105 protein-coding genes, 5 tRNA genes, 1 pseudogene and 1 riboswitch (2 of these 112 cut by a window edge) are annotated in these 111752 nt (G+C 67.8%); of the genes and pseudogenes, 69 read left to right on the plus strand and 42 right to left on the minus strand.

Annotated features, from left to right (window positions below):
- Positions 1–286, minus strand: partial view of a tetratricopeptide repeat protein gene (locus ACSFBM_RS06035; protein WP_435483557.1) — the start only. It extends 305 nt beyond the left edge of the window; 286 of the gene's 591 nt are visible here — the first part of the coding sequence; the start codon lies at positions 284–286; its stop codon lies off the left edge, out of view.
- A gap of 201 nt (positions 287–487) precedes the next feature.
- Between ACSFBM_RS06035 and cysS the strand changes: the two genes are divergently transcribed.
- The 6 genes from cysS (at position 488) to ACSFBM_RS06065 (ending at position 5964) form a co-directional block, all read left to right on the plus strand.
- The gene (gene cysS / locus ACSFBM_RS06040; RefSeq protein ID WP_435483558.1) at positions 488–1864 is read left to right on the plus strand and encodes a cysteine--tRNA ligase; all 1377 of its coding nucleotides are present in this window, start codon (positions 488–490) and stop codon (positions 1862–1864) included.
- A 17-nt stretch (positions 1865–1881) separates the two neighbouring features.
- Positions 1882–2532: a DNA-3-methyladenine glycosylase family protein gene (locus ACSFBM_RS06045; RefSeq protein WP_435435824.1), complete on the plus strand. Its 651-nt coding sequence runs from the start codon at positions 1882–1884 to the stop codon at positions 2530–2532.
- Between the two features lie 16 nt (positions 2533–2548).
- The gene (locus ACSFBM_RS06050) at positions 2549–3529 is read left to right on the plus strand and encodes an acetyl-CoA carboxylase carboxyltransferase subunit alpha (RefSeq protein ID WP_435483559.1); all 981 of its coding nucleotides are present in this window, start codon (positions 2549–2551) and stop codon (positions 3527–3529) included.
- A gap of 13 nt (positions 3530–3542) precedes the next feature.
- Complete coding sequence (gene tilS / locus ACSFBM_RS06055) at positions 3543–4520, plus strand: tRNA lysidine(34) synthetase TilS (protein WP_435483560.1); 978 nt, start codon at positions 3543–3545, stop codon at positions 4518–4520.
- A gap of 55 nt (positions 4521–4575) precedes the next feature.
- Entirely contained in the window at positions 4576–5844 is a 1269-nt protein-coding gene (locus tag ACSFBM_RS06060; protein ID WP_435435827.1) for an aspartate kinase, read from the plus strand.
- A 27-nt stretch (positions 5845–5871) separates the two neighbouring features.
- Positions 5872–5964 (plus strand) — tRNA-Ser (locus tag ACSFBM_RS06065).
- A gap of 73 nt (positions 5965–6037) precedes the next feature.
- On the opposite strand, the gene ACSFBM_RS06070 is transcribed toward ACSFBM_RS06065, so the two are convergent.
- From ACSFBM_RS06070 to ACSFBM_RS06080, 3 genes are all read right to left on the minus strand, one after another.
- Entirely contained in the window at positions 6038–6280 is a 243-nt protein-coding gene (locus ACSFBM_RS06070; protein ID WP_435483561.1) for an ATP-binding protein, read from the minus strand.
- Positions 6281–6320: 40 nt separating this feature from the next.
- Positions 6321–8216, minus strand: coding sequence for a sensor histidine kinase (locus ACSFBM_RS06075; protein WP_435483731.1), 1896 nt, complete (start codon positions 8214–8216; stop codon positions 6321–6323).
- 187 nt (positions 8217–8403) lie between these two features.
- Complete coding sequence (locus ACSFBM_RS06080) at positions 8404–8766, minus strand: c-type cytochrome (RefSeq protein WP_435483562.1); 363 nt, start codon at positions 8764–8766, stop codon at positions 8404–8406.
- A gap of 145 nt (positions 8767–8911) precedes the next feature.
- On the opposite strand from ACSFBM_RS06080, the gene ACSFBM_RS06085 reads away from it, so the two are divergent.
- The gene (locus tag ACSFBM_RS06085) at positions 8912–9583 is read left to right on the plus strand and encodes a hypothetical protein (RefSeq protein ID WP_435483563.1); all 672 of its coding nucleotides are present in this window, start codon (positions 8912–8914) and stop codon (positions 9581–9583) included.
- Positions 9584–9591: 8 nt separating this feature from the next.
- On the opposite strand, the gene ACSFBM_RS06090 is transcribed toward ACSFBM_RS06085, so the two are convergent.
- From ACSFBM_RS06090 to ACSFBM_RS06115, 6 genes are all read right to left on the minus strand, one after another.
- Positions 9592–10263, minus strand: coding sequence for a DUF7716 domain-containing protein (locus ACSFBM_RS06090; protein WP_435483564.1), 672 nt, complete (start codon positions 10261–10263; stop codon positions 9592–9594).
- 48 nt (positions 10264–10311) lie between these two features.
- Positions 10312–10503, minus strand: coding sequence for a hypothetical protein (locus tag ACSFBM_RS06095; protein WP_435483565.1), 192 nt, complete (start codon positions 10501–10503; stop codon positions 10312–10314).
- A 141-nt stretch (positions 10504–10644) separates the two neighbouring features.
- Entirely contained in the window at positions 10645–11451 is an 807-nt protein-coding gene (locus tag ACSFBM_RS06100) for a PPK2 family polyphosphate kinase (RefSeq protein ID WP_435483566.1), read from the minus strand.
- A gap of 47 nt (positions 11452–11498) precedes the next feature.
- Positions 11499–11933, minus strand: coding sequence for an RNA-binding S4 domain-containing protein (locus ACSFBM_RS06105; protein ID WP_435483567.1), 435 nt, complete (start codon positions 11931–11933; stop codon positions 11499–11501).
- Positions 11934–11952: 19 nt separating this feature from the next.
- Entirely contained in the window at positions 11953–13389 is a 1437-nt protein-coding gene (locus tag ACSFBM_RS06110; protein WP_435483568.1) for a sensor histidine kinase N-terminal domain-containing protein, read from the minus strand.
- Positions 13386–14069 carry a response regulator gene (locus ACSFBM_RS06115; protein ID WP_435483569.1) on the minus strand — a complete coding sequence of 228 codons (684 nt, stop codon included), beginning with the start codon at positions 14067–14069 and terminating at the stop codon, positions 13386–13388. Before ACSFBM_RS06115 ends, ACSFBM_RS06110 begins: the two co-directional genes overlap by 4 nt.
- Positions 14070–14206: 137 nt before the next feature.
- On the opposite strand from ACSFBM_RS06115, the gene ACSFBM_RS06120 reads away from it, so the two are divergent.
- The 3 genes from ACSFBM_RS06120 to ACSFBM_RS06130 all read left to right on the plus strand — a co-directional run bounded on the left by ACSFBM_RS06120 (position 14207) and on the right by ACSFBM_RS06130 (position 17395).
- Positions 14207–15166: a tripartite tricarboxylate transporter substrate binding protein gene (locus tag ACSFBM_RS06120; RefSeq protein WP_435483570.1), complete on the plus strand. Its 960-nt coding sequence runs from the start codon at positions 14207–14209 to the stop codon at positions 15164–15166.
- Between the two features lie 140 nt (positions 15167–15306).
- Positions 15307–15870 carry a tripartite tricarboxylate transporter TctB family protein gene (locus ACSFBM_RS06125; protein WP_435435848.1) on the plus strand — a complete coding sequence of 188 codons (564 nt, stop codon included), beginning with the start codon at positions 15307–15309 and terminating at the stop codon, positions 15868–15870.
- 1 nt (position 15871) lies between these two features.
- On the plus strand, positions 15872–17395 hold the full coding sequence (locus ACSFBM_RS06130) for a tripartite tricarboxylate transporter permease (protein ID WP_435483571.1): 1524 nt from the start codon (positions 15872–15874) through the stop codon (positions 17393–17395).
- 101 nt (positions 17396–17496) lie between these two features.
- Here the strand turns inward: ACSFBM_RS06130 and ACSFBM_RS06135 are convergent, their stop codons facing one another.
- From ACSFBM_RS06135 to ACSFBM_RS06155, 5 genes are all read right to left on the minus strand, one after another.
- Positions 17497–20631: an efflux RND transporter permease subunit gene (locus ACSFBM_RS06135; protein WP_435483572.1), complete on the minus strand. Its 3135-nt coding sequence runs from the start codon at positions 20629–20631 to the stop codon at positions 17497–17499.
- An 18-nt stretch (positions 20632–20649) separates the two neighbouring features.
- Positions 20650–21852, minus strand: a complete 1203-nt coding sequence (locus tag ACSFBM_RS06140) for an efflux RND transporter periplasmic adaptor subunit (RefSeq protein ID WP_435483573.1) — start codon at positions 21850–21852, stop codon at positions 20650–20652.
- The gene (locus tag ACSFBM_RS06145) at positions 21849–23381 is read right to left on the minus strand and encodes an efflux transporter outer membrane subunit (protein ID WP_435483574.1); all 1533 of its coding nucleotides are present in this window, start codon (positions 23379–23381) and stop codon (positions 21849–21851) included. The genes ACSFBM_RS06140 and ACSFBM_RS06145 overlap by 4 nt, the downstream gene beginning before the upstream one ends.
- Positions 23378–24091: a TetR/AcrR family transcriptional regulator gene (locus ACSFBM_RS06150; protein WP_435483575.1), complete on the minus strand. Its 714-nt coding sequence runs from the start codon at positions 24089–24091 to the stop codon at positions 23378–23380. The genes ACSFBM_RS06145 and ACSFBM_RS06150 overlap by 4 nt, the downstream gene beginning before the upstream one ends.
- Before the next feature lie 76 nt (positions 24092–24167).
- Positions 24168–25367 (minus strand): cation:proton antiporter, encoded by a 1200-nt coding sequence (locus ACSFBM_RS06155; RefSeq protein ID WP_435483576.1) that lies wholly within the window; start codon positions 25365–25367, stop codon positions 24168–24170.
- Between the two features lie 117 nt (positions 25368–25484).
- Between ACSFBM_RS06155 and ACSFBM_RS06160 the strand changes: the two genes are divergently transcribed.
- From ACSFBM_RS06160 to ACSFBM_RS06225, 14 genes and pseudogenes are all read left to right on the plus strand, one after another.
- Positions 25485–27011, plus strand: coding sequence for a sigma-54 interaction domain-containing protein (locus ACSFBM_RS06160; RefSeq protein WP_435483577.1), 1527 nt, complete (start codon positions 25485–25487; stop codon positions 27009–27011).
- A gap of 573 nt (positions 27012–27584) precedes the next feature.
- Positions 27585–27671, plus strand: a pseudogene (locus ACSFBM_RS06165) (hypothetical protein); the annotation flags it as partial.
- Between the two features lie 56 nt (positions 27672–27727).
- Positions 27728–28183, plus strand: a complete 456-nt coding sequence (locus ACSFBM_RS06170; RefSeq protein ID WP_435483578.1) for a DUF4272 domain-containing protein — start codon at positions 27728–27730, stop codon at positions 28181–28183.
- Between the two features lie 46 nt (positions 28184–28229).
- On the plus strand, positions 28230–28568 hold the full coding sequence (locus ACSFBM_RS06175; protein WP_435483579.1) for a hypothetical protein: 339 nt from the start codon (positions 28230–28232) through the stop codon (positions 28566–28568).
- Positions 28565–28852 (plus strand): hypothetical protein, encoded by a 288-nt coding sequence (locus ACSFBM_RS06180; protein ID WP_435483580.1) that lies wholly within the window; start codon positions 28565–28567, stop codon positions 28850–28852. Before ACSFBM_RS06175 ends, ACSFBM_RS06180 begins: the two co-directional genes overlap by 4 nt.
- 132 nt (positions 28853–28984) lie before the next feature.
- Positions 28985–30172 carry a substrate-binding domain-containing protein gene (locus tag ACSFBM_RS06185; protein ID WP_435483581.1) on the plus strand — a complete coding sequence of 396 codons (1188 nt, stop codon included), beginning with the start codon at positions 28985–28987 and terminating at the stop codon, positions 30170–30172.
- Between the two features lie 204 nt (positions 30173–30376).
- Positions 30377–31831, plus strand: coding sequence for an extracellular catalytic domain type 2 short-chain-length polyhydroxyalkanoate depolymerase (locus tag ACSFBM_RS06190; RefSeq protein ID WP_435483582.1), 1455 nt, complete (start codon positions 30377–30379; stop codon positions 31829–31831).
- A 48-nt stretch (positions 31832–31879) separates the two neighbouring features.
- A complete protein-coding gene (locus tag ACSFBM_RS06195; RefSeq protein ID WP_435483583.1) occupies positions 31880–32647 on the plus strand; it encodes an ABC transporter ATP-binding protein in 768 nt (255 codons plus the stop codon).
- Between the two features lie 145 nt (positions 32648–32792).
- A complete protein-coding gene (locus ACSFBM_RS06200; protein WP_435483584.1) occupies positions 32793–33521 on the plus strand; it encodes an ABC transporter ATP-binding protein in 729 nt (242 codons plus the stop codon).
- Between the two features lie 151 nt (positions 33522–33672).
- Positions 33673–34656 (plus strand): branched-chain amino acid ABC transporter permease, encoded by a 984-nt coding sequence (locus ACSFBM_RS06205; RefSeq protein WP_435483585.1) that lies wholly within the window; start codon positions 33673–33675, stop codon positions 34654–34656.
- 13 nt (positions 34657–34669) lie between these two features.
- Positions 34670–35737, plus strand: coding sequence for a branched-chain amino acid ABC transporter permease (locus ACSFBM_RS06210; protein WP_435483586.1), 1068 nt, complete (start codon positions 34670–34672; stop codon positions 35735–35737).
- Positions 35734–36627 (plus strand): alpha/beta fold hydrolase, encoded by an 894-nt coding sequence (locus tag ACSFBM_RS06215; RefSeq protein ID WP_435483587.1) that lies wholly within the window; start codon positions 35734–35736, stop codon positions 36625–36627. Before ACSFBM_RS06210 ends, ACSFBM_RS06215 begins: the two co-directional genes overlap by 4 nt.
- Positions 36628–36680: 53 nt before the next feature.
- A complete protein-coding gene (locus ACSFBM_RS06220) occupies positions 36681–37187 on the plus strand; it encodes a DUF1993 domain-containing protein (protein WP_435483588.1) in 507 nt (168 codons plus the stop codon).
- Positions 37188–37317: 130 nt separating this feature from the next.
- Positions 37318–37881: a thioredoxin family protein gene (locus ACSFBM_RS06225; protein ID WP_435483732.1), complete on the plus strand. Its 564-nt coding sequence runs from the start codon at positions 37318–37320 to the stop codon at positions 37879–37881.
- Between the two features lie 13 nt (positions 37882–37894).
- On the opposite strand, the gene hemH is transcribed toward ACSFBM_RS06225, so the two are convergent.
- A complete protein-coding gene (hemH, locus tag ACSFBM_RS06230; RefSeq protein ID WP_435483589.1) occupies positions 37895–38926 on the minus strand; it encodes a ferrochelatase in 1032 nt (343 codons plus the stop codon).
- A gap of 15 nt (positions 38927–38941) precedes the next feature.
- On the opposite strand from hemH, the gene ACSFBM_RS06235 reads away from it, so the two are divergent.
- The gene (locus ACSFBM_RS06235) at positions 38942–39673 is read left to right on the plus strand and encodes an HAD family hydrolase (RefSeq protein WP_435483590.1); all 732 of its coding nucleotides are present in this window, start codon (positions 38942–38944) and stop codon (positions 39671–39673) included.
- A gap of 3 nt (positions 39674–39676) precedes the next feature.
- Here the strand turns inward: ACSFBM_RS06235 and ACSFBM_RS06240 are convergent, their stop codons facing one another.
- A complete protein-coding gene (locus tag ACSFBM_RS06240) occupies positions 39677–39982 on the minus strand; it encodes an NIPSNAP family protein (RefSeq protein ID WP_435483591.1) in 306 nt (101 codons plus the stop codon).
- 120 nt (positions 39983–40102) lie between these two features.
- Here ACSFBM_RS06240 and ACSFBM_RS06245 point away from each other — a divergent pair, with 120 nt between their 5' ends.
- The gene (locus ACSFBM_RS06245; RefSeq protein WP_435483592.1) at positions 40103–40744 is read left to right on the plus strand and encodes a LysE family translocator; all 642 of its coding nucleotides are present in this window, start codon (positions 40103–40105) and stop codon (positions 40742–40744) included.
- A gap of 9 nt (positions 40745–40753) precedes the next feature.
- Here ACSFBM_RS06245 and ACSFBM_RS06250 read toward each other — a convergent pair whose 3' ends face one another.
- The 4 genes from ACSFBM_RS06250 to hpnC are packed head-to-tail and all read right to left on the minus strand — an operon-like array spanning position 40754 to position 44074.
- Complete coding sequence (locus ACSFBM_RS06250; RefSeq protein WP_435483593.1) at positions 40754–41062, minus strand: hypothetical protein; 309 nt, start codon at positions 41060–41062, stop codon at positions 40754–40756.
- Positions 41059–42321 (minus strand): hydroxysqualene dehydroxylase HpnE, encoded by a 1263-nt coding sequence (gene hpnE / locus ACSFBM_RS06255; protein ID WP_435483594.1) that lies wholly within the window; start codon positions 42319–42321, stop codon positions 41059–41061. Before hpnE ends, ACSFBM_RS06250 begins: the two co-directional genes overlap by 4 nt.
- A gap of 2 nt (positions 42322–42323) precedes the next feature.
- Positions 42324–43163 carry a presqualene diphosphate synthase HpnD gene (gene hpnD, locus ACSFBM_RS06260; RefSeq protein ID WP_435483595.1) on the minus strand — a complete coding sequence of 280 codons (840 nt, stop codon included), beginning with the start codon at positions 43161–43163 and terminating at the stop codon, positions 42324–42326.
- Positions 43160–44074 carry a squalene synthase HpnC gene (gene hpnC, locus ACSFBM_RS06265; protein WP_435483596.1) on the minus strand — a complete coding sequence of 305 codons (915 nt, stop codon included), beginning with the start codon at positions 44072–44074 and terminating at the stop codon, positions 43160–43162. Before hpnC ends, hpnD begins: the two co-directional genes overlap by 4 nt.
- A 72-nt stretch (positions 44075–44146) precedes the next feature.
- Here hpnC and ACSFBM_RS06270 point away from each other — a divergent pair, with 72 nt between their 5' ends.
- The 4 genes from ACSFBM_RS06270 (at position 44147) to ACSFBM_RS06285 (ending at position 50797) form a co-directional block, all read left to right on the plus strand.
- A complete protein-coding gene (locus ACSFBM_RS06270) occupies positions 44147–46066 on the plus strand; it encodes a potassium transporter Kup (RefSeq protein WP_435483597.1) in 1920 nt (639 codons plus the stop codon).
- 139 nt (positions 46067–46205) lie between these two features.
- Complete coding sequence (locus tag ACSFBM_RS06275) at positions 46206–47426, plus strand: efflux RND transporter periplasmic adaptor subunit (protein ID WP_435483598.1); 1221 nt, start codon at positions 46206–46208, stop codon at positions 47424–47426.
- Positions 47423–50608 (plus strand): efflux RND transporter permease subunit, encoded by a 3186-nt coding sequence (locus ACSFBM_RS06280; RefSeq protein WP_435483599.1) that lies wholly within the window; start codon positions 47423–47425, stop codon positions 50606–50608. The genes ACSFBM_RS06275 and ACSFBM_RS06280 overlap by 4 nt, the downstream gene beginning before the upstream one ends.
- Before the next feature lie 102 nt (positions 50609–50710).
- Positions 50711–50797 (plus strand) — tRNA-Leu (locus tag ACSFBM_RS06285).
- Positions 50798–50872: 75 nt separating this feature from the next.
- On the opposite strand, the gene ACSFBM_RS06290 is transcribed toward ACSFBM_RS06285, so the two are convergent.
- Positions 50873–51805, minus strand: a complete 933-nt coding sequence (locus ACSFBM_RS06290) for a hypothetical protein (RefSeq protein ID WP_435483600.1) — start codon at positions 51803–51805, stop codon at positions 50873–50875.
- A gap of 266 nt (positions 51806–52071) precedes the next feature.
- Between ACSFBM_RS06290 and tig the strand changes: the two genes are divergently transcribed.
- The 8 genes from tig to ACSFBM_RS06330 all read left to right on the plus strand — a co-directional run bounded on the left by tig (position 52072) and on the right by ACSFBM_RS06330 (position 59076).
- Positions 52072–53388, plus strand: coding sequence for a trigger factor (gene tig / locus ACSFBM_RS06295; protein WP_435435881.1), 1317 nt, complete (start codon positions 52072–52074; stop codon positions 53386–53388).
- Positions 53389–53504: 116 nt separating this feature from the next.
- Entirely contained in the window at positions 53505–54113 is a 609-nt protein-coding gene (clpP, locus tag ACSFBM_RS06300) for an ATP-dependent Clp endopeptidase proteolytic subunit ClpP (protein WP_435435882.1), read from the plus strand.
- A gap of 110 nt (positions 54114–54223) precedes the next feature.
- Positions 54224–55489, plus strand: a complete 1266-nt coding sequence (clpX, locus tag ACSFBM_RS06305) for an ATP-dependent Clp protease ATP-binding subunit ClpX (RefSeq protein ID WP_435435883.1) — start codon at positions 54224–54226, stop codon at positions 55487–55489.
- A 23-nt stretch (positions 55490–55512) separates the two neighbouring features.
- A complete protein-coding gene (lon, locus tag ACSFBM_RS06310) occupies positions 55513–57954 on the plus strand; it encodes an endopeptidase La (RefSeq protein ID WP_435435884.1) in 2442 nt (813 codons plus the stop codon).
- A gap of 57 nt (positions 57955–58011) precedes the next feature.
- Positions 58012–58087 (plus strand) — tRNA-Gly (locus ACSFBM_RS06315).
- 63 nt (positions 58088–58150) lie between these two features.
- Positions 58151–58224 (plus strand) — tRNA-Cys (locus tag ACSFBM_RS06320).
- 98 nt (positions 58225–58322) lie between these two features.
- Positions 58323–58414: transfer RNA gene (locus ACSFBM_RS06325), tRNA-Leu, on the plus strand.
- 20 nt (positions 58415–58434) lie between these two features.
- A complete protein-coding gene (locus ACSFBM_RS06330; RefSeq protein WP_435483601.1) occupies positions 58435–59076 on the plus strand; it encodes a DUF6806 family protein in 642 nt (213 codons plus the stop codon).
- Positions 59077–59124: 48 nt separating this feature from the next.
- On the opposite strand, the gene ACSFBM_RS06335 is transcribed toward ACSFBM_RS06330, so the two are convergent.
- The 6 genes from ACSFBM_RS06335 to proV all read right to left on the minus strand — a co-directional run bounded on the left by ACSFBM_RS06335 (position 59125) and on the right by proV (position 65830).
- Positions 59125–59904, minus strand: coding sequence for a PA3715 family protein (locus tag ACSFBM_RS06335; protein ID WP_435483602.1), 780 nt, complete (start codon positions 59902–59904; stop codon positions 59125–59127).
- A gap of 13 nt (positions 59905–59917) precedes the next feature.
- Positions 59918–60712: a glutamate racemase gene (murI, locus tag ACSFBM_RS06340; RefSeq protein WP_435483603.1), complete on the minus strand. Its 795-nt coding sequence runs from the start codon at positions 60710–60712 to the stop codon at positions 59918–59920.
- The gene (locus tag ACSFBM_RS06345; RefSeq protein ID WP_435483604.1) at positions 60709–62262 is read right to left on the minus strand and encodes a fumarate hydratase; all 1554 of its coding nucleotides are present in this window, start codon (positions 62260–62262) and stop codon (positions 60709–60711) included. The genes murI and ACSFBM_RS06345 overlap by 4 nt, the downstream gene beginning before the upstream one ends.
- Before the next feature lie 77 nt (positions 62263–62339).
- Positions 62340–63365, minus strand: a complete 1026-nt coding sequence (proX, locus tag ACSFBM_RS06350) for a glycine betaine/L-proline ABC transporter substrate-binding protein ProX (RefSeq protein ID WP_435483605.1) — start codon at positions 63363–63365, stop codon at positions 62340–62342.
- A gap of 23 nt (positions 63366–63388) precedes the next feature.
- A complete protein-coding gene (proW, locus tag ACSFBM_RS06355) occupies positions 63389–64555 on the minus strand; it encodes a glycine betaine/L-proline ABC transporter permease ProW (protein WP_435483606.1) in 1167 nt (388 codons plus the stop codon).
- 21 nt (positions 64556–64576) lie between these two features.
- Positions 64577–65830: a glycine betaine/L-proline ABC transporter ATP-binding protein ProV gene (proV, locus tag ACSFBM_RS06360; RefSeq protein WP_435483607.1), complete on the minus strand. Its 1254-nt coding sequence runs from the start codon at positions 65828–65830 to the stop codon at positions 64577–64579.
- A gap of 554 nt (positions 65831–66384) precedes the next feature.
- On the opposite strand from proV, the gene fumC reads away from it, so the two are divergent.
- On the plus strand, positions 66385–67782 hold the full coding sequence (gene fumC, locus ACSFBM_RS06365; protein WP_435483608.1) for a class II fumarate hydratase: 1398 nt from the start codon (positions 66385–66387) through the stop codon (positions 67780–67782).
- 64 nt (positions 67783–67846) lie between these two features.
- Here the strand turns inward: fumC and ACSFBM_RS06370 are convergent, their stop codons facing one another.
- Positions 67847–68464, minus strand: coding sequence for an NAD(P)-dependent oxidoreductase (locus ACSFBM_RS06370; protein ID WP_435435892.1), 618 nt, complete (start codon positions 68462–68464; stop codon positions 67847–67849).
- Between the two features lie 120 nt (positions 68465–68584).
- Between ACSFBM_RS06370 and ACSFBM_RS06375 the strand changes: the two genes are divergently transcribed.
- Positions 68585–69508, plus strand: a complete 924-nt coding sequence (locus ACSFBM_RS06375; protein ID WP_435483609.1) for a LysR family transcriptional regulator — start codon at positions 68585–68587, stop codon at positions 69506–69508.
- Between the two features lie 19 nt (positions 69509–69527).
- On the opposite strand, the gene ACSFBM_RS06380 is transcribed toward ACSFBM_RS06375, so the two are convergent.
- Positions 69528–70163 carry a YqhA family protein gene (locus tag ACSFBM_RS06380; protein ID WP_435483610.1) on the minus strand — a complete coding sequence of 212 codons (636 nt, stop codon included), beginning with the start codon at positions 70161–70163 and terminating at the stop codon, positions 69528–69530.
- A gap of 157 nt (positions 70164–70320) precedes the next feature.
- Between ACSFBM_RS06380 and acs the strand changes: the two genes are divergently transcribed.
- A complete protein-coding gene (gene acs / locus ACSFBM_RS06385) occupies positions 70321–72318 on the plus strand; it encodes an acetate--CoA ligase (RefSeq protein ID WP_435483611.1) in 1998 nt (665 codons plus the stop codon).
- 130 nt (positions 72319–72448) lie between these two features.
- A complete protein-coding gene (locus tag ACSFBM_RS06390) occupies positions 72449–72949 on the plus strand; it encodes a LapA family protein (protein WP_435435896.1) in 501 nt (166 codons plus the stop codon).
- A 24-nt stretch (positions 72950–72973) separates the two neighbouring features.
- Here ACSFBM_RS06390 and ACSFBM_RS06395 read toward each other — a convergent pair whose 3' ends face one another.
- Positions 72974–73288, minus strand: a complete 315-nt coding sequence (locus tag ACSFBM_RS06395; protein WP_435435897.1) for a c-type cytochrome — start codon at positions 73286–73288, stop codon at positions 72974–72976.
- A gap of 107 nt (positions 73289–73395) precedes the next feature.
- Between ACSFBM_RS06395 and ACSFBM_RS06400 the strand changes: the two genes are divergently transcribed.
- Positions 73396–73647 carry a TIGR04438 family Trp-rich protein gene (locus ACSFBM_RS06400; protein ID WP_435483612.1) on the plus strand — a complete coding sequence of 84 codons (252 nt, stop codon included), beginning with the start codon at positions 73396–73398 and terminating at the stop codon, positions 73645–73647.
- A gap of 118 nt (positions 73648–73765) precedes the next feature.
- Here the strand turns inward: ACSFBM_RS06400 and ilvD are convergent, their stop codons facing one another.
- Positions 73766–75460: a dihydroxy-acid dehydratase gene (gene ilvD, locus ACSFBM_RS06405; RefSeq protein WP_435483613.1), complete on the minus strand. Its 1695-nt coding sequence runs from the start codon at positions 75458–75460 to the stop codon at positions 73766–73768.
- A gap of 100 nt (positions 75461–75560) precedes the next feature.
- Here ilvD and ACSFBM_RS06410 point away from each other — a divergent pair, with 100 nt between their 5' ends.
- The 7 genes from ACSFBM_RS06410 to ACSFBM_RS06440 all read left to right on the plus strand — a co-directional run bounded on the left by ACSFBM_RS06410 (position 75561) and on the right by ACSFBM_RS06440 (position 83206).
- On the plus strand, positions 75561–76517 hold the full coding sequence (locus tag ACSFBM_RS06410) for a LysR family transcriptional regulator (RefSeq protein WP_435483614.1): 957 nt from the start codon (positions 75561–75563) through the stop codon (positions 76515–76517).
- Positions 76518–76650: 133 nt separating this feature from the next.
- Positions 76651–77481, plus strand: coding sequence for a prolipoprotein diacylglyceryl transferase (lgt, locus tag ACSFBM_RS06415; protein WP_435483615.1), 831 nt, complete (start codon positions 76651–76653; stop codon positions 77479–77481).
- A gap of 138 nt (positions 77482–77619) precedes the next feature.
- On the plus strand, positions 77620–78288 hold the full coding sequence (locus ACSFBM_RS06420) for a GntR family transcriptional regulator (protein WP_435435905.1): 669 nt from the start codon (positions 77620–77622) through the stop codon (positions 78286–78288).
- A 28-nt stretch (positions 78289–78316) separates the two neighbouring features.
- Positions 78317–79783: a malonyl-CoA decarboxylase gene (locus tag ACSFBM_RS06425; protein WP_435483616.1), complete on the plus strand. Its 1467-nt coding sequence runs from the start codon at positions 78317–78319 to the stop codon at positions 79781–79783.
- Positions 79784–79881: 98 nt separating this feature from the next.
- A complete protein-coding gene (locus ACSFBM_RS06430; protein ID WP_435483617.1) occupies positions 79882–80868 on the plus strand; it encodes a Bug family tripartite tricarboxylate transporter substrate binding protein in 987 nt (328 codons plus the stop codon).
- On the plus strand, positions 80865–81644 hold the full coding sequence (locus ACSFBM_RS06435) for an enoyl-CoA hydratase/isomerase family protein (RefSeq protein ID WP_435483618.1): 780 nt from the start codon (positions 80865–80867) through the stop codon (positions 81642–81644). The genes ACSFBM_RS06430 and ACSFBM_RS06435 overlap by 4 nt, the downstream gene beginning before the upstream one ends.
- A gap of 23 nt (positions 81645–81667) precedes the next feature.
- Positions 81668–83206, plus strand: a complete 1539-nt coding sequence (locus tag ACSFBM_RS06440) for a malonate--CoA ligase (RefSeq protein ID WP_435483619.1) — start codon at positions 81668–81670, stop codon at positions 83204–83206.
- On the opposite strand, the gene ACSFBM_RS06445 is transcribed toward ACSFBM_RS06440, so the two are convergent.
- The 3 genes from ACSFBM_RS06445 to ACSFBM_RS06455 all read right to left on the minus strand — a co-directional run bounded on the left by ACSFBM_RS06445 (position 83203) and on the right by ACSFBM_RS06455 (position 86800).
- The gene (locus ACSFBM_RS06445) at positions 83203–84645 is read right to left on the minus strand and encodes a serine hydrolase (RefSeq protein WP_435483620.1); all 1443 of its coding nucleotides are present in this window, start codon (positions 84643–84645) and stop codon (positions 83203–83205) included. The two genes, ACSFBM_RS06440 and ACSFBM_RS06445, sit on opposite strands and share 4 nt — an antisense overlap.
- 69 nt (positions 84646–84714) lie before the next feature.
- On the minus strand, positions 84715–85770 hold the full coding sequence (locus tag ACSFBM_RS06450; protein ID WP_435483621.1) for a phenylacetaldoxime dehydratase family protein: 1056 nt from the start codon (positions 85768–85770) through the stop codon (positions 84715–84717).
- 25 nt (positions 85771–85795) lie between these two features.
- Positions 85796–86800 carry a carbon-nitrogen hydrolase family protein gene (locus ACSFBM_RS06455; RefSeq protein ID WP_435483622.1) on the minus strand — a complete coding sequence of 335 codons (1005 nt, stop codon included), beginning with the start codon at positions 86798–86800 and terminating at the stop codon, positions 85796–85798.
- 199 nt (positions 86801–86999) lie between these two features.
- Between ACSFBM_RS06455 and ACSFBM_RS06460 the strand changes: the two genes are divergently transcribed.
- Positions 87000–87962, plus strand: a complete 963-nt coding sequence (locus ACSFBM_RS06460; protein WP_435483623.1) for an AraC-like ligand-binding domain-containing protein — start codon at positions 87000–87002, stop codon at positions 87960–87962.
- A 37-nt stretch (positions 87963–87999) separates the two neighbouring features.
- Here the strand turns inward: ACSFBM_RS06460 and ACSFBM_RS06465 are convergent, their stop codons facing one another.
- From ACSFBM_RS06465 to ACSFBM_RS06485, 5 genes are all read right to left on the minus strand, one after another.
- Complete coding sequence (locus ACSFBM_RS06465; RefSeq protein ID WP_435435915.1) at positions 88000–88425, minus strand: universal stress protein; 426 nt, start codon at positions 88423–88425, stop codon at positions 88000–88002.
- Between the two features lie 99 nt (positions 88426–88524).
- Positions 88525–89352 (minus strand): sulfite exporter TauE/SafE family protein, encoded by an 828-nt coding sequence (locus ACSFBM_RS06470; RefSeq protein WP_435483624.1) that lies wholly within the window; start codon positions 89350–89352, stop codon positions 88525–88527.
- 293 nt (positions 89353–89645) lie between these two features.
- Entirely contained in the window at positions 89646–89978 is a 333-nt protein-coding gene (locus tag ACSFBM_RS06475) for a cell division protein ZapA (RefSeq protein WP_435435917.1), read from the minus strand.
- Positions 89975–90199, minus strand: coding sequence for a DUF904 domain-containing protein (locus tag ACSFBM_RS06480; RefSeq protein WP_093129838.1), 225 nt, complete (start codon positions 90197–90199; stop codon positions 89975–89977). The genes ACSFBM_RS06475 and ACSFBM_RS06480 overlap by 4 nt, the downstream gene beginning before the upstream one ends.
- A gap of 103 nt (positions 90200–90302) precedes the next feature.
- Positions 90303–92021 carry a ClcB-like voltage-gated chloride channel protein gene (locus tag ACSFBM_RS06485; RefSeq protein ID WP_435483733.1) on the minus strand — a complete coding sequence of 573 codons (1719 nt, stop codon included), beginning with the start codon at positions 92019–92021 and terminating at the stop codon, positions 90303–90305.
- Between the two features lie 59 nt (positions 92022–92080).
- A riboswitch (cobalamin riboswitch) is annotated at positions 92081–92341 on the plus strand.
- Between the two features lie 92 nt (positions 92342–92433).
- Here ACSFBM_RS06485 and ACSFBM_RS06490 point away from each other — a divergent pair.
- The 17 genes from ACSFBM_RS06490 to ACSFBM_RS06570 all read left to right on the plus strand — a co-directional run bounded on the left by ACSFBM_RS06490 (position 92434) and on the right by ACSFBM_RS06570 (position 109338).
- Positions 92434–94362, plus strand: coding sequence for a TonB-dependent receptor domain-containing protein (locus tag ACSFBM_RS06490; RefSeq protein WP_435483625.1), 1929 nt, complete (start codon positions 92434–92436; stop codon positions 94360–94362).
- A 65-nt stretch (positions 94363–94427) separates the two neighbouring features.
- A complete protein-coding gene (locus tag ACSFBM_RS06495; RefSeq protein ID WP_435483734.1) occupies positions 94428–95777 on the plus strand; it encodes a cobyrinic acid a,c-diamide synthase CobB in 1350 nt (449 codons plus the stop codon).
- Positions 95761–96357 (plus strand): bifunctional adenosylcobinamide kinase/adenosylcobinamide-phosphate guanylyltransferase, encoded by a 597-nt coding sequence (locus tag ACSFBM_RS06500; RefSeq protein WP_435483626.1) that lies wholly within the window; start codon positions 95761–95763, stop codon positions 96355–96357. The genes ACSFBM_RS06495 and ACSFBM_RS06500 overlap by 17 nt, the downstream gene beginning before the upstream one ends.
- Positions 96354–97229, plus strand: a complete 876-nt coding sequence (locus ACSFBM_RS06505) for an ABC transporter substrate-binding protein (RefSeq protein ID WP_435483627.1) — start codon at positions 96354–96356, stop codon at positions 97227–97229. The genes ACSFBM_RS06500 and ACSFBM_RS06505 overlap by 4 nt, the downstream gene beginning before the upstream one ends.
- Positions 97226–98251, plus strand: coding sequence for a FecCD family ABC transporter permease (locus ACSFBM_RS06510; RefSeq protein WP_435483628.1), 1026 nt, complete (start codon positions 97226–97228; stop codon positions 98249–98251). Before ACSFBM_RS06505 ends, ACSFBM_RS06510 begins: the two co-directional genes overlap by 4 nt.
- Positions 98248–99030 (plus strand): ABC transporter ATP-binding protein, encoded by a 783-nt coding sequence (locus tag ACSFBM_RS06515; protein ID WP_435483629.1) that lies wholly within the window; start codon positions 98248–98250, stop codon positions 99028–99030. Before ACSFBM_RS06510 ends, ACSFBM_RS06515 begins: the two co-directional genes overlap by 4 nt.
- A 22-nt stretch (positions 99031–99052) precedes the next feature.
- Positions 99053–99622 (plus strand): cob(I)yrinic acid a,c-diamide adenosyltransferase, encoded by a 570-nt coding sequence (cobO, locus tag ACSFBM_RS06520; protein ID WP_435483630.1) that lies wholly within the window; start codon positions 99053–99055, stop codon positions 99620–99622.
- Positions 99623–99627: 5 nt separating this feature from the next.
- Positions 99628–100308 (plus strand): 5,6-dimethylbenzimidazole synthase, encoded by a 681-nt coding sequence (bluB, locus tag ACSFBM_RS06525; RefSeq protein WP_435483631.1) that lies wholly within the window; start codon positions 99628–99630, stop codon positions 100306–100308.
- The gene (locus tag ACSFBM_RS06530; RefSeq protein WP_435483632.1) at positions 100308–100781 is read left to right on the plus strand and encodes a MotA/TolQ/ExbB proton channel family protein; all 474 of its coding nucleotides are present in this window, start codon (positions 100308–100310) and stop codon (positions 100779–100781) included. The genes bluB and ACSFBM_RS06530 overlap by 1 nt, the downstream gene beginning before the upstream one ends.
- Positions 100778–101146, plus strand: a complete 369-nt coding sequence (locus ACSFBM_RS06535) for a DUF2149 domain-containing protein (RefSeq protein WP_435483633.1) — start codon at positions 100778–100780, stop codon at positions 101144–101146. Before ACSFBM_RS06530 ends, ACSFBM_RS06535 begins: the two co-directional genes overlap by 4 nt.
- Entirely contained in the window at positions 101143–105147 is a 4005-nt protein-coding gene (cobN, locus tag ACSFBM_RS06540; protein ID WP_435483634.1) for a cobaltochelatase subunit CobN, read from the plus strand. Before ACSFBM_RS06535 ends, cobN begins: the two co-directional genes overlap by 4 nt.
- 21 nt (positions 105148–105168) lie before the next feature.
- On the plus strand, positions 105169–106143 hold the full coding sequence (gene cbiB, locus ACSFBM_RS06545) for an adenosylcobinamide-phosphate synthase CbiB (RefSeq protein WP_435483635.1): 975 nt from the start codon (positions 105169–105171) through the stop codon (positions 106141–106143).
- A complete protein-coding gene (locus ACSFBM_RS06550; RefSeq protein WP_435483636.1) occupies positions 106140–107144 on the plus strand; it encodes an aminotransferase class I/II-fold pyridoxal phosphate-dependent enzyme in 1005 nt (334 codons plus the stop codon). The genes cbiB and ACSFBM_RS06550 overlap by 4 nt, the downstream gene beginning before the upstream one ends.
- Before the next feature lie 19 nt (positions 107145–107163).
- The gene (locus tag ACSFBM_RS06555; protein WP_435483637.1) at positions 107164–107517 is read left to right on the plus strand and encodes a CidA/LrgA family protein; all 354 of its coding nucleotides are present in this window, start codon (positions 107164–107166) and stop codon (positions 107515–107517) included.
- Positions 107514–108242, plus strand: coding sequence for an LrgB family protein (locus ACSFBM_RS06560; RefSeq protein WP_435483638.1), 729 nt, complete (start codon positions 107514–107516; stop codon positions 108240–108242). The genes ACSFBM_RS06555 and ACSFBM_RS06560 overlap by 4 nt, the downstream gene beginning before the upstream one ends.
- Positions 108243–108298: 56 nt before the next feature.
- Positions 108299–108850, plus strand: coding sequence for a GNAT family N-acetyltransferase (locus ACSFBM_RS06565; protein WP_435483639.1), 552 nt, complete (start codon positions 108299–108301; stop codon positions 108848–108850).
- Between the two features lie 23 nt (positions 108851–108873).
- Positions 108874–109338, plus strand: coding sequence for an OsmC family protein (locus ACSFBM_RS06570; protein ID WP_435483640.1), 465 nt, complete (start codon positions 108874–108876; stop codon positions 109336–109338).
- A gap of 30 nt (positions 109339–109368) precedes the next feature.
- Here ACSFBM_RS06570 and ACSFBM_RS06575 read toward each other — a convergent pair whose 3' ends face one another.
- Positions 109369–110136, minus strand: coding sequence for a flagellar brake protein (locus ACSFBM_RS06575; protein ID WP_435483641.1), 768 nt, complete (start codon positions 110134–110136; stop codon positions 109369–109371).
- A gap of 181 nt (positions 110137–110317) precedes the next feature.
- A complete protein-coding gene (locus ACSFBM_RS06580) occupies positions 110318–111232 on the minus strand; it encodes a LysR family transcriptional regulator (protein ID WP_435483642.1) in 915 nt (304 codons plus the stop codon).
- Between the two features lie 182 nt (positions 111233–111414).
- Between ACSFBM_RS06580 and ACSFBM_RS06585 the strand changes: the two genes are divergently transcribed.
- Positions 111415–111752, plus strand: the 5' portion of a protein-coding gene (locus ACSFBM_RS06585) for an alpha/beta hydrolase (RefSeq protein WP_435483643.1). The gene runs 559 nt beyond the window's last position; the window shows 338 of its 897 coding nt (coding positions 1–338); its start codon is at positions 111415–111417; its stop codon lies beyond the right edge, outside the window.

Here is a 111752-nt window from a genome sequence, read left to right on the forward strand (position 1 = left end):
AAGGCTCGGACAGCTCGGGGAAGTCTTGGGTGAGCTGCGTGAACGCGATGATGGCTTCGGCCTGCTTGTTCTGCTCGGTGAGGATCACGCCGCGCAGGAAGCGCATCTGCGGGTCGCGCGGCTTGCCGGCGATGTAGGTGTCGGCCTTGGCCAGCGCCTCGGTGGGCTTGCCCTGGCGCAGCAGCATGTTCACCTCGTCGTAGTCGTTGGCATGCGCGGCCGAGGCCCACAGGCCGAACAGCAATGCGAAGGCGATGGAGAGTCTGGAGAATGCGGCGTGCTTCATGAAGCCTCGGCAGAGAACGGAAATGGGGAGATGCGGGCTTGGGGAACACCCGAACGCTGCGCGGCGGCAGCCGTTTATACTTGGCCGGATTGTAGCCGAGGGGCCATGTCCAACCCCTTGCCGCCACAGCCCCCGTCACCCCTGAAAAACACCGTCTGTCGCCCGTGCTTCACGTGCGCGAAATGACGTTTTCCGAATCTCATGAGTCTGCGCATCTACAACACGCTGTCGCGTGAACTGGAGGAATTCTCCCCATTGCATCCCGGACAGGTGCGCATGTACGTGTGCGGCATGACGGTCTACGACTACTGCCACCTCGGCCATGCCCGCTCGATGATCGCGTTCGACGTGGTGCAGCGCTGGCTCAAGGTGAGCGGCTTCGCCGTGACCTACGTGCGCAACATCACCGACATCGACGACAAGATCATCCGCCGCGCTGTGGAAAACCGCGAGAGCATCCGCGCGCTGACCGACCGCATGATCGACGCGCTGCATGAAGACGCCGACGCGCTGGGCATCGAGCGCCCCACGCACGAGCCGCGCGCCACCGACTACATCCCGCAGATGCTGTCGATGATCGGCACGCTCGAGCAGAAGGGCCTGGCCTACCGCGCCGGCAACGGCGACGTGAACTACGCCGTTCGCAAGTTCCCCGGCTACGGCAAGCTCAGCGGCAAGTCGCTCGACGAACTGCACGCGGGCGAACGCGTGGCCGTGCTCGACGGCAAGGACGACCCGCTCGACCCGGTGCTCTGGAAGAGCGCGAAAGCCAGCGAGCCCGAAGAAGTGAAGTGGGCCAGCGAGTTCGGCCCCGGCCGTCCGGGCTGGCACATCGAGTGCTCGGCCATGGCCTGCGAATTGCTCGGCGAAACGCTGGACATCCACGGCGGCGGCGAAGACCTGCAGTTCCCGCACCACGAGAACGAGATCGCGCAAAGCGAAGGCGCCACCGGCAAGCCGCTGGCCAACTTCTGGATGCACAACGGCTTCATCGTGACCGACAACGAGAAGATGTCCAAGAGCCTGGGCAACTTCTTCCTGATCCGCGACGTGCTCAAGAAGTACGACGCCGAAACCATCCGCTTCTTCGTGCTGCGCGCGCACTACCGGCGTCCGCTCAACTACAGCGACGTGCACCTCGACGATGCGCGCGCCTCGCTCAAGCGGCTGTACACGGCGCTCGACCTGGTGGCGCCCGCCGACGTGAAGATCGACTGGGCCGACCCCTACGCGGCGCGCTTCAAGGCCGCCATGGACGAAGACTTCGCAACGCCCGAGGCGGTGGCGGTGCTCTTCGACCTGGCCGGCGAAGTGAACCGCACCAAGTCGCCCGTGCAGGCCGGCCTGCTGAAGGCGCTGGGCGCATGCGTGCAGATCCTGCAGGACGATCCGAAGACGTTCCTGCGCGCAGGCACCACGCTCGACGAGACGACCATCCAGGCGCAGATCGACGCACGCGCCGCCGCCAAGGCCGCCAAGAATTTCGCCGAAGCCGATCGCATTCGAAAGGAACTCCTCGAGCAGGGCATCGTGCTCAAGGATTCACCCGCCGGTACGACCTGGGCGGCTGCGCAGTGAACGGTACGACCAACCCCATGCCCGCCACCCGGAAGTCCAGCATTCAGATCTACACGCCGGACTACTGGGAAGAGGCCTGCAAGCACCTGGCCAAGAAAGACCGCGTCATGAAGCGGTTGATTCCGAAGTTCGGCAACGCCTGCCTCGAGTCGCGCGGTGACGCGTTCACCACGCTGGCGCGCAGCGTGGTCGGCCAGCAGATCTCGGTGAAGGCGGCGCAGACGGTCTGGGACAAGTTCGTGGCGCTGCCGCGCAAGCTGACGCCGGCCAACGTGCTCAAGCTCAAGGTCGACGACATGCGCGCGGCCGGGCTGTCGGCACGCAAGATCGAGTACCTCGTCGACCTGGCCCTTCATTTCGATTCCGGCGTGGCGCACGTCGATTCGTGGAAGGACATGGCGGACGAGCTCATCATCGAGGAGCTCGTGGCCATCCGCGGCATTGGTCGCTGGACGGCCGAGATGTTCCTCATCTTCCACCTGATGCGCCCGAACGTGCTCCCCGTCGACGACGTGGGGCTGCTCAACGGCATCAGCGTCAACTACTTTTCGGGCGACCCGGTCAGCCGCAGCGATGCCCGCGACGTCGCCGTGGCCTGGGCCCCGTATTGCAGCGTGGCGACTTGGTATATTTGGCGATCACTGGACCCGGTTCCAGTCGCGTATTGAACAACAGGAGAAGACGTTGGCGAAACGAACCTTCCTCGACTTCGAGCAGCCCATTGCTGAACTCGAAACCAAAATCGAAGAACTGCGCTATGTACAGACCGAATCGGCGGTCGACATTTCTGAAGAAATCGATCAGCTCGGCAAGAAAAGCCAGCAACTCACCAAGGACATCTACAGCGACCTGACGCCCTGGCAGATCACCAAGATCGCCCGGCATCCGGAGCGCCCCTACACGCTCGACTACGTCAACGAAATCTTCACCGACTTCGTCGAGCTGCACGGCGACCGGCACTTTGCCGACGACCTGTCGATCGTGGGCGGCCTCGCGCGCTTCAACGGCGTGCCTTGCATGGTGCTCGGCCACCAGAAGGGCCGCGACACCAAGGAGCGCACCGCGCGCAACTTCGGCATGAGCAAGCCCGAGGGCTACCGCAAGGCCTTGCGGCTGATGAAGACGGCCGAGAAATTCAAGCTGCCGGTGTTCACCTTCGTGGACACGCCCGGCGCGTACCCCGGCATCGATGCCGAAGAGCGCGGCCAGTCGGAAGCCATCGGCCGTAACATCTTCGAGATGGCGCAGCTCGAGGTGCCGATCATCGTCACCATCATCGGCGAGGGCGGCTCCGGCGGCGCGCTGGCCATCTCTGTCGGCGACCAGCTCGTGATGCTCCAGTACTCCATCTACTCGGTGATCAGCCCCGAAGGCTGCGCTTCCATCCTGTGGAAGACCAGCGAGAAGGCGCAGGAAGCGGCCGATGCATTGGGCATCACCGCGCACCGCCTGAAGGCGCTGGGCCTGGTCGACAAGATCGTGAACGAGCCGGTCGGCGGCGCGCACCGCGACCATCGCCAGATGGCCGCCTTCCTGAAGCGCGCGCTGAACGACGCGTTCCGCCAGGTCAGCGACCTGAAGCCGAAGGAGCTGCTGGACCGTCGCTACGAGCGCCTGCAAAGCTACGGCCGTTTCAACGACACGAAGGCCGACAACGGCAGATAAAGCGCATTCGGCCATGAACTCCGCTTTCGAACGCGCCATGGCCGCGTTCGAGCCGGCGCATTGGCCGCTGGCGGTGGGGTTCAGCGGCGGCGCGGATTCGACCGCCTTGCTGGCCGCCTGCGCGGCGCGCTGGCCCGGACAGGTGGTCGCCTTTCATGTGCATCACGGGCTGCAGGCTGCGGCCGACGATTTCGAGCGGCATTGCCGGTCGGTTTGCGAGCTGCTGGCCGTGCCGCTGGTGGTTCACCATGTCGATGCGCGTCACGCGCCGGGCGACAGTCCCGAAGACACCGCCCGCCGTGCGCGCTACGAGGCTTTTGCCGAGATGACGCGCATGGATGGTGCGGGTGCTGCTATCAAGTCCGTAGCGCTCGGGCACCATGCAGACGACCAGGTCGAGACCTTGCTGCTGGCGCTGTCGCGCGGTGCCGGGCTCCCGGGGCTGGCCTCCATGCCGGCGCATGCGCAGCGCAACGGACTGGACATCTACCGCCCCTTGCTAGACGTGCCCGGCGCCGACATTCGCGACTGGCTGGCAGGGCGCGGCCTGCCTTGGACAGAGGACCCGACCAACGTCGATGCGCGCTACACGCGCAACCGCATCCGCGCCTTGCTGCTGCCAGCATTGGCCCATGCGTTCCCGCAATTCCGCGCCACCTTCGCTCGCAGCATCGGCCATGCCGCGCAGGGCCAGCAACTGCTGGGCGAGCTAGCCGCGCAAGACCTGCAGACGGTCGGCGACCCGCCCCGCATCGTCGCCTTGCAAGCGCTGTCGCGCGCCCGGCAGGCCAACGTGCTGCGCCATTGGCTGGTGCAGTCGCACGGCGGCGCGCCCAGCGCCGCGCAGCTCGACCAGCTGCTCGACCAGGTGCGTGCGTGCACCACGCGCGGCCACCGGATCCACCTCAAGGTGGCTGCCGGCTTTGCCGAGCGGCGGGGCGATTTCCTGCATTGGTACAATGCCCCGCCCTCGCCGAAGACTTTGCTCTGACAGCTTGCAGGGCGCCGCCCTTCAAGCGGCCCTTTTCTTTTCTCAGATTTCACCCATGGCATTGATCGTTCACAAATACGGCGGTACGTCGATGGGCTCGACCGAGCGCATCAAGAATGTCGCCAAGCGCGTTGCCAAGTGGGCACGCGCCGGCCACCAGATGATCGTGGTTCCGAGTGCCATGAGCGGCGAGACCAATCGCCTGCTCGGCCTGGCCAAGGAGCTGGCGCCCAGCAAACCCGGCGTGGCGCACAGCCGCGAACTCGACATGCTGGCCTCCACGGGCGAGCAGGCGTCTTCCGCACTGCTGGCCATCGCGCTGCAGGCCGAAGGCGTCGAGTCGGTCAGCTACGCGGGCTGGCAGGTGTCGGTTCGCACCGACAACTCGTACACCAAGGCCCGCATCGAGAGCATCGACGACGCGCGCGTGCTGGCCGACCTGAATGCCGGCAAGGTGGTGGTCATCACCGGCTTCCAGGGGGTGGACGACGCGGGCAACATCACCACGCTCGGGCGTGGTGGCAGTGACACCTCGGCCGTGGCCATTGCCGCGGCCATGAAGGCGAGCGAATGCCTGATCTACACCGACGTCGACGGGGTCTACACGACCGACCCGCGCGTCGAGCCCGATGCGCGCCGCCTGACGACCGTGAGCTTCGAAGAGATGCTCGAGATGGCGAGCCTGGGCTCCAAGGTGCTGCAGATTCGCTCGGTGGAATTCGCCGGCAAGTACAAGGTGCCGCTGCGTGTGCTCTCGAGCTTCACGCCGTGGGACATCGACATCAATGAAGAGGCCAAGTCCGGCACGCTGATCACTTTCGAGGAAGACGAAAACATGGAACAAGCCGTCGTATCCGGCATCGCATTCAACCGCGACGAAGCCAAGATCTCGGTGCTGGGCGTGCCCGACAAGCCGGGCATCGCGTATCACATCCTCGGTGCCGTGGCGGACGCCAACATCGAGGTCGATGTGATCATCCAGAACCTCAGCAAGGACGGCAAGACCGACTTCAGCTTCACCGTGCATCGCAACGAATATGCGAAGACGATCGACCTGCTGCAGTCGAAGGTGATGCCTTCGCTGGGCGCGACCGAGATCGTGGGCGACACCAAGATCTGCAAGGTCAGCATCGTGGGCATCGGCATGCGCAGCCACGTGGGTGTGGCGAGCAAGATGTTCCGCGTGTTGAGCGAAGAGGGCATCAACATCCAGATGATCTCGACCAGCGAAATCAAGACTTCGGTCGTGATCGACGAAAAATATATGGAACTGGCGGTGCGCGCACTGCATAAAGCGTTCGATCTCGATCAACCGACCGCTTAAGTGATGGCATAATTGCGGCTTCTTTCAGGAACTGTGACCGAGTGGCCGAAGGTGCTCCCCTGCTAAGGGAGTATGGGGTGTAGAGCCTCATCGAGGGTTCGAATCCCTCCGGTTCCGCCAGACAAAAGCCCCTGCAGCCCAGCTGCAGGGGCTTTTTTCTTTGTGCTGCACACGTCGTGGGGCGGGCTCGCGTTCAGGCGCCCACGACTTTTCGCATCGTTATCACGTGGAACGGGCAGGTCACGGCGCAATCGCTGCAGCCGGTGCACTTGCCTGCGTCGTGCAGCACCGAAGACTTGCGCCACTGCGTGACCTCCAGGCTCAGCAGATGGAGGTCGCACGCGGCAACACACCAGCCGCAGCCCGTGCAACGCGCGGTGTCCACATCGGGCAGCCAGCCGGGGCGGTGGGGCCGGGCAGGAGCGTGGTGCGTCATGGGGCCGATTCTGTGCGCTTGCCTGCGCGAAATCCACCCGCTAGACCGCCTTGGCTTCTCGCTGCAGCGGCAGCCATAGCACGAACCGCGTGCCCGTCGGCTTCGACTCCCAGCGCACCAGGCCTCGAATCGCCTGGGCCCGTCGCCGCTGGTTCTGCAGCCCGCGCCCTGACGCCGAGGGGTTGTCCGTCACGCGCTGCACGTCGAACCCCTGGCCGTTGTCCTCGATCGTCACCTGCACCCCCGCATCGGCCATCGAGGTGCCCACGCGGATTTCCGTCGCGCGGGTGTGCCGCAGGATGTTCGAGATGCTCTCCTGCACGATGCGCAGGATGTGCAGCGCGCTCGACGGGTCCAGCCATTCCAGCGCGGGCAACTCCTGCACCTCCCAGCGCAGCGACACGCCGGTTCCTTCAAGCCGCGGTTCGAGCCGGTAGCGCAGCGTGGCGAGCAGCAGCAGCAGGTCGGCCTCGACCGGCTCCAACGAGTCGAGCGTGAGCTTCAGGTCGTCCAGGCAGCTCTTGAGAATCTGCGAGACCTTGTCGTCGCTCATGCCGCCGCCCTCCACCGAGCGGATGGCGCTGATCAGCGAGGAGCCCAGTCCGTCGTGCATGTCCTGCATCAGGCGCTGGCGTTCGTCGCTGATGGTCTGCAGCCGTTCGATCTCACGCAGCTTCCGGTGGCTGAGTTCGAGCTCGGCTTCGCGTTTGAGCAGGCGCTGCGCGAGGCTCGCGTTGAGCTGCTCGACCTCGCCGATGGCATGCACATAGCGGCGGTACATGAGCGCGCCGAACACGCTGAAGGTCACGGCGTTGGTGTAGGCCCCGAGGTACCAACCTTCGGGGCTGATGAAGTTGTTCTGCAGCAGCCAGTCGGTGGCGCCCAGCAGCACGCAGATGCCGATTCCGACCGCCACCAGCCGCCCTTCGTTGGAGCGCCGCCATGCGCTCACGCCGCCCACCAGGCAGACCGACAGGCCCATGAGCGCGACCACCGCGTAGATCAGCGGCGTCACCTGCGGCGTGTTCTGCACGATGGCCAGCCCCGGCATGGTGGCGATGCCGACGGCGGTGGTGGCCGCCACCACGCCACGGGTCAGCCATTTGAGTTGCCGGCCGTGCAGCTGGCGCAGGAAGAAGTGCACGACCATCACCAGCCAGAAGAGCGAGTTGACGGTCAGCCAGGCAAACCAGTCGTTGGCGACCGGCTGGCCCACGTAGAAATGCAACCCCCGCATGAAGGAGGTGGCCGAGAGGTTGAAGAATAGCAGGTAGCCCGTTTCGTCGCGGCGCCTGAACCACACGAAGAGGGCGAAGACGCCCACCGCCATGAACGCTGCACTCAGCATTGCGGGCAGTTCCTGCTGCAGCCACTGGCGCATGCCGTAGCGGCCGCGCAGCGCATCGGCAGGCCCCACCCACAACGACGAAAGCGCCACCTGGGCGCTTCGCGTGTGTTCGAGGCGAAGGAGGATCTCGGTGGGTGGCGTGTGGTCGGCGCTGTGGTCCAGCGGAACCCACAGCGGGGTGCGGGTGCTGTTCCACAGCGGCCCCGACTGCTGTGCCCGGTGCACCAGTTGGCCGTTGGCATAGACGGCGATGGTGCCGTCGGTCTTGACCCGGACGCCGTACATCGCCAGCGGGCTGGAAGCAGGGGGCAGGTCGCGCGTGGACAGCCTGATCCAGGTCGTTCGGGTCGCTCCGGCGGACTTTGCGGTCTCGGCCTGCCGCAGCAGCGCGATGGGCAGCGCGAGGGGCAGTTCGACCGGCTGCCAGGTGGCCGGCAGGGCGCTGCTGTCCTGCTTGAGCGGCGGCACGCTGAAACCCGATGAGTCCTCGACCTGCCAGTCGGCATGCGTCAGGTGCAGCACGGCGTCGGAGTGCGTCAGCCCGGCCGTTCCGCCGAAGAACGCGCCGATGACGCCCAGCAGTGCCATCGACAGGACAAGCACCACGTTGGCGAAGAAGGGGGCGAGTCGGAAGTTCAAGAGGCGTCGAGGTGGGTGGGCGCGCGTTCAAAGCCATGCGAAGGCGATGCAACCGGTCTTCGCATTCTGTAACCAATCGCTGACCATTGCCGGTTCAAGGCCGCCCCGCTGTCGGCACGGACGCCAAGCGTGTGGTTCAGCGCGCGGAAGGCTGTGACAGCACCCACTGCGCCAAGGCCTGCGCCTCGCTCTGCGAGACCTGGGCCTGCTGCGGCATGATGACCCGGCCCCAGGTGCCCACGCTGCCGCTGCGAATCTTCGCGGCCAGGCGCACCGGTGCGCTGGCGTCGTTGCGGTAGCGGTCCGCGATCTGCGCGAAACCCGGCCCGACCTGCTTGTGCACCAGCCCGTGGCAGGCCATGCAGCCGTTCCTGCGCGCCAGGTCGGCCGCCGATGGCTGCACCGGGGCATCGAGCGCGTGCGCTGCCGACGCCGAAGTCAGGAGCAGGGCGATCGCAATGAGTGAAACGAGGCGTGGGGCGCGGGTGTTCTTTTGCATGGGCTGCGTTGCTGGCGCGCGATCGTAGCTTTTGGCGAAGGGTTGTGTATGCGGCTCGCCGTCGTGCGAGCGCGACAAGGTGGCTCAAGAGTAACCAGATGTATGGTTAAATCTGCTAACTATCGCAAAGAAGAAGAGGGATTGCATGAAGCTGTTGCTGAGCATTGCGTTTGCCGCTGCGGTGTTGGCCGGTTGCGTGACCCCGCCACCGCCGACACCGACCGAGCCCGGAACGGGTCACGGCACGGCCTATGTGCCCATGGTGGCCATGCAGGGCGTCGACCCGGTGCGCTACGACAACGACGTGGCCGACTGCCGAACCGCAGCGAACCGCATCACGGCACGCAGCGAAACCGGCGATGCGATGTGGGCGGCGCTGGGCCTCGGACTGATCACGGTGCACGGCCAGGGCATCGTTGCCGCGGCCTCCTACACCGGCATCACCGCCGCCATCATCGACTGGAACGGCCGTCCCGATGCCGAACTGATCGCCGAACACCAGCAGATCGCCATCGTGCATTGCATGGCCAAGCGTGGCTACCGCAACCTCGACCCCAACGTGCGCGACAGCTTCTACGGCAACACCTTCGACCCTGGCGTCATCGTGACGCCGCGCCGCACCGGCGTCGACACCTACAACGTGGAAACGCTGGCCAAGGCCGGCCGGTGCAACCTGCAGCCGCGCGCCGAACTCACGGCCAAGGGCCCGGGGTACGAAACCTACAACGTGCCGTGTGACAACGGCGGCACCTGGGCCGTGCGCTGCGAGTTCGGCAAGTGCCGTGTGCTCGCGCAGGCGCTCATCCGCCGCTCCTGAAGTTCGGTTCAGTCGCCGTCCGGCGGCAACCAGGCGAGCGACCTGTGGGTCGTTCGCTTCAGGGGCAGTGACAGCGCGGCGAAGCGCGCCTCGATCTGTTCCCTTTCCCGTCCACCGATGCGCATGCCCAGCGACACGGGCAGCTGACGGCAACGCGCCAGCGCGTCCCCCACATTGATCTTCAGCAGCGCCGCGGTGGTGCGGGCGGCATCGCCGACGCGATGCGCGGGGCACTCGACCAGCTGCAGGTCGTATTCGGCAAACAGCTCCCGGGAGATGCCTGCGATGACGGGTGCCTTGGCGGTCCAGTCTTCACTCGCGAAATGGCCGTGGTCGAGGAACGCATCCTCCTCGTGATAGTGCTTGAGCGCCTTGGCAAAGTCGTCGAGCGACGACAGCGGCTGCTGTTCCTTCTGCACGGTCAGCACCGATACAAAGGTCGCTGCCTCGAGGTAATGCACGAGCTTGTTTGCAACGGCGAAGGCCGGCATTTCGCGGCCCAGCGCGTCTTCAACGGGGTCTTCGCACTCGTCTTCATCGCTGGACAGGTAGAACCGCGCGTCGTGCAGCGGGACGTCCTCGCTGGCATAGACCCAGCTGAAACGACGGTACATGTCGTCGTCGTCGAGGCAGGCCGCCAGTGTTTCGACGGCCTCGCAAAAACTCAGCAAGTACGGCATTTCAGAGGCCTCCTTCAACCGACGAAGAAGGCCTCCGCATGCAGACGATCAACGCCAGACGTAACGGCCGCGCACCAGACGGCCATGCTCGCGATGCGCCGGCACCCAGACCTTTTGCGGGCGATGGTGCGGCCGTTCGTAGCGAGGGCCCGGGCCGGCGCCGGGACGCGGGCCGGGCTGGGCCAGGGCAGCGGTGGAAGCGAGCAGGCAAGCTGCAAGAACGAAGATGGTTTTTTTCATGTTGATGTAGTCCTTCTGTGTGGTAGCGCAAATGCACCTGAATCGGTACGAAGTGCAGCTTAGTGACGCGGCGCAGGGTACCCCGTAGGCGAAGCCGCACTTTACAAACAGGAAACCAAACCGCTTTCCTCGTCCACACCCTCACTTGACGATCAATCCCTTGAGCGCCGGGTCCGGCGGTGGGGGCTTCAGCTTCATCTGCCGCAGCGTCCTCACCAGCAACTGCGCAACCATCACGTTGCGGTGCCGCTTGCTGTTGGCCGGTATCACGTGCCAGGGCGCGTGGTCGCTGGAGGTGGCGCTCAGCGCGTTCTGGTAAGCCTGCTGGTACGCGCTCCACTTGGTGCGCACCTCGAGGTCGTCCATGCTGAACTTCCATTGCTTGCCGGGTGTGTCTATGCGCGCCTGCAGGCGCTCGCGCTGCTCGTCCTTGTCGATGTGCAGCATGCACTTCACGACCACCGTGCCGGTCTCGGTGAGCAACCGCTCGAAGTCGTTGATCTGCGCATAGCGGCGCTTGGCCTCGGCCTTGTCGATCCAGCCTTCGACCACCGGCACCAGCACGTCTTCATAGTGGCTGCGGTTCCACACCATGATCTCGCCGGTGCGCGGCACGGCGGCGTGGCAGCGCCACAGGTAGTCGTGCGCGCGCTCCTCGTCGTTGGGCGCCTTGAAGGCCGTCACGCGCACGCCCAGCGGCGAAGTCCGCGAGAACACCCAGCGCACGGTGCCGTCCTTGCCGCTGGTGTCCAGGCCCTGCAGCACCAGCAGCAGCTTGCGCTTGCCCTCGGCGTGCAGCAGGTCCTGCAGTTCGTCGAGCTCGACGGCCAGTGCATCGACCTCGCTGCGTTGCGAGGCTTCGTCGCCCTCGCAGAAGGGCGTGCCGTCGGGGTCGATGTGCGACAGCTTGAACTTGCTGCCGACGCGGTATTTCTTGAAGCTGGCCATGAAGCGGAACTCCCGTGAAGAACGAAGGAAGCCCACAGCCTAAGCGATCAGCGCTCGTCGTCGTCCGTGTCCAGCGAGGCGCTCCAGCGGTTGTCCCACTCGGCATGGCGCACCGCGCCGTCGAGATCGCGCCGGTCGCGCTTGGTCGGGCGGCCCTGTTCGATGGCCAGTGCCGGCTCGGTGCCGGCGCGGCGCAGTTCACGAAAGTTCGCCTGCGCCGCCAGGCTCTCCGGCGTTTCCTCGTAGAGCAGTTGTGCAACCGGCGCCGGCCCGCGCTGGCCGCTGACACCGCGCACGGTCACGGTCCGCGTCAGCGGGCCCATGCGCATGGAAACCGTGTCGCCGGACTTGACCTCGCGCGAGGCCTTGGCGACGTCGCCGTTCACCTGCACGCGGTTCTTGCCGATTTCCTCCGCGGCCAGCGAGCGCGTCTTGAAGAAGCGGGCGGACCAGAGCCATTTGTCGATGCGCAGGCGTTCCATGGATGTTCGGGAGTGAATATCAAGAATTGTGCCGCGACAAGGGCAGGTGCACGACGGCGTCCAGCCCGATGACCTGTGCGGCGCCGTCCTGCAGGCCCGGCAACTCGGCGCTGCGGTTGTCCAGCGCGATGCGCCCGCCCAGCGCCAGCACGATCTCGCGGCAGATCGCCAGGCCCAGCCCGGACCCGCTCGACGCGCTGCCCGCCGAGAAGGGCGCGAACAGGCGCTGGCGCAGTTCCGGCGAAATGCCCGGGCCGCTGTCGCGCACCGTGAGCACGGCTTCCGCGCCCTCGGGCCGCACCGACACCGACAGCGCCGCGCCCAACGGGCTCTGCTTGATCGCGTTGTGCAGCAGGTTGCGCGTGAGCTCCTGCAGCATCCACTGGTGGGCCTGTACGGGCACCGGCCCGTCGATGGCCAGCTCGAAGTCGAGCGCCCTGTCCGCCACCAGCGGGGACAGGTCGAGCGCAATGTGGCGCACCACTTCGCCGAAGTCCAGCATCGCCGACTCCGGCTGCTGGCGCAGTTGCTCGACCTTGGCGAGCGACAGCATCTGGTTGGCCAGCGCGGTCGCGCGTTCCACCGTCTGGCTGATTTCGCCGAGCGCCTGCTCGGGCGCCACGTCGCCGCGTTGCGCCGACTGCACCTGCACCTTCAGCACCGCCAGCGGCGTGCGCAGCTGGTGGGCGCTGTCACGCACGAAGCGCTTCTGGTGGTCGAGCAGGCGCTGCAGCCGGCCCATGACCTGCGTGGTGGCGTCGATCAGCGGACGCAGCTCGCGCGGCGCGTCAGGCGCGTCGATGGGCGTCAGGTCGTCCGCCTGGCGCCGTTCGATGGCCTCGCCCAGCTCGCGCACCGGCCGGGTGGCGCGCTGCACCACGAACACGGTCGCCAGCGCGATCACGCCCATCAGCAGCAGCTGGCGCCACAGCATGTCGACCAGCAGCTTGCGCGCCAGCGTCTCGCGCAGCTCCAGCGTTTCGGCCACCTGCACCACCGCCATGCCGCGCCCGCGTGCGCTCGCCACGGGCTGCAGCAACACCGCCACGCGCACCGGCTGGTTGCGAAACTGCGCGTCGTAGAAGTCGACCAGCGCCGCGTAGGCGCTGCGGTCGGGAATGCGGCCGCGCCAGAAGGGCAGCTCGGCAAAGCCCGAGATCATTTCGCCGTCGAGCGCCGACACCCGGTAGAACAGCCGGCTGCGGTTGTCGGCCTCGAAGGCCTCCAGCGCGGAGTAGGGCACGATGGCGCGCAGCTGCGCCAGATCGTCGTAGCCCTCCACGTCCAGCTGTTCGCCGATGGTCTTGGCCGAGGCCAGCAGCGTGCGGTCGTAGGCCGTGGTGGCCGCCGCCAGGCTCTGGCGGTACACGCTCACGCTGTTGATCACGATGAACACCGCAATCGGCGCGAGGATGCCGAGCAGCAGCCGCGCACGAAGCGAAGAGACCCGGGTCATGTTTCCGGACGCAGCAGGTAGCCCAGCCCGCGCATGGTCATGAGCACGGCGCCCGTGCCCGCGAGCTTCTTGCGCAGCCGGTACACCACCACCTCGATGGCCTCGTACTGCACGTCGGTTTCGCCCGGGAACACCAGCTCGAACAGGCGCTCCTTGGTCACGGCGTGGCCCGGCTTCATCATCAGCGCCTTCAGCAGCGCCAGCTCGCGCGGCGTGAGTTCCAGCAGCTCGGCCCGGTTGTAGATGGCGCCGTTGTCGGGCTCGAAGCGCAGCCCGCCGATCTCCTGCGGGTTCAGGCCTGCGTCCTGCCCGGTGACGCCGTGGCTGCGCCGGCGCAGCGCGCGGATGCGGGCCTCCAGCTCGTCCAGGTCGAAGGGCTTGGGCAGGTAGTCGTCGGCGCCCGCGTTCAGGCCCATGATGCGGTCGCCCACCGTGCCGCGCGCCGTCAGCAGCAGCACCGGCGTGCGCAGGCCTTCGGCGCGGGCCTGCGCCAGCACCTGCAGGCCGTCGAGGTTGGGCAGGCTCAGGTCGAGCGCCACCACGTCGGGCTCCAGGGCGTGCCACTGGGCCACGGCCTGCGCGCCGTCGCCGCAGACGCGCACGTCGATGCGGCGGCGCCCGAGGGTGCGCTGCAGGGTGATTTGCATCGAGGGGTCGTCTTCGACCAGCAGCAGCTTCATACGGGACAGCGGGGTGATTGCTTCGGTGTTTTCCCCAGTCTGGCGGACAGCCAACTGACAGCGGGGCGGCGCATGATAGCGCTCAGGTTCAAGTCAGGTTCCTTTCAAGTTCCTTCCCGTTTTCAGGAGACACCACAATGCGTCGCGATACCTTTCTGAAGTCCTTGGCCGCGCTGGCCGCCGCCGGCGCCCTGCCACTGTCGGCCCGGGCCGCTGCCAACGTCAAGATGATGATCCCCGCCAATCCGGGCGGCGGCTGGGACACCACCGGCCGCGCATTGGGCAAGGCCCTGAGCGACGCCAAGGTGGCCGACACCGTCACCTACGACAACAAGGGCGGCGCCGCCGGCGCGCTGGGCCTGGCCCAGTTCGTCAACGGCTCCAAGGCCGACGCCAACGCGCTGATGGTCATGGGCTCGGTCATGCTGGGCGGCATCATCACCGGCAAGCCGCCGGTCAAGCTCGAGCAGGCCACGCCCATCGCGCGCCTGACCACCGAATACAACGTGTTCGTGCTGCCGTCCAACTCGCCGTTCAAGACCATGAAGGACGTGGTCGACCAGCTCAAGAAGGACCCGGGCAGCGTCAAGTGGGGCGGCGGTTCGCGCGGCTCCACCGAGCACATCGCCGCGGCCATGATCGCGCAGAAGGTCGGCGCCGATCCCTCCAAGATCAACTACGTGGCCTTCCGCGGAGGCGGCGAGGCCACCGCCGCCATCCTGGGCGGCAACGTCACCATCGGCGGCAGCGGCTACAGCGAGTTCGCCGAATACATCGCCGCCGGCAAGATGAAGGCGATTGCCGTCACCTCCGCCCAGCGCCTGCCGGGCATCAACGTGCCCACGCTCAAGGAGCAGGGCATCGACGTGGAAATCGGCAACTGGCGCGGCGTGTACGGCGCCCCCGGCATCTCGGCCGAGCAGCGCAAGGCACTCACCGACATGGTGCTGGCCGCGCTCAAGAGCGCGTCGTGGGCAGAGTCGCTCAAGAAGAACGAATGGACGCCGGCCGTGCTGTCGGGCGATGCGTTCGCCAAGTTCGTGGACGACGACTTCGCCAGCCTCAGGGCCATCATGACCAAGTCCGGCATGGTCTGAACCGCAGGCTCGCCCCCAGGCTGCGCGCACTTCGTGTCGCTTCGCCAACCCCCTATCGGGGGCAACACCTGCGGCCCGGCAAAGCCGGTTCCGCGGTGTTTCTGGAAGGGGGCATCCGTACTCCCACTCCAGGATAAAAAATGACAACTCCAGACTCCTCGGTCTCGCCCTCTGACGAGGCCGCTCGCGCTGCGGCCTCGTCCGCGGCGGTATGGCCGCAAACCCTGGTCGGCGCCGGCGTGCTGCTGACCGGCCTGGCGCTGGCCTTCGGCGCCATCGGCATTTCTTCCGAAGCCGGCTACGGCGGCGTAGGCCCCAACTTCCTGCCCTGGATGGTGTCCGTGGTGCTCGTGCTCTGCGGCGCCTGGATCCTGTGGGAAGCGCGCACCGGCGGCTTTCGCGAGCTCGACGCGCCCACCGGTGCCGACCGCGCCTACTGGCCGGGCTTCGTGTGGGTCTCGGCCGGTTTGCTGCTCAATGCGGCGCTGATCACCACGCTGGGCTTCATCCTCAGCTGCACGCTGTGCTACGTGCTGGCCGTGCAGGGGCTGCGCCGCGCGAGCGGGCAGGCCGGCGTGAATTCGCCGCGCACCTTCGCCATCGACTTCGTCACCGGCGCGCTCATCGCCGCCCCGGTGTTCTGGATGTTCACGCAGTTCCTGGCCATCAGCCTGCCGGGCCTCACATCGACCGGGTGGCTCTGACATGGAAATCTTCAACGCACTCATGGCGGGTTTCGCCACGGCGATCACCCCGATCAATCTTCTCTGGTGCCTGGTCGGCTGTGCCCTGGGCACGGCCGTGGGCGTGCTGCCCGGCATCGGCCCGGCGGTGGCGGTGGCCATGCTGCTGCCCATCACCGGCAAGGTCGACATCACGGCCTCGATGATCTTCTTCTCGGGCATCTACTACGGCGCCATGTACGGCGGCTCGACCACGTCCATCCTGCTCAACACCCCCGGCGAAACCGCCAGCATGGTGACCGCGATGGAGGGCAACAAGATGGCCAAGAGCGGCAGGGCGGGCGCGGCGCTCGCCACCGCCGCCATCGGCTCCTTCGTGGCCGGCACCATCGCCACGGTCATCGTCACGCTGTTCGCGCCCTTCGTGGCGGAGTTCGCGGTCAAGCTCGGCCCGCCCGAGTACTTCCTGCTGATGCTGCTGGCCTTCACCACCGTGAGCGCGGTGCTCGGCAAGAGCACGCTGCGCGGCATGACGGCATTGTTCGTCGGCCTGGCCGCCGGCTGCGTCGGCCTGGACCAGATCTCGGGCCAGGGCCGCTACACCGGCGGCGTGCCCGAGCTGCTCGACGGCATCGAGATCGTGCTGGTGGCGGTCGGCCTGTTCGCGGTGGCCGAGGTGCTCTATGCCGTGCTCTACGAGGGCAAGGTGGTCGAGGGCCAGAACAAGCTCAGCCGCGTGCACATGACCAAGCGCGACTGGAAGCGCTCGATTCCGGCGTGGCTTCGCGGCACCGCCATCGGCACGCCCTTCGGCTGCATCCCCGCCGGCGGCACCGAGATCCCGACCTTCCTGAGCTATGCGATGGAAAAGAAGCTGGTCAAGGACCCCGCCGACAAGGCCGAGTTCGGCACCAAGGGCGCCATCGAAGGCGTGGCCGGCCCCGAGGCCGCCAACAACGCCACGGTGACGGCCGCGCTGATTCCGCTGCTCACGCTGGGCATTCCCACGTCGAACACCACCGCCATCCTGCTGGGCGCGTTCCAGAACTACGGCATCCAGCCGGGTCCGCAGCTGTTCACCACCTCGGCCGCGCTGGTGTGGGCGCTGATCGCGTCGCTGTACATCGGCAATGTGATGCTGCTGGTGCTGAACCTGCCAATGGTCGGCCTGTGGGTCAAGCTGCTGAAGATTCCGAAGCCCCAGCTCTACGCCGGCATCCTGATCTTCGCGACGGTGGGTGCCTACGGCATGCGCCAGAGCGCCTTCGACCTGTTCCTGCTGTACGCCATCGGCCTGCTGGGCGTGGTGATGCGCCGCTACGACTTCCCGACCGCCCCCGTGGTGGTGGGCATGATCCTTGGCCCGCTCGCCGAAGCACAGCTGCGCAATGCCATGTCGATCGGCGAGGGCAGTGCGGTGGTGTTCTTCCAGCGCCCGATGTCGATCACGCTGGTGGTGATCGTGGTGGCCGTGCTGGTGCTGCCGCGCCTGGCCAAGCGCATGAGCGAACGCAAGCTGAAGCGGCTGGCGCAACTGGACGCCTGACCTTCCTCTCGCTCTAAAAAAAACCGGATGCCGCCAGCATCCGGTTTTTTCGTTTGGGGGCGCCGCTTTGTTTGCGTGCCCGGCATGCCCTGCTGGCCGGCTTACTTTGCGTGGCCCGCCGCGTGCGCGGGCGGTGGCGTCTCGGCCAGGTCGTCGTCCAGATGCGGATCCGCCGGCTGTCCCCGCAGCTTGCGCACGGTGCGCCGAATCCAGTGCTCGATGTCGTCGATGTAGGTGAACACCGCCGGCACCACCAGCAGGCTCAGCACGGTAGAGGTGATCAGCCCGCCGATCACCGCCATCGCCATCGGCGAGCGGAAGCTCGAATCGGCCGCGCCGAAGCCGACCGCGATCGGCAGCATGCCCGCGCCCATGGCCAGCGTGGTCATGATGATGGGCCGCGCACGCTTGTGGCAGGCGTCGCGCAGCGCGTCCCAGCGGCTCATGCCATGGTCGCGTCGCGCCACGATGGCGTACTCCACCAGAAGAATGGAGTTCTTCGTGGCAATGCCCATCAGCATGATGAGCCCGATCAGCGAGGGCATCGACAACGCCTTCTGCCCGATCAACAGGCCCACGAACGCGCCGCCGAGCGCCAGCGGCAGCGCGCACAGGATCGTCACCGGGTGCAGGAAGTCCTTGAACAGCAGCACCAGCACGATGTAGATGCACAGCACGCCCGTCAGCATCGCCAGGCCGAAGCTCGCGAACAGCTCGGTCATCACCTCGGCGTCGCCCACTTCGGTGACGCGCACGCCGGCCGGCAGCTTCACGATCGAAGGCAGCTTGGTCACCGCCGCCTTGGCGTCGCCCAGGCCCACGCCCGACAGCTCGATCTCGAAGTTCACGTTGCGCGAGCGGTCGTAGCGGTCGATCACCGCCGGGCCGCCTTCCATGCTGAGCGAGGCCACCTGGTTCAGCATCACCGGCCCGCGCGCGCTGGGCACCGACAGGCGCCCGAGCAGGTCGATGTCCTGGCGCGCCGAGTCTTCCAGCTTCACCACGATCGGCACCTGCCGCTGCGCCAGGTTGAGCTTGGCGAGCGACTGGTCGTAGTCGCCGAGCGTGGCCACGCGCAATGTCTCGGCAATGGCCGAGCTGGTCACGCCCAGGTCGGCGGCGCGTGCGAAGTCGGGGCGCACGGCGATCTCGGGGCGGATCAGGCTCGCGGTGGACGTGATGTTGCCCAGGCCGGGAATGGTGCGCAGGTCCTTCTCGACCGCGCTGGCGGCCGAGGCCAGCGCCACCGGGTCTTCGCCGGTCAGCGCCAGGATGTACTTCTCGCCGGAGCCGCCCAGGCCCACCGTGCTGCGCACGCCGGGCAGCGTTTCCAGCGCGGTGCGAATCTGGTTCTCGATCACCTGCTTGCGCGGCCGGTCGCCGCGCGGGTCGAGCTTGATGGTGAGCGTGGCCTTGCGCGTCTCGGGCGTGCCGAAACTCGCGAACGGGTCGCCGCCCGCGCTGCCGCCCGCCACCGTGGTGTAGACGCTCTTCACATGCGCGATCTGCATCACGCGCCGCCGCGTTTCCTCGGCCGCGGCCGTGGTCTGCGCCAGCGTGGAGCCGGGCGCGAGCGACAGGTAGATCTGCGTCTGCGAGTTGTCGTCCGGCGGAATGAAGCCGGTCTTGAGCAGCGGAATCATCGCCAGCGAACCGATGAAGAAGACGGTGGCCATCACCATCGTCTTGAAGCGGTTGTGGGTGCTCCAGGTCACCGCGCGCATGTACCAGCGCATCCAGCCGGGCTCGGTTTCCTGCGTGACGATGGGCTTCAGGATGTAGGCCGCCATCATCGGCGTGAGCACCCGCGCCACCACCAGGGAGGCGAACACCGCGAGCGAGGCCGTCCAGCCGAACTGCTTGAAGAACTTGCCGGCCACGCCGCTCATGAAGGCGGTGGGCAGGAACACCGCAATCAGCGTGAAGGTGGTGGCGATCACCGCCAGGCCGATCTCGTCGGCCGCTTCCATGGCCGCCTGGTAGGGCGACTTGCCCATGCGCAGGTGGCGCACGATGTTCTCGACCTCCACGATCGCGTCGTCCACCAGGATGCCGACCACCAGCGACAGCGCCAGCAGCGAGATCACGTTGACCGAGAAGCCCAGCAGGTACATGCCGATGAAGGCCGGAATCACCGACATCGGCAGCGCGACGGCCGACACGAAGGTGGCGCGCCAGTCGCGCAGGAACAGCCACACCACGATCACCGCCAGGATGGCGCCTTCGTACAGCAGGTGCAGCGAGCCGTTGTATTCCTCTTCCACCGGGTCGACGAAGTTGAAGGCCTCGGTCAGCTCGATGTCGGGGCGCTGCACGCGCAGGTCGGCCAGCGCCTTCTGCACCGCGTGGCCCACTTCCACCTCGCTGGCGCCGCGGCTGCGTGCCACCTCGAAGCCGACCACCGGCTTGCCGTTGAGCAGCGCGCCCGCGCGCGGCTCGGCAATGGTGTCGCTGATGCGCGCCACCTGGTCGAGCCGGATGCGGCGCCCGTCGCTCAGCGCGATCTGCATGTCGGCCAGCTGGTCGGCCGACTGCACCGTGGCCAGCGTGCGCACCGGCTGCTCGCTGCCGCCCAGGTCGAAGCGGCCGCCCGCGCTTTCGGTCTGCACCTGGCGCAGCTGGCGCGAGATGTCGCCGGCCGAGGCGCCCAGCGCCTGCAGCTTGACCGGGTCGAGGTCCACGTGCACCTGCCGCGTCGCACCGCCCACGCGGTTGACCGCGCCCACGCCGGGCAGCGCGAGCAGCTTCTTGGTGATGTCGTTGTCCACGTACCAGCTGAGCGCCTCGTCGTCCATCTGCGACGACGCGATGGTGAAGGCCAGCACCGGCTGGCCCGCCAGGTCGAGCTTGGTGACGACCGGGTCGCGCACGTCGGCCGGCAGGTCGGCGCGCACGCGCTGCACCGCGGAGCGCACATCGTCCACGGCTTCCTGCACGGGCTTTTCGAGGCGGAACTCGACGATGAGGGTGGCCGCGCCGTCCTGCACCTTGGTGGTGATGTGCTTCAGGCCCTGCACGGTGGCGATGGAGTTCTCGAGCTTGCGCGCGACGTCGGTCTCCAGCTGCGAAGGCGCGGCGCCGGGCAGCGACGCCGAGACCGTGACGGTCGGCAGGTCGATGTCCGGAAAGTTCTGCACCTTCATCGCGTTGAACGACAGCAGCCCACCGAAGGTGAGCAGCACGAACAGCATCACCGCCGGAATCGGGTTGCGTATGGACCAGGCGGAAACGTTCATGGCGTGTTCCTTGATGGGTTACTTGGCCGCGGCGGCGGAAGCCGCGGCAGAGGCGGCCGGCCGGGCCGGCTGCGCGGACTGAGCGGACTGAGCGGGCGCCTCCACCACGCGCACCAGGTCGCCGTCGTTGAGGAAGCCCGCGCCTTGCACCACCACCTGCGCGCCTTCGGGCAGCGCACTGGTGATCTCGATGCGGTCGTTCAGCCGGCGGCCGACCTGCACCTTCAGCTGCATCACCTTGTTGTCGGGCTTGAGCAGGAAGACGTTGTTGAAGCCGTCGCGCGGCACGATGGCGCTCTGCGGCACGGTGGGCGCCGAGCTGCGGCCGAGCTCGAAGTCGCCGCGCGCGAACATGCCGGCCTTGATGCCGGTGTTCTGCTGCACCGCGGGCAGGTCGACATACACCAGCGCCGCGCGCGTCTGCGGGTCGACGGTGGGCGCGATGCTGCGCACCTTGCCGCGCACCTGCGCGCCGCTGGCGCTCACCACGAAGGCGGGCGTGCCGACGGCGATGCGGCTCAGTTCGGCCGAGGTCACTTCGGCGCGCCATTCGAGCCGGCCCTGGCGGATCAGCCGGAACAGCTCGGTGCCGGCGGCGACCACGCTGCCGACCGTGGCGGTGCGCGCGGAGATCACGCCGTCGTCGGGCGCCAGCACCTGCGTGTTGCGCCCGCGCACTTCCTGCGCGGCCAGCACGGCCTCGGCCGCCTCGACGCGCGCCTTGGCGGTCTGCTCGGTGGTCTGGTACTGGTTGATCTGCTGCTGGCTCAGCGCGCCGGTGGCCTGCAGCGTGCGGGCGCGCGCGGCGTTGCCGGCGGCGTCGGCCGCGGTGGCGCGGGCCTCGGCCAGCGAGGCGCGACTCTGCGCGATGTCGGCGCGCACCGTCTCCGGCGAGAACACGGCCAGCACCTGGCCCTTCTTGACCACGTCGCCCACGTTCACGCGCACTTCGGCGAGCTTCAGCCCGTTCGATTCGGAGCCGACCACGGCCTCCTGCCAGGCGGCCACGTTGCCGTTGGCCGCGAGCGTGAGCATGAGTTCGGTGGTTTCGGGTCTGGCGACGGTGACGGTCAGCGCGGGCTTGGGCGCATGGGCAGCGTCCTTGGCCGTGGGTTCGCCTGCCTTGTCCGACGGCTTGCGCGTCATGAAGAAGACCGCCGCGAGGGCGACGACCAGCGCCAGCAGCGCGATGACGAGGGTGGAACGCTTCATTGTTTTCATGGCGACGTCGCGACCTTGGCGGCCGCTGGGGTGGTCATTGAGGACGATTCGGAAGAGGGGGATGCGGAGGCGGTGCGGTTCCAGCCGCCGCCCATCGAGCGGTACAGCGCCACCCAGGCCTCGGTGCGCTCGCGCTGCAGCGAGACGCGCGCGGTCTGCGCGGTGAACAGCGTGCGGCGCGAGTCCTCCAGCTCGAACAGGCTCGCCAGGCCGCTGCTGTAGCGGGCCTGCGTGGCGTCGAAGGAGGCCTGGTAGTTCTTCACCGCGCTGTCGGCGTCGGTGGTGCGGGCGTCGGTGGCGTCGAGGTTCACGAGCGCTTCTTCCACCTCGCGCACCGCCTGGCGCACGTTCGCGCGGTAGAGCGACACGGCCTCGGTGTAGCGCGCCTTGGCCGCGTCGGTGTTGGCCTGGCGCGCGCCGCCGTCGAGCAGCGGCACGGTCAGCGACACGGGGCCCACGGTCCAGGTGTCCAGCGATTCGCGGAACCCGCTGGTGCGCAACTGCATGCGGCCGATGGAGCCCGACACCGTGAGCTTGGGATAGCGCTCGGCCTCGGCCGAGCCCACCTCGGCGCTGGCCGATGCCACGCCGAGTTCGGCCGCGTACACGTCGGGCCGCTGCGAGATCGCCTCGGTCGGCACACTGGCGATGCTGCCCACCGCGGGCAATGCGCGCTGCGTGGGCGAGCCGGCGAGCCGTTGCGCGAGCGTGGGTTCGTCGATGCCGCTGAGCGCCACCAGTGCCTTGCGCTGCACCGCGCACTGGGCGCGCTGCTGTGTCAGGCGGCCCGAAGCATCGGAGGCGCTGGCACGCGCCAGGGCGGCGTCGGCCGGTGCGGTGAAGCCGGCCTTGGCCGACAGGTCGGTGAGGCGTGCGGTCTCCGAGCGGGAGCGGGCGTCCGACTCGGACACGCGCAGCTGCTCCTGGCAAGCGCGCTCGGCAAAGTAGGCGTTGGCCGTTTCGGCCGCCACCGCCACCCGGGCGTCGTGCCACTTGGCGTCGGCGCTGTTCTGCTTGGCCTGCGCGGCGTCGCGGTCGGCGCGCAGGCGGCCGAACAGGTCGATCTCCCACTTGGACTGCAGGCCGGCCTGCAGCGTGGTCACCGGGGCGGCGGCGGCCGCGGCAGAACTGCTGCTGCTGCTGCCCGTGGACGCTCCCGTGCCGCCTGAACTGAACGACGACCCCGAGACCCCGCGGCTGCCCGAGGCCGTGCCGTCCAGGCTCGGCAGCAGCGCCGCGCCGGCCTGCACGCGCGCGGAGCGCGCCTCGGCCACGCGCGCCGCGGCGCTCGCCACGTTGGGGCTTGCGGCCTCGGCTGCGGCGATCAGCTCCACCAGCAAGGGGTCGTCGAGCTGGCGCCACCAGTCGGCCAGCGACGCGAGCGAACCGCCGTGCGGCAGCGGCGCGTTCCATTGCGCGGGGAAGGGCGCATCCACCTGCGCGGGCGGGCGCGTCAGGGCGCAGCCCGACAGGCCCAGGCTCAGCGGCAGGAAGAGGGTGGCGATCAGTTTCAGTCGGAGTCTTCTCATTTCTTGTGCTTTCTCTCGGCGCGGCGGCGGGCCGCTTCGGCCTCCACCAGCGCCAGCGCATAGCCCGTGAGGCGGTCGGCCCAGGTGTCGATGGCGCGCGGCGTGCGCAGCAGCGAAGGGCGAAGCGCCTCGATGAAGTCCTGGCTCACGTAGAGCTGCATCGACAGCCCGGTGATCGCGAAGGTCAGGCGGTGGATGTCGTCGTCCGCGCGGTCCACCTCCAGGTGGCGGCACAGCAGCTCGGCAATGGCGCGGTGCGGGCCCTTGATCTCGCGGTCGAGTTCTTCCGCCCAGCGGCTGGTCGGCTCCAGCATCTCGCGCATGTGCAGCTGGATGCATTGCCGCACGATCTCGCCCTGCTTGAGCGGGTCGATCATCGACACCATGCAGATGCGCAGCGTGTCTTCGAGCGACCGGCCCGGCACCTTGCAGGCGGCCACCAGGTCGTTGGCGTCGCCGCCCATCGGCTCGCTGAAGGTGGCGGCGTACAGCCCCTCCTTGTCGCCGAAGTAGTAGCTGATGGCCGAGATGTTGACCTCGGCCTCGCGCGCAATCTCGCGGGTCGACGTCTTGGCGAAGCCCTTCTGCGCGAACAGCCGCAGCGCCGTGTGCAGCAAGCGGTGGCGTGCCTCGGCCCCGTCGGCGCGCGGTGCGCGGCGCGGGGCCTGGGGGCCGGGTGGGAGGGGTTCGCTCGCGTTCATGCGTGGCATTAAACCACGCATGAAATCAAACGATTGATTTACTTAAGGCTTGCTGAAGGCCCGGGTCCGCGGCCGCCGCCTGTGGCTACCTGGTGCGAAAAACAATCTCTTTCATCCGCTGCAGCCGGGGCGCAACAACCGGCACCGTGAGCATGGTGCTCGCCACCGCCATCAGCAGCAGGGCCGTGAACGCCTCGTTGGTGATGAGCGCCTTGTCCAGCAGCACGTTGGCAAAGATGATCATGATCAGCGCCTTGGTCTGCAGCAGCCAGCCGATCAGCGCGCCTTCGCCCGGCTGCCAGCGCAGGATGCGTCCGGCCAGCAGCGTGCCGATGAGCTTGCCGCTCACCGACGCCACCAGCAGCACGCCCGCCGCCACGAACACCGCCGCGCCGCCCACTTGCCAGTTGGTGCGCAGCCCCGTGCTCAGGAAGAACACCGGCATCACCACCAGCAGCACGTTGTGGCGCAGGCCGTCGAGGTGTTTCTGGTCGAACCAGTCGGCGTCCATCACCGCGCCTGCGATGAAGGCGCCCACCATGTAGTGCAGCCCGCACCAGTCGGCGCCCAGCCCGCAGGCCGCCAGCCACACCAGGCCCAGGTACCAGCGGTCGCGCTCCGGCACACGCACCATCAGCCAGCGAAAGCCCGCGCTCGCGACAGCGAACAGCACCAGGAACGCGAGCTGCCTGCCCACGCGCTCCCAGTCCATCAGGATCAGCGCCAGCACGCCCCAGATCGCGATGTCGTCCAGGCTCGCGTAGCGCAATATCCGCTGGCCGATGGGCTGGCGCAGGATCTGCAGCTTCTCCATGAACAGGATGAGGATGGGCAGCGCCGTCACCGCGCACGACATGCCGATGCCCAGCACGAACTGCCAGGTCTGCGCCTTTGCGCCCATCCAGCCGGGAAACGCCAGCATGCCCAGCGCGGCCACGCTGCCGAAGAGCAGCGGCACGCCGAGTGCCAGGCCGGCGGTCACGCCGCTTTCGCGCCGGTGTTCCCAGGCCTTGCGCAGGTCGAGCTCGATGCCGGCGATCCACACGAACAGCATCACGGCCCACTGCGCGATGGCGTTGAGCGACTGGATCACCGGCGCGTTGAAGACGAACTTGTAGTACTCGGGGAACACCGCGCCCAGCACCCCCGGCCCCAGCACGATGCCCGTGACGATCTGCACCACCACGAGCGGCGCGAAGTACTCGGTGCGCCCGAGCCGCCACACGAGGTAGGGCGCGGTGAAGATGATCAGCATGGCGATCAGGAAAATCTCGGATGTGCTCATGAGGTCGTGGCCGCGAGGCCTGAAGGTCAAAGGGGGCGGCCGGAGTTTGTCATGAGCGCGGGGGCCGGCGCAGTAGGAGGGCAGGAGAAGCCGCGCCGGAGCGCTACGATGCCCGCCATGCCAGCCGCTCCCACCGCTCCGCCCGCCTTGCCCCTCGACGCAGAAGGCATCCTCGCGCTCGCAGCGCGCTCGATGTTCCATTTGTTCTCCAGCATCAGCCAGGGCATGTTCCTGGTCGACAGCAGCGGGCGCATCGTGTGGGTCAACGAGGGCTACCGGCGCTTCCTGCCGGCGCTGGGTTTTTCGTCCATCGACCAGTTCCAGGGCCACATGGTCGAGGACGTGATTCCCAACACGCAGATGCGGCGCGTGCTCGAAACCGGCGAGCCGATACTGGTCGACCTGCTCACCAACAAGGCCGGCACCTTCGTGGTCAGCCGCATACCGCTGCGCGCGGAAAGCGACGGTCCCCAGGGCGGAGCGGGCGACGTCATCGGCGCCATCGGCATCGTGCTGTTCGATCAGCCCGAGACCACGCTGCAGCCGCTCATCAGCAAGTTCGCGCTGCTGCAGCGCGACCTGGACGACGCGCGGCGCGAGCTGGCGAGCCAGCGCAACAACCCGCTCTACCAGCATGCCGCCGACGGCCAGCGCCGTTCCAAGTACACCTTTGCGAGCTTCATCGGCAGCAGTCCCGCGGCGGTCGAGGTGAAGCGCCATGCGCGCCGCGCCGCGCAATCGACCAGCCCGGTGCTGTTGCTGGGCGAGACCGGCACCGGCAAGGAGCTGCTTGCCCACGCCATTCATGCGTCTTCGGCGCGGGCCAAGGGCCTGTTCGTCAGCGTCAACATCGCGGCCGTGCCCGACACCCTGCTGGAGGCCGAGTTCTTCGGCTTCGCGCCCGGCGCCTTCACCGGCGCCGACCGCAGGGGGCGCGAGGGCAAGTTCAAGCTGGCCGACGGCGGCAGCCTGTTCCTCGACGAAATCGGCGACATGCCGCTGGGCCTGCAGGCCAAGCTGCTGCGCGCGCTGCAGGAGGGCGAGATCGAGCCGCTGGGCTCCAACAAGCTCGTGCCCTTCGACGCGCGCGTGATCGCCGCCACCTCGCGCGACCTGCCCGAGCTGGTGCGGCGCGGCCAGTTCCGCGAAGACCTGTACTACCGGCTCAACGTGCTGCCGCTGCGCGTGCCGCCGCTGCGCGACCGGCGTGCCGACATTCCCGCGCTGGTCGAGGCGCTGGGCGAAGACATGGCGCTGCGCAGCGGCGAGGCCCCGCCCGAACTCACGCCCGACGCGCTCGCCTTGCTCGCCGGCCAGCACTGGCGCGGCAACATCCGCGAGCTGCGCAACGTGCTGGAGCAGGTGACCATGCGCAGCGACTCGCAGCGCATCGACGCCGTGCAGCTGGAGCGCATCCTGCGCGAAGCCGGGCTGGAGCAGATCGAGCTGCCCGCCGTATTGCAGAACGCGCACGACGCCGACGAAGAAGCCGCGCTGCTGCGCCCGCTCGCGCAGCAGGTGGTCGAGCTGGAGCGCAAAGCGATCGCGGTGGCACTGGCATCGACCGGGGGCAACAAGCTGGCGACGGCGCGGCTGCTCGGGATTTCGCGGGCGACGCTGTACGAGCGCATGACGAACCAGTAATTGGCGGTGGCCGATGGCGGCCGGATCTTGATCGACAGGGAGAGGATTTCCATGAAGGGTTTGCTGACACGACTGAAGGCGCTGGCCGGCTCGGGCGCCGCACCGGCCGCATCCACGGCATTGCCTGACGCGGGGGAGGGCGAGGGCGTGCTGATCAATGCCTACTGCACGCGCGCCGCCGTGCCGGCGCTCGAGTTTCCGCACACGCTGCATGCGCGCCGCGATCTTTCCGATCCGGCGCTCGCGGCGCATCTTTCGGGCTTCGTGGGCTATGTGCTGAGCAGGGGCAACGGCGAGATGTCGCGCAACCGCTATCACGTCATGCGACACATCCAGCGGGTACGCCAGCACCTGAGTTTCTCCATCGGCGAGTCGCAGCTCGACGCGTTTTCTGCATGGGCGGAGCGCGCGAACGCCATCGTGTTCCTGCCCGACGGCGGCATCCGCGACCCCAACGGCCGGGTGTTGCTCTCAGCCGCGGGCGAGGAGCCCGACCAGGAGGCCGCGATTCCCTATCCCGCCGAGGCATGGCAGCGAAAGGCGCGATCCGAGGCGCTGCTCGCATCGCGCGGCATGCCGGTGCCGCAGCACCTGCCGCCTCTTGTTTCGGAGCCCGAGTTGCGCCTGCGCACGCCGCAGGAGCTGGCGGGCAGGGCGTTCGCGCTGCTGGCCGTATCGGCCCGCGCCGAGTCGGTCGCGAGCGGCGAGACGCTGCCATGGACGACCTGTTCAGGTGGCTGCCGTCCGCGCAGGCGCACCTGTCGCCCGACGAGCAGGCCTTTCTTTCCGACGACGCGCCCGGCGAGTCGACGGTGGCGCAGTTCGGCTGGCGCTTCGAGTGCCTCTTCGTGCTCGAGTGGGCCTTGGGCCTTGTCGATGCACTGCCGTTTCCCGGGGCAATCTGCGACGTGCCGCTGGCCACGCGCCTGATGCTGAATGCCGGTGACGTGGACGGCGTGATGCGGGCCGCGAAGGTGCGCCCGGACGGCGAGTTGCTCGATGCGCTGGACCTGCACTACAGGCTGCACTGGCTCGTGCGCCAGGCGCGTCTCAAGGAAGATGCGCCTCCTGCGGGCGTCGACGCTGGCGTCGTGCTGGAGCGGCATCGCGCGCTGAACTGGCTGGTTCGCTTCGAAGACCACGACTGGGACGACATCGACACGCCCACATGACGCCCGACAATCTGGCTTCCTCCGGCCATCCTTCTGTTCTGCATTCATGAAGACATCGATCCGTTCCCTTGTGCTCGCTGCGGCATGCGCAACAGCCAGCTTCGCCAGCGCGGCGCCCGCGCCCCAGTGCGCGAGTGAAGCCGTTTCTCGCGCCAAGAAGCTGCTGACCTTCCACTTCGGCGAGGACGACCGCATCCAGATCGACCCCGCCGTCAAGGAAATGCCGCCGATCCGCAACCCCGCCAACAAGCAGCAGCAGTTCAAGGTGCTGGAGGTGTGGGGTTCGATCTACAAGGGCAACTACCGCATGCGGCTCATCTATTACGTGTCGGGCAAGGACTGCAACCTGATGGGCCAGGAGATCCTGGAGTACGCAAGCCTGTGAGCGTGCAAGCCCTGCGTTCCACCTTCGGCCCCAATTGCCACTGGTGCGGCCTTCCGATGGACTTCAGCGAGCCGTTCGGCCGACCTGAATCCGCCACCATCGAGCACCTCGTCGACTCGACTTTCGGCGGCGTGCGGTCGCCAAAACACCGCCGCCTGGCCCACGCCGCCTGCAACCACGCGCGTAACGAATTCCGCATGCAGGCCGAGCGGCAGTTCAAGCAATGGATCGCCGAGCGCCAGGTCTCCGCGAAAACCCTGACTGATAAAAAGACAGTTGACTGAAATTCAGACACTCCAAGTGTTCTGATTCCAGTCGAACCCGCCGTTTCTCGAATGGAGAAACGTTTGTTATCAATGGCTTAGCGCGTGGCACGAAGTGTGCAATATTCAGTCACCTTAATCAGGAGACAAAGAATGAACCGTCGCCACCTCGTCGCCCTGGCCGCACTCGCCGCCTGCGCAGCCGCCGCGCCCGCCTGGGCCCAATCCAACGAAATTCGCATCGCCCACATCTACAGCAAGACCGGCGCGCTGGAGGCCTACGGCAAGCAGACCCAGACCGGTTTCATGATGGGACTGGACTACGCCACCGGCGGCACCATGGCCATCAACGGCAAGAAGATCGTCGTCATCGAGAAGGACGACCAGGGCAAGCCCGACCTCGGCAAGTCGCTGCTGGCCGCCGCCTACTCGGACGACAAGGCCGCGCTGGCCGTCGGCCCGACCGCCTCGGGCGTGGCGCTGGCCATGCTGCCGGTGGCCGAGGAGTACAAGAAGATCCTGCTGGTCGAGCCCGCCGTGGCCGACTCGATCACCGGCGACAAGTGGAACAAGTACATCTTCCGCACCGGCCGCAATTCGAGCCAGGACGCCATCTCCAACGCGGTGGCCGTCGACAAGGCCGGCGTCACCGTCGCCACGCTGGCACAGGACAACGCCTTCGGCCGCGACGGCGTGAAGGCCTTCGGCTCCGCGCTGAAGAAGGCCAAGCTGGTCCATGAGGAATACCTGCCGCCCGCCACCACCGACTTCACCGCCGGCGCGCAGCGCCTGATCGACAAGCTGAAGGACCAGCCGGGCCGCAAGATCATCTGGATCGTGTGGGCCGGCGCTGGCAACCCGTTCAAGATCGTCGACCTCGACCTGAAGCGCTACGGCATCGAGATCGCCACCGGCGGCAACATCCTGCCGGCCATGGCGGCCTACAAGAGCCTGCCGGGCATGGAAGGCGCGGCGTACTACTACTTCGGCCTGCCGAAGAACCCGGTGAACGACGCCATGGTGTCGGCGCATTACAAGGAATTCAAGTCGCCGCCGGACTTCTTCACGGCCGGCGGTTTCTCGGCCGCGATGGCGGTGGTGACGGCGCTGAAGAAGACCAACGGCGACACCAACACCAACAAGCTCATCAGCACCATGGAAGGCATGAGCTTCGACACGCCCAAGGGCAAGATGACCTTCCGCAAGGAAGACCACCAGGCGATGCAGTCGATGTACCACTTCAAGATCAAGGTCGACCCGGCGTTCGCGTGGGGCGTGCCGGAGCTGGTGCATGAGATCAAGCCCGAAGAGATGGACATCCCCATCAAGAACAAAAGGTAAGGCTCGCCCCCAGGCTGCGCGCACCTGCGGCCCGGCAAAGCCGGCTCCGCGGTGTTTTTGAAAGTTCAGCGATCCCCTAAGCGCCGCCCCCCATTTCGCCCCGGATGGCCGCCGGGCGAAGCGCCAGCGTTCGCGCAGGGCGCGTTTCCACGGCCGATTCGTCAGCAAGCAAGCGTTCGACACACCTAAAAACAGGAGACAGCGATGCCAGCGATGAGATTCAACTGGAAGGGGATGGCCGCAGCCGCGGCCATGGCAATGGCGGCGCATGCCGCGACGGCGGCGGTGCCGCTGCCGGCGCTGGGCGCCAACCCGGCGGAGGTGAGCGTGTCGGGCCTGTCGGCCGGCGGCTTCATGTCGGTGCAGCTGCACGTGGCCTATTCGGCCACCTTCAAGCGCGGCGCCGGCGTGGTGGCCGGCGGCCCGTACTACTGCGCCGAGGGCTCGGTGCTCAACGCCACGGGTCGCTGCATGACGCACGGCACCAGCATCCCGGTGTCCTCGCTCGTGAGCACCACCAACAGCTGGGCTGCCAGCGGCACCGTCGATCCGGTGTCGAACCTGAGCGGCTCCAAGGTGTACCTGTTCTCGGGCACGTCGGACAACACCGTGAAGCAGCCGGTGATGGACGACCTGAAGACCTACTACCAGAGCTTCGTGCCCGCGGCCAACGTCGTCTACAGGAACAACGTCGGCGCCGGCCACGCGATGGTCACCGACGACTACGGCGGCGCCTGCAGCACCACCGCCGCGCCCTACATCAACAACTGCGGCTTCGACCTCGCGGGCGAGATCCTCACGCAGCTGTACGGGCCGCTGAATCCGCGCAACAACGGCGCGCTGGGCGGCACCTTCACCGAGTTCAACCAGTCGGAATTCATCACCGGCCACGGCATGGCCGCCACCGGCTGGCTCTACGTGCCACAGGCTTGCACCACCACGTCGTGCCGCGTGCACCTGGTGCTGCACGGCTGCAAGCAGAACTACAGCGACGTGAGCGACCAGTACGTGAAGAAGACCGGCTACAACCGCTGGGCCGACACCAACAACATCGTGCTGCTGTACCCGCAGACCAGCACCGCGGCCACCAACAGCTGCTGGGACTGGTGGGGCTACGACAGCGCCAACTACGCGAAGAAGTCGGGCCCGCAGATGGCGGCGATGAAGGCCATGATCGACCGCGTCACCGGCTCGGCCGGCGGCAGCGGCCTGCCGGCGCCGGTGGGCGTGGGCACCTCGGGCGCGACCGCCAGCAGCATGGTGATCGGCTGGGCCGGCGTGGCCGGTGCCAGCGGCTACAACGTGTACCGCGGCGGCAGCAAGGTCAACGCCGCGCCGGTCGCCGCCACCAGCTACACCGACACCGGCCTGGCCGCGTCGACCAGCTACAGCTGGACCGTGGCGGCGCTTAACGCGAGCAACGTGGAAGGCGCGATGTCGAGCGCGGCCACGGGCGCGACCACCGCAGGCAGCGGTGGTGGTGGCGGCACCTGCTACACCGCGAGCAACTACACGCACACCATCGCCGGGCGTGCCTACGCGCTGTACGGGCTGACCTATGCCTACGGCTCGAACCAGTCGATGGGGCTGTGGAACATCTATGCCACCACCACGCTGAAGCAGACCGGCCCCGGCTACTACGTGATCGGCAGCTGTTGAGGCCGCTCATTCGCACTTTTCCGACTTTTTGATTTGCAATGACCAACGATGCTTGAGACCCGAGAACTGACCATCCGCTTCGGTGGGCACGTGGCCGTCAACAACGTGAGCTGCGCCTTCGCGCCGGGCACGCTGACGGCCATCGTCGGCCCCAACGGGGCGGGCAAGACCACCTACTTCAACCTGATCTCGGGCCAGCTCAAGGCGAGCGCCGGCACGGTGACGCTCGACGGGCAACTGCTGTCGGGCCTGTCGCCGTCCGCGCGCACGCACGCGGGCCTGGGGCGGGCCTTTCAGCTGACCAACCTGTTCCCCAACCTCACGGTGCTGGAGAACGTGCGCCTGGCGGTGCAAGCCACGCGCGAGGGTGCGCACCGGCGCGGCCTGAACCTGTGGAGCATCTGGAGCGACCACAGGGCGCTGACCGAGCGCGCCGACCAGATCCTGGCCGACGTGGCGCTGAAGTCGCGCGAGCACGCCACCGTGGCCAGCCTGCCGCACGGCGACCAGCGCAAGCTGGAGGTGGCGCTGCTGATGGCGCTGGAGCCCAAGGTGTTCATGTTCGACGAACCCACGGCCGGCATGAACGCGGCCGAGGCGCCGGTCATCCTCGATTTGATCCGCAAGCTCAAGCAGGACAAGACCAAGACCATCCTGCTGGTCGAGCACAAGATGGACGTGGTGCGCGAGCTGGCCGACCGCATCATCGTGCTGCACAACGGCACGCTGGTGGCCGACGGCGAACCGGCGGAGGTGATTGCCTCGCCGGTGGTGCAGGAGGCCTACCTGGGCATTGCGAAGGAGGCCGCGGCATGAACACGGTCCCGATGAATTCGAATTTCTCCCTCCCCCTCCGGGGGAGGGCAGGGGTGGGGGCTCGCGGCCTTCACCTCGCAGCAGCCTTTCAAGCGCCGCTCGCCCCCATCCCAGCCTTCCCCCGGAAGGGGAAGGAGCAAGACCTATGAGCACCGACAACCTGCTGACCCTCGAAGGCGTGCACACGCACATCGGGGCGTACCACATCCTCCACGGCGTCGACCTCGCCGTGCCGCGCGGCCAGCTCACCATGCTGCTGGGGCGCAACGGCGCGGGCAAGACGACCACGCTGCGAACCATCATGGGCCTGTGGCATGCGTCGCAGGGCAGGGTGCGCTTCGGCGACAAAGAAATCACGACGCAGCACACGCCGCAGATCGCCGGCCTGGGCATCGCCTACGTGCCCGAGAACATGGGCATCTTCTCCGACCTCACGGTGAAGGAGAACATGCTGCTCGCCGCGCGCGGCGCCAAGAACGCGCAGCAGATCGACGACACGCGCCTGAAGTGGATCTTCAAGCTCTTCCCCGCGGTCGAGAAGTTCTGGAACCACCCGGCGGGCAAGCTCTCGGGCGGGCAGAAGCAGATGCTGGCCGTGTCGCGCGCCATCGTGGAGCCGCGCGAGCTGCTCATCATCGACGAGCCCAGCAAGGGGCTGGCGCCCGTGATGATCAACAACATGATCGATGCCTTCGCCGAGCTTAAGCGCAGCGGCGTGACCATCCTGCTGGTCGAGCAGAACATCAATTTCGCCCAGCGCCTGGGCGACACCGTCGCGGTGATGGACAACGGGCGGGTGGTGCATGCCGGCTCGATGGCGGCGTTTTCCGCGGATGCGCAATTGCAGCAATCGCTGCTTGGACTGGCTCTATGAAGTATTCGACGTATGTCTCCCTCCCCCTCTGGGGGAGGGTTGGGGTGGGGGCTCGCGGCCTTCGATGCAGTGCGGCCTTGCCAGCGCCGTCAGCCCCCATCCCAGCCTTCCCCCAGAGGGGGAAGGAGCAAGAGCAAGAGGGAGCGCGCGCATGACCAAGATCGACTTCGACTGGAAGCCCCTGCTGCTCGCCCCGGTGCTCGCACTGGTCGCGCTGCCGCTCACCGGCTCCTTCTCCACCTGGCTCACGCTCACGGTCGCGGGCCTGGCGATGGGCATGATCATCTTCATCATCGCCTCGGGTCTCACGCTGGTGTTCGGGCTGATGGACGTGCTGAACTTCGGCCATGGCGTGTTCATTGCGCTCGGCGCCTTCGTGGCGAGCAGCGTGCTCGGCCTGATGGGCGACTGGACGGGCTCGGGCGAGCTGTGGCGCAACCTGGTGGCGGTGTTCCCGGCCATGCTGGTCGCGATGCTCGTGGCCGGTGCGGTCGGCCTCGCGTTCGAGCGCTTCATCGTGCGGCCCGTGTACGGCCAGCATCTGAAGCAGATCCTCATCACCATGGGCGGCATGATCATCGGCGAGGAGCTCATCAAGGTGATCTGGGGCCCGGCGCAGGTTCCGCTGCCGCTGCCCGAAGCGCTGCGCGGCTCGTTGCTCATCGGCGACGCGGCCATCAGCAAGTACCGCCTGCTTGCGGTGGCCGTGGGTGTGGTGGTGTTCGGCGTGCTCGCCTGGACGCTGGGCCGCACCAAGATCGGCCTGCTCATTCGCGCCGGCGTGCAGGACCGCGAGATGGTCGAGTCGCTGGGCTACCGCATCGGGCGCCTCTTCGTCGGCGTGTTCGTGGTGGGCAGCGCGCTGGCCGGCCTGGGCGGCGTGATGTGGGGGCTGTTCCAGCAGAACCTGGTGCCGCAGATGGGCGCGCAGGTCAACGTGCTGATCTTCATCGTCATCATCATCGGCGGGCTGGGCTCGACGGGCGGGGCGCTCATCGGCGCGCTGCTGGTGGGGCTGATGACCAACTACATCGGCTTCCTGCTGCCGACGGTCACGCAGTTCGCGAGCATCTTCCTCATGGTGGCCGTGCTGCTGTGGCGCCCGCAGGGCGTGTACCCCGTGGCCAACCGTTGAGGAGAAAGCCGTCATGTTCCTGAAACGACTTCTCTCCAACGACATGCCGCGCAGCCGCCTGCTGGCGCTGCTGCTGGTGGTGCTGTTCATCGCGCTGGCGTTCGCGCCGTTCATCTTCCCGGGCGTGAAGGCGCTCAGCGTCGCGGCCAAGATCCTGGTGTTCGTGGTGCTGGTGGCCAGCTTCGACCTGCTGCTGGGCTACACCGGCATCGTGAGCTTCGCGCACACGATGTTCTTCGGCATCGGCGCGTACGGCATTGCCATCTCGGCCTCGCGGCTGGGGCCCAACTGGGGCGCGGTGCTGGTGGGGCTGGGCGCGTCGCTGGCGGTCTCGCTGGTGCTGTCGTTCGCCATCGGGCTGTTCTCGCTGCGGGTGCGCGCGATCTTCTTCGCGATGATCACGCTGGCCGTGGCCTCGGCCTTCCAGACGCTGGCCTCGCAGCTGTCGGACTTCACCGGCGGCGAAGACGGCCTGACCTTCAAGATGCCCGAGCTGATCTCGCCGAGCTTCGAGTTCTCGCAAGACCCGTTCCTGGGCGTGTCGCTCGACGGCCGGCTGCTGTGCTACTACCTGCTGTTCGTGGCGGCGGTGGTGCTGGTGCTCGCGCTGCTGCGCATCGTGAACTCGCCGTTCGGGCGGGTGCTGCAGGCCATCCGCGAGAACGAGTTCCGCGCCGAGGCCATCGGCTACCGCGTGGTGGTGTACCGCACCACGGCGGCCGTGCTGTCCGCGCTGTTCGCCACGCTGGCCGGCGCCATGCTGGCCATCTGGCTGCGCTACAACGGCCCCGACACCTCGCTGAGCTTCGAGATCATGATCGACGTGCTGCTCATCGTGGTGATCGGCGGCATGGGCACCATCTACGGCGCGGCCATCGGCGCGGTGCTGTTCGTCATTGCGCAGAGCTACCTGCAGGATCTGCTGCGCGTGGGCAGCGAGGCCGCGAGCGGCCTGCCATGGCTGGCCGCGCTGCTGTCGCCCGACCGCTGGCTGCTGTGGCTGGGCGTGCTGTTCGTGCTTTCCGTTTACTACTTTCCCACCGGCATCGTCGGCAAACTCCGAGCAAGGGCTGCGCGATGAGCGACCACCTCATTCCCAATTTGCCGACTTCGCACTATGCGCAGCTGGCGGGCCGCGAGATCCATTGGCTCGAATGGGGCGCTGCCGATGCTCCGGTGGTCATCGCCTGGCACGGCCTGGCGCGCACCGGGCGCGACATGGACGAGCTGGCGCAGCACTTCGCCGCGCGCGGCTTTCGCGTGATCTGCCCCGACACCCTCGGGCGGGGGCTCAGCCAGTGGAGCCCGCTGCCTGACGAGGAATACACGCTCGCGTTCTACGCGCGCATCGCTAACGCGCTGTGCGACGAACTGCAGCTGGAGCGCGTGCACTGGGTCGGCACCTCGATGGGCGGCGCCATCGGCACCGTCTGCGCCTCGGGCCTGTTCGAGCCGCGCATGAAGTCGCGCATCGCGAGCCTGGTGCTCAACGACAACGCGCCCGAACTCGCGCAGGCCGCCATCGAGCGCATCCGCGCCTATGCAGGCCAGCCGCCCGCGTTCGACACGGTGGCCGAGCTGGAGGCGTTCTTCCGCACGGTCTACAAGCCCTACGGCTGGCTGAGCGATGCGCAATGGCGCCGCCTGACCGAAAGCTCCACGCGCCGCCTGCCCGACGGCCGCGTCACGCCGCACTACGACCCGGCCATGGTCCGCCAGTTCAGCGCGCACGACAACGACTACCTGATCTGGCCGCACTACGACACCATCGAGGTGCCGGTGCTGTGCCTGCGCGGGGCCGAGTCCGACCTGGTGCTGCCCGAGGTGCTCGAACGGATGCGCCTGCGCGGCCCCGGCGCCGCGGGCAGGCTGGAGGTGATCGAAGTGCCTGCCTGCGGCCACGCGCCCGCGCTGAACGTGCCGGAGCAACTCTTGCCGGTCGAAGGGTTTATCCGCGCGGCGGGCGCCTGAGGCGCGGCGGCAGCACAATCGCCGCCGATCACAACCACAAGGCCTCGACCACCATGGCACTCTCGATGTACGACCTGTCCGTGCCCGTCTTCACCCGCGGACTCGGACAACTCACCCACCTGCTCGACAAGAGCCTGGCGCACGCCAAGGCCCATGGCATCGACCCGGCCACGCTGGTCGAGGCCCGCCTGGCACCCGACATGCTCACGCTGGCCGGCCAGGTCCAGCGTGCGAGCGACGCCTCCAAGCTCGGCGTGGCCCGCATCGCCGGCATCACCGCGCCGAGCTTCCCCGACGAGGAAAAAACCTGGGACGACCTGCTGGCGCGCATCGCGAAGACGCAAGCCTTCCTGGCGTCCGTGGAGCGCGCGCAGGTCGACGGCCAGGAAGAACATGACGTGGTCATCAAGGCCGGCGGTGGCGAGGCGCATTTCACCGCGCAACGCTACCTGCTGCAGTTCGCGCTGCCGAACTTCTTCTTCCATGTGACGACGGCCTACGACGTGCTGCGCCACAAGGGCATGCCGATCGGCAAGCTGGACTACCTGGGCAAGTTCTGAAGCGCGCGCGCCTTCACGGCGCCGTGACAGATTTCAAATTGCCGTGACACATGCGCACGCCCGGCGTGCGCCGCCAACAATCGCCCCTGACCGCTGTCGGTCTGACACGAACGGGGTTGCGATCATGAAGATGTTGTCCAGAAGGGCGTTCTCGGGGCTCGCCGCCGGGTCGTCCGCACTCGTGGCGGCGGCGGGCGGCGGCTGGCCGGTGCGCAGTGCATTCGCCGCGTCGCCGGGCCTGCGGGACTACGGCAAGGCCCCCGAATTCGCGGGCATCGACAAGTGGCTCAACTCGGAGCCGCTCACGCTGAAGGGCCTGGCAGGGCAGGTGGTGCTGGTCGATTTCTGGACCTACTCGTGCATCAACTGCATTCGCACGCTGCCGCACGTGGTGCGCTGGTACGAGACGTACAAGGACCGGGGCTTCACCGTGGTGGGCGTGCATTCGCCCGAGTTCGCCTACGAGAAACTCACGCGCAATGTGCAGGACGCCATCGAGCGCTTCCACATCCGCTACCCGGTGGCGCAGGACAACGGCTTCGTCACCTGGAAGGCCTACGACAACCAGTACTGGCCGGCCTTCTACCTGGTCGACGGCAAGGGGCAGGTGATGCGGCAGCACTTCGGCGAAGGGGAGTACGCCGAGATGGAGGCCGCGATCGAGGCGCTGCTGGCGCGCAAGGCGGCGGGCTGAACGCGCAGGCTATCTATCGCTGCACTGCCTGTGTGGGCCAGCCCGCGAGGTTGCGTTCGGCGATGTTGGCCAGCGCGGTGATCCATGCCGGACTGTCGTTGAGGCAGGGGATGTAGCTGAAGGCCTGGCCGCCGGCGTGCATGAAGGCCTCGCGGCCTTCCATGGCAATTTCTTCCAGCGTCTCGAGGCAGTCGGCCGGAAAGCCGGGGCACACCACGTCGACGCGCTTCACGCCCGAAGCGCCGAGTTCGCGCAGCGTGGGCTCGGTGTAGGGCTCCAGCCACTTGGCGCGGCCGAAGCGCGACTGGAAGGTCACGCGGTACTGCGCCGGCGAAAGACCCAGCCGCGCCACCAGCAGGCGCGCGGTTTCCAGGCACTGCGACTGGTACGGGTCGCCCAGCGCGATGTTGCGCGCAGGAATGCCGTGGAAGCTCATCAGCAGCACCTCGCCGCGGCCTTCGGTCTTCCAATGCCGCTCGATGCCCTGGGCCAGCGCGTCGATGTAGCCGGGGTCGTCGTGGAATTCGTTGACGAAGCGGAACTCGGGCAGGCGGCGCTGCTTGCGGGTCCAGTCGTTCACCGCGTCGATCACGCTGGCCGTGGTGGTGGCCGAATACTGCGGGTAGGCCTGCAGCACCAGCACGCGGGTGACGCCTTCGGCCTGCAGTGCGTCCAGCCGCGAGGCGATCGACGGGTTGGCGTAGCGCATGGCGTCGCGCACCGCCACGCGGTGGCCGCGTTCGCCGAGCCAGCCCGCCAGCAGCGTGGCCTGCTTCTGCGTGAACACCTTGAGCGGCGAGCCTTCGGGCGTCCAGATGCTGGCGTACTTGGCGGCCGACTTGGCCGGCCGCACGCGCAGGATGATGCCGTGCAATATCAGCGCCCAGATGGCCCTGGGAATCTCGACCACGCGCGGGTCGCCCAGAAAGTCCGCCAGGTAGGGGCGCACGGCGGCGGCGGTGGGGGCGTCGGGCGAACCCAGGTTGCACCAGAGCACGGCGGTGCGCGGGTTGCTCGACGGAGCGGTCTCGTTGATTGAAGGCATGCGATATTCTCTGGCATGACCTCCGCTCCCTCTGCACCGTCGGGCTTTGTGCCCCTCGATGTGAAACGCATCAGCGCGATCTCGCTGGACCTCGACGACACCCTCTGGCCGATCTGGCCGACCATCGAACGCGCCGAAGGCGTGCTGCAAGCGTGGCTGCTGCGCGAAGCACCCAAGACCGCTTCGCTGCTGCTGACCCCCGGCATCCTGCGCGAACTGCGCGAGGCCACCGCCAAGGAGCGCTCCGACCTGGCGCACGACCTGAGCGCGCTGCGCCGCGAATCGATACGCACCGCACTGCGTCGCGCGGGCGAAGACCCGGCGCTGGCCGACCCGGCCTTCGACGCCTTCTTCGCGGAGCGCCAGCGCGTGACCCTGTACGACGACGCGCTGCCGGCGCTGAAGTGGCTCAGCGAGCGCTATCCGCTGGTGGCGGTGTCCAACGGCAATGCCGACATCCACAAGACCGGCGTGGGCCGGTGGTTTCGCACCGCCTTCAATGCGCGGGCGTTCGGCAGCGGCAAGCCGCATGCGCCGATCTTCCGTGCGGCGGCGGCCTCGGTCGGCCTGCTGCCCAAGGACGTGCTGCACGTGGGCGACGACGCGGAGCTCGACGTGGTCGGCGCGCTCAACGCCGGCATGCAGACCGCATGGCTGGTGCGCGACAAGCGGCCGTGGACGCACGACGCGCGGCCACAGCTGATCGTGCCCAACCTGCACGCGCTGTGCGTGGCGCTGGGCGCCTGAGCCTCAGTTGAAGACCGGGCGGAAGAAGCTGCGCTCGTAGCTGACGATGCAGCGGGTTTCTTCCGCGTACTTGAACGCGGCCTGGCAGTCGGCGTCCTGCATGGAGTCGGCGCGGTACTTTTCGTAGGCCGCCAGGCTCGGGAAGGTGAACATCGCCAGCGCGACGTTGTTGACGCCTTCCGACGGCAGGAAGTAGCCGTGGTGCTGGCCGCCGAACTTCTCGACCAGTGGAATCCACAGCTTGCCGTAGTGCTCGAATTCCTTGAGCTTGTAGGCGTCGACGATGTAGCGCAGGTAGCAGGTGACCATGGGATGTTTCGGCGTGGGGGTTATCGAGAGGGGTGGCTGCGGCGATCCGCGGGCCTGACTATAGTTTCAGCCCCACCCATTTCAAGCTGTCGCGGCCCCGCGGCGCGCAGGAAACCCCAAGTGCACTTCTCCAACTGGCTCCTCTTCTGCGGCGTGACCTTGCTCGTCGCCTTCACGCCCGGCCCCGCGGTGCTGCTTGCCGTTTCGAATTCGATGTCCGTGGGCCCGCGCCGCGCCATGATCAGTTCGCTGGGCAACGCGATGGGGTTGTTCATGGTGTCCGCCGCCGCCATGGCCGGGCTGGGTGTGGTGCTGTCGACCTCGGCCCATGCCTTCATGGTGCTGAAGCTGGCCGGCGCGGCCTACCTGATCTACCTGGGCATCAAGCAGTGGCGCAGCCAGGGCAGCGTTTTCGCCGATCTGCAGGGCTCGCCCACCGCAGGCTCGCCGCGTTCGAGCTGGCGGCTGTTCGGCCATGGCCTGACGGTGGCGCTGACCAACCCCAAGGGCATTCTTTTCTTCTCGGCGCTGTTCCCGCAGTTCCTGACGCAGGACGCGCCGCTCGCCATGCAGTTCGCCGTGCTGACGGCCACCTTCGCCGCGGCTTCGGTGCTGTCGCATGCGTTCTATGTGCTGCTGGCGCGCCTGCTGCGCAAGCAGCTGTCAGACCCGCGGCGCACGCGGCTGTTCAACAAGGTGTCGGGCGGTGCGTTCGTGCTGCTGGGGCTGAGCCTGCTGCGCCTGCGCAACAAGACGGCCTGAGCGCTGTCTTCAGTCGAGCGCGAACTGCTCGCGCAATGCCGCGCAGAAATCTTCGGTGCCGCCCAGCGAGAAGGTGAGGGTGTCGAAGCGCGGTTCGTCTTCGTGCGTTTCCTGCAGGTCGTAATCCCACACCGCGCCTTCTTCGAGGGGGCCGCGCGCATCGGGGAAGGTGGCCTCGGCCCAGGCCAGCACCCGCGCGATCTCGGCCCGCACCTCGGGCGTCTTGTGTGGCGGGGTCGACGCCATCGCGTCGAAGGTGCCGTGGCCCTCGGTGTCTTCGCTGTAGTCGAAATCCAGATAGCGCAGTTCGTTCGTCATGGGGTCGATGCCTTGGCGGCGGCCAGCCCGCTGAGCACCGCGCCTTCGAGCGTGGCGGGGTAGGGGCCGTCGATGTAGTCGCCGCAGGCTCGAAGGCCCGGCGCAATGGTCGAAGGGGGTCTGGCGAGCGCGGGCGTGCAGGCGAAGGTGGCGCGCTTCTCGACGACGGTCTGCACGAGCTGCAGGTTGGCCTGGCCCAGTTGCACGGCGGCTTGTGCGATCACCTGTTCTTCCAGCAATTCGCGCGATGTTTCGTTGGCGCTGACGACCATGGCGAGCACGCCGTGCAGGCCGCCGAGCTGGCCCTTGTCGAAGGCGAACTGCGCGGGCGCCGTGGCCGGGTTGCTGCGCAGCGCGAGCATGGGTTCGGCGAGCGACGAAGCCCCGCGCACGTAGACCGTGGCGATGGCTTCGAAGCGCAGGGCCTCGGTGGTGGCGCACCATGCGTCGGCCGGCAGGCCTGAAGCGCGGACCAGCCGCCCGGCGTCCCACGGCGCGCAGGCCAGCACGACCTGGTCGAAGACTTCCTCGTCAACGCGCCAAAGGCCCGCTTCGGGCGTGATCGCGCGCACGCGGTGACCGATGCGCACGGCCGCGCCATGCGCCGTCAGCCATCGAATCGCCGCATCGGGCAGCAGGGCACCCAGGTCGGCACGCGGCAACAGCAGGTCGGCGCCACCGCTGCCGCTGAAGAGCGCGTCTTTCAGCACGCGCAGGAACACTTCGCCGCTCGACTGCCCCACGGGCGTATTGAGCGCCGACAAGCACAGCGGCTCGATCAGCTCCTTCATCACGCGCGGCGTGAGACCGGCGCACAGGTCGGCGACCGTGGTGTGCGCGGCGCAACGGAAGCCGGCAAGCCGCCAGCGGACTGCCGTGCGCAGCAGCGAAGACTTGTCGCGCCAGGTCCAGCCGCGCGCTGTGAATATGCCCACCAGCAGGTCGAGCGGCGCGGGCAATCGAGGCAGCTTGAGCCCGCCGCCGTCGGCAAAGCGCAGCGAGAGCGGCAGGCGCAGCAGCGCCTGGCCGACATCGACGCCGACGTCGCGCATCAGCTTGAGCGTGGCGGTGTACGCGCCGATGAGGATGTGCTGGCCGTTGTCGAGCGCCATGCCGTGCATGTGGTCGACGCGGCGCGCGCGCCCGCCCGGCATCGGCGCGGCTTCGAACAGTGTCACGGCATGGCCCAGGCGCGTGGCCTCGACGGCGCAGGCGAGGCCGGCCCAGCCGGCGCCGATGACGGCCGTCGTCTTTTTCAAGCTCAGATGCGCCCGAGCGCCTGAACCTTCCACGCCAGCCACAACTTGCGCACCGGCGTCAGGCTCACGCGCTGGTTCAGCACCTGGAAGTCGTCATGCTCGATCTCGCGCAGCAGGGTGCGGTAGATGCTGGCCATCATCAGGCCCGGCTTCTGGGCGCGGCGGTCGGCCAGCGGGAGCATCGACAGCGCTTCGTCGTAGGCCGCGTGGGCGCGCTCGGCCTGGAACTTCATCAGCGCGACGAAGCGTTCGGAGTGCACGCGGTTCAGGATTTCATGCGCCTTCACGTCGAACTTCTGCAGTTCGTTCACCGGCAGGTAGATGCGGCCGCGAAGGGCGTCTTCGCCCACGTCGCGCAGGATGTTCGTGAGCTGCAGCGCCAGGCCCAGCTTGTGGGCGTAGGCGGTGGTCTGCGGATCGGTCTGGCCGAAGATGCGCGCCGCGACTTCGCCCACCACGCCGGCCACGAGGTGGCAGTAGCGCGCAAGGCCGGGAAAGTCGAGGTAGCGGGTCTGGTCCAGGTCCATCTGGCAGCCGTCGATCACCTCGTGCAGCTGCCGCGCCTCGATGCCGTAGGCCGCGACGTGCGGCATCAGGGCCTGCATCACCGGGTGATGCGGCGTGCCGGCGAAGGCCTGGGCGACCTCGGTGCGCCACCAGGCGAGCTTGGTGGCGGCCACGCCGGGGTCGGTGACCTCGTCGACCACGTCGTCGACCTCGCGGCAGAAGGCATAGAACGCGGTGATCGCGGCGCGCCGCGGCTTGGGAAGGAACAGGAAGGCGTAATAGAAACTGCTGCCCGAAGCGGCGGCCTTGTCTTGCACGTATTGCTCGGGATTCATCGGGGAGGCGCTGCTTTCATGGGCCGCCATTGTCTCCGCATCCGCAGGGCGTTCCAGAGCAGCACGGGCGCATCGAGCTTGCCGATGGTGGGGCGCTGCGAGAAGGTGTCGAAGCCCAGGTCCTCGATCTTGTCGAGGATGCGCAGGCCGCCCTGCACGACGAAGCGCAGCTCCCACCCCATGCGGCCCGGCAGGCGGTGCACGAGGGGGGCGCCTTCGGTCATGAGCTCGCGGGCCCAGTGCGACACCACTGCTATCAAATTAATAGCTTCCTGCGGAGGTTCGACGCGGGTCAGCGGCGCAAATACCTTGAAGTTTTCGGGTGTCAGGCCGCGCCGGGCGCAGTCGGTCAGGGGAAAGTAGAAGCGCCCGCGCGGCAGGTCGACGCTCGGGTCCTGCCAGAAGTTGATGAGCTGCAGCGCGCTGCAGATGGCGTCGCTCTGCGCAAGCGCGTGCGCGTCGTGCACGCCATACAGATGCAGCAGCAACCGGCCGATGGGGTTGGCGGAGCGGCGGCAGTAGTCGAGCAGTTCGGCGCGGTCGGCGTAGCTGCCGCGGTCGCGGGTTTTCTCGATGTCCTGCATGAAGGCGCTCAGCAGGTCGGCGAGCAGCGCCTCGGGCAGGCCGTGCCGGGCGATGCTGTGCACGAGCGGGCCGAACACCTGCGGCCAGCGCGACGAGGCAAGCACCTCGCCTTGCGCGGCGGCGGCGAGTTCTTCGCGGTAGGCGCGCAGTTCGGCCAGGCGTTCGCCGGGCGAGGCGTTGCCTTCGTCGGCGATGTCGTCGGCGGTGCGTGCAAAGTGGTAGATCGCGGCAACGGGCGCTCGCAGGTGCGGTGGGCACAGCCACGAGGCGACCGGAAAGTTCTCGTAGTGCGCCGGTGGGGCGGCAAGGTGGGGAGTGGCGGACACGCGACGATTGTCCGCCACGGCGCCATGACCCGGCACTATGCTCGCAGCGTCGCCACTTTGAACTTCCGCTTCATGAAAGCATCCGCTCCGGCTTCCGGGCCCCAGGTTTCTGCGCACGGCGAGGCGCATCCGGCGGGTCCCACGCTCATGATCGCGGCGCTCGGCGTCGTGTTCGGCGACATCGGCACCTCGCCGCTCTACGCCTTCAAGGAGACGATGAACCCGGAGCACGGCATCCCGTTCTCGCCCGACTCGGTGCTGGGGCTGCTGTCGCTGATCTTCTGGGGGCTGATGTTCGTGGTGACGCTGAAGTACGTGGTGTTCGTGCTGCGCGCCGACCACGACGGCGAAGGCGGCATCCTGGCGCTGCAGGCCCTGGCCCGCAGCGCGGTGGCCGGCCCGAAGACCAAGCCCTGGGTGTGGAACGTGATCGGCATGCTGGGGCTGGTGGGTGCTGCCATGTTCTACGGCGACAGCCTGATCACGCCGGCCATCTCGGTGCTGTCGGCGGTGGAAGGCCTGGAAGTGCAGGCGCCCGTGCTGCAGCGCGCGGTGCTGCCGATCACCGTGGTTATATTGATTGCGCTTTTCGCGGTGCAGAAGAAGGGCACGGGCGTGGTCGGCAAGGTGTTCGGGCCGATCATGCTGCTGTGGTTCCTGGTGCTGGCGGCGGCCGGGCTGTGGCAAGTGCTGCAGCAGCCGCAGGTGCTGGCGGCGCTCGACCCGCGCCATGCCGTGCGCTTTCTGTTCGAGCATCGCGCGCAATCGCTCGCGGTGCTGGGCGCGGTGTTCCTGGCCTTCACGGGCGGCGAGGCGCTGTATGCCGACATGGGGCACTTCGGTGCGCGGCCGATCCGCCAGGCGTGGATCTTCATCGCGCTGCCAGGCCTGGTGCTGAATTACTTCGGCCAAGGCGCGCTGGTGCTGGGCAACCCCGCCGCCATCGACAACCCGTTCTTCCGGCTCTTTCCGTCGTGGGGCGTGCTGCCGATGGTGGTGCTGGCCGCCATGGCGACGGTGATCGCCTCGCAGGCGGTGATTTCGGGCGCCTTCTCGCTCACTGCGCACGCCATGCGCATGGGCTACCTGCCGCGCATGCGGGTGATCCAGACCTCGGGCACGGCCATCGGACAGATCTATGTGCCGGCCGTGAACTGGCTGCTGATGGTGGGCGTGCTGCTGCTGGTGCTGGGTTTTCGCAGCTCGGGCGCGCTGTCGGCGGCGTACGGCATCGCGGTGTCGATCACGATGGTGACGACCACGCTGCTGGCCGGCATCGTCGCCTGGGGCCTGTGGCGCTGGAACAGGGTGGCCGTGGTGGTCGGCGTGGCCGCCTTCGCGGTGGTCGACCTGACCTTCGTGGTGGCCAACAGCCTGAAGATCGCCGAAGGCGGCTGGCTCACGCTGGCCGTGGCCACCGGGGTGATGGTGCTCTTCACCACCTGGGCCAAGGGCCGCCGGCTGGGGCTGGAGGCGGCCGCGGCCGAAAGCCTGCCGCTGCGCCCGTTCATCGAATCGCTGGCGCTGCACATGCCGCACCGGGTGAGCGGCACGGCAGTGTTCCTGAACCCCGACGCCACCGCGGTGCCGCATGCGCTGCTGCACAACCTCAAGCATAACCAGGTGCTGCACGAGCAGGTGATCGTGCTGCGCGTGCTGCCCTGCGACACGCCGCGCGTGGACGCGCGCAACCGCATCGAGGCCGAGCAGCTGATGGAGGGCATCTGGGTGGTCACGGCGCGCCATGGGTTCATGGAACGGCCCGACGTGCCGGAGTTCATCCGCATCCTGGCGTACCAGAAGACGCTGGCCATCGACTCGATGAAGACCTCGTACTTCGTCTCGCGCGCCTCGGTGGGCGAGGAGAACCTGCCGGGCCTGAACCCGATTCGGCGCGCCTTGTTCGGCTGGCTGCAGCGCAACGCGGGCCGGGCGTCGGACTACTTCGAGCTGCCCGACAACCGGCTGGTGGAGATGGGTCAGCGCACCTAGCGGGAGCGGGCGGCAGGAGGGCTGTCGGTGCGCCATCGGTCGGTAGTGACCGGCGAGTCATTGACAGTATTTAACGTTTACCCTAGATTACTAACCAGTGGGTCAGTAATGACCCGGTTCGTTCTTCCTAGGGTGTCTCATGACCGCCTCCGCCGTCCTTTCTTCTCGTGCCCGCAGTGCCGCCTGGCTGCTGCTTCCCGCCATCTTCCTGGCCGGCTGTTCGCCGAAACCCGTCGCCGAGGAGCCTGTTCGCGCGGTCAAGTTCGTGACCGTGGGCACGAGCGACTTCGACGCCCAGCCCGAGTTTTCGGCCGAGGTGCGCGCGCGCGTCGAATCGCGCCTGGGCTTTCGGGTGGCGGGCAAGATCACCCGGCGCCAGGCCGAACTCGGCCAGCGCGTGCAGGCCGGCCAGGTGCTGGCCCAGCTCGATCCGCAGGACTACAAGCTGGCCGCCGACGCCGCCCGCGCCCAGCAGGCCGCCGCGCTGACCAATCGCGACCTCGCCGCGGCAGACCTGAAGCGCTATGCCGAACTGCGCCAGCAGAACTTCATCAGCGGTGCCGAGCTCGAGCGCCGCGAAACCACCTGGAAGGCCGCGCAGGCCCAGCTCGAACAGGCACAGGCGCAGCTCGCCTCGCAGGGCAACCAGGCCGCCTACACGACGCTGGTGGCCGATGTGGCCGGCGTCATCACCGCCATCGAGGCCGAGCCCGGGCAGGTCGTGCAGGCCGGCACGCCGGTGGTGCGCATCGCCCAGGACGGCGCGCGCGACGTGGTGTTCGCGGTGCCGGAAGACCGCGCCACGCTCATCAAGACCGGCACGCCGGTCACGGTGCGCGGCTGGTCGGGCGGCAGCGAGCTGCAGGGCCAGGTGCGCGAGGTGGCGGCGAGCGCCGACGCGGTCACGCGCACGTACTCGGTCAAGGTCGCCATCGACGCGGCCACCGCGCCGCCGCTGGGCGCCACGGTCTACGCGCGTCCGCAGGCCCTGGCGCACGCCAGCACCGCGGTGATGAAGCTGCCGACCAGCGCACTGCGCCAGGAAGGCAAGGGCTCGGCGGTGTGGGTGCTCGACAAGTCGACCATGACGGTGCGTTCGCAGCCGGTGCAGGTGGCCACCGCCGACGGCAATGAAGCCGTCATCGCCTCGGGCATCGCGCCCGGCATGATGGTCGTGGCCGCCGGCGTGCATGTGCTGTCGCCGGGTCAGAAGGTCACCATCTACCAGTCGAAGGAGGCGGCCGCGGCCGCCGCCAATGCCGCCGCAATCGCCGGCGCGAAGGCGTCGGCGCAGCCCGTGGCTGCCGTCGCCGCGACGAACAAGGAGATCGCTCCTGGCACAACGGGTGCCGCCAAATGAGCGGCGGCGCAGCAGACTCCCACGACAAGCCCTCCGGCTTCAACCTCTCCAAATGGGCGCTGGACCACGCGCCGCTCACGCGCTACCTGATGGTGGTGCTGATGGTGCTGGGTGCGTTCGCGTACTTCCAGCTCGGCCAGGACGAGGACCCGCCCTTTACCTTCCGTGCGATGGTGGTGCGCACCTACTGGCCCGGCGCCACCGCGCAGCAGGTGGCCGAGCAGGTCACCGACAAGATCGAGCGCACGCTGCAGGAGGCGCCGTACGCCGACAAGATCCGCAGCTATTCCAAGCCGGGCGAGTCGCAGATCATCTTCAACATCAAGGACTCGTCGAAGTCCGCCGAGGTGGCCAACGTCTGGTACACGGTGCGCAAGAAGATCGGCGACATGCGCGCCACCTTGCCCGCGGGCGTGCAAGGTCCGTTTTTCAACGACGACTTCGGCGATGTCTACGGCGTGATCTACGCGCTGGAGAGCGACGGCTTCAGCTACGCCGAGCTCAAGACGCTGGCCGACGACGTGCGCCAGCAGCTGCTGCGCGTGAAGGACGTGGCCAAGGTCGACCAGTTCGGCGTGCAGGACGAGAAGGTCTACATCGAGATCTCGCAGAAGCGCCTGGCGCAGCTGGGGCTGGACTTCAATGTGGTGCTGTCGCAGCTGGGTTCGCAGAACGCGATCGAAAGCGCGGGCACCATCCAGTCGCCGCAGGACGTGGTGCAGGTGCGCGTGGCGGGCCAGTTCACCAGCGTTGACCAGCTGCGCGACATGCCCATTCGCGGCAGCTCGGGCAACCAGCTGAAGCTGGGCGACATCGCGGACATTCGCCGCGGCTACGTCGACCCGCCTGCCGTGAAGGTGCACCACCAGGGCAAGGAAGTGATTGCGCTGGGCGTGTCGATGGCCAAGGGCGGCGACATCATCGCGCTGGGCAAGGCGCTGCGCGCCACCACCGCCACCATCGACCAGCGCCTGCCGGCCGGCGTGAAGCTGGCGCAGGTGCAGGACCAGCCGGTGTCGGTGGCCAGCTCGGTCAATGAATTCGTCGGCGTGCTGATCGAGGCCGTGGCCATCGTGCTGGCGGTGAGCATCATCGCGCTGGGCCTGCACAAGGGCGGGCGCTTCGGCTGGTACATCGACGTGCGCCCGGGGCTGGTGGTGGCCATCACCATCCCGCTGGTGCTGGCCGTGACCTTCCTGGCCATGAACTACTTCGGCATCGGGCTGCACAAGATATCGCTGGGCTCGCTCATCATCGCGCTCGGCCTGCTGGTGGACGACGCCATCATTGCGGTCGAGATGATGGTGCGCAAGATGGAAGAGGGTTACGACAAGGTGCGCGCTGCCACCTACGCCTACGACGTGACGGCCAAGCCGATGCTCACGGGCACGCTCATCACGGCGGCCGGCTTCCTGCCGATCGGCCTGGCGAAGTCGGTGACGGGCGAGTACACCTTCGCGATCTTCGCGGTGACGGTGATTGCGCTGGTGCTGTCGTGGATCGTGTCGGTGTACTTCGTGCCCTACCTCGGCACGCTGCTGCTGAAGGTGAAGGCGCACGACCCCGACGCGCCGCCGCACGAGCTGTTCGACTCGCCGTTCTACAACGCGTTTCGCCGTGCGGTGAACTGGTGCGTGCAGTACCGCTGGACGACCATCGGCGTCACGGTGCTGATCTTCGCGCTCGGCATCGTCGGCATGGGCAAGGTGCAGCAGCAGTTCTTTCCGGACTCGAGCCGGCCCGAAATCCTGGTCGACATCTGGTTCCCGGAAGGCACCTCGTTCGCGGCCAACGAAGAGGTCGCCAGGCGCGTGGAGCAGCGCTTCATGCAGGAAGAGGGCGTGAAGACGGTCAGCACCTGGATCGGCTCGGGCGTGCCGCGCTTCTACCTGCCGCTGGACCAGGTGTTTCCGCAGACCAACGTGTCGCAGCTCATCGTGCTGGCCAAGGACCTGAAGGTGCGCGAGACGCTGCGCCTGAAGCTGCCGCAGATGCTGGCGCAGGAGTTCCCCGAGGTGCGCGGGCGCGTCAAGCTGCTGCCCAACGGGCCGCCGGTGGCGTACCCGGTGCAGTTCCGCGTGATCGGCCTCGACCCGGCGCAACTGCGCGCCCATGCCGACGAGGTGAAGGCCGTGCTGCGCGACAACGCCAACATGCGCGGCGTGAACGACAACTGGAACGAGTCGGTCAAGGTCATCCGCCTGGAGATCGACCAGGCCAAGGCGCGCGCGCTGGGCGTGACGAGCCAGGCCATCGCGCAGGCGTCGAAGACCATGTTCAGCGGCACCACCGTGGGCCAGTACCGCGAGAACGACCAGCTGATCGACATCGTGCTGCGCCAGGCGCCGGACGAGCGCCAGGCCATCTCGGACATCGGCAATGCCTACATCCCGACGAGCTCGGGCCGGTCGATTCCGCTCACACAGATCGCCAAGCCGGTGTTCACGTGGGAGCCGGGCGTGATGTGGCGCGAGAACCGCGACTACGCCATCACCGTGCAGGGCGACGTGATCGAGGGCCTGCAAGGCGCCACCGTCACGGCCCAGCTGCTGCCGAAGCTGCGCGAACTCGAGGCGGGCTGGGCGGCGGCCGGGCAGGGCGGCTACCGCATCGACGTGGCGGGCGCGGTGGAGGAAAGCAGCAAGGGCTCGGCCTCCATCGTGGCGGGCGTGCCGATCATGCTGTTCCTGGTGTTCACGCTGCTGATGCTGCAACTGCACAGCTTCAGCCGTTCGCTGCTGGTGTTCATCACCGGGCCGATGGGCATTGCCGGGGTGGCCGGTGCGCTGCTGCTGTTGAACCGACCCTTCGGCTTCGTCGCGCTCCTGGGCGTGATCGCGCTGATGGGCATGATCCAGCGCAACGCGGTGATCCTGATCGACCAGATCGAGCTCGACCGGGCGGCGGGCGTGCCGGCGTGGGACGCGATCGTGGAGTCGGCGGTGCGGCGGCTGCGCCCGATCGTGCTGACGGCCGCGGCGGCGGTGCTGGCCATGATTCCGCTGTCGCGCAGCGTGTTCTGGGGGCCGATGGCGGTGGCCATCATGGGCGGGCTGATCGTGGCCACGGTGCTGACGCTGCTGGCCTTGCCGGCGATGTATGCCGCCGCATTCCGCGTGAAGCGCGAGCCGGGCGAGCCGGTGGCATCGCCGGCACCGAATGGGGCCGCGATTAGTGTTTAAAATCGAAGGCTGACCGATTTCAAGCGGATGGTCTTTGGCCCGTGCAAGCGCATGGCGCAAAAAGGGCTGTCCGCTTTTGCATTCACCTGAAAGATTGGCATCGCGCGGGTGGCGAAATTGGTAGACGCACCAGGTTTAGGTCCTGACGTTCGCAAGAACGTGCCGGTTCGAGTCCGGCCCCGCGCACCAGCCCTGCCGAATAGCCCGTTCTATGGCGCAGTGACGAAGCCCCCCGTTTCGAAAGAGACGGGGGCTTTTTCTTTTTCACCAGTCGCTGCTGCTGTCCGAACCGCCGCTGCTCGCGTCGTCCCACGAGCTGGTGTCGGTGATGCCGAAGTCGTTGTCGGCGATGCGCTCGGGCTCCTGCGGCGAAGAAGAAGGCCAGAGGCTGCGGCCCATCTCGGTGTTGCCGCTGTCATTGCCGCTGTTGGCGAGGCGGGACGTGTCGTTACGGTCCGTGGTGTCCGACCTGTCGTGCATCCAGTGGCGCACGGCTTCCTGTGCGACGACTGCGCCGATGCCGACGGCGGCGCCCGTGGCGAGTGCGCCGCCCAGGCCCATGCCCGGCGCGGCTGCGGGCGGCGCTGCAGGCGGCCAGGTGCCGCCGGGGCCGTAGCTCGCGTAGCCATTGGGCGCATTGGCCGCGCCAGGCGCCGGTCCGTAGGAGGGGGCTTGGGCGACGGGCGGTGCCACCCGGCGGCGGAACGCGAGGTAGCCGACGGCCAGCAACGCCACCAGGGCGATCGGCAGCCACGGCGTCGAGCCGGTCCTGGTTTCGGTTTGCTGCGGCTCCGGGGTGGGCGTGCTCGTGCGTGCGGGCTCGGTTCGCGGCGGTGTTGCCGCGGGCTTGTCGAGCTTGGCCGTGAGTCTTTCGACGGCCTCGGGCTTGGCGAAGGACAGGTCGGGCGACAGCGCCTTGGCTTGGCCCAGCGCGGTTCTCGCGCCGTCGAGCTTGCCTTGCGCCGCGAGGAGCTCTGCCTGGACGAAATGCGCCTTGGCGCTGCTGGGGTGGTCCTTCAGCACCTTCGCGATCATGGCGTCGGCGTCGGACATCCGGCCGCCGTTTGCCGCGTCATAGATCTGCTGGATGGTGGGCTCGTTCGGTGCGGGTGCATCGGCCTTGGCCTGCGCCAACGAGGGCATGCCGAAGGCCAGGACAAGGGTGAGGCCGAAGGCGGCGAGCATTCGCTGAAACATGAAATCTCCTGTGCGTTCCTGTGGGGAGGAACGAATCGGAGCTCACTTTAAAGCGCGAATATTGGACAAACCTGACCGTCGTCCGCGCCACGACAAACCCTCGTGAAAGCCCGCTTTTCCGCCAGATTAGAATCGCGGGTTGCCCAGTTTTGCAGGCGGCACGTGTGTGCCTCCGCATAAATCCCGCCAGCGCGTGTAAGTCCTTGATCTGTATCGATAAATAAGATGCAGGCCCCGCGCACCAGCCCCCTTACCAGGAAGACATCATGACCGTGACCGTTGAAACTCTCGAGAAGCTCGAACGCAAGATCACGCTGACCCTGCCGGTCGGCACCATCCAGAACGAAGTCGATTCGCGCCTCAAGAAGCTCGCGCGCACCGTCAAGATGGACGGCTTTCGTCCCGGCAAGGTGCCGATGAACGTCGTGGCCCAGCGCTACGGCTACTCGGTGCACTACGAGGTCATGAACGACAAGGTCGGTGAAGCCTTCTCGCAAGCCGCCAACGAAGCCAAGCTGCGCGTGGCCGGCCAGCCCCGCATCACCGAAAAGGAAGAGTCGCCCGAAGGCGAACTGGCCTTCGACGCGGTGTTCGAAGTGTTCCCCGAAGTCAAGATCAACGACCTGTCCACCGCTGAAGTCGAGAAGCTCTCGGCCGACGTGGGCGACGACGCCATCGACAAGACGCTGGACATCCTGCGCAAGCAACGCCGCACCTTCGCCCAGCGCGCGCAAGACGCCGTCGCACAGGACGACGACCGCGTGACGGTCGACTTCGAAGGCAAGATCGAAGGCGAGCCCTTCCAGGGCGGCAAGGCCGAAGACTTCCAGTTCGTGGTCGGCGAAGGCCAGATGCTCAAGGAATTCGAAGACGCCGTGCGTGGCATGAAGTCCGGCGACAGCCGCACCTTCCCGCTGTCGTTCCCGGCCGACTACCACGGCAAGGACGTCGCCGGCAAGCAAGCCGACTTCATGGTCACGCTGAAGAAGATCGAAGCCTCGCACCTGCCCGAAGTCAACGAACAGCTCGCCAAGTCGCTCGGCATCGCCGAAGCCACGGTTGAAGGCCTTCGCGCCGACATCAAGCGCAACCTTGAGCGCGAAGTCAAGTTCCGCCTGCTGGCGCGCAACAAGAACGCCGTGATGGACGCCCTGGTCGCCAGCGCCGAGCTCGACCTGCCGAACGCCAGCGTGCAGTCGGAAGTCAGCCGCATGATCGAAGGCGCCCGCGCCGAGCTCAAGCAGCGCGGCATCAAGGACGCCGACAAGGCCCCGATCCCCGACGAAGTGTTCCGTCCCCAAGCCGAGCGCCGCGTGCGCCTGGGCCTGGTGGTGGCCGAGCTGGTGCGCGCCAACAACCTGCAGGCCAAGCCCGAGCAGATCAAGGCCCACATCGACGAGCTGGCCGCCAGCTACGAAAAGCCGGCCGACGTGGTGCGCTGGTACTTCAGCGACAACAACCGCCTGGCCGAAGTCGAAGCCGTGGTCATCGAGAACAACGTGACCGATTTCGTCCTGGCCAAGGCCAAGGTCACCGACAAGTCGGTGTCGTTCGACGAACTGATGGCGCAACAGCAAGGCTGATTTCCGTCGCTGCCCGCATCGCCAATGGGGCTTGTGCTTTGCGGCACGAGCCCCATTTCACTCAGGCGTACAGTTCACACAGCAGCGAACGACTTCATCTTTCGGAAAGAAAATTCATGATCGCAAACGAAATTCAAGGCCTCGGCATGGTTCCGATGGTCATCGAGCAATCGGGCCGCGGCGAGCGGTCTTACGACATCTACTCGCGCCTCCTCAAGGAGCGCATCATTTTCCTGGTGGGCGAGGTCAACGACCAGACGGCCAACCTCGTGGTGGCGCAGTTGCTGTTCCTCGAGAGCGAGAACCCGGAAAAGGACATCTCGTTCTACATCAACTCCCCGGGCGGCAGCGTGAGCGCCGGCATGGCGATCTACGACACCATGCAGTTCATCAAGCCTGATGTGTCGACCATGTGCCTCGGCTTCGCGGCCAGCATGGGCGCCTTCCTGCTGGCGGCCGGTGAGAAGGGCAAGCGTTTCTCCTTGCCCAACTCGAAGATCATGATCCACCAGGTGCTCGGCGGCGCACGCGGCCAGGCCACGGACATCGAAATCCATGCGCGCGACATCCTGCGCACCAAGGACCAGATGAACCGCATCCTGGCCGAACGCACGGGCCAGCCGCTGGAAAAGGTCAAGTCGGACACCGAACGCGATTACTTCCTGACGGCCGACGAGGCCAAGGAATACGGTCTGGTGGACCAGGTCGTCGCCAAGCGCGGTTAAGGCTGCGCGGCGCCAATGGCGCCAAATGGCAAAAAACGGCGTTTTCCACACGGGAAACGCCGTTTTTGTTTAGTTATCATTGTCCATTCCCTGTAACGAGGCATCTGTCCATGGCCGAAAAAAAAGGCTCTTCCAGCGAAAAAACGCTTTATTGCTCGTTCTGCGGCAAGAGCCAGCATGAGGTCAAGAAGCTGATCGCGGGCCCTTCGGTCTTCATCTGCGACGAGTGCATCGACCTCTGCAACGAGATCATCCGCGACGAACTCCCCGCGGGCGAAGAGGCGCGCGAGGCGCGCAGCGACCTGCCCACGCCGCTGGAGATCAAGACCAACCTCGACAACTACGTGATCGGCCAGGAGCCGGCCAAGCGCATGCTGTCGGTGGCGGTCTACAACCACTACAAGCGCCTGCGCCACAAGGAAAAGGCCAAGGGCGAGGACGTCGAGCTCAGCAAGAGCAACATTCTGCTGATCGGCCCCACGGGCTCGGGCAAGACGCTGCTGGCGCAAACGCTGGCGCGCATGCTCGACGTGCCGTTCGTGATGGCCGACGCCACCACCCTGACGGAAGCCGGCTACGTGGGCGAGGACGTCGAGAACATCATCCAGAAGCTGCTGCAGAGCTGCAACTACGAGGTGGAGCGCGCCCAGCGCGGCATCGTCTACATCGACGAAATCGACAAGATCTCGCGCAAGTCCGACAACCCCTCGATCACGCGCGACGTGTCGGGCGAGGGCGTGCAGCAGGCCCTGCTGAAGCTCATCGAAGGCACCATGGCCAGCGTGCCGCCCCAGGGCGGGCGCAAGCACCCGAACCAGGATTTCTTGCAGATCGACACGACCAACATCCTGTTCATCTGCGGCGGTGCGTTCGCGGGCCTCGAGAAGGTCATCGAAAACCGCACCGAGGCGTCAGGCATCGGCTTCGGCGCCAAGGTCAAGAGCAAGGCCCAGCGCAGCATCACCGAGGTGTTCCGCGAGGTCGAGCCCGAAGACCTGATCAAGTTCGGCCTGATCCCCGAACTGGTCGGTCGCATGCCTGTGGTCGCGTCGCTGGCGGAGCTCAGCGAGGACGCGCTGGTGCAGATCCTGACCGAGCCCAAGAACGCGGTGGTCAAGCAGTTCACCAAGCTGCTGCAGATGGAAGGCGTGGACCTCGAGATCCGCCCGGCGGCGCTCAAGGCGATCGCGCGCAAGGCACTGGCCCGCAAGACCGGTGCGCGCGGACTGCGCTCGATCCTTGAACAGTCGCTGATCGACACCATGTTCGAATTGCCCAACGCGACCAATGTCGACAAGGTGGTGGTCGAGGAATCGACCATCGACGAAAACAAGCCCCCGCTGCTCGTGTACCGCGAAGCGGCGAAAAAGGCCTAAAGCCAAAGACGCGAAGGATCTGCATGTCTGGCCACACCCCCTTGCCCCCCGAAGCACTCGACCTGCCGCTGCTCCCGCTGCGCGACGTCGTGGTGTTTCCCCACATGGTGATCCCGCTCTTCGTGGGACGCCCCAAGAGCATCAAGGCGCTCGAACTGGCCATGGAAGCGGAGCGCCGCATCATGCTGGTGGCCCAGAAGGCCGCCGCCAAGGACGAGCCCTCGGTCGAGGACATGTTCGAGGTCGGCTGCGTCTCGACCATCTTGCAGATGCTCAAGCTGCCCGACGGCACGGTGAAGGTGCTGGTCGAAGGCCAGCAGCGCGCGCGTGTCAATCGCATCGACGACGGCGAGACGCATTTCTCGGCCAACGTGACGCCCCTGGCGCTTGCCGAAGGCGGCGAAAAAGGCACCGAGGTCGAGGCGCTGCGCCGAGCCGTGATGCAGCAGTTCGACCAGTACGTCAAGCTGAACAAGAAGATCCCGCCCGAGATCCTCACCTCGATCTCGAGCATCGACGATCCGGGCCGCCTGGCGGACACCATTGCCGCGCACCTGCCGCTCAAGCTGGACAACAAACAGGCCGTGCTGGACCTCGACGACGTCAAGGCACGGCTGGAAAACCTGTTCGGCCAGCTCGAGCGCGAAGTCGACATCCTGAACGTCGACAAGAAGATCCGCGGGCGCGTGAAGCGCCAGATGGAAAAGAACCAGCGCGACTTCTACCTGAACGAGCAGGTCAAGGCCATCCAGAAGGAACTCGGCGAAGGCGAAGAAGGCGCGGACATCGAGGAGATCGAAAAGAAGATCAAGCTCGCCAAGATGTCCAAGGAAGGCCTGAAGAAGGCCGAGGGCGAGCTCAAGAAGCTCAAGCTCATGTCGCCCATGTCGGCCGAAGCCACTGTGGTGCGCAACTACATCGACGTGCTGATCGGCCTGCCGTGGAGCAAGAAGACCAAGATCAAGCACGACCTGGCCAATGCCGAAGCCGTGCTCAACGCGGACCACTACGGCCTCGAGAAGGTCAAGGACCGCATCCTGGAATATCTCGCGGTGCAGCAACGCGTGGACAAGGTCAAGGCGCCCATCCTGTGCCTCGTGGGCCCGCCGGGCGTCGGCAAGACCTCGCTGGGACAGTCGATCGCCAAGGCGACCGGCCGCAAGTACACGCGCATGGCGCTGGGCGGCATGCGTGACGAGGCCGAGATCCGCGGCCATCGCCGCACCTACATCGGCGCACTGCCGGGCAAGGTGCTGCAGGGCCTGAGCAAGATCGGCACGCGCAATCCGCTGTTCCTGCTCGACGAAATCGACAAGCTGGGCACGGACTTCCGTGGCGACCCCTCGAGCGCGCTGCTCGAAGTGCTCGATCCGGAGCAGAACCACACCTTCGGCGACCACTACGTGGAAGTCGACTTCGACTTGAGCGACGTGATGTTCGTCGCCACGTCGAACTCGATGAACATTCCGCCGGCGTTGCTGGACCGCATGGAAGTCATTCGCCTTTCGGGCTACACCGAGGACGAGAAGACCAACATCGCGATAAAGTACCTGCTGCCCAAGCAGCTGAAGAACAACGGCGTCAAGGAAGAAGAGCTCTTCGTCACCGAAGAGGCCGTGCGCGACATCGTGCGCTACTACACCCGTGAAGCGGGTGTGCGTTCGCTCGAGCGCGAGCTGTCCAAGATCTGCCGCAAGGTGGTGAAGGGCCTGCTGCTCAAGCAACTGACGCCCAAGGTCACGGTCGACGGTGCCAACCTCAACGAGTTCCTCGGCGTGCGCAAGTACAGCTTTGGCCTCGCCGAGAAGCAGAACCAGGTCGGCCAGGTGGTCGGCCTCGCATGGACCGAAGTCGGCGGCGACCTGCTGACGATCGAGGCGGTCACCATGCCCGGCAAGGGCGTGATCAGCCGCACCGGTTCGCTCGGCGACGTGATGAAGGAATCTGTCGAGGCCGCACGCACCGTGGTGCGCAGCCGCTCGCGCCGCCTGGGCATCAAGGACGAGGTGTTCGAGAAGCGCGACATCCACATCCACGTGCCCGACGGCGCGACGCCCAAGGACGGCCCCAGCGCAGGCGCGGCGATGACGACGGCCTTCGTGTCGGCGCTCACGGGCATTCCCGTGCGCAGCGACGTCGCAATGACCGGCGAAATCACGCTGCGCGGCGAGGTGACGGCCATCGGCGGCCTGAAGGAAAAGCTGCTGGCCGCACTGCGCGGCGGCATCAAGACCGTGCTGATTCCGGAAGAGAACGCCAAGGACCTGCAGGACATTCCCGAGAACGTGAAGAACGGCCTCGAGATCGTGCCTGTGAAGTGGATCGACAAGGTGCTCGAGATTGCGCTCGAGAAGATGCCTGTGCCGTTGTCCGACGAAGAGGTGGCCGCATCGGCCGCGGCGGTGGCCGAGTTGGCCAAGCAGCGCGCGGGTGCGCCGGCTTCAGAGGGCTCGGTCAAGCACTGATCGGTGGCGAAAGTTTGGGAGCCTCGAAATATTGGTATATAATTCGAGGCTCGAAACGCGGGAATAGCTCAGTTGGTAGAGCGCAACCTTGCCAAGGTTGAGGTCGAGAGTTCGAGACTCTTTTCCCGCTCCAGTTTTGAAAAAGGGAAGCGTCAGCTTCCCTTTTTTTCGCAGGTTCGATTTCGTATTTCTGCGTGGCGCGATAGCAAAGCGGTTATGCAACGGATTGCAAATCCGTCTAGCCCGGTTCGACTCCGGGTCGCGCCTCCACCTTCTCGTTCAACAAGATTCGACCTGTCCTTCAAGCCCCGCCAACCGACGTTGCCGGGGCTTGTTTTGTTTGGGTTATCGTCGATGTTCAACCTGACGCCCGGATGGTGAAATTGGTATACACATCGGACTTAAAATCCGCCGCTTCCTTGATCGGGGCATACGGGTTCGACCCCCGTTCCGGGTACCAAACTTACATGGGAGCACTCGATGCCTCGCTACAACGCTCCATTTGAAATCCACGTGCACGGCGATGTGCCGCTGCGTTCGGACGTGAGCTTCGACCAGATCCAGGAGGCGCTCAAGCCCCTGTGGGCGTACGCCGGCGCGAAGTCGCTGGCCGACGGTGCCACGAGCACCTACGAAGAAGAGCCGGGCATCCGCTTCGAGCAAAAGGACCACACGCTGCAGATCTGCTGGACCGTGCCGGGCGACGAAGATTTTCGTCAGGCGCTCGACGAGATGTGCATGGCACTGAACGAGCTTTCCGACCGTGGCGCGGCCATCGAGGTCACCTTCTACGACACCGACTTCGACGAGGAAGAGGGCGACCCCGACGAAGAGTCGCGCGACGACTTCCTGATGCTGTTCGTCGGCCCCAACCCGGCCGCGATCATGCAGGTGCAGCGCGACCTGTTGGTGGAAGACGTCATCAACCTCATGGAGCGCCACTTCGACGGCGCCGAGCTGGGTGGTGTGGTGTCCGAGATCGACCGCCTCTTCAGCGACCGTTTCGACGCACTCGTGAACTCGCTCGAGATCGGCAAGCGCCCCCGCGGCACAGGTGGCCCCGGCAGCGGCGGCAGTGGTGGTGGCCATGGCGGCGGTCGTCGCCCGCGTCACCTGCACTGACCGGCCCGCGCGGGCCTTCCAGGCCCTCTTAGGCCCTTCTAGGCGCTCTCAGGGCGATTGCTGCAGCAACGACTTCGGCACCTTGTAGCGCTCGCCGTCGTAGCGCAGCGTCACGGCACTGAACTTCGCCGGCAGCGTCTTCTCCACGCAGCCTTGGTCTTCTTCCTGCTGCGCACGGCTTTGCACCAGCGTGCGCGACAGCTGCAGGTCGGCAAAGCCGTTGCTGACCGCCTTGCCGACCGACAGCATGGTGCGCAGCTTCTCGAAGTGCCCGGTGCAGGTGGCGTCCCAGCCGCCGTTGTCGTGGTCGAGCTCGACCTCCTGCAGCACCTGGCGGAACTGCTTGCCGTGGTGCACGTAGAGCCGCACGGTTTCGCTCGCCAGCGGGCTGCCCGGTGCGCTGGTGCCGCGGTAGCGCACGCGCACGCCGAAGGCGCGGGCCTCGCTCGACAGCACGTAGCGCGAGGTGTCGATGCGAATGTCCTGGATCGAGGTGGTCGCGTCTTCGTCGAGCGCCTCGGGCTGCATGAGCCGGCCTATGACGGTGTCACGCTCGGTGTTGCCGTTGTCGGGCCGCTGGATCAGCACGATCTCGAGGTCGAACACCTTGGCGCCGCGGTCGGTGGTTTCGCGCGGCATCGGCAGCACGACGATGCTGCGCCCGGGAAAGGCCGGCCAGATCTTGCAGGCGGCGAGCCGCTCGTCGAGCGGGCGGTTCGGATGCAGCTTGGCGTGCATGCGCTCGGCCAGGCCGCTCTCGCAGGCCGCGTGGCTCAGGCCGGCGGCCGAGAGGCACAGGAGGAGGGCGCTGTGGCGGAGAAAGCGCATGAGGCCGATCAGGTCAGGCCGCGGTGGCCGCGGGAAGCCCGAGCCATCGTGCAGCCGCGGCTTCGAGCACGGCGACCTGGCCGCTGCTTTCCAGTCGCAGCGTGCCGTTGCCGTTGCCGTTGCCCGCGAGTTGGCCGGCGGACGCCAGCAGGCGCCGCGTCTGCTGCGCCACGGGCACGCCGGTGTCGATGAAGCGCAGCGTGGCCGGCGCATGCCGGGCCAGCGCGTCCTTCACGAGCGGGTAGTGGGTGCAGCCGAGCACCACGGTGTCGACGTCGGTGGGGCCGTTGCCGAAGGGCCCGGCCTCGGTCATGTAGCGCTCGCACAGCGTCGCGATGCCGGCCGCGTCGAAGCCTTCGATGGCTTTCACGAGGCCGTCGCAGGGCACCGGCCGCACCTCGGCCGAGCCGGCGAACGATGCGCGCAAGGCGGCGTATTTGGCGCTGGCCAGGGTGCCGCGCGTGGCCAGCACCGAGACGTGTCCGGTGCGGCTCGCCGCCACGGCGGGCTTGAGACCGGGCTCCAGGCCCACGATCGGCAGCTCCGGGTGTTCGGCCCGCAGCAGGTGAATGGCGGCGGTGGTGGCCGTGTTGCAGGCCACCACGAGCGCCTTGATGCGGTGTTCCCGCACCAGGTGCTCGACCACCGCGCGCGACCGCTCGATGACATAGGCGTCCCCGCGCTCGCCGTACGGTGCATAGGCCGTGTCGGCGAAATACACGAAGTTCTCGTGCGGCAACTCGGCCCGCAGCGCGGCCAGCACGCTGAGGCCACCGACCCCGCTGTCGAAGACGCCTATGTCGCTCAAGCTTCTTCCATCATGATGGTCTTGAACTCGCCGCTGGCGATGCGCTTCTGCCACTCGGCCGGGCCGGTGACGTGCGCGCTGGTGCCGCCGGCGTCGACCGCCACCGTCACGGGCATGTCGACCACGTCGAACTCATAGATGGCTTCCATGCCCAGGTCCGCGAAGCCCACCACCTTGGCGGTCTTGATGGCCTTGCTCACGAGGTAGGCGGCGCCGCCCACGGCCATGAGGTAGGCGCTCTTGTGCTTCTTGATGGCCTCGATGGCGACCGGTCCGCGCTCGGCCTTGCCGATCATCGCAATCAGTCCGGTCTGGGCCAGCATCATTTCGGTGAAGCCGTCCATGCGCGTGGCGGTGGTCGGGCCGGCGGGGCCCACGGCCTCGTCGCCGACCGGATCGACCGGGCCGACGTAGTAGATGACGCGGTTCGTGAAGTCCACCGGCAGCTTCTCGCCCTTGGCCAGCATGTCCTGGATGCGCTTGTGCGCCGCGTCGCGGCCGGTGAGCATCTTGCCGTTCAGCAGCAGGGTGTCGCCGGGTTTCCAGCTCGCCACTTCGGCGGGCGTGAGCTTGTCGAGGTCGACGCGCTTGCTCTTCTTTTCGTCGGGTGCCCAGTTGACGTTGGGCCACAGGTCGAGCGACGGCGGGTCGAGGTACACCGCGCCGCTGCCGTCCATCACGAAGTGCGCATGGCGGGTGGCTGCGCAGTTGGGGATCATCGCCACGGGCTTGCTGGCCGCGTGCGTCGGGTACATCTTGATCTTGATGTCCAGCACGGTGGCCAGGCCGCCCAGGCCCTGCGCGCCGATGCCGAGCGCATTGACCTTCTCGTACAGCTCGATGCGCAGCGCCTCGACCTTGCTCAGCTCGGCGCCCGATGCCTTCTTGGCCTGCAGCTCGTGCATGTCGAGGTCGTCCATCAGGCTTTCCTTGGCCATCAGCGCGGCCTTTTCGGCGGTGCCGCCGATGCCGATGCCCAGCATGCCGGGCGGGCACCAGCCGGCGCCCATGGTGGGCACCGTCTTGAGCACCCAGTCGACCACGCTGTCGCCGGGGTTCAGCATGACCAGCTTGCTCTTGTTCTCGCTGCCGCCGCCCTTGGCCGCGACCGTCACTTCGACGGTGTTGCCCGGCACGATCTCGGTGAAGATCACCGCGGGCGTGTTGTCCTTGGTGTTCTTGCGGTCGAACTGCGGGTCGGCCACGACCGAGGCGCGCAGCGTGTTGTCGGGGTGGTTGTAGCCGCGGCGCACGCCTTCGTTGATGGCGTCGTCCAGGCTGCCGGTGAAGCCGCCCCAGCGCACGTCCATGCCCACCTTGAGGAACACGTTGACGATGCCGGTGTCCTGGCAGATCGGGCGGTGGCCCGTGGCGCTCATCTTGCTGTTGGTGAGGATCTGCGCAATGGCGTCCTTGGCAGCGGGGCTCTGTTCGCGCTCGTAGGCACGGGCCAGGTGGGCGATGTAGTCGGCGGGGTGGTAGTAGCTGATGTACTGCAGCGCGGCGCTGATCGATTCGATCAGGTCGGCCTGCTGGATCGTGGTCGTCATGGTGGGGGGCTTTTATTGGAGGGGGAAACGCGTAAAGGCCCCCCGATTATCTCAGCCACCGCCCATGGGCTGCAGTGCTACCTTGCCGCAGCCCGGGCCTGGGCAATCCAGCCGTCGAACAGCTGCTGATGCACCCGGATCCACCCGTCCGTATGCTGCTCCACGTCCTTCTGCGTGTTGGCGCCCTGGCTCATGCGCAGGTTCTGAGCGTTGATGTCGCTGATCGGCAGCTTCATCACCTCGAACAGCTTGGCCGCGGCCGGGTTCTTCTCGATGAAGGCGCGGTTGGCGACGATCTGTTCCTGGTTGGCCTGGAAGCCGTAGTTCCTGCCGTTCGGCAGCTGCGTGTCGGCCTTGCCCTCCTGCGACGAAGAAAAAGGCACCTGCAGCCACACCACGTCGGTTCCCGGGCGCAGCACCGCGCTCACCCAGTACGGCGTCCACGTGTAGTACAGCACCGGCTTGTCCTGCTTGAAGCGGGCGATGGTGTCGGCCATCAGCGCGGCATAGCTGCCCTGCTTGTGCGTGACCGTGTCGCGCAACTGGTAGGCGCCCAGGTGGTTCTCGATGGCCAGCTCGCAGCCCCAGCCGGGGTTGCAGCCCGTCAGGTCGGCCTTGCCGTCGCCGTCGGCGTCGAACAGCTTCGCGATGGCCGGATCCTTCAACTGCGCGATGTTCGTGATGTTGTATTGCTCGGCTGTCTTGCGGTCGATCAGGTAGCCCTGCACCGCGCCGTCGGAATACACGCCCTTGCGCCACAGCTTGGCGTCGCCGCCGCTGTTCTTGTAGAAGTCGGCGTGCAGCAGGCTCCAGTGGTTGGCCATGAAGGTGGCGTCGCCGTTGGCAATGGCCAAGTGCTCGGTGGCGGGCTCCAGGTCCTTCATGGGCTCGACGGTGTAGCCGAGCTTTTCGAGCCCGCGCATCACCAGCAGCGTCTGGAACGCTTCCTCGGCGAGCGAACTCTTCAGCGGCAGCACGCTCACGCCCTTGCCGGGCAGGTCGCTGGCGGCGTGGGCCACGTTCGCGGCCATGCCGACGGCGACGAAGCCGATGGCCCAAAAGCCGCGTGCGATGCCGCGTGCGATGACATTCATTTGCTTCATGCGTCTGGTTTCTCCTTGGCGGTTCATTGCGCTTGCGCGGACAGGGCGGGAACGGGCTCGTTGCCCTGGCGCGAAGACGCAGGGGACGACGAAGGCGAGCCCACCAGCCGCTGCAGCAGGCGCAGCGCCAAGCCCGCAGGCCCGGTGTGCCACCAGCGGCGCCCGGCGCTGCGGCGCGACTTGCCCATGGCCTGCGTCAGGCGGTCCAGCGTGATGGCCAGCAGCACGATGCCCAGGCCGCCCACCGTGGCCAGGCCCATGTCGAGCCGGCCGATGCCGCGCAGCACCATCTGGCCCAGGCCGCCCACGGCGATCATCGAGGCGATCACCACCATCGACAGCGACAGCATCAGCGCCTGGTTGATGCCCGCCATGATCGAGGGCATGGCCAGCGGCAGCTGCACCTTCACCAGCATCTGCCACGGCGAGGCGCCGTAGGCGCGCGCGGCCTCGATGAGGTCAGGGCGCACCTGGCGCAGGCCCAGGTTGGTCAGGCGCACCAGCGGGGCCAGCGCGAAGATGATGGTCACGATCACGCCCGGCACGTTGCCGATGCCGAACAGCATCACCACCGGCACCAGGTACACGAAGGCCGGCGTGGTCTGCATCGCGTCCAGCACCGGCCGCATGATGCGTTGCGCGCGGTCGCTGCTGGCCAGCAGCACGCCCAGCGGCAGGCCGATCACCATGCAGAACACCAGCGATGTCAGCACCAGCGACAGCGTCACCATCGCTTCAGGCCAGATGCCCAGCATGGCCACCAGCAGCAGCGCCACCGTGGTGCCGATGGCCAGCGCACGGCCGGCGAACTGCCAGGCCAGCAGGCCGATGAGGGCGATCATCGCCAGCGTGGGCAGGCCCGTCAGCAGGCTCTGCACCCAGTTCAGCGTGCTGTCGATGGGCAGGCGCACCGTCTGGAAGAAGGGGCGGAAGTGCTCCACCACCCAGCCCAGGCCCTGGTTGATCCAGGACTCGACCGGCAGGGAGCCATCCCACAGGCGATGCAGCTGGAAGCCGCTGGCAGCGTCGGGCGAGCCGGCCAGTTGATGGGCGGCATTGACCGGCGCGTCGAGCCAGGCGTTCGTGGCCGAGGTGTCAGGCGCGGCCGAAAGCGCTTCCCACGGATCGACGGGGGAGGGCGCGTCCATTGCGGGTGCATTCAGCTCGGAAGGAAGTGTGTTGTCGTTCATCGTTCAAGGTCCTTCGTGGATTCAGTGCGGTTCGGCGGCGAGCGCGGGGGCGGCGTTGTGCACGACCGGCTCGATGGGCGGCGTTTCGCGGTCGAGGAACTTGAGCAGCGTCGTCTTGCTGATCGCGCCGCAGAAGCGGCCGTCGCTCGCCACCACCGGCAGCGCGCAGGGCGCCTGCGCGAGTTGGCCGATCAGGCCCGCCACGGGCGCCTCGGCGTCGATGCGCGGCAGGTCGGCCAGGAAAGCGCGCTGCAGTCCCAGCGGGCCCGAATGCCCGTCGAGCGCGCCGCGCAGCGTGTCGGCCGACACCACGCCGAGAAAGCGCTTGGTCGGGCTGGTCACGTAGGCGAAGTCGCGGTCCTGGTCTTCGAGCAGCTTGAGCGCCGCGCGCGCGCCGCGCTCGGGGTGCTCGCTGACCACCGTGAGCGACTTGCGCGCGATGTCCGCCGCCTTGAACACCGCCGCCGCGTCCACGCCGCGCACGAAGCTGCGCACGTAGTCGTCGGCGGGACTGCGCAGGATCTCGTCGGGCGTGCCGACCTGGATCACCTGGCCGTCCTTCATGATCGCGATGCGGTCGCCGATGCGCATGGCCTCGTCGAGGTCGTGCGAAATGAAGACGATGGTGCGACGCTGTTCCTGCTGCAGGCGCAAGAGCTCCGACTGCATCTCGGTGCGGATGATCGGGTCGAGCGCCGAGAAGGCCTCGTCCATCAGCAGGATCGACGGGTCCGACGCCAGCGCGCGCGCCAGCCCCACGCGCTGCTGCATGCCGCCCGACAGCTCGTCGGGGTAGCTCGCCCCCCAGCCCGACAGGCCGACCTGCGCGAGCGCCTTGTCGGCCTGCGCCAGGCGCTCTTTCTTGCTCGCGCCCGAGAGCTCCAGGCCGAACGCGGTGTTCTCGCGCACCGTCATGTGCGGCATGAGCGCGAACGACTGGAACACCATGCTGATGTCCTTGCGGCGCAACGCGCGCAGCTTGGCGTCAGAGTGCTCATTGATGTCGGCGCCGTCGATCACGATGCGGCCCGCCGTGGGCTCGATCAGCCGGTTCAGCAGGCGCACCAGCGTCGATTTGCCCGAACCCGAGAGACCCATGATGACGAAGATTTCTCCAGCCTGGATTTCGAAGGTGGCGTCGAACACGCCGATCGATTGACCGGTGCGCGCCAGGATTTCTTTCTTTGAAAAACCTTGCCGGACCAGTTCCAGGGCCTGCTGCGGCTCGTCGCCGAAGACCTTGAAAACGTGGTCGATGAGAATTCCTTTGGCCATATGCGGGGGCTCCTTGTGATCCCTGTGGAGGGGGTGGACGAACATCGCCACAAGCGGGCGACGGCGACCACGCCATCAGCCGATGGGTTGCCGGGGCACGCGCAAGACGCGCGCAATGGCCCGGCAGGCCTCAAGGGCTGCCGACAGGCACTGAAGACGACATGGCGACTAAACCAGTGCCCGCCGGATGCTTCATTCGCAGGGCAACGGGCCTGGTCGAGGGGCGCCGCCTGGATGAGCGTGACGTGGCAATGGGGCCGGACAAATCCGGCCGTTTTGCCGGGCTGGGCCCGGCGGGAGAACCTTGCACCGCGACGGGATTCGGGGATCCGCGAGTAGTGAAGGGGTGACCAACCACCGTCATCATCATGACTTGTTGGTCGTCGGAAGCCTTCGATCATAACTTTTCGGCATGATGAAAGTCAAGACGCAAGGCGTATCGTCATGTCAGCCAGCGGCCAATGGCCCCGTCAGATGCGAGCTACTCGTATTGGCCGATACTCGGCACCGCGCCCGCAGCGGCGCAACCTTTCATGATCCCGGAGCTTTTTTCCATGACGACTTCCCCCAAGACCCGCGCCGAGCGTGACACCTTCGGCCCGATCGACGTTCCGGCCGACAAGCTGTGGGGCGCGCAAACGCAGCGCTCGCTGCAGAACTTCGACATCTCCGGCGAGCAGCAGCCGCGCGAGATCATCAAGGCGCTGGCCCAGGTCAAGCGCGCGTCCGCCGTGGTCAACCATGCGCTGGGCCTGCAGGACCAGAAGAAGACGAACGCCATCGTGGCGGCCGCCGACGAAGTCATCGCAGGCAAGCATCCGGGCGAGTTCCCGCTGGTGGTGTGGCAGACCGGCTCGGGCACGCAGACCAACATGAACGTCAACGAAGTGCTGGCCAACCGCGCGAGCGAAATCCTCGGAGGCGAGCGCGGGGAAGGGCGCCTCGTGCACCCGAACGACGACGTCAACCGCAGCCAGTCGAGCAACGACGTGTTCCCGACCGCCATGCACGTGGCCGCCGTGGAAGCCATCACGCACAAGCTGCTGCCCGCCATTGCCAAGCTGCGCGGCACGCTCGACCAGAAGGCCAAGGACTTCGCCGACATCGTGAAGATCGGCCGCACCCACCTGCAGGACGCCACGCCCCTCACGCTGGGCCAGGAGTTTTCGGGCTATGTGGCGCAACTGGCGCACGGCGAGGCGCATGTGCGCGCCGCGCTGCCGCACCTGAGCGAACTGGCACTGGGCGGCACGGCCGTCGGCACCGGGCTGAACGCGCCCAAGGGTTATGCGGAACAGGTGGCGGCCGAGCTGGCGAAGCTCACGGGCCTGCCTTTCATCACCGCGCCGAACAAGTTCGAGGCCATGGCCAGCGTCGATGCGCTGGTGCATGCCCACGGCGCGCTGAAGACGCTCGCGGCCAGCATGAACAAGATCGCCAACGACGTGCGCTGGCTCGCCAGCGGCCCGCGCAGCGGCATCGGCGAACTGAGCATTCCCGAGAACGAACCCGGCTCGTCGATCATGCCGGGCAAGGTCAACCCGACCCAGAGCGAAGCCGTCACGATGCTGGCCGCGCAGGTGTTCGGCAACGACGTGGCCATCAACATCGGCGGCGCCTCGGGCAACTTCGAGCTGAACGTGTTCCGCCCGATGGTGGCGCACAACTTCCTGCAGAGCGTGCGCCTGCTGGCCGACGGCATGGTGAGCTTCAACGACCACTGCGCCGTGGGCATCGAGCCGAACCGCGAACGCATCACGGAGCTGGTGCAGCGTTCGCTGATGCTGGTGACGGCGCTGAACACGCACATCGGCTACGACAAGTCGGCCTACATCGCCAAGAAGGCGCACAAGGAAGGCACGAGCCTGCGTGAAGCCGCGATCGCCTCCGGGCACCTGACGGCCGAGCAGTTCGACCAGTGGGTGGTGCCGGAGAACATGACCGGCCGTTGACCCGGCCAACCCCATGACGCCATGAAAAAAGGACCCTCGCGGGTCCTTTTTTGTTGCCGGTCGATCAGTACCCGATCGTGTAGCGCTGACGCGGGTGCGCAGGCTTTTCCAGCTCGTCGATGAACGCGATCGCGTAGTCCTCGAAGGTGATCCAGCTGCGGCCTTCGGCGCTCACCAGCAGGTCGTCGGTGCCCAGGCGGAACTTGCCGGTGCGCTCGCCTTCGACGAATTCGGCGGAGGGCGACAGGAAGGTCCAGTCGAGTTCCTTCTCGTTGCGCAGCGCATCGAGAAACACGCCACCGGCCGAGGCTTCGGCGCGGTAGGCGTCAGGGAAGTTCGGCGTGTCGATCACCTTCAGGCCGGGCGCCGCGAACAGGCTGCCGGCACCGCCGACCACCAGCAGGCGCTTCACGCCCGCACGCTTTACCGGGCCGATGACGGCCGCGGGCGGCACGGTGGCGAAGTGCGCGGCGCTGAACACGGCGTCGTGGCCGGCCAGGGCTTTCTCGAGCGCGGGCGCGTCCAGCACGTCGACGTCGACGGCCTTCACGTTGGCGCGGCCAGCCAGCTTGGCGCTGGCCGTGCGGGCAATGGCCGTGACCGTGTGGCCGCGGCGCAGGGCTTCTTCGAGAAGGCGGCCACCGGCGCGTCCGGTGGCGCCGATGATGGCGATGTGGCTCATGAGGGACTCCTGTCGAGAAAAACGAAAGACGAAAGTGGATGGGATGAACCGCATCTTAGGTTTCTGATTCCGAAAGAAAAACTTCGATTTGCGCGTTTGTTTATTTCTAAAATCGTTCGAATGGACCGACTGAATGCAATGCGGGTGTTCGTGAACGTGGTGGACGCGGGCAGCCTTTCGGCCGCGGCCGACAAGCTCGACATGTCCCGCCCCGTGGTCACGCGCTACGTGGCCGAGCTGGAGCAATGGACCGGCGCGCGGCTGCTCCACCGCACCACGCGCCGCCTGAGCCTCACGGCGGCCGGCGCCGAACTGCTGCCGCGCTGCCGACAGGTGCTGGAACTCGCGCTCGACATGCAGGCCGCCGTGCGGCATCCCGCCGAGGCGCCGAGCGGGCAGTTGCGCATCACCACCAGCACCTCGTTCGCGCAGGCGCAGCTGGCCGATGCGGTGGCCGACTATGTGCGGCTGTATCCGGGCGTGGCGGTCGACCTGGTGCTGCTCGACCGCGCGGTGAACCTGGTGGACGAGCGCATCGACCTCGCCATCCGCGTTTCGGCGGAGATCGACCCGAACCTCATCGCGCGCCGGCTCACGGACTGCCGCTCGGTGGTGTGCGCCTCGCCGGCCTACTTGAAGGAGCAAGGACAGCCGCTGCGGGTGGAAGAGCTGGCGCAGCGCAACTGCCTCACGCACTCGTACTTCGGGCGCAGCCTGTGGAACTTCACGCGCAAGGAAACCGGGGAGCCGGCTTCGGTGGCCGTGGGGGGCAATGTGTCGGCCAACGACGCGGCCAGCCTGATGCACCTGGCCCGTGCAGGCGCCGGTGTCGCGATGCTGCCGACCTACCTGGCGGCGCCCTTGCTGCAGGCGGGAGAACTGGTGCGGCTGTTCGCCGATTTCGAGCCGCAGGTGGTGGGCATGTACGCGGTGTACGCCTCGCGCAAGCACATGCCGGCCACCTTGCGCACCATGCTCGACTTTCTGGCCGAGCGCTTCACCGAGGTGCCGGCGTGGGACGCGCCGCGCGCCACCGCTGCATAGGGCGCGCGGGCTTTTTCCGTCAGTGGGGCGCGCTGCCCTGGCTCGCGTTCGCAGTCATCAGCTTGTCCGTGTAGGCAATGGCGATGGCCGAGAACAGGAAGGTGATGTGGATCACCGTCTGTGCGATCAGCACGCGGTCGGTGTAGTTGTCCGCGTTGATGAAGGTCTTCAGCAGGTGAATGGAGCTGATGCCGATGATGGCGGTGGCCAGCTTCACCTTCAGCACCGACGCGTTCACGTGGCTCAGCCACTCGGGCTGGTCGCGGTGGCCTTCGAGGTTCATGCGGCTCACGAAGGTTTCGTAGCCGCCCACGATCACCATGATCAGCAGGTTGGAGATCATGACCACGTCGATCAGTGCCAGCACCACCAGCATGATCACCGTCTCGTTGAGCGCGGCGACCGGCACGGTGGTCTTGTAGCCGATGCTGGTGATCAGCGCCTGCAGCGCCGTCTGGCTGCCGAAAGCGGCCTCGACCAGGTGCAGCAGCTCGACCAGGAAGTGCACCACGTACACCGCCTGCGCCACGATCAGGCCCAGGTACAGGGGAAGCTGCAGCCAGCGGCTCGCAAAGATCAGCCGCGGCAACGGCCCCATCGGAAAGGTCCGGGGGGGGGGTGTGTTCCTGGGGTCGAAAGGGTCGGGAGCGGACATCGGCAGACCGGTGGTGGAGGACCAAATATTCTAGGGGTGTCCCCAAGTCGCACTCGTGATAACCCTGCGAACTAACATCGGACCCTGCACGATCCGTCAGTGACCCGTAAGTGCGGGCGTCGACATTACGGCCGCAGCCATCCAGGAGACAAAAGACATGAGCAGCGCATCCAAGAACATTGAATCCGTCCTGGTCGAGAACCGCGTGTTCCCGCCCGACGCCCGCGCCACCCAGGGCGCACGCATCTCCAGCATGGCCGCCTACGACGCCCTGTGCAAAGAGGCCGAGCAAGACTTCGAAGGCTTCTGGACCCGTCTGGCCAAGGACAACCTGCAGTGGACCCGGCCGTTCACCAGGACGCTCGACGAGTCGAAGGCCCCGTTCTACGAATGGTTCGGCGACGGCGAGCTCAACGCCAGCGCCAACTGCCTCGACAAGCACATCGGCACCCCGGTCGAGAACAAGACGGCGATCGTCTTCGAGGCCGACGACGGCAGCGTCACCCACGTCACCTACAAGGAACTGCTCGCCCGCGTGAGCCAGTTCGCCAACGCGCTGAAGGCCGCGGGCATCCAGAAGGGCGACCGCGTCGTCATCTACATGCCGATGACGGTCGAGGGCGTCATTGCCATGCAGGCCTGCGCGCGCATCGGCGCCACCCACAGCGTGGTGTTCGGCGGCTTCTCGGCCAAGGCGCTGCAGGAACGCATCATCGATGCCGGCGCGGTGGCGGTCATCACGGCCAACTACCAGTTGCGCGGCGGCAAGGAGCTGCCGCTCAAGGCCATCGTGGACGACGGCATTGCGCTGGGCGGCTGCGAGTCGATCAAGACCGTGTTCGTCTACGAGCGCACACCCACTGCGTGGACGCGCGTCGAAGGCCGCGACAAGACCTTCGACGAAGCGCTCAAGGGCCAAAGCACCGAATGCGCGCCCGTGCCGGTGAACGCCGAGCACCCGCTGTTCATCCTCTACACCTCGGGCTCCACCGGCAAGCCCAAGGGCGTGCAGCACGCCACCGGCGGCTACCTGCTGTGGGCCAAGCTCACGATGGACTGGACCTTCGACATCCGCCCCGAAGACGTGTTCTGGTGCACGGCCGACATCGGCTGGATCACCGGCCACACCTACGTCGCCTACGGGCCCCTGGCGGCCGGCGCCACGCAGGTGGTGTTCGAGGGCATTCCGACCTTCCCGCATGCGGGCCGCTTCTGGCAGATGATCGAGAAGCACAAGGTGAGCGTGTTCTATACGGCGCCCACGGCCATCCGCTCGCTCATCAAGGCGGCCGAGGGCGACGAGAAGGTGCATCCGAAGAACTGGGACCTCACGAGCCTGCGCATCCTCGGTTCGGTCGGCGAGCCGATCAACCCGGAAGCCTGGATGTGGTACCACCGCAATATCGGCGGCGAGCGTTGCCCCATCGTCGACACCTTCTGGCAGACCGAGACCGGCGGCCACGTCATCACGCCGCTGCCGGGCGCCACGCCGCTGGTGCCGGGCTCGTGCACGCTGCCGCTGCCGGGCATCATGGCGGCCATCGTCGATGAAACGGGCAAGGACCTGCCCAACGGCTCGGGCGGCATGCTGGTCATCAAGCGGCCCTGGCCCTCGATGATCCGCACCATCTGGAACGACCCCGAGCGTTTCAAGAAGAGCTACTTTCCCGAAGAGATGGGCGGCACGATCTACCTGGCCGGCGACGGCGCGGTGCGCAGCGAAGACCGCGGCTACTTCCGCATCACCGGGCGCATCGACGACGTGCTGAACGTGTCGGGCCACCGGCTGGGCACGATGGAGATCGAATCGGCGCTGGTGTCGAAGACCGACCTGGTCGCCGAGGCCGCCGTGGTGGGCCGCCCCGACGACGTCACCGGCGAGGCGGTGTGTGCCTTCGTGGTGCTCAAGCGCGCACGCCCCACCGGCGAGGAGGCCAAGCAGATCGCCAACGAGCTGCGCGCCTGGGTGGCCAAGGAAATCGGCCCCATCGCCAAGCCCAAGGACATCCGCTTCGGCGACAACCTGCCCAAGACGCGCAGCGGCAAGATCATGCGGCGCCTGCTGCGCAGCATCGCCAAGGGCGAGGAGATCACGCAGGACACCTCGACGCTGGAAAACCCGGCCATCCTCGAACAGCTGTCCGAGCGGCTGTAGGACGTGGCCCTCTCTCCGGTCCGCGGCGGCGGACCGGCCCTTTGCCTGAGGTAAAACCCATCGACACGCCGTGCGCCTCGACGCGCGCGGCAACTGCCGATGTGTTCGATCTTTCCGAAGGAGGCCCCCCATGGGCGTGAGATCCGCTTTTCTTTTTGTCATCGTGCTGCTCATCGCGGCACTGGCCGCGCTGAACTGGGGCGCGTTGTCCACGCCCTCGGAGGTGTGGCTGGGCTTCATGACCGTGACGGCGCCGCTGGGGCTGATCATGCTGGGCCTCACCGTGGTGCTGGCCGCGTTCTTCCTGGTCTACGTGCTGTACCTGCACAGCTCGGTGTTGATCGACACCAAGCGCCACACCAAGGAAATGCAGGTGCAGCGCGACCTGGCCGACAAGGCCGAGGCCTCGCGCTTCACCGAGTTGCGCAACTTCCTCGAAGCACAGGAAAACAAGCACATGGGGCAGAACGCCGACCGTCAGACCGCGCTGCTGGCGCGCCTGGACCAGCTCGAAACCGCGGTGCGGCTGCGCTCGGACCAGACCGACAACACGCTGGCTGCGCACATCGGGCAGCTGGAGGACCGCATCGAGCGCCGGCCGCCGCCGCTGGACATCAACCCGCAGCTGTGATGCCTGCGATGTCGCCCAGGATGCTTACTTGGTCGACAGCACCCAGGCCGCGAGCTTCTTGGCGTCGGCTTCGCTGACCTGGTTGTTCGCGGGCATCGGCACCGGTCCCCACACGCCGGAGCCGCCCTTCATGATCTTGCTGGCAAGGGCGTCGACGGCGCCCTTGTCGTCCTTGTACTTGGCGGCCACGTCCTTGAACGACGGGCCGAGCACCTTGCGCTCGACCGCATGGCAGCTCATGCAGTTCTTCGACGTTGCCAGGGCCAGGTCGGCCAGCGCGGGCGCGGCGAGTGCTGCAAGGCCGAGGCCCAGGGCTGCCGACAACAAGACTCTTTTCATGGGGACCTATTTGTTAAGTGCTGGGTTACATTCGTCTCAACGCGATTGTAGGTAGCGCCGTGCACGGCCTCCGGATGCGTTGCCAATACAACCCGGAGGGATTCGCGATGTGGTTTCTGGCATTGGGCCTGCTTGGCATAGGCCTCAAGTATTTTGAAGTGGGCATGGTCGCCGGCTGGAGCTGGTGGATCGTGCTGTCGCCGTTCGCCATGGCGCTCGCGTGGTGGGCCTGGGCCGATTCGTCGGGCTACACCAAGCGCAAGATCATGGAGCGCGAAGAGCGGCGCAAGCAGGACCGCATCGACCGCCAGAAGACCAACATGGGCATGAAGACCAGCAACGGGCAACGCCGCAGGTAGGGCTCGCCCCCAGGCTGCGCGGCACTTTCGTGTCCGCTTCGCCTTTCCCCTGCCGGGGGCAACACCTGAGGCCCGGCGGAGCCGGTTCCTCGGTGTTTCACGCCATACCTTGCCTTGGTCAGAACTTGTCGAGCACCGCGCCCGAGCTTGCGCTCGAGGCGTTGAAAGCGAACTTGGCCTGCACGCCGCGCGTGTAGCGCGGGGCAGGGGCCTTCCAGCCTTCGCGGCGCTTGGCGATCTCGGCTTCGGGCACGTTCAGTTCGAGCTTGAGTTCGTGCGCGTCGATGGTGATCGAGTCGCCCTCGTTCACGAAGGCGATGGTGCCGCCGGCCGCCGCTTCAGGCGCCACATGGCCCACCACCATGCCCCAGGTGCCGCCCGAGAAGCGGCCGTCGGTGATCAGGCCCACGCTTTCACCCAGGCCCGCGCCGATGAGCGCACCCGTGGGCGCCAGCATTTCCGGCATGCCCGGGCCGCCCTTGGGGCCGAGGTAGCGCAACACCATCACGTCGCCGGCCTTGATCTTGCCGTCCAGGATGGCCTTGAGCGCCGATTGCTCGTCGTCGAACACGCGGGCCGGGCCGGTGATGACCGGGTTCTTCAGGCCGGTGATCTTGGCGACCGCGCCTTCGGGCGACAGGTTGCCCTTCAGGATGGCCAGGTGGCCTTCTTCGTACATGGGCTTGTCGATGGGGCGGATCACGTCCTGGTCGGCGCGCGGAACGTCGGGCACGTCCTTCAGCACTTCCTCGATGGTCTGGCCGCTGATGGTGATGCAGTCGCCGTGCAGCAGGCCGGCCTTCAGCAGCACCTTCATGACCTGCGGAATGCCGCCGGCCTGGTGCAGGTCGACCGCGAGGTACTTGCCCGAGGGCTTCAGGTCGCAGAGCACCGGCACCTTCTTGCGCATGCGCTCGAAGTCGTCGATGGTCCACTCCACTTCGGCCGCGTGCGCAATGGCCAGGAAGTGCAGCACCGCGTTGGTCGAGCCGCCGGTGGCCATGATGACTGCCACCGCGTTCTCGATCGCCTTCTTGGTCACGATGTCGCGCGGCTTCAGGTCCTTCTTGATGGCCTCGATCAGCACCTTGGCCGATTCCTTGGCCGAGTTGGCCTTCTCGTCATGCGGGTTGGCCATGGTGGACGAGTAGGGCAGCGAGATGCCCAGCGCCTCGAACGCGCTGGACATGGTGTTGGCCGTGTACATGCCGCCGCAGGAGCCCGTGCCGGGAATGGCGCGCTTCTCGATCTCGTGCAGGTCTTCGTCGCTCATGTTGCCGGCGGCGTTCTGGCCCACGGCCTCGAACACGCTCACGATGTTCAGGTCCTGGCCCTTGTAGCGGCCCGGCAGGATGGTGCCGCCGTACACGTAGATGGCCGGCACGTTGGCGCGCAGCATGCCCATGAGGCCGCCGGGCATGTTCTTGTCGCAGCCGCCGACCACCAGCACGCCGTCCATCCACTGGCCGCCCACGCAGGTCTCGATGCAGTCCGAAATGACTTCGCGGCTCACCAGCGAGTACTTCATGCCTTCGGTGCCCATGGCCATGCCGTCGGAGATGGTGGGGGTGCCGAACACCTGCGCGTTGCCGCCGGCTTCCTCGATGCCCTCGATGGCCGCGTCGGCCAGCTTCTGCAGGCCCGAGTTGCACGGCGTGATGGTGCTGTGGCCGTTGGCGACGCCGACCATCGGCTTCTTGAAGTCGCTTTCCTCGTAGCCCATGGCGTAGAACATGGAGCGGTTGGGCGCGCGGCTCTTGCCTTCGACGATGTTGGCGCTGCGGCGGTTGATCTGGATTGGCTTGGTGTCCATGGTGTCTCTTCTATCGTGGGGAGATCGGGGGACCCAAGTATCGGACTTCTGATTGATTGCTTCCAATCCATTTTTCAGCACGCATTGATATGCTCGGCATATGAATGAAGTCCTGATCGACCTGCGCGCCTGGCGCCAGTTCGTCGCCGTGGCCGAGGAACTGCACTTCGGCCGCGCCGCGCTGCGGCTGCACATGACGCAACCGCCGGTGACGCAGGCCATCGCCCAGCTGGAGAAGACGCTGGGCGTGGTGCTGTTCGACCGCACCCGCCGTCGCGTGGCGCTCACACCGGCCGGCGAGGCGCTGCTGCCTGACGTGCGCGAACTGCTGGCGCGCGCGCAGGCGTTGCCGGCCCGGGCGCGCGCGGCGGCGGCGGGGCAGGTGGGACGCGTGCGCATCGCGTTCGTCTCCACGGTCGGCTTCGAGCGGTTGCCGGCGTGGGTGCGCGAATTCCGCGTGCTGTGCCCGGAGGTGGCGCTCGAGCTGGTCGAGGCCACCGGCGACGTGCAGCTCGAAGCCTTTGCGCGCGGCGAGATCGATGCCGGCCTGATGCTGCATTCGCCGGGCGCCGCGCCCCCGGGGCTCGCGCGGCTGGCCGTGTCGCAGGAGCCGCTGGTGCTGGCGCTGCCCGAGCGGCATGCGCTGGCGCGCACACCGGCGCGGCTGGCCGATGTGCTGGCCGAGCCGCTGGTGATGTTTCCGCGCCGCATCGTGCCCTCGCTGCACGACGCGATCTTCGACCTGTACCACGCCGCCGGCCGCACGCCGCTGCTGGGGCAGGAGGCGATCCAGATGCAGACCATCGTCAACCTCGTGTCTGGCGGCATCGGCGTGGCCTGGGTGCCCGAGAGCGTCACGCAGTTCCGGCGCGCGGGTGTGGTGTACCGGCGAGCCGACGAGTTCGCGCCGGCCGGGCGGCGCCGCGGCCCGCCGGTGCTGCCGGCCTGCGAGACCAGCCTGGTGTGGCCGGAGGAAGCCGCCAACCCGGCGCTCGCCCGCTTCATCGCCTTCGTGCGCGAGCGCGGGCGCGAAGACAGCAATAAACCCGAGCACTGAAGGACTTTTTCGCGGAACACCGTGGAACCGGCTTCGCCGGGCCGCGGGTGTTGCCCCCGGAAGGGGCGAGGAGAAGCGACACGAAGTGCGCGAAGCCTGGGGGTGAGCCAATTGCCCGGGCACAATCGTGAGCATGCTCATGTATCCCCAGATCAACCCCATCGCCCTGCAGCTCGGGCCGGTGGCCATTCACTGGTACGGCCTGACCTACCTGGCAGCCTTCGCGCTGTTCTACTTCCTCGGCACGCGCCGGCTGCGCCATGAGCCGTACCGCTCGCTGGTCGGCGCGGGCGCCTGGCAGCGCAAGGACATCGAGGACATTCTTTTTCTCGGCGTGATGGGCGTGATCGTCGGTGGTCGGCTGGGCTATTGCCTGTTCTACAAGCCCGAGTTCTATCTCACGCATCCGCTCGAAATTCTCTACGTGTGGCAGGGCGGCATGAGCTTCCACGGCGGGCTGCTCGGCGTGATCGGCGCCATGGTCTGGTTCTCGCATTCGCGTGCGCGGCCGTTCTGGCAGGTGATGGATTTCGTCGCGCCCTGCGTGCCGACCGGACTTGCGGCGGGCCGCGTGGGCAACTTCATCAACGGCGAACTCTGGGGCCGCTTCAGCAGCCCCGATCTGCCCTGGGGCATGGTGTTCCCGCAAAGCGGCTCGATGCTGCCGCGCCATCCTTCGCAGGTGTACCAGTTCCTGCTCGAAGGGTTGCTGCTCTTCGCGGTGATGTGGCTCTACGCGCGCAAGGAGCGCAAGCAAGGACAGGTGGCCGCGGTGTTCCTCATCGGCTACGGCGTGCTGCGTTTCGTGGCCGAGTACTTCCGCGAGCCCGACGACTTCCTCGGCCTGCGCGCGCTCAGCCTGAGCCAGGGCCAATGGCTCAGCGTGCCGATGGTTGTTGCCGGCATCGCACTGTGGTTCTGGTTCGGCCGTGCGGGCACCAAGACGGCGGCCGCGCGCGCTTGAGCCCTAAGTTCGCAGGGTAAGTCCCAGCCGCGCACGGGCTGCGCGGCCTTGCGCCCGATTTGATGCGAGCCCAGAATTACGCGTAATTACAGGAAATTACGCGGTCCGATTCCAAGGTTCTGCGTTCTGACGATTCCCATGCGCCTGGTCCCCAACTCCCTGCACGACGAAGTCGCCGCCACGCTGCGCGAGCAGATCTTCGCGGGCACCCTCGCGCCCGGCAGCTTCGTGGACGAGGCGGCCCTGTGCGAGCGCCTGTCCATCTCGCGCACCCCGCTGCGCGAAGCGCTCAAGGTGCTCACCGCCGAAGGCCTGCTGCGGCACGAGCCGCGCCGCGGCTGCTTCGTGAACGAGGTGACCGAGCGCGACCTCGACGAGATCTTTCCCGTCATCGCGCTGCTCGAGGGCCGCTGCGCCTACGAGGCGGCCCGCAACGCCAGCGACGCCGAACTGCACGAGCTCGACGCGCTGCACGAGCGGCTGGTGCGCCACGCCAAGGCACGGCGCATCAACGACTACTACGCCACCAACCACATCATTCACGAGGCGATCATCCAACTGGCCGACAACAAGTGGCTGGCCCAGGTGATCGGCGACCTGCGAAAGATATTGAAGCTCGCGCGGCTGCAGCAACTGCATGCGCCGGGGCGGCTCGACCAGAGCCTGTCGGAGCATTTGGCCGTGTTCGCGGCGCTCAAGGCGCGCGACAGCGAAGGTGCCGATGCCGCCATGCGCACGCACATGACGCGCCAGCGCGAGGCGCTGCGCGAAGTCATGCGCCAACAGAAATCCAGGGTGATGCCGTGACGGCCCCCGCCAACATGGGAGTGTCCCGATGAGTGCGACCGAATGGTTCCAGGCGCGGCTGCGTTCTGGCGACAACGCCAAGGTGCCTGTGGCGCCCGAAACCGCCGCGAAGAGCGCGCCGAAGAATGCGCCCAAGCCCAGCGCGCGCTCCACCGCCGAGCGCCTGCAGGTCACCCTGCGCAAGGCCGACGAGGCACTGTCGCCGCGCGCCTTGCGCCGCGTGCTGGCCGAGCTGCAGGCCGTGATCGACCCGCGCGTGAGCGAAGTGGAGGGCGGACGACGCGCCCATGCGATCGCCGAGGCCTACCGCGCCGCCACGCCCGAGGAGCGCCGCGACTACTGGGCATTGATGAGCGAGCATTTCGCCGCCGACGCACAAAAGCTCAAGACCGCCCGCGACCAGCACCAGGGCGCTGTCGGCACGCCTGACGAGGGACAAGCCGAATTGCGCCTGCGCCGCGCGCTGGTGTCGCCGCGCATGCGCCTGCTGCAGCGCTTCGCGGTCGAGCCCGAGGGCATGCGCTTCTTGGTCGACCTGCGCGCCGACCTGCTGCCCAACCTGAAGGCCGACAAGCGCCTGCTCTCGCTCGATGCCGAGCTGGAACACCTCTTCTCCACCTGGTTCGACGTCGCCTTCCTCGAGCTGCGCCGCATCGACTGGGATTCACCGGCTTCGCTCATCGAGAAGCTCATCCGCTACGAGGCGGTGCACGACATCAAGAGCTGGTCCGACGTGAAGAACAGGCTCGACGACAGCGACCGCCGCTGCTACGGCTTCTTTCATCCGCGCCTGCCGAACGAGCCGCTGATCTTCGTGGAGGTGGCGCTGGTCGACCGCATCAGCGAGGGCATCACGCCGCTGCTCGACGAGGCTGCCGCGCCGGTGCTGCCCGCCAAGGCCACCACCGCGATCTTCTATTCCATCAGCAACACGCAGAACGGCCTGCGCGGCGTGAGCTTCGGCGACTCGCTCATCAAGCGCGTGGTCGAGACGCTGCAGGACGAGTTGCCGCGCCTCAAGAGCTTTGCCACGCTGTCGCCGATCCCGGGTTTTCGCACCTGGCTCGCGAAGAACGCCGCCGAGCTGCTGCCGCGCCTGGACGAGAAGCGCGAGGCCGAAATCGGCCGCCTCATCGGCTCGCTGCCGCCCACCGCCGAACGCCTGCTCGCGGCCGTGGACGCGGCCGCCACCTTCGACACCAAGTCGCCGCTGCGCCAGTGGCTGATGCAGGCCGCCGCCGAGTACCTCGGCCGGGCGCTGGTCGACGGCACGCCGGCCGATCCGGTCGCGCGCTTCCACCTGGGCAACGGCGCCCGCGTGGAGCGCCTGAACTGGGCGGGCGACCCATCGCCCAAGGGGCACAAGCAGTCTTACGGGCTCATGGTCAACTACCTCTACGACCTCAAGCGCCTGGACAAACACCGCACCTGGCTGGCCGACGGCAAGGTCGCTGTATCGGGAGACATCGAAAGCCTGTACTTCAAGAAAGGCTGACGACGTTCGCAAGCCGGCAGCAGTGCGACTGCGCGCCGGCGACCGAGTCAAGTAGCCGCACGGGGCGGCAGAATCCACAACGACAGGAGATGAGACAAATGAACCCAGGTTTTCAACGCCGTGACATCTTGCGCGTGGCCGCCGCCGGTGCGGCCGTTCTGAGCGGTGCCGCGCGCGCCCAGCAAAGCTGGCCGACCAAGCCGGTGACGATGGTCGTGCCGTTCCCGGCCGGCGGCGGCACCGACGCCTTCGCGCGGCCGCTCTCGGGCCAGTTCTCGCGGCTGACGAACCAGTCGCTCATCATCGACAACCGCGGCGGCGCGGGCGGCACGCTGGGGGCGAGCATTGCCGCGAAGGCGCCCGCCGACGGCTACTCGCTGTTCATGGGCGCGGTGCACCACGCCATTGCGCCGTCGGTCTACCCCCGGCTCGACTACGACATCGAGAAAGACTTCGTGCCGCTGATGCTGTTGGCCAACGTGCCGCAGGTGGTTGTGGTCAACCCGCGCCGCGTGCAGGCCACGACCATCAAGGAGTTCATCGCGCTGGCCAAGGCCAACCCCGGCAAGCTGAACTACGGCTCGGCCGGCGCGGGCACCTCGCACCACCTGGCGGGCGAACTGTTCAAGCTGCAGACCGGCACCTTCATCACCCACATTCCCTACCGCGGCGCGGGCCCGGCGCTGGCCGACCTGATCTCCGGCAACGTCGACCTGATGTTCGACGGCCTCGGCTCCTCGGCCCAGTACATCAAGAGCGGTCGCATCAAGGCGCTGATGGTGGCCGGCGCCAAGCGCAACCCCGCGTTCCCCGATGTGCCGTGCGCCGCCGAGGTCGGCCTGCCCGACTACACCGTGACCACCTGGTACGGCCTGTGGGCGCCGAAGCGCACGCCGGCCGACGTGCAGCCGCAGATCGTCGACGAAATGAAGAAGATTCTTGCGGCCGACGACATCAAGAACATCTGGGCCCAGAACGGCTCGGAAATCCCGACGCTCACCGGCGCTGCCTACGGCAGTTTCGTGAGCGCCGAAATCAAGCGCTGGGCCGCGGTGGTGAAGGCCTCGGGCGCGAAGATCGAATGACGCCTGGCAGCAGCATCTCGTTGCGCCGGGAGGGCGCGGTCGCGGTCGTCATGCTGTCGAACGCGGGGCGCCTCAACGCCATGACGCGCGCCATGTGGCGCGAGTTGCGCGCGGTGTTCGACGGGCTGCGCAACGACGACGCGGGTTTGCGCTGCATCGTCGTGCGCGGCGAGGGCGGCGCCTTCTGCGCGGGCGGCGACATTTCCGAGTACCCGTCGTTCCGTTTCGAAGAGCCCAGCCTGCGCGAGTTCCACGAGAACGAGGTCTGGGCCGCGCTGCAGGCGATGCTCGACGGCCCGCTGCCCCTGGTCGCGCAGATCGAAGGTGCCTGCATGGGCGCGGGCATCGAGATTGCGAGCTGCTGCGACATCCGCCTGGCCGGTGCGTCCGCCAAGTTCGGTGCGCCCATTGCCAAGCTGGGATTCCCGATGGCGCCGCGCGAAGCGGCGCTGGTGCATGGCGCCATCGGCGACGTGCTCGCGCGCGACATGCTGCTGGCCGCCGGCGTGCACGGCGCGCAGCGCCTGTACGACGCGGGCTTCCTGCTGGCGGTGCTGCCCGACGACGAAGTGGCCGCTGCCGTGCAGGCGCACGCAGCGCGCATCGCCGCACTGGCGCCGCAGACGGCGCGGCTGCACAAGAAGACATTCGCCGCCCTGAGGGCCGGCGCCCCCTCGGCCCACAGCCTGCTGGCCACCGCCTACGATTACGCCGACTCCGCCGAGCACCGCGAGGGCATTGCCGCCTTCCTTGCCAAGCGCACCCCGAATTTCTGAAGGTCCTGTTCACAGAAGAAGCGATGAAGAAAACCGCCAACGCCAACCTGTTCGCCGCCCTGCGCACGGCTTTCCCCGCCGACCTCGACGGCATTGCCGTCGAGACCGAGAGCGGCCTGTTCTATTCGTGGCGCGACATCGAACGCGCCAGCGCCATGATCGCCAACCTGTTCGAGGCACTCAAGCTCGAGAAGGGCGCGCGCATCGCGGTGCAGGTCGAGAAATCGGTCGAGGCGATGCTGCTGTACCTGGCCACGCTGCGCGCGGGCTACGTGTTCCTGCCGCTGAACACCGCCTACCAGAGCGCCGAGATCGAATACTTCATCGGCAACGCCGAGCCGGCCGTGGTGGTGTGCACCAGCCGCAACGCGTCGCGGGTCGGGCCCATCGCCAATGCGGCGGGCACCCGTCACGTGTTCACGCTGGACGACGACCGCACCGGCACCCTGCTCGAAGTGGCCGCGCAGTGCAGCGACCAGCATGCGGTGGCCGTGCGCAAGGCCGACGACATGGCCGCCATCCTGTACACCAGCGGCACCACCGGGCGCAGCAAGGGCGCGATGCTCACGCATGCCAACCTGCTGTCGAACGCGCAGGTGCTGAAGGATTACTGGGGCTGGACCGAAGGCGACGTGCTGATCCACGCGCTGCCCATCTTCCACGTGCACGGCCTGTTCGTGGCGCTGCACGGCGCACTGCTCAACGGCAGCAAGATGCTGTGGTTCTCGAAGTTCGACCCCCAGCGCATCGTGCAGAAACTGCCCGAGGCGACCGTGTTCATGGGCGTGCCCACGCTGTACGTGCGCCTGCTGGCGGAGCCGGGCCTCACGCGCAAGGCGGTGCGCAACATGCGCCTGTTCATCGCGGGCTCCGCGCCCTTGCTCATCGAGACCTTCGACGAATGGCGCGAGCGCACCGGCCACACCATCCTGGAGCGCTACGGCATGAGCGAGACGGCCATGCTCACCTCCAACCCCTACAGGCCCGAGCAGGGCGAGCGCCGCGGCGGCACCGTCGGCTTTGCGCTGCCGGGCGTGCAGCTGCGCGTGCGCGACGACAGCGGGCGCGACTGCACCACCGACGAAATCGGCAACATCCAGGTCAGCGGTCCCAACGTGTTCGCGGGCTACTGGCGCATGCCCGAGAAGACGAAGGAAGAGTTCACCGCCGACGGCTTCTTCAAGACCGGCGACGTCGGCAAGATCGACGGCCTGGGCTACATCACCATCGTCGGGCGCAGCAAGGACCTGATCATCAGCGGCGGCTACAACGTGTACCCGGCCGAGATCGAGGGCTACATCAACGAGATGGCCGGCGTGGCCGAAAGCGCCGTGGTCGGCGTGCCGCACCCCGACTTCGGCGAGGTGGGCGTGGCCATCGTCATCGCGAAGGCGGGTGCGGCGCTCGATGCCGAAGCCATCGTGGCCGACCTGAAGTCCAAGCTCGCGAACTTCAAGATTCCCAAGCGCTGCTTCGTGGTGCCGGAACTGCCGCGCAACACCATGGGCAAGGTGCAGAAGGCGCTGCTGCGCGCGGAGCACAAGGCGTTGTTCGCGGCCTAGGACTTGGGCTCTTCGGTGTCTGCGCGCTGGAACACGATGTCCGGCACCGCCGGCTCGAAGGGTGCCGCGATGCGGTCGATGCGGCCCTCGCGGTCGTAGAGAAAGGTCAGCGCCAGTTCGTCGGGGTGGAACTCGGCCGGCCGGTACGGCGTGGTGAACACGTCGTAGTGCCAATGCGCGAGCGGGCCCGAGAACGTGCGCCAGCGCCACGCGAGGCCGTCGGCCTGGCGCGAAATCTCGATACGGCCATAGGCCGGGTGCACGTACTCGCCGGTGTACTCGTCCAGCGCATGGCTGGGCTGCGTGCCGGTGCGGCGTTTGTCCTCACGGGCCTTGCGCTCGACCTTCTGCTGCCCGATGAACTCGCGCCGCTTCGGCATGAGGCGCGCGAACCAGTCGACCGGCTCGCGGCCGCTGAATTGGTCGAACACCGCATAGGTCAGCATCGAGGTGACCGCGCTCGGCGCGCGGTTGGTGAGCACCACCACGCCGGTTCGGCGCTCGGGCATCACCGTCATCAGCGTGCCCCAACCCAACCACGAGCCCGAGTGCGAGAAGGTACGCTCGCCGCGGTAGTTCTCGCAGAACAGGCCGAAGCCGTAGTGCGAGTCGCCGATTTCTGCATGTTCGGAGCGGCCCATGTGCATGTGCGGCGTGCACATTTCGCGCAGCGATTTCCCGGACAGCAGCGGCACGCCATTCACCTTGCCTTCGTCCAGAAGAAAGCACGCCCACTTCGCGATGTCGGCCACCGACACATTGATGCCGCCGCCGGCTGTGGTGCGGATCGGCCACAGCGGCGACGGGGTGCATTCGTCGCCGACCATTACGTGTGGCCGGGCCGCGTTCTCCGCGGCTTCCAGTGCCTCGATGGTGAAGCCGAAATCCTTGAAGCCCAGCGGCTTGAGCAGGCGCTCGGTGGTGAAGTCTTCCCAGCTCTGGCCGCTGAGGCGTTCCGTGACCATGCCGGCCACCATGTAGCCGAGGTTTGAATACTGGAAGGTGTCGCGCAATTCGCGGCTGGGCGCAAGATGGCGAAGACGCGGCAGCATCTGCGCACCGCCGAGGTCGCCGGGCATGTGCACCCAGTCGTGGCGCGGCATGCCGCTGCGGTGGCACAGCAGGTCGCGCACGGTCAGGCGTTCGGTGGCGAGCGCATCCTGCAGGCGGAACTCGGGGATCACCTCGCGCACGGGGCGGTTCCATTCGAGCTTGCCTTCGTCGACCAGCAGGCCCAGGCCGGCGGCGGTGAACGACTTGGTGATCGAGCACAGCAGGAACTGCGTCTGCGGTGTCACGGGTTCGCTGCCGCGCATGTCGCGCACGCCGTAGCCCTTCTGCAGCACGACCTCGCCGTCGCGGATCACCGCGAGCGCGAGGCCCGGAATCCGCCACTCCTGCATCGAGGCTTCCACCAGCCTCTCAAGATCGCTCCACATGTCCGGGTCCTTGCCTCAGGGTAGGGCCCGGCATCCTAAGGCATCGGTGGATGCCGCGTCGAGCTGGGTTCAGGCGAGCCCATTCATCAGCCCGCTGCGCGCATGGCAGTTGATGTACTCGTAGCTCTGCTCGTCGGCCTTGAGCACCGACACCTCGTGGTACACGCGCAGCTGCAGCTGGAAGTTCAGCGCCTGCACGTAGCGCATGAAGCTGCCGAAGATGGCGACGTGCGTGGGGTGCGACTCGGCCCAGCGCTCCATGTCGGCGAGCGAGCGCCAGTAGCTCAGGCCGAAGGACTTCTGCAACGGTGCGCCCTGCGCGTCGAGGTGGTGCATGTAGCGGTTGCTGTAGCAGCCGATGCCCAATCCCTGGTCGCGCAAGAAGTCCATGCCTTCGCGCAGCACCGGCTCCATGTCGTCCAGGTACAGCGTGCGTTCCTGGCCCGTGGTGTCGGTCCACTCCTGGCCGGAGCGGATCATCGCGATGTTCTCGTGGCCCGCCACACGCACGCGCTGGCCCAGTGCCGGCGTGCCAGCGATCACGGCGCGCGTGCCCGAGGGCGCCATCGCGTCCGTTTGAGACAACGGAATGCGGTCGCGCATCGAACCCCAGTAGCCGTGCTCCTGCAACTCGCCGCTGATTTCGCCCATCACCACGCCGACGCCCTCGAAGCGGTCGGGGGTGTTGAACATGGTCTCGAAGTGCTCGACGCGCGGTGATGCCACTTCGCGGAAGTAGCCCAGGCCTTCGGACAGCCGCTCTTCGGATCGCCACCAGGCATCGACCTCGGGCGTGGCGCACCAGCGTGCGTACGCCGCGGCGTCGCGCCAGTAGGCGATGGCGACCATGTTGTCGTACCCGTCCGCATCGACGTAATGCGTGAGGTCGTGGTGGCCCGGGCCGTCGGGCAGCGCGAAGTCGCGGGCGATCTTCATCAGCGCGGCGCAGGCGCGGCCCTGCATTTCGACGCCGCGCGACTGCACGCCGAAGTAGCCCATCACCACCTGCGTCACCGCGGCGGGGGCGCGGGCCGACCACACGGGGTAGGGCGGCGTGTAGTCGTCTTCCACGCGGCGGTGGCGCGTGCGCGGGCACTTCAGGTGGTCTGCAATGGCGGATTCCATGGCGCGGCTCCTTGGGGTTTGCCGATCAGGCCGAGACGGGCTCGGGCACGCTGGCTTCGGGCTCCGGCGTGAGCTGCACCACCACGGGGGTGCGGCGCGTCTTGTTCAGCAGCAGCTGCGTGGCGTCGGGGCGCGAGTAGTGGCCGCTCGGGTCGGCGGCCGCCTTGGCCAGCGAGATCATGCCGAGGTCGATGTCGGCGATGACCAGGCCTTCCTCGTCTTCGGCCAGCGGCGTGCCCAGCGGCGAGCCGTCGGGCGCGTAGATGCGCGCGTAGCCGCCGCCCGTGCCCAGCATCTGCTGCTTGCCGGCGTCGGTGCACATCAGCTCGCTCATGGCCTTCGACACGGTGGCGCAGGGCGCGAGCACGAAACAGCCGCCCTCGGCCGCATAGACCTGGCTCGCCGCGTTGTTGACTTCGTGGCCCAGGGCGTAGGCCGCACCGCGGTACAGCGAGAAGCTGGGCCATGCGCCGCAATGGATCTGCTCGTTCTGCGAATACATCGCGTACTTGCTCAGCGGCTGCAGGTGCTCCCAGCAGCACAGCGAGCCGATGTTGCCAATGGGCGTTTCCACCACATGCAGGTCGGCGCCGTCGCCTTCGCCGAACACGGTGCGCTCCACGTGCGTGGGCTTGAGCTTGCGGCGCGTCTGCACGGTGTTGCCCTGGTCGTCGATCAGCGCCTGCGCAATGTAGAGGCTGCCCGCGGCCTTCTCGCTGAAGCCGAACGACAGCCAGATGCGGTGCTTGCGCGCCGCGGCCTTCAGCCGGTCGAACTCGGGCGAGCCGATGACCAGCGAGTTGTCGTGGTAGCGCTGCACGAACTGCATGCCCCAGGCCGGCGAGTCGAGCCAGATCCACCACGGGTAGCCGGGCACCCAGGTCTCGGGAAAGGCAATGAGCTGCACGCCCTGTTTCGCGGCCTGCGCCATCAGATCGATGGTCTTGTCGATGGTGGCGTCGAGGTCGAGGAACACGGGGGCGGCCTGCACGGCGGCAACACGCAGCTTGGGGTGGACGGTGGTCGGCATGGTGGTTCTCCAGATGCAATGAAAGAGCAAGGGACGTAACGGACCGCATGGGTGGCGCACCGGGTTTGCGCTGTGGCATGCGGGTTGCTTGAAGCGTAGATTCGCGCCGCCGGAACGCCTTGACCCGGATTGGCGGCGTTCTTGTTCCAGCGTTGCATGCCCTGTTTCCGGCCTCCTGCAGGCCCTTCGAGGAATTCCGATGACCCAGTTGCTCAGCACCGACGCCGTCTCGCGCGACCAGCGGCTCGCCTACTGGACCGACATGATCTGCAACGTGTACGTGCAGCTCGAGTGCGACGCCGTGAAGGACGACGACAGCGGCAACTTCGAAGGCAGCATCCGCCAGCACACACTGCCCAGCCTCGACATGTCGGTCGTCACCTCAGGGCCGCAGAGGGTGATGCGCACGCCGGGGCACATCGCGCATTCGAGCGACGACTACTTTCTTGTGAGCATCCAGGCGCGCGGCCAGGGCGTGGTGCGCCAGGACGGGCGCGACGCGGTGCTGTCGGCCGGCGACTTCGCGCTGTACGACAGCACGCGGCCTTACGAGTTGTTGTTCGAGCAGGCCTTCGAGCAGATCGTGCTCAAGCTGCCCGGCGACCGCCTGCGCAGCGAATTGCGCGACACCGAGGCGCTGACGGCCACTACCGTGTCGGGCCGCGAGGGGGCGGGGCACCTGCTGCTGGGCATGATCCGCACGCTGCGCGAAGACATCGACACGCTGCAGCCCGCATCGGCGCTGGCGGTGGCCAACGGCGTCCAGAACATCCTGGTGGCGGGCCTGCAGACGCTGCCCGCGGCGCGCGCGCCGGCGCTCAGCAACCTCACGGCCTACCACCTGGCGCGTGTGAAGCGGCGCATCGACGAGCAGCTGGCCGATCCGATGCTGTCGGTGGGCACGCTGGCGGCGGAACTGGGGGTGTCGGTGAGCCACATCCACCGCGTGTTCAAGAGCGAGCCGCTCACGCCGTCGCAGTACATCTGGGAGCGCAGGCTCGAGGCGTGCAGCCGCGACCTGCTGGAGCCGCGCCTGGCGGGGCGTCCGGTGGCGGACATTGCCTATGGCCGCGGTTTCAACGATGCGGCGCATTTCAGCCGCGCATTCCGCGAGCGCTTCGGCTGCTCGCCGCGCGAATGGCGGCAGCAGCGGGTGCAATAGCCGGGTGCAATGGCCGGTTGCAAGCCGGCTGCGCCTGCTACTGGACCAGCAGCACCGGCCTGTCCGTCTCCGAGATCACCTTGGTCGCCACCGAGCCCATCAACGCGCGGCCGAGGAGGCCGTGGCCGTGCGTGCCCAGCACGATCAGGCCGGCCTGCGCCGCGGTGGCCGACTTCAGGATTTCTTCCGCCACATGGCCGTGGCGCGAATCGACGGTGTAGTTGCCCACGCCCTTCTCGGCGAACAGCGCCTTCACCGGGTCGAGCACCTTGGCGCTTTCCTCTGCGTAGTAGCCGGTGACCAGGTCCTTGCTCAGGTGGCGCGTAACGTTGCCCGAGATGCCGGTGCACACGTGCACCACCACGAGTTCGTGACCGTCCACGAACATGGCGCGGTTGTTGAAGAGGTAGGCCAGGGCCTTCTGCGTGAAGGTGCTGCCGTCGACGGCGATGAGGATTTTCATGCGTTCCTTATACGGCGCGCCCTGTGGCGCCGCAACGAGTCGCACCTTCTGCCGAAGGGCCTTGGAGGCCGCTGCCGGGCTTGCGGGTTCAGGCCCGCATCAACCGTGCAGGCCCTTCCAGAGCATGTACGCCGCCAGCAGGTACAGGATGGTCGCGAACACGCGCTTGAGCTTCTTCACCGGCAGGCTGTGCGCCGCCTTGGCGCCCAGCGGCGCGGTGAACACGCTGCACGCGGCAATCACCGCCAGCGCCGGCAGCCAGATGTAGCCGAAGGAGCCGGCCGGCAAGCCATCGACCGAATGGCCCGCGACGACGTAGCCCAGCACGTTGGCCACCGCGATCGGAAAGCCCAGCGCCGCGCTGGTCGCCACCGCGTTGTGGATGGCCACGTTGCACCAGGTCATGAAAGGCACGCTGATGAAGCCGCCGCCCGCGCCCACCAGGCCCGAGATGAAGCCGATGACGCCGCCGGCCGCCAACTGGCCGCCCGTGCCCGGCATCTGCCGCGTCGGCTTGGGCTTCTTGTCGAGGAACATCTGCGTGGCCGAGAAGCCCACGAACAGCGCGAAGAAGATGGCCAGCGCCGTGCCCTTGAGCAGCGCGAACACGCCCAGGCTGCCCGCGAGGCTGCCGATGACGATGCCGGGCGACAGCCGCTTCACGATGTCCCAGCGCACCGCGCCGCGCTTGTGGTGCGCGCGCACGCTCGACACCGAGGTGAAGATGATCGTGGCCATCGAGGTGGCGATGGCCATCTTCACCGCCAGGTCGGCCGGCACGTCGCGCTGGCCCATGATGATCGTGATGAACGGCACCATCAGCATGCCGCCGCCGATGCCCAGCAGGCCCGCGAGGAAACCGGTGCCCAGGCCGAGCGCGGCGAGTTCGGCGATGAGCAGGGGGTCGAGCAGGGCGGCGAGGTTCACGGGGAAGTCAGGAAGGAAGGTGCTGCGGCAAAAAGCAGCGGCCCCGTGCAACTGGTGCAGGGGGCCGCGGCGGGAAAAGGTGTCTGCAGATGGTGTGCCGGACCCGCATCCTGAACCAGGGTTCAGGTGGGCGAGGGCAGCAAGACTTCGGGTTCATCTGACGCGAGATGATCACACCCGTCAAGCGATGTACCAAGCCCGGCTCCGGAGAGCATTGGAACAAGGAAATATTAAGCCCGACACGTCTGCAGACAAGGCGGATTTTACGCCCCGTCTGCGTCCGCGGCGCTCATTCAGAGCAAATGTCCATCGCCGGCCAGGGCTTGATCGAGTCTTTGAATGAGCTGCGCGGACTTGGGGTCGGCTTCGCCGCTGGCCGGCGCGTCGTCGGACGTTGCGGCGGCGGGAGCGGGCGCTGCGGGTTGCTGCTGCGCGGCCAGGTCGAACGCGAGGTTCAGCGAGGCCAGCACCGCGATGCGGTCGCGGGCCTTGACTTTTCCTGCATCGCGGATCTTGCACATGGCCGCGTCCACGCGTTCGACGGCTTCGCGCAACTGCGCTTCGCCGCCATCGGGACAGCCGAGCAAATAGCTCTGGCCCATGATCTGTACTTCAATCTGCTTCATGCGGGGGAGTCTTGGGAAGGTGGTTCAGCCGGCAACCGCTCGAGCAGGGCATCCAGTCGTGTGCGGGCCGCGGCCAGCCGAGACTTCAGGGCATCGCGTTCGCGCGTGAGCGCATCGACCTGTTCCTGCAACAGCGCATTGGTGCGCTGCACCTCTTCGTGACGCACAAGCAGGCGTTCGACGCGCTCGGCGATCTGGTCGATGGGGCTGGAAGCGGGCATGGTTGGCGATTGTAGTTTCCCGGGAAAGCGGTCCTGCCGAGGCTGGGCGCGGTGCCCGGCGTGGTCGCGATTCTGCGGCTTCGCAGCCCGCCGATCAAACCTTTCATGGCTCGCTCAGGCGCACGTAGGTGGCCAGCAACGCGCTCTTGGCGGCCACGCCCAGTAGCACCGGGTTGGCGGTGCTTTCGATCACCGGCAGCCGTTCGCCCAGGTGGTCGAGAAAGCGCTGCAGCGCCTCGCCCAGCCCGGTGTCGGCGGTGATCGGCTGGATGGCTTGCGACAGCAGGGCGCCCGCGGTCGTCTCGGTGGGCGCAGTGCCCAGCGCCGCGAGCGGCACCACGCCGAGGTAGCGGTTGTCCGCATCGACCACGTACAGGTACTTCACCGGGTGCTGCAGGAAGATCCTGCTCATCGCCTCGCGGTCGGCGCCGGGGCCCACCACCGTTTCGGCCGGCTGCACCAGGTCGCGCATGTGCAGCCCGCGCAGGCGCAACTGCGTGTCGCGCTGTTCGTTGCGCCGCAGCGTGATCTCGTACATGGAGCCCGCATTGGCCGAGCGCGCCACGAAATACGCGATGACGCTAGCGGCCATGAGCGGCAGCATGACCTGGTAGCTCAGCGTCATCTCGAAGATCATCAGGATCGCCATCAGCGGCGCCTGCGTGGCACCCGCCAGGAACGCGCCCATGCCGACGATGGCGTAGGCGAACGGCGCCGAGGTGGCCGCCGGCCACAGCGCCTGCACCCCCTGGCCGAACAGCGCACCGACCATGCAGCCGAAGAACAGCGCCGGCGTAAACACGCCGCCCACCGCGCCCGAGCCGGCGGTGGCCAGCGTGGCGGCTGCCTTGGCGAGCAGCACCAGGGCGATGAAAGTCCACGGCCACGGCGTGTGCAGCACCGCGTTGACCACGCTGTAGCCGTTGCCCCACACCTCGGGTACCGGCACCGAGATCGCGCCCATCAGCAGGCCGCCCAGCGCCAGCCGCCAGGGCAGCGCCAGCGGCAGCCGCGAGAACAGCGCCCGGCTGCCCTGCAGCGCGCGCAGGAAGCCGATGGCCGCGAAGCCCAGCAGCACGCCGAGCACGCAGAACAGCACGACCTCGGTGCCGTGGATCTCCGGGAACGCCGGCATCCGGTAAGGCGGCTGGTAGCCGGGCAGCGCCCGCATGGCGACGTTGGCGACCACCGAGGCGATGATGATCGGCCCCACGCTTTCCATCGCGATGGAGCCCAGCACGATCTCGGCCACGAAGAAGGCGCCCGCGATGGGCGCGTTGTAGGCGGCGGTCAGGCCTGCCGCCGCCCCGCAAGCCACCAGCAGCCGCAGCCGCTCGACCGGAAAGCGGAACACCCGGCCCAGCAGCGACGCCGCCAGCGCCGCGAGCTGCACCATCGAGCCTTCGCGCCCGATGGAGCCGCCGCTGCCGATGCTGACCAGCGACGACGCGCTGCGCACCAGCGTCTGCGCCACCGGAATGCGCCCGTCGCCCAGCACGATGGCTTCCATGTAGTCGGAGGTGGCGCTGCGCGAAGCGATGCGTTTGGCCCACACCAGCAGCAACCCCGCCACCAGCCCGCCGAGCGTGGGGCAGGCGACGCGCGCCCACCACGGCAGGCCTTTCGCCATGGCCACCAGCCCGTTGCCGGGGCCGAGCACCAGGTGTTCGAAGTGATAGAGCGCCGCGCGGAAGAGTTCGGTCGCCAGCGTGCCGAGCAGCCCGGCCACGATGGCCCACAGCAGCATCGATTGCCAGCCGGAAACACCCAGCAGACGCTGCAGCGCCGAACGAAGATTCAGGAATACCGAGGCGGGCCGCATATGGCGACCGATGTTAGCGGTGAGGCGCAACTTTCGACTTAAGGAAGAGCCCGCAGGGCCTAAAATGCCGCCCGTTGGTGCTTGCGGCCTGGTTCACATGCCGCGGTTCAACGGGAAGCAGGAGTGGAAGCCCCCCGACCTCACGCAGGTCGGTTCAAGGCCGAAGCCGCCTGCGCTGCCCCCGCAACGGTCAAGCAGACGGCGCCGCAAGGCGCCAACCCCTTTCCATCCAAGCCACTGGGCGCCCTGAAACAGGTGCCTGGGAAGGCGGTGGGGGTTGTTCTGCCAGCCCGGATACCGGCCAACAAGGCGGCTGCCGCATGCGTGAACGATCCACGCAGGGGCAGCCATGGCGCCCATGGCGCCGGCGGGGAGGCCGGCGAGGGGTATAGACGTTCGTTCGGTCCATTCAATGATTTCCCACGTTTGCTTTTCCAGCGGCCGCGCGCCTGTGCGCCGCCTGCGTTTCGCCTGCCTGCAACTGCCTTTGGGCGTGGCGCTGGCGTCCGCCTTCGGCGGCCTCGCCCATGCCCAGGAAGCCCCGGCCCTGAGCGAAACGGTGGTCACGGCCAACCGCACGCCGCAGGCGCTGTCCGAACTGGTGGGCGACGTGTCCATCGTCGACCGCCAGGCCATCGAGCGCAGCGGCGCGACCGGCGTGGCCGACGTGCTCGCACGGCTGCCCGGCATCGAGATCTCGCGCAACGGCGGCGTGGGCAACACCACCAGCCTGTTCATCCGCGGCGCCGAAACACGCTTCACGGCCGTGTACCTCGACGGCGTGCGCATCGACTCGCAATCCACCGGTGGCGCCGGCTGGGAAGGCATTCCGCTGTCGCAGATCGACCGCATCGAAGTGCTGCGCGGACCGGCCGCAGCGGTGTACGGCTCGGACGCCGTGGGCGGCGTGATCCAGCTCTTCACCCGGCGCGGCGAAGAGGGCGTGCGGCCCTACGCGGGCATCGGCTTCGGCAGCAAGGGGCTGCGCAAGATCGAAGGCGGCGTGAGCGGCAAGTCGGGCCTGCTCGACTATGCGTTCGGCGTGGAGCACGAGGAAAGCAAGGGCTTCAACGTGCAGCCGGTCGACAAGCGCACCCCCAGCAAGGACGGCTTCACCAGCCCCGACCGCGACGGCTACCGCAGCACCTCGGGCAACGTGAAACTGGGCCTGCAGATCACGCCGGACCAGCGCCTGGACGCCACGCTGCTCAGCAGCGACATCACGGCCGGCTACGACGCCACGGTGTCGTACCGCAGCCGGCTGCCCATCACCTTCGCCAACGACCAGGCGAACAACACGCTGCGCACTGCCGGGCTGACCTGGTCGGCCAAGTGGAACGACGTCTACAGCACCCGCGTGCAGGTGACCGACTCGCAAACCGTCTACAAGACGCAGCCGTCGTTCTACCGCACCGAAACCAAGCTGCGCGGCTACCTGTTCCAGAACGAGTTCCGCTTCGGCCCGCACCTGCTGAGCGCCACCTTCGAACGCCGCGAAGACGCGCTCGAAAACGCGCCCACCACCTCGTCGAAGCTGCTGTCGCGCGACCGCGCGCAGGACGCCATTTCGCTGGGCTACGGTTTCGTGCAAGGCCCGCATTCGCTGCAGCTGCACGTGCGCCACGACAAGGACAGCGAGTTCGGCGGCAAGACCACCGGCAGCGCGGCCTACGGCTTTGCCATCACGCCGGCGCTGCGCTTCACCGCCTCGGCCGGCACGGCGTTCCGCGTGCCCACGCTGTACCAGCGCTTCAGCGAGTACGGCCTGGCCACGCTCAAGCCCGAGTCCAGCCGCAACGTGGAGCTGGGCCTGCAGTACGCCGAAGACGGCACCCAGGCGGGCATCGTGGTCTACAACAACCGCGTGCAGAACCTGATCGTGTTCGACGGCACGGCCAAGGGCTGCGCCTCGTCGTTCGGTTGCTACGCCAGCACCGCGCGCGCCCGCTACCAGGGCGTGACGCTGTCGGGCAGCCAGCGTTTCGGCGACGTGACCCTGCGCGCCTCGCTCGACTACCAGGACCCGCGCGACCTCGCCACCGACCACCTGCTGGCTCGCCGTGCGCAGCGCCACGCCGTGCTGGGCGCCGACTGGCGCGTGGCCGGCTGGACGCTGGGCGCCGAAGTGCAGACCTCGAGCAAGCGCTACGACGACGCGGCCAACACCGTCAAGCTCGGCGGCTATACCGTGCTGAACCTGTCGGCCAGCACCAGGATCACGCGTGACCTGAACCTGGTGGCGCGCGTCGACAATGTGGGCAACAAGGACTACCAGTTCGCGCGGCTGTATGCCAATGCAGGCCGCACCGCGTACGTCGGCCTCAAGTGGACGCCTCAGTAAACCCCTCATCCCTGCCCACCGGCACCCCGGATGGCGCGCCGGCCCCGCGCGCCACCTGCGCCGCGGTGCTGGTGGCCGCGCCTGCCTCCGGGCAGGGCAAGACCACCGTCGCCGCCGCGCTCGCGCGGCTGCATGCGCGCCAGGGCCGGCGCGTGCGCGCCTTCAAGTGCGGGCCCGACTTTCTGGACCCGCTCTGGCTGTCGCTGGCCACCGGTGCGCCGGTGCACTCGCTGGACCTGTGGATGACCGGCGAGGCCGACTGCCGCGCGCGCCTGCGCGCCGCGGCGGCCGAGTGCGACCTGCTGATCGTCGAAGGCGTGATGGGCCTGTTCGACGGCACGCCCAGCGCCGCCGACCTGGCCGAGCGCTTCGGCCTGCCGGTGCTGGCGGTGATCGACGCGCACGCCATGGCCGGCACCTTCGGGGCGCTGGCCTACGGCCTGCAGAACTTCCGGCCCGGCCTGCCGTGGGCAGGCGTGCTGGCCAACCGTGTCGCCAGCGAGCGGCATGCCGGCATGCTGAAAGACGCGCTGCGCGAGCCTTCGCAGTGGATGGGCGCCTTGCCGCGCGACGCAGGCTTCACGCTGCCTGAGCGGCATCTGGGGCTGGTGCTGGCGAGCGAACTGGGCGATGCGATGGCGCGGCTCGATGCGGTCGCCGATGTGCTCGCCGCCACGCCGTTGGGGCAACTGCAGCCTTCGCAGTTGCCGCAGGTGAGCTTCGAGGCCCCCGCACCCGATCGGCCGGTGCCGCCCTTGCTGGCCGGCCGCACCGTCGCCATTGCGCGCGATGCGGCTTTCTCGTTCATCTACCCCGCGAACCTCGATGTGCTCACGGCGCTGGGTGCGCGGCTGTCCTTTTTCTCGCCGCTGGCGGGCGATGCCTTGCCGGCCTGCGATGCCGTCTGGCTGCCCGGCGGCTACCCGGAGCTGCATGCCGAAGCGCTGGCTGCCTGCGCCGCGACGCGCGAGTCGCTCGCCGCCCATGCCGCGGCCGGCAAGCCGGTGTGGGCCGAGTGCGGCGGCATGATGGTGCTGTTCGACGAGCTCGCCACGAAAGACAGCGCAGAACATGGCGTGCAGGTGCACCGCATGTGGGGCCTGCTGCCCGGCAAGGTCGCGATGCAGAAGCGCCTGGCCGGCCTGGGCCCGCAGCAACTCGTGCTCGGCGACCACACCCTGCGCGGCCATACCTTCCACTATTCGCTGTGCGACACGCCCCTGGTGCCGGTCGCCCATACCGCCCGGCCCGCCGTGACCCAGCCCGTGGGCGCGCGCGGCGGCGAGGCGCTGTATGTGCACGGCCCGGTGCGCGCGAGCTACTTCCATGCGTGGTTCGCTTCCAGCCCGCAAGCCACCGCGCGCCTGTTCGGCGCCATGCCCATCGCATTGGAGAGCCATGCCCCTGCCGAATAAGCCGAAGACCGCCGTGCACGAATTCATCCTCGGAGGCCAGAAGAGCGGCAAGTCGCGCCGCGGCGAGCAGCGCGCCATCGACTGGCTGGCCGCCGCGCCCCGGCACCGCGCAGTGATGATCGCGACCGCCCAGGCCTATGACGACGAGATGCTCGAGCGCATCGTGCGCCACCAGGCCGACCGCGCCGAGCGCGTGCCCGGCATGCGCACCATCGAGGAGCCGATCGAGCTCGCGCGCGCCGTGGTCACGCAGAGCACGCCCGAGACGCTGGTGCTCGTCGACTGCCTCACGCTGTGGCTCACCAACCTGACGATGCCCATGCCCCGCGAAGATGCGCGGCCCGCCACGCGCACGCCGGCCACGCATATCGCCATGCTGCTGGTGGCGCTGCGCGAGGCGAACGGGCCGGTGGTGCTGGTCGGCAACGAAATCGGCCTGGGCGTGATCCCCATGGGCCGCGAGACGCGCGCCTTCGTCGATGCGCTCGGCCGCCTGAACCAGGACGTGGCCGCCGCCTGCGACCGCGTGACCCTGATGGCGGCCGGCCTGCCGTTGACGCTGAAGGCGCCCGCCGCATGAAGGCCTTGCGCATGTCACTGGCCGCCCTCGGCCTGATGCTGTTCGCATGGACGGCGCATGCCTTCGACGTGGTCGACGAGCGCGGCGTCACCGTCAGCCTGCCGCAGCCGCCGCAACGCATCGTCACGCTGCTGCCCTCGCTCACCGAATCCGTTTGTGCCCTGGGCGCCTGCCACCGGCTGGTGGGCATCGACCGCTACTCCAATTCGCCCGAACAGGTGAAGGCGCTGCCGCAGGTCGGCGGCGGGCTCGACCCCAACGTCGAAGCCATCGTCGCGCTCAAGCCCGACGCGGTGCTGCTCGCCAAGTCGTCGCGCGTCACGCAGCGGCTCGAAGCGCTGGGCGTGAAGGTGCTGGTGCTCGAACCCAAGAACCATGCCGACGTGCGGCGCGTGCTCGACAAGCTCGACCAGGTGCTCGGCACGCACGACGCGCCGAAGGTCTGGCGCGTGATCGACGCCAGCGTGTCGGCCGCCGCGCAGTCGCTGCCCGCGAGTGCGAAGGGACTGCGCGTGTACTTCGAAGTGAACAGCGCGCCGTATGCGGCGGGCGAGTCTTCGTTCATCGGCGAGACGCTCGCGCGGCTCGGCGTGAAGAACATCGTGCCGGCGTCGCTGGGGCCCTTTCCCAAGCTCAACCCCGAATACGTGGTGCGCGCCAACCCCGACCTCATCATGGTCAGCGTGCGCAGCGCGCAGGGGCTGGAGCAGCGGCCCGGCTGGGCCGGCATCCGCGCGGTGCGCGAAGGCCGCATCTGCCGCTTCAGCGCCGAGCAGTCCGACGTGCTGGTGCGCCCCGGCCCGCGCATGGACGAGGCCGCGCGCCTGATGGCGCAGTGCATCTCCACGCAAGGCGACAGGGGCAAGCGGTGAACGCCGCGCTCAGGCACACAGCCCACCTGCGCCGAGTCTTGCTGCTCGGCGTGGGCCTGCTGGTGCTGGGCGCGGCGCTGATGCTGCTGGGCCTGGGCATCGGCAGCACCGGCTTCGAAAGCCTGCTGTCGGCGCGGCACGACCCGGTGGCGCTGCAGATCGTGTGGGACATCCGGCTGCCGCGCACGCTGGGCGCATGGCTGGCCGGCGCGCTGCTGGGGCTGGCGGGCGCGGTGGCGCAGGGGCTGTTCCGCAACCCGCTGGCCGACCCTTATCTGCTGGGCAGCGCATCGGGCGCCTCGCTCGGCGTGGCCGTGGCGCTGCTGATGTTCGGCGGCTCGGCCGCCAGCGCGCAATGGGTGATGCGGCTCGGCCTCACGGGCGCGGCCTTCGTCGGCGCGGTGCTGGCGGTGATGCTCACGCTGATGCTGGCGCGCGGCGTGCAGCAGACGCTGCGCCTGCTGCTGGCCGGCGTGATCGTCGGCGTGGTGCTGGGCGCCGCGAAAGACCTGATCACCATCGCCTCGGCCGACATCCTGCAGGCCCTCCAGGGCTTCGTGCTCGGCAGCACCGGCCTGGTCGGCTGGAGCGCCTGCGCGGTGATGGCCATGGTCGGCGCGGTGTGCCTGCTGCTGGCATGGGCGCTGGCGCCGGTGCTCGACGGGCTGGCGCTGGGCGAGGCCACCGCGCGCAGCCTGGGCCTGCCGCTGGGCGGCATGCGCGCGGCGCTGGTCGTGGTGCTGGCATTGGCCACCGGCGCGGCCGTCGCGCAGACCGGCCTGATCGCCTTCGTCGGCCTGGCCGCGCCGCACCTGGTGCGCTCGGTCGTCAAGACCACGCATGCGCGGCTGATCGTGCTGTCGGCGCTGATGGGCGGTCTGCTGCTGATGGCGGCCGACCTGCTGGCGCGCTGGCTGATTGCGCCGCAGGAACTGCCGGTGGGCGTGCTCACGGCCGTGCTGGGCGGCAGCTACCTGCTGTGGTTGATGCACCGGCGCAGCGCGCGGAGCGGCGTGGCATGAGCGGCCCCAAAACACCCGCCCTCGAAGCGCGCCGCGTGAGCGCCACGCTCGGCGCGACCGAGGTGCTGCACGACATCGACCTGCAGCTGTCGGCCGCCCGCTGGACCAGCATCGTCGGGCCGAACGGCGCGGGCAAGTCGACGCTGCTCAAGGCGATGGCGGGCCTGCTCGCGCACCGGGGCGAGGTGCGGCTCTTCGGCGACGTGCTGGGCAAGGTGCCCGCGCGCATCCGTGCCCAGCGCCTGTCCTGGCTCGGCCAGAGCGGCACGGGCGAGGGCAGTGCCGACGACCTGATGGTCTACGACATCGCCATGCTCGGGCGGCTGCCGCACCAGCGCTGGCTGGCCGCGCCCAGCACGGCCGACCGCGAAGCCGTGGAGCGCGCCTTGCGCAGCACCCAGGCCTGGGAGTGGCGCGACCGCCCGTTGGGGCAGCTCTCGGGCGGCGAGCGCCAGCGCGTGCTGCTGGCGCGCGCGCTCGCGGTGGAGGCCGATCTGCTGCTGATGGACGAGCCGCTCGCCAACCTCGACCCGCCGCACCAGGCCGACTGGATGCAGACGGCCCGCGCGCTGGTGGCCCAAGGCAAGACGGTGGTCAGCGTGCTGCACGAACTGCCGATGGCGCTGGCCGCGGACGAACTGGTCGTGATGAAACAGGGCCGTGTCGTGCACCACGGCGGCTGCAGCGACCCTGTGACCCACACTGCGCTCGAGCAGGTGTTCGACCAGCGCATTCGTGTGCACCGCGTGGCGGACCAGTGGATTGCGTTGCCGCAGTAACCAACATACGAACCGAAGAATCATGCAGATCGAAACACCCCCCAGCGAAAAGCCTTACGAGAAGCCTGAAGGCGAACGCCGAGGCATCGTCATCGTCAACACCGGCGACGGCAAGGGAAAAAGCACCGCCGCCTTCGGCCTCGCTCTGCGCGCCCACGGCCGTGGCAAGCCCGTGAAGATCTACCAGTTCATGAAGGTGCCGAGCGCACGTTTCGGCGAACACCGCATGTTCGAGCAGATCGGCATTCCCATCGAAGGGCTCGGCGACGGCTTCAGCTGGAAGAGCCAGGACCTCGAACGCTCCGGGCAGCTGGCGCGCGACGGCTGGGAGAAGGCCAAGGCGGCGATTCTGTCGGGCGAGTTCTTCCTGGTCGTGCTCGACGAGATCACCTACCCGCTGATCTACGGCTGGCTGCCGCTCGAAGGCGTGCTCGAAACATTGCGCGCACGGCCCAAGCACGTTCACGTAGTGCTCACCGGCCGCCGCTGCCCGCCCGAGCTCATCGATCTGGCCGACACCGTGACCGAGATGACCCTGGTCAAGCACGCGTTCAAGGCCGGCATTCCCGCGCAACGCGGCATCGAAGACTGAACACCATGGCGCACGCGTTCGAGGCGCACGAGGCGGCGGCTGTCTACCGCGCGATCCACGAGCGGCGCGACATGCGCCACTTCGCGGGCGGGCAGGTCGCGCCCGAGGTGCTGCGCCGGCTGCTCGACGCGGCGCACCACGCGCCCAGCGTCGGCTTCATGCAGCCGTGGCGCTTCATTCGCATTCGCGGGCAGGCGCTGCGCCAGCAACTGCACCGTGTCGTCGAACACGAGCGCGTGCTCACGGCCCGTGCGCTGGGCGAGCGTGAAGACGAATTCATGTGCCTCAAGGTGCAGGGCCTGCTCGACGCGGCCGAGCTGCTGGCGGTGACGCTGGCCGACGGGCGCGAGAAGCATGTGTTCGGCCGCCGCACGCTGCCGCAGATGGACCTGGCCTCCGCTTCCTGCGCCATCCAGAACCTGTGGCTCGCGGCGCGTGCTGAAGGCCTGGGCATGGGATGGGTGTCGCTGTTCGACCCGGCCGAGGTGTCGGTGCTGCTCGGCCTGCCGGAAGGGGCGGAGGCCATCGCCTTGCTGTGCCTGGGGCCGGTGGAGAACTTCTACGACGAACCCATGCTGCAGCGCGAGCGCTGGGCCCGGCGTGCGCCGCTCGCGTCGCTGGTGTTCGACGAAGGCTGGGGCCGGCCTTCGGACCTGTTCGATCGTTCTCTCGGGGAACCCGCCTGATGCTTGCCTTCGACACCGTTCTCTTCGAACTTGCGCGCCTGTTCCTCTGGCCCGTGACGCTGGGCGTGCTGCTGTCCTTCGTGTACGCCGTGTACTGCCTGGGCGCCTTCGGCATCGAGTACCTGCAGCGCCGCCGCGACCCGTCGCGCGTGCTGGCACTGCGGCACCATGCCGATGCCAGCCAGGAGCAGATGGAGCTGGTGGTGCTCAAGCAGCTCGAAGGCGTGCGCCTGTGCAGCCGCGTGGCGCCGATGCTGGGGCTGATCGCCACCATGATCCCGATGGGCCCGGCGCTGGTGGCCGTGGCCTCGGGCGAATCGCAGGGCGTGGCGCAGAGCCTGGCGCCCGCGTTCGCCGCCGTGATCGTGGCGCTGGCGTCGGCCTCGATCACCTTCGTGGTCTACACCGTGCGGCGCCGCTGGCTCATGCGCGAACTGGTGAGCGTGCTGGACGCGCGGGACCGGTTGTCATGACCCGCCGGCAGTTTTCGATATTGAGCAGCCTGGACACCGACGACGACGACCCGGTGCTCTCGACCATCAACCTGATCGACGTGTTCATGGTGGTCATCGGCATGCTGATGATCGCGGTCATCAACAACCCGATGAACCCCTTCGCGCAGGACAAGGTGACGGTCATCCGCAACGAGGGCCAGCCGAACATGGAGATCATCACGCGCGAGGGGCAGAAGATCACGCGCTTCAAGGCCAGCGGCGCGACGGGGCAGGGCGACGGCGAGAAGGCCGGCACCGCCTGGCGGCTGAAGGACGGCACGATGGTCTATGTGCCGGCGGATGCCGAGCCTTCGGGTGCGGTGCCGGCGCAGGGCGGGAAGTGACGACGCGGTTCTTCTTCTGGTTGCTCCTGGCTGGACTGGGGTTCCTGGTGCCGGCCCAGGCCCAGCAGGTTTCTTCGCGGATCGTGGTGTTGAGCACCTCGCTGGTGTCGCCGGCGCGCGTGGTGCGGCTGCAGGCCGCGGCGCGCGAAGCGGGTGTGCCGCTGCAGGTGATATCGGCCGCAACGGATTCGCCCGAAGCGCTGGCAGGCGTGCTCGACGGTGCGCGCCTGCTGGTGATCGACGCGCCGCACCTCAGCGTGGCGCAGGCCGCCGCGGCGCGCTTCGGCGACACGGTCTCGCGCAGCGCCACGCCCTATGTGTTGATCGGCGAGTTCGCGCTGGTCGCGAAAGGCCAGACTTCCGTTGCTGCGCCGCTGGCGGCCGAGCGTGGCGTCGATGCCGCGTGGGCGCAAAGGTTGCGCGAGTACTGGCGCTTTTCCGGTTCCGCCAATCTTGACGCGGCCATGAAGGCCCTCATGCAGCCCGGCAACCTTGCGGGACTGCCGACGCCTGTGCCGCTGCCATTGGCCGGCCTGTACCACCCGGGCTGGCCGCGCATCGCGACAGACATCGCCGCCATCGACAAACTCCCCGGAACCGGCACGGTCGCCATCGCGATCAACGGCGCCACCGTCACCGGCGACGACACAGGATGGCTCGACACGCTGATCGCCGCGCTGGAACAGCGCGGCCTTCGCGCCTATGCCTTCTACGGCCCGCGCCAGCAGAAGGACCTGTTTTTTCGCATGACGCACACCGGTGAACGGCGCGTGGCCGACGTGATCGTCAACGCCTCGCTGGTGTTCAGCCCGAACGAGCGCAAGGCCGAGCTGGAGCGCATCGGCGTGCCGGTGCTGCAGACGCTGCCCTCGCTGGCCATGGACGCCGCGCAATGGGCGCAAAGCAAGGACGGCCTTTCGCAGACCGACATTGCCGCGTACTACAGCCCGAGCGAACTGGCCGGCATGACCGACCCGATGCTGGTGACCGCCCGCGATGCCACGGCCGGCAACCTGCAGCCGCTGCCCGCGCAGATCGACGCCGTGGCCGGCAAGGCCGCCGCCTTGCTGCGCCTGCAGCGCACCCCGGCCGCGGAGCGGCGCGTGGCGATGCTGGTCTACAACTACCCGCCGGGCGAGGCGAACTTCGGCGCGTCTTTCCTCAACGTGCCGCGCAGCGTGAACAACATGCTCGCGGCGATGCAGTCGGCAGGCTACCGCACCGAACTGCCGGGCACCGACGCGCTCATTGCGCAGGTGCAGGCGACGATGAAGGCCTACTACCCCGCGGGGCAGGGCGATGCCTTGCAGCCGCTGCTGGGCAGCGGCCTGGCCGATGCGCTGCCGCTGTCGCGCTACCTCGCATGGTTCCGCGCGCTGCCTGCCGACACGCAGCGCCGCATCGAAACCTACTGGGGCCCGCCCGAGAAGTCGACGATGCTGCGAAACGTCGCGGGCGAGCCGGCCTTCGTGATTCCGCGCGTGCAGTTCGGCAACGTGGTGGTGCTGCGCCAGCCGCCGCGCTTCGAGCCCGGCACGCCGGTGGCGGACAAGGCGCAGCAGGTGTATCACCGCTCCGCCGTTCCGCTGAGCCACAGCTACCTGGCCACCTACCTCTGGCTGCGCACGCAGTTCGGCGCCAGCGCGGTGGTGCACGTGGGCACGCACGGTACGCTCGAGTGGTCGGCGGGCAAGGAGCGCGGGCTGTCGGTGCAGGACGACCCCTTGCTCGCGCTCGGCGACCTGCCCAACGTGTACCCGTACATCATGGACAACCTCGGCGAGGCCACCACCGCCAAGCGGCGCGGCCGCGCGACCATGGTGAGCCATTCGACGCCGATGTTCGCACCGGCGGGTTTTCGCCCCGGGGTGCAGGACATGCACGAGCGCATGCACGACTGGGAGACGCTGTCGCCCGGCCCGGTGAAGACCGCGATGGAAAGGCAACTGGCGGTGGCGTTCGTCGAACAGCACTACGACCGCGACCTGAAATGGACACCCGCGCAGATTCGCACGGACTTCGCGGGTTTCATCGCCGTGCTGCACCCGTACCTCGACGAGCTCGCGCAGACCGCGCAGCCGCTGGGCCTTGCCACCTTCGGGCAGGCGCCGAGCGCCGAACGCCGGCGCATGACGATCCTGCAGATCGTCGGCAAGCCCTTGGTGGAGGCGCTGGGCGAGGACGTCGACGAGGCCTTCCTGATCGACGCGAAGAGCGTCGCCGGCTCCAAGCCCGCGCGCTGGGTGGCACTGGCGCTCACCGACGCACAGGCGGCCAGCGACATGGGCAGGACCCCCGCCGAAAAGAAGCGTCTCCAGGCATTGGCGGAGCGTGCGCGCCAGCTCGACGACGTGCTCGCGCACAACGAAGAAATCGAAGGCCTGCTGACCGCACTCGACGGGCGTTACCTGAAGTCGAGCTACGGCGGCGATCCGGTGCGCAACCCCGACAGCCTGCCCACCGGGCGCAACCTCTACGGTTTCGACCCGAGCCGCGTGCCGACGCGCGCGGCCTGGGACACGGGCGTGGCCGCGATGGACGCCTGGATCGCCGAACACGCGAAGACCCACGCCGGCAAGGCACCCGAGAAGATCGCCTTCACGCTGTGGGCCGGCGAGGCCTCGCGCCACCAGGGCGTGCTGGAAAGCCAGGCCCTCTACGCCATGGGCGTGAAGCCGCGCTGGGACGAGGGCGGGCGCATGACGGGCATCGAGGTCATGCCCGCGCCGGTGTTAAAGCGGCCACGCATCGACGTGCTGCTGAGCGTCACCGGCTCCTACCGCGACCAGTTCCCCAACGTGATGCGCTGGCTCGACGAAGCCGTGCAGCAGGTGGCGGCCGTGCGCGAGCCCGGCAACGCCGTGGCGCGGCACAGCGAGGCACTGGCGCGCAAGCTGCGCGCGGAAGGCGCGTCGGCACAGGAGGCGCAGCGCTGGTCGACGGCGCGCGTGTTCTCGAACGAGCAGGGCAGCTACGGCGCGGGGCTCGAAGAAGTCGCGCTCGCAAGCGACGTGTGGGAGCGCCAGCAACGCGGCGGCGGCGATGCGCAGATGGCGCAGCTCTACATGGACCGCATGGGCCACGCCTACGGCCAGGGCCTGGACGGCGCGGCGCGGCCCGGCGCCTATGCGGGCAACCTGGTGCAGGTCGATGCGGCGCTGATGGCGCGCAGCTCCAACCTGTACGGCGTGCTGACCAACGACGACCCGTTCCAGTACCTGGGCGGCATCGCGCAGGCCGTGCGCCAGCTCACGGGCAAGGACCCGGCGCTGTACGTGCAGAACCTGCGCGACGGCGCCGCGGTGCGCACCGACACGGCCGCGGGCGCCATCGCGCGCGAGATGCAGACCCGCTACCTGCATCCGCAGTGGATCGAGGCGCAGAAGGCCGAGGGCTACAGCGGCACGCTGCAGGTGCTGAAGACCGCGCAGTTCCTCTGGGGCTGGCAGGTCACCGCGCCGGCCACCGTGCGGCAGGACCAGTGGCAGTCGCTGCACGACGTGTATGTGCGCGACAGGTACAAGCTGGGCACGCGCGAATGGCTCGAAGGGGACAACCGCGCCGCCTTCGCGCAGACGCTGGAGCGCATGCTCGACGCGGTGCGGCTGAACTACTGGAAGCCCGATGCCGCCACGCGGCGCGAGCTGGCGCAGGCCTATGCGGAGGCCGCGCGCGCGACCGGGCTGCGCGAGCCCAATGCGGGCGTGCAGCGCTTCGTGCAGGCGGCGCTGGCGCCCGCGGCACCGGCACAAGCGCAGGCGCAGGCGCAGCCGCGCCCTCCGGTCGAGCCCGTGGTCGCGGTGGCGTCCGCGCCCGCGGCCGAGCCGGCGCCGGACACCACGCAGCCCGTCAGCGGCCTCAAGCTCGAGCCCACGCCGGCTGACACCCCGGCGCCGCCAGCCGAAACCGTCGTCCTTCGGCTCTGGGTCGCATTCGGTGCCGCATTGCTCGTCGCATTCGGCGCGCTGATGCAATGGCGCCGGGGCCGGGCGCCGGCCTGATTCGCGAGAATGGCGGGTCTCATGCCCCACCCGAATCCTGAATACGCCCTTGCCGTGGCCGCCGCGCTGTGGATCGCGCTGGTTGTCGACCGCTGGCTGGGCGAGCCGCCCGCGGCGCTGCACCCGGTCGTGTGGATGGGCAACTACCTCGGGTGGATCGGCTCGCGCGTCGCGCCGCGCATGCACCTGTCGAAGCCAGCCGACCTGCCGATGTTCTTCATCGGTGCATTGACGTGGTGTGTCGGTGCGGCGTGCGTCTGGGGCGTCGCCATGGCCTTGCAGACGCTCGTCACGCAGTGGCTGCCCCTGTGGGCCGTGCCGCTGCTGCTCGGCCTGCTGCTCAAGCCGCTGTTCGCCTGGCGCATGCTGCGCGACGAAGTGCTGGCGGTCGAGGCCGCATTGGCCGTGTCGCTCGATGCCGGGCGCCAGCAACTGGCACGGCTGGTGAGCCGCGACGTCTCGCGGCTCAGCGAGCGCGAAGTGCGCGAAAGCGCCATCGAGTCGCTGGCCGAAAACCTCAACGATTCGCTGGTGGCCCCGGTGTTCTGGTTCGTGCTGCTCGGCCTGCCGGGCGCGGCGCTCTACCGCTTCGCCAACACGGCCGACGCGATGTGGGGCTACCGCGGCGAGCGCAACGGCCGCGACTGGACCTGGCTCGGCAAATGGGCCGCGCGCGCGGACGACGTGCTGTCGTGGGTGCCGGCGCGCATCACGGTGCTGCTGCTGGCGCTCGCTGCGTGGCGCTGGCCCGCGGGGCTGTCGCAGGAGGCACGCCGCACCCCGTCGCCCAACAGCGGCTGGCCGATGGCGGCGATGGCGCTGCTGCTCGGCGTGCGGCTGGCCAAGCCGGGCGTGTATGCGCTGAATGCCGAGGGGCGTGCGCCTTCTGCGGCCGACATGCAGCGCACCGCGCAGCTGGGCGAGCGAGCGGCCCTGGCGCTGTGCCTGTTCGCGTCGCTGGCGATCCTGGCGACCACGGGCTGGAGGTGGGCATGAGCGCGGCGCTGCATGGCGGCCCCGATGCCTCCGGCGCGGCACCGCACGACTTCTCGACCAACGGCAACGCGGTAGGGCCTTGCCCGGCAGCACTGGAGGCACTGCGCACCGCCGATGCCGCGCACTACCCGGACCCGCACTACACGGCGCTGCGCGACAAGCTCGCGGCCTTTCATGGCGTGCCGGCCCGGCGCGTTGTCGTTGCAGCCAGCGCGAGCGAATTCATCCACCGCATCAGCGCGGCCGTGACGCAGCAGGGCGGCCGCACGGTGTGGTTGCCGGCGCACAGCTATGGCGACTACGAGCGCGCGGCGCGGGCCTGGGGGCTGCAGGTGCTGCTTGCACCGCAGGCGGCTGCCGACGCCGCGCTGCGCTGGTGCTGCGAGCCGTCGAGCCCGCTGGGCCAGCCGCAGGCCGACCTGCCGCAGCATGCCGCCGGCGCCCAGGGTGTCTGCGTCCTCGACCTGGCCTACGAGCCGCTGCGCCTGCAGGGAACGCCGTCGCTCGGTGATGCGCAGCGCAACCGCGTCTGGCAGATGTGGACGCCCAACAAGGCCATGGGCCTGACCGGCGTTCGCGCGGCCTATGCCGTCGCGCCCGACGATGCGGATGCCGATCTGTTGCGGCGCGTCGAATGCCTGGCCCCGTCCTGGCCGCTGGGCACGCACGGCGTCGCGTTGCTCGACGCCTGGGTCGGCGGCGACGCGCAGCGCTGGCTCGCGCAAAGCCTGCAGACCTTGCGCGCGTGGAAGGCGCAGCAACGCGTGCTCTGCGAATCGCTGGGCTGGCATTGCCTGCCCGGTGAGGCGAACTTTTTCTGCGCGCGCACCGACCGCCCTTACCCCCAGCTGGCCGGCGCCTTGCGCACGGAGGGCATCAAGCTGCGCGACTGTGCCTCCTTCGGCCTGCCGGGCCATGTGCGCCTGGGCGTGCTGCCGCCGGCGAGCCAGGATGCCCTGAAAGAGGGATGGACACGCGCGGCCGCCTGCGCCGACCATTGAAAGCCGACCCGTACAGACCATGCTCTACGCCATCACCACGCTCTTTCTCTGCCAACTCGCGGGCGAACTGCTCGTGCAGTGGCTCGGCCTGCCCATTCCCGGTCCACTGATCGGCATGGTGCTGCTGTTCATCGGCCTGCTGGTGCGCCGTGGCGTGCCGCAGGCGCTGACCGACACCTCGGGCCACCTGCTGCGCAACCTGATGCTGTTGTTCATCCCGGCGGTGGCCGGCGTGATGCTGCATTTCGAGCGGGTGGGGCGTGAATGGCTGCCTTTCCTTGCCGCGGGCATCGTCGGGGCGGCCTTCACCATGACGGTGACCGCGCTCACGTTCCGCTGGATGATCCGCGTCACCGGAAAGGACGCCGAATGACCGGGCCCGCCAAACTCTCCGAGATCTGGGTCTTCCTCGCGCAGTCGCCGCTGCTGTGGCTGTCGCTCACGCTGCTGGCCTACCTGGGCGCGCTGTGGCTGCACACGCGCAGCGGGCGCAACCCGGTGGTCAACCCGGTGCTGATCTCGGTGGTGGTCATCGTCGGCGTGCTGCTGCTCACGCGCACGCCTTACGACACGTATTTCGAAGGCGCGAAGTTCGTGCACTTCCTCATCGGCCCGGCCACCGTGGCGCTGGCCGTGCCGCTGTACAGCCAGGTCGGCCGGCTGCGGCGGCTGTGGCTGCCCATCGGCGTGGCGCTGCTGGTGGGCTCGGTCGCGGCCATCGTGTCGGCCATCGGCATTGCATGGGTGCTGGGCGGCTCGCACGAGCTGATGATGTCGCTCGCGCCCAAGTCGGCCACCATGCCCATCGCCATGGGCGTGGCCGAGAAGATCGGCGGGCTGCCCTCGCTGGCGGCCGTGGCCGCGGCGGTGGCCGGCATCTCGGGCGCGATCATGGCCACCGGGCTGTTGAACCTGCTGCGCATCAGGGAGCCCGCGGTGCGCGGCTTTGCGGTCGGCATGGCGGCGCACGGCATCGGCACGGCGCGCGCCATCCAGGTGAACGAGACGGCGGGCGCGTTCTCCGCGCTGGCCATGGGGCTGAACGGCATCGCCACGGCGCTGCTGGTGCCGCTGATCGTCAAGCTGATGGGAGCCTGAAAGGGGAAGAACGCGTGCCGCTGTACTGGTCCCGTCCAATCACCGATCCGCGCCCGATGGAGCTCGTCTGGCCCGCCAGGCCCTATCTGGGCGGCTATGTGTCGGCCCTGAACCGTGGCTGGGCGCGCGACGAATCGCGTCCCGAATCGGGCCCTGAAGAGCGCGCCGCCATCGAGGCCGATGCTGCGGCGTTTCTTGCGAGCCTGGTCGACCGCGAGGCCCTCGGCGCGCCCATTACCCTGCCCGACGGCACGCAGGTGCCGCGGCTGCCGGGCTACAAGTGCTGGATGTGGGACGGCGAGTTCTGCGGCAGCATCGACCTGCGCTGGCAGCCCGGCACCATCGCCTTGCCGGCCTACTGCCTGGGCCACATCGGCTACAACGTCGTGCCGTGGAAGCAGCGCAAGGGCTACGCGACGCGCGCGCTCCGCGCGATGCTGATGCTGGCGGCCGGCGAAGGGCTGAGCCGTGTCGAGATCACCACCAGCCCGGGCAACGTGGCGTCGCAGAAGGTGATCGAGGCCAACGGCGGCGTGCTGGCCGAGACCTTCATCACGCTGCCCAGCCAGGGCAGCCTGACCAAGTACCGCTACTTCATCTACCTCTGAATCCCCGAGCAAGGAGCAGGACCATGGTCCACTACACCGCGGAAATTCTCTGGGAGCGGGGCGAGCAGGACTTCCTCGCCAACACCTACAGCCGCAGGCATTCGCTGCGCTTCGACGGCGGTGCGGAGGTGCCGGGCTCTTCGTCGCCGCAGGTGGTGCCGCTGCCGATGTCGGATGCCTCGGCCGTGGACCCGGAAGAGATGTTCGTCGCCTCGCTGTCGAACTGCCACATGCTGTGGTTCCTCACGATGGCCGTGAAGCGCAAGTTCGTGGTCGACCGCTACTTCGACGCGGCCAGCGGTGTGATGGAGAAGAACGCCCAGGGGAAGATGGCGATGACGGTGGTCACGCTGCGCCCGCAGGTGAGGTTCTCGGGCGCCAACCTGCCCACGCCCGAGCAGGTCGAGCAGATGCACCACCGCGCGCACGACGAATGCTTCATCGCCAATTCAGTGAAGACCGAGGTGCGCTGCGAGCCGGTGTTCTGAGATGCGCACGGTAGGCCGGTGCGCAGGGCGTCAGCGCACCAACGCGTTGCGCTTCATTTCGAGCTGCGTGATGAGTTTCTGCAGCCGGCCTTCGACGTTGCCCGGCAACGCCATGAAACGGAAGCCCAGCTGATAGCGCAGCTTTCCGTTCGGCAGCGTGGTGTGGCGCCTGGACACGAGTTCGAGGTCGATCGAGAGCTTGCCGAGCGTGCCCAGGGACAGTTCGCAGTTGCGTAGGAAGGTGCCGATCGACAGGTTCGTGATGCGCTCGTCCATGGTGCGCATGCCGACGCCGCCGAGCGACAGGTCGTTCACGTCGAAGCGAAACGCATCGCCCTTGGGCCAGCGGCCCGTGCAGGTGAATGCATCGAGCGGCGTGTCGACGCGGAAGTACTCCCGGCGCTGCAGGTAGAACAAGACCTCGGGAAAGTCGGCCTCGAACGCGGGCCGCCCTTCGAAGCGGGTCTCGCGCGGCGAGGCCGTGGCGAATTCGATGCGCACGCCGTCCGGCTGGGCGCTGAACTGGCAGCGCGGCGCCGTCAGCAGGCCCTGGCTCTGCTCGGACGACGCACCCCAGTCGAAGGTGAAGGTGCGCGCGGGCACGTCCACGTCCAGCAGCTGCGTCACGAGTTGGCCGCTGGCGTGCTGCACGGTGAGAAAGTCGCCGCTGTTGACGAGGTTGCGCAGCCGGGCGCCGATCTCCAGCGGGTTGCGGCGGCCGAATTCGTCGGTGCTTTCGTCTGGCGCGGTGTGCGGCTGGGCGGGCGCGTCGGCTTGGCCGTTCGACTGGTTTTCCATGGGCTTGCGGTTCAGTAGGTTCTTGCGGGCGCGGTCTTCGTCGACGCCGCGGCACGCGCGTTCAACCGGAACGTGCGACGCCGTCCGGTGTCCAGCAGGTCTGGCTCACTATCAATAGCGGCAGCGTCCGGCCAAAGTTTAGGGGTCGGACATGAAATATTTGCGGGACCGGCCCGAACGCTCAGCGCCGCTGCAGCCGCGGATTCTTCGCGAACAGCTCGGCGGCCCAGTCCACGAAGGCCCGCACCTTGGCGCTCAGGTGGCGGTTGGGCGGGTAGACCACGTGGATCGGCAGCGGGTCGCGCTCCCAGTCGGGCAGCACCTCGACCAGCTCGCCGCTTTCCACCAGCGGCTCGGCCATGAAGGTGATGACCTGCGAAATGCCGAAGCCGCCCACCACCGCCGTGATGTGCGCGTTGCTCTCGTTCACCGACACGCGGTAGTGCCCGTTGAGCTCGATGTGCTCGTCGCCCTTCTTGAACTCGTGCGGGTACACGCGGCGCGTGGTGCCCGAGAAATAGCTCACCACCACGTGGCGCTTCTCGATGTCGTTCGGGTGCTGCGGCATCCCGTAGCGCTTGATGTACGCGGGGGAGGCCACGGTCATGAAGTGCAGCGTGCCGATGCGCCGCGCCACCAGCGACTGGTCGCTGAGTTCGCCCGCGCGGATCACGCAGTCGACGTTGTCGCTGATCAGGTCGACGGTGCGGTCGCTCACGCCCAGGTCGACCTGGATGTCGGGGTAGCGGTCGCAGAAGCTGGCCAGGTGGGGCAGGATGATCAGCCTGGCCACCGAGGTGCCGATGTCAACGCGCAGCCGCCCCGTGGGGTTGGCCTGCGCATTCGTCATGCTGGCTTCCATGTCGTCGAAGTCGTTGAGCAGGCGCGCGGCGCGCTCGTAGTAGGCCGCGCCGTCGGGCGTGACCGTCACGCGGCGTGTGGTGCGGTTGAGCAACTTCACGCGCAGGCGCAGTTCCAGCGCCTGAATCTGCTTGGTGACCGTGCCCTTGGGCAGGGCGAGCGAGTCCGCCGCACGGGTGAAAGTGCCCGCTTCCACGACGCGGACGAAGATCCTCATGGCCTGGATTTGATCCATCGAATGCCTGTTCTGGGTGCCCGGCCCACACCGGGGGAGGCGGATTCTTACACAGCAAGGGCATTTCCCTAGTGACCATCCGATTGTTAGCGGATTGGAAACAGAGTAAGGGCATGAACCCTGTTTAACGTCACAGCCCGCGCCTTATATTTCATCCATCGCCCAATTCCCCGAGGTCGCCCATGTCACCCGCTCCATCGTCCCTTTCTGCCGAAGCTGCCGCCCGCGCCGCGGTGCAAGGTGTGGAAGCCGATCTTTCGATCGAGCTGCCCGGCCGCGAGGCGGTCCGTGCCCGCGTGTACGGCCAGCGCGCCAAGGCAGACGTGGCGCCGCTGGTGCTGCACTTCCATGGCGGCACCTTCGTGTGCGGCAACCTGGACAACGGGCGCAACGTGGCCCGGCTGCTGGCCGGCGCGGGGGCGGTGGTGGTGTCGGTGGCTTATCCGCTGGCGCCCGAATCGCCGTTCCCGGAACCCATCGAGGTGGGCTACGCCGCCCTCGAATGGCTCTACAAGCAACG

Source organism: Variovorax pasteuri, assembly GCF_051216435.1.
GTDB lineage: Bacteria > Pseudomonadota > Gammaproteobacteria > Burkholderiales > Burkholderiaceae_C > Variovorax.

What these genes read in the sequence shown, in the direction of transcription:
- cysS (WP_435483558.1), top strand. Translation starts at nt 488, where the DNA reads ATGAGTCTGCGCATCTACAACACGCTGTCGCGTGAACTGGAGGAATTC.
- ACSFBM_RS06045 (WP_435435824.1), top strand. Translation starts at nt 1,882, where the DNA reads ATGCCCGCCACCCGGAAGTCCAGCATTCAGATCTACACGCCGGACTAC.
- tilS (WP_435483560.1), top strand. Translation starts at nt 3,543, where the DNA reads ATGAACTCCGCTTTCGAACGCGCCATGGCCGCGTTCGAGCCGGCGCAT.
- ACSFBM_RS06060 (WP_435435827.1), top strand. Translation starts at nt 4,576, where the DNA reads ATGGCATTGATCGTTCACAAATACGGCGGTACGTCGATGGGCTCGACC.
- ACSFBM_RS06070 (WP_435483561.1), bottom strand. Translation starts at nt 6,280, where the DNA reads ATGACGCACCACGCTCCTGCCCGGCCCCACCGCCCCGGCTGGCTGCCC.
- ACSFBM_RS06075 (WP_435483731.1), bottom strand. Translation starts at nt 8,216, where the DNA reads ATGGCACTGCTGGGCGTCATCGGCGCGTTCTTCGGCGGAACGGCCGGG.
- ACSFBM_RS06080 (WP_435483562.1), bottom strand. Translation starts at nt 8,766, where the DNA reads ATGCAAAAGAACACCCGCGCCCCACGCCTCGTTTCACTCATTGCGATC.
- ACSFBM_RS06085 (WP_435483563.1), top strand. Translation starts at nt 8,912, where the DNA reads ATGAAGCTGTTGCTGAGCATTGCGTTTGCCGCTGCGGTGTTGGCCGGT.
- ACSFBM_RS06090 (WP_435483564.1), bottom strand. Translation starts at nt 10,263, where the DNA reads ATGCCGTACTTGCTGAGTTTTTGCGAGGCCGTCGAAACACTGGCGGCC.
- ACSFBM_RS06095 (WP_435483565.1), bottom strand. Translation starts at nt 10,503, where the DNA reads ATGAAAAAAACCATCTTCGTTCTTGCAGCTTGCCTGCTCGCTTCCACC.
- ACSFBM_RS06100 (WP_435483566.1), bottom strand. Translation starts at nt 11,451, where the DNA reads ATGGCCAGCTTCAAGAAATACCGCGTCGGCAGCAAGTTCAAGCTGTCG.
- ACSFBM_RS06105 (WP_435483567.1), bottom strand. Translation starts at nt 11,933, where the DNA reads ATGGAACGCCTGCGCATCGACAAATGGCTCTGGTCCGCCCGCTTCTTC.
- ACSFBM_RS06110 (WP_435483568.1), bottom strand. Translation starts at nt 13,389, where the DNA reads ATGACCCGGGTCTCTTCGCTTCGTGCGCGGCTGCTGCTCGGCATCCTC.
- ACSFBM_RS06115 (WP_435483569.1), bottom strand. Translation starts at nt 14,069, where the DNA reads ATGAAGCTGCTGCTGGTCGAAGACGACCCCTCGATGCAAATCACCCTG.
- ACSFBM_RS06120 (WP_435483570.1), top strand. Translation starts at nt 14,207, where the DNA reads ATGCGTCGCGATACCTTTCTGAAGTCCTTGGCCGCGCTGGCCGCCGCC.
- ACSFBM_RS06125 (WP_435435848.1), top strand. Translation starts at nt 15,307, where the DNA reads ATGACAACTCCAGACTCCTCGGTCTCGCCCTCTGACGAGGCCGCTCGC.
- ACSFBM_RS06130 (WP_435483571.1), top strand. Translation starts at nt 15,872, where the DNA reads ATGGAAATCTTCAACGCACTCATGGCGGGTTTCGCCACGGCGATCACC.
- ACSFBM_RS06135 (WP_435483572.1), bottom strand. Translation starts at nt 20,631, where the DNA reads ATGAACGTTTCCGCCTGGTCCATACGCAACCCGATTCCGGCGGTGATG.
- ACSFBM_RS06140 (WP_435483573.1), bottom strand. Translation starts at nt 21,852, where the DNA reads ATGAAAACAATGAAGCGTTCCACCCTCGTCATCGCGCTGCTGGCGCTG.
- ACSFBM_RS06145 (WP_435483574.1), bottom strand. Translation starts at nt 23,381, where the DNA reads ATGAGAAGACTCCGACTGAAACTGATCGCCACCCTCTTCCTGCCGCTG.
- ACSFBM_RS06150 (WP_435483575.1), bottom strand. Translation starts at nt 24,091, where the DNA reads ATGCCACGCATGAACGCGAGCGAACCCCTCCCACCCGGCCCCCAGGCC.
- ACSFBM_RS06155 (WP_435483576.1), bottom strand. Translation starts at nt 25,367, where the DNA reads ATGAGCACATCCGAGATTTTCCTGATCGCCATGCTGATCATCTTCACC.
- ACSFBM_RS06160 (WP_435483577.1), top strand. Translation starts at nt 25,485, where the DNA reads ATGCCAGCCGCTCCCACCGCTCCGCCCGCCTTGCCCCTCGACGCAGAA.
- ACSFBM_RS06170 (WP_435483578.1), top strand. Translation starts at nt 27,728, where the DNA reads ATGGACGACCTGTTCAGGTGGCTGCCGTCCGCGCAGGCGCACCTGTCG.
- ACSFBM_RS06175 (WP_435483579.1), top strand. Translation starts at nt 28,230, where the DNA reads ATGAAGACATCGATCCGTTCCCTTGTGCTCGCTGCGGCATGCGCAACA.
- ACSFBM_RS06185 (WP_435483581.1), top strand. Translation starts at nt 28,985, where the DNA reads ATGAACCGTCGCCACCTCGTCGCCCTGGCCGCACTCGCCGCCTGCGCA.
- ACSFBM_RS06190 (WP_435483582.1), top strand. Translation starts at nt 30,377, where the DNA reads ATGCCAGCGATGAGATTCAACTGGAAGGGGATGGCCGCAGCCGCGGCC.
- ACSFBM_RS06195 (WP_435483583.1), top strand. Translation starts at nt 31,880, where the DNA reads ATGCTTGAGACCCGAGAACTGACCATCCGCTTCGGTGGGCACGTGGCC.
- ACSFBM_RS06200 (WP_435483584.1), top strand. Translation starts at nt 32,793, where the DNA reads ATGAGCACCGACAACCTGCTGACCCTCGAAGGCGTGCACACGCACATC.
- ACSFBM_RS06205 (WP_435483585.1), top strand. Translation starts at nt 33,673, where the DNA reads ATGACCAAGATCGACTTCGACTGGAAGCCCCTGCTGCTCGCCCCGGTG.
- ACSFBM_RS06210 (WP_435483586.1), top strand. Translation starts at nt 34,670, where the DNA reads ATGTTCCTGAAACGACTTCTCTCCAACGACATGCCGCGCAGCCGCCTG.
- ACSFBM_RS06215 (WP_435483587.1), top strand. Translation starts at nt 35,734, where the DNA reads ATGAGCGACCACCTCATTCCCAATTTGCCGACTTCGCACTATGCGCAG.
- ACSFBM_RS06220 (WP_435483588.1), top strand. Translation starts at nt 36,681, where the DNA reads ATGGCACTCTCGATGTACGACCTGTCCGTGCCCGTCTTCACCCGCGGA.
- ACSFBM_RS06225 (WP_435483732.1), top strand. Translation starts at nt 37,318, where the DNA reads ATGTTGTCCAGAAGGGCGTTCTCGGGGCTCGCCGCCGGGTCGTCCGCA.
- hemH (WP_435483589.1), bottom strand. Translation starts at nt 38,926, where the DNA reads ATGCCTTCAATCAACGAGACCGCTCCGTCGAGCAACCCGCGCACCGCC.
- ACSFBM_RS06235 (WP_435483590.1), top strand. Translation starts at nt 38,942, where the DNA reads ATGACCTCCGCTCCCTCTGCACCGTCGGGCTTTGTGCCCCTCGATGTG.
- ACSFBM_RS06240 (WP_435483591.1), bottom strand. Translation starts at nt 39,982, where the DNA reads ATGGTCACCTGCTACCTGCGCTACATCGTCGACGCCTACAAGCTCAAG.
- ACSFBM_RS06250 (WP_435483593.1), bottom strand. Translation starts at nt 41,062, where the DNA reads ATGACGAACGAACTGCGCTATCTGGATTTCGACTACAGCGAAGACACC.
- hpnD (WP_435483595.1), bottom strand. Translation starts at nt 43,163, where the DNA reads ATGAATCCCGAGCAATACGTGCAAGACAAGGCCGCCGCTTCGGGCAGC.
- ACSFBM_RS06270 (WP_435483597.1), top strand. Translation starts at nt 44,147, where the DNA reads ATGAAAGCATCCGCTCCGGCTTCCGGGCCCCAGGTTTCTGCGCACGGC.
- ACSFBM_RS06275 (WP_435483598.1), top strand. Translation starts at nt 46,206, where the DNA reads ATGACCGCCTCCGCCGTCCTTTCTTCTCGTGCCCGCAGTGCCGCCTGG.
- ACSFBM_RS06280 (WP_435483599.1), top strand. Translation starts at nt 47,423, where the DNA reads ATGAGCGGCGGCGCAGCAGACTCCCACGACAAGCCCTCCGGCTTCAAC.
- ACSFBM_RS06290 (WP_435483600.1), bottom strand. Translation starts at nt 51,805, where the DNA reads ATGTTTCAGCGAATGCTCGCCGCCTTCGGCCTCACCCTTGTCCTGGCC.
- tig (WP_435435881.1), top strand. Translation starts at nt 52,072, where the DNA reads ATGACCGTGACCGTTGAAACTCTCGAGAAGCTCGAACGCAAGATCACG.
- clpP (WP_435435882.1), top strand. Translation starts at nt 53,505, where the DNA reads ATGATCGCAAACGAAATTCAAGGCCTCGGCATGGTTCCGATGGTCATC.
- clpX (WP_435435883.1), top strand. Translation starts at nt 54,224, where the DNA reads ATGGCCGAAAAAAAAGGCTCTTCCAGCGAAAAAACGCTTTATTGCTCG.
- lon (WP_435435884.1), top strand. Translation starts at nt 55,513, where the DNA reads ATGTCTGGCCACACCCCCTTGCCCCCCGAAGCACTCGACCTGCCGCTG.
- ACSFBM_RS06330 (WP_435483601.1), top strand. Translation starts at nt 58,435, where the DNA reads ATGCCTCGCTACAACGCTCCATTTGAAATCCACGTGCACGGCGATGTG.
- ACSFBM_RS06335 (WP_435483602.1), bottom strand. Translation starts at nt 59,904, where the DNA reads ATGCGCTTTCTCCGCCACAGCGCCCTCCTCCTGTGCCTCTCGGCCGCC.
- ACSFBM_RS06345 (WP_435483604.1), bottom strand. Translation starts at nt 62,262, where the DNA reads ATGACGACCACGATCCAGCAGGCCGACCTGATCGAATCGATCAGCGCC.
- proX (WP_435483605.1), bottom strand. Translation starts at nt 63,365, where the DNA reads ATGAAGCAAATGAATGTCATCGCACGCGGCATCGCACGCGGCTTTTGG.
- proW (WP_435483606.1), bottom strand. Translation starts at nt 64,555, where the DNA reads ATGAACGACAACACACTTCCTTCCGAGCTGAATGCACCCGCAATGGAC.
- proV (WP_435483607.1), bottom strand. Translation starts at nt 65,830, where the DNA reads ATGGCCAAAGGAATTCTCATCGACCACGTTTTCAAGGTCTTCGGCGAC.
- fumC (WP_435483608.1), top strand. Translation starts at nt 66,385, where the DNA reads ATGACGACTTCCCCCAAGACCCGCGCCGAGCGTGACACCTTCGGCCCG.
- ACSFBM_RS06370 (WP_435435892.1), bottom strand. Translation starts at nt 68,464, where the DNA reads ATGAGCCACATCGCCATCATCGGCGCCACCGGACGCGCCGGTGGCCGC.
- ACSFBM_RS06375 (WP_435483609.1), top strand. Translation starts at nt 68,585, where the DNA reads ATGGACCGACTGAATGCAATGCGGGTGTTCGTGAACGTGGTGGACGCG.
- ACSFBM_RS06380 (WP_435483610.1), bottom strand. Translation starts at nt 70,163, where the DNA reads ATGTCCGCTCCCGACCCTTTCGACCCCAGGAACACACCCCCCCCCCGG.
- acs (WP_435483611.1), top strand. Translation starts at nt 70,321, where the DNA reads ATGAGCAGCGCATCCAAGAACATTGAATCCGTCCTGGTCGAGAACCGC.
- ACSFBM_RS06390 (WP_435435896.1), top strand. Translation starts at nt 72,449, where the DNA reads ATGGGCGTGAGATCCGCTTTTCTTTTTGTCATCGTGCTGCTCATCGCG.
- ACSFBM_RS06395 (WP_435435897.1), bottom strand. Translation starts at nt 73,288, where the DNA reads ATGAAAAGAGTCTTGTTGTCGGCAGCCCTGGGCCTCGGCCTTGCAGCA.
- ACSFBM_RS06400 (WP_435483612.1), top strand. Translation starts at nt 73,396, where the DNA reads ATGTGGTTTCTGGCATTGGGCCTGCTTGGCATAGGCCTCAAGTATTTT.
- ilvD (WP_435483613.1), bottom strand. Translation starts at nt 75,460, where the DNA reads ATGGACACCAAGCCAATCCAGATCAACCGCCGCAGCGCCAACATCGTC.
- ACSFBM_RS06410 (WP_435483614.1), top strand. Translation starts at nt 75,561, where the DNA reads ATGAATGAAGTCCTGATCGACCTGCGCGCCTGGCGCCAGTTCGTCGCC.
- lgt (WP_435483615.1), top strand. Translation starts at nt 76,651, where the DNA reads ATGCTCATGTATCCCCAGATCAACCCCATCGCCCTGCAGCTCGGGCCG.
- ACSFBM_RS06420 (WP_435435905.1), top strand. Translation starts at nt 77,620, where the DNA reads ATGCGCCTGGTCCCCAACTCCCTGCACGACGAAGTCGCCGCCACGCTG.
- ACSFBM_RS06425 (WP_435483616.1), top strand. Translation starts at nt 78,317, where the DNA reads ATGAGTGCGACCGAATGGTTCCAGGCGCGGCTGCGTTCTGGCGACAAC.
- ACSFBM_RS06430 (WP_435483617.1), top strand. Translation starts at nt 79,882, where the DNA reads ATGAACCCAGGTTTTCAACGCCGTGACATCTTGCGCGTGGCCGCCGCC.
- ACSFBM_RS06435 (WP_435483618.1), top strand. Translation starts at nt 80,865, where the DNA reads ATGACGCCTGGCAGCAGCATCTCGTTGCGCCGGGAGGGCGCGGTCGCG.
- ACSFBM_RS06440 (WP_435483619.1), top strand. Translation starts at nt 81,668, where the DNA reads ATGAAGAAAACCGCCAACGCCAACCTGTTCGCCGCCCTGCGCACGGCT.
- ACSFBM_RS06445 (WP_435483620.1), bottom strand. Translation starts at nt 84,645, where the DNA reads ATGTGGAGCGATCTTGAGAGGCTGGTGGAAGCCTCGATGCAGGAGTGG.
- ACSFBM_RS06450 (WP_435483621.1), bottom strand. Translation starts at nt 85,770, where the DNA reads ATGGAATCCGCCATTGCAGACCACCTGAAGTGCCCGCGCACGCGCCAC.
- ACSFBM_RS06455 (WP_435483622.1), bottom strand. Translation starts at nt 86,800, where the DNA reads ATGCCGACCACCGTCCACCCCAAGCTGCGTGTTGCCGCCGTGCAGGCC.
- ACSFBM_RS06460 (WP_435483623.1), top strand. Translation starts at nt 87,000, where the DNA reads ATGACCCAGTTGCTCAGCACCGACGCCGTCTCGCGCGACCAGCGGCTC.
- ACSFBM_RS06465 (WP_435435915.1), bottom strand. Translation starts at nt 88,425, where the DNA reads ATGAAAATCCTCATCGCCGTCGACGGCAGCACCTTCACGCAGAAGGCC.
- ACSFBM_RS06475 (WP_435435917.1), bottom strand. Translation starts at nt 89,978, where the DNA reads ATGAAGCAGATTGAAGTACAGATCATGGGCCAGAGCTATTTGCTCGGC.
- ACSFBM_RS06480 (WP_093129838.1), bottom strand. Translation starts at nt 90,199, where the DNA reads ATGCCCGCTTCCAGCCCCATCGACCAGATCGCCGAGCGCGTCGAACGC.
- ACSFBM_RS06485 (WP_435483733.1), bottom strand. Translation starts at nt 92,021, where the DNA reads ATGCGGCCCGCCTCGGTATTCCTGAATCTTCGTTCGGCGCTGCAGCGT.
- ACSFBM_RS06490 (WP_435483625.1), top strand. Translation starts at nt 92,434, where the DNA reads ATGATTTCCCACGTTTGCTTTTCCAGCGGCCGCGCGCCTGTGCGCCGC.
- ACSFBM_RS06500 (WP_435483626.1), top strand. Translation starts at nt 95,761, where the DNA reads ATGCCCCTGCCGAATAAGCCGAAGACCGCCGTGCACGAATTCATCCTC.
- ACSFBM_RS06505 (WP_435483627.1), top strand. Translation starts at nt 96,354, where the DNA reads ATGAAGGCCTTGCGCATGTCACTGGCCGCCCTCGGCCTGATGCTGTTC.
- ACSFBM_RS06515 (WP_435483629.1), top strand. Translation starts at nt 98,248, where the DNA reads ATGAGCGGCCCCAAAACACCCGCCCTCGAAGCGCGCCGCGTGAGCGCC.
- cobO (WP_435483630.1), top strand. Translation starts at nt 99,053, where the DNA reads ATGCAGATCGAAACACCCCCCAGCGAAAAGCCTTACGAGAAGCCTGAA.
- bluB (WP_435483631.1), top strand. Translation starts at nt 99,628, where the DNA reads ATGGCGCACGCGTTCGAGGCGCACGAGGCGGCGGCTGTCTACCGCGCG.
- ACSFBM_RS06530 (WP_435483632.1), top strand. Translation starts at nt 100,308, where the DNA reads ATGCTTGCCTTCGACACCGTTCTCTTCGAACTTGCGCGCCTGTTCCTC.
- ACSFBM_RS06535 (WP_435483633.1), top strand. Translation starts at nt 100,778, where the DNA reads ATGACCCGCCGGCAGTTTTCGATATTGAGCAGCCTGGACACCGACGAC.
- cbiB (WP_435483635.1), top strand. Translation starts at nt 105,169, where the DNA reads ATGCCCCACCCGAATCCTGAATACGCCCTTGCCGTGGCCGCCGCGCTG.
- ACSFBM_RS06550 (WP_435483636.1), top strand. Translation starts at nt 106,140, where the DNA reads ATGAGCGCGGCGCTGCATGGCGGCCCCGATGCCTCCGGCGCGGCACCG.
- ACSFBM_RS06555 (WP_435483637.1), top strand. Translation starts at nt 107,164, where the DNA reads ATGCTCTACGCCATCACCACGCTCTTTCTCTGCCAACTCGCGGGCGAA.
- ACSFBM_RS06560 (WP_435483638.1), top strand. Translation starts at nt 107,514, where the DNA reads ATGACCGGGCCCGCCAAACTCTCCGAGATCTGGGTCTTCCTCGCGCAG.
- ACSFBM_RS06565 (WP_435483639.1), top strand. Translation starts at nt 108,299, where the DNA reads ATGGAGCTCGTCTGGCCCGCCAGGCCCTATCTGGGCGGCTATGTGTCG.
- ACSFBM_RS06570 (WP_435483640.1), top strand. Translation starts at nt 108,874, where the DNA reads ATGGTCCACTACACCGCGGAAATTCTCTGGGAGCGGGGCGAGCAGGAC.
- ACSFBM_RS06575 (WP_435483641.1), bottom strand. Translation starts at nt 110,136, where the DNA reads ATGGAAAACCAGTCGAACGGCCAAGCCGACGCGCCCGCCCAGCCGCAC.
- ACSFBM_RS06580 (WP_435483642.1), bottom strand. Translation starts at nt 111,232, where the DNA reads ATGGATCAAATCCAGGCCATGAGGATCTTCGTCCGCGTCGTGGAAGCG.